The sequence below is a fragment of the Campylobacter mucosalis genome (genome assembly GCF_013372205.1).
Taxonomy (GTDB): Bacteria; Campylobacterota; Campylobacteria; order Campylobacterales; family Campylobacteraceae; genus Campylobacter_A; species Campylobacter_A mucosalis.
Window position 1 is genome coordinate 288,356 of record NZ_CP053831.1, and the last position, 115,343, is coordinate 403,698.

The window sequence follows — 115,343 nt, forward strand, 5'->3', positions numbered from 1 at the left end:
GGATTTATGCGGTTGTTTTTTATCATAGCATCTTTTACATTTTCGCCAGTTGTGATGATAAAGTCTGCTAGTTCATTTATAAAATTTAGCCTTGAACTACTTATCGCATTTGAGAGATGACGAGTTCTTATAAACTTTATCCCAGCTATTTTTGCCGCTAGTCCGCCAATCCACGTGTCTTTACCGCTGTGTGAGTTTAGTATATTTATATTGTTTTGCTTGATGAATTTTGCAAGGGCAAATATGCTTTTAACATCAAAAGCGCCTTTAAAATCAAAAAAGACAACATCTAGCCCAGCTTCTTTTGCTTTTGTGGCTATCTTGGCGTTACTTCTACAAGCGATGATGATATTTACGCCGTATTTTTCTTTAAGAGCTAACGACTCGCTTATTGTGCGTATCTCTTGACCGCCCCAGCCATCAGACCATTCTGTGTGTATAACTTTTATCATTAAAAACCTATTTTTTAGTTAATTTTAGCTAAAATCACAGAAAAATAAAATAAATTCGGAGTTTTTATGGGCGTTGTGGTTTTAATGTATCATCACATTTTACCAGAGAGTGGATTTATAGCAAGTAGTGTGAGCGAGTTTTTAGCCCAGATGAAATTTCTAGCAGATAATGGCTATAAAACGCTTACTTCTAGTGAGTTTTTAGCCTATAAAAAGGGCGAATTTGCTCCGCCAAAAAAGAGCGTTTTTATCACTTTTGACGATGGTTGGCGAGATAATTTTTACTACGCTTATCCGATTTTAAAGCAGTTTAATCTAAACGCCACGATATTTTTAGTAACCCAGTGGATAGAAAAATCAAGCGAACAAAACGCCCTTAAAAAGGCGGAATTTACGCCCTTACAGCACACACAAGCAAAACAGCAAGCACCCCAAAATCCAGCCTCGCTATTTTTAAACTGGGACGAGGTGGCTAAGATGAGCGAGCTTTGCGACTTTCACTCTCACACGCACGGACACACCGATGGGTATTTTGGCAATTTGTCTTTTTTAGAGGATTTGGAGCTTTGTAAAAGCACGATAAAAAATCGGCTTGGCTTTGATGATACACACCTTTGCTGGCCACGTGGTAAATTTGATGATGAAAAACTAAAAATTGCTAAAAATTTAGGCTATGAGATATTTTACACGACAGAGCGTGGGGCAAATTTGGCAGATAAAAATTTAGATTACGTTAAGCGAATAGCCGTTAAAAATGGTGCTTTTTGGCTAAAAAAGAGCCTTTTTATATACCAAAATGAGTTTATTGCAAATTTATATTCTAAGTTTAAGAGGTAGTGTATGAAAATAAGCTTTATAGTCCCTGCTTATAACGTGTCAAAATATATAAAAAAGTGCGTAGATAGTATATTATCTTGTAATATGAAAGATATAGAAGTTATAGTTGTAAATGATGGTAGCACTGACGATACGCTTGAAATTTTAAATAAATACAATGATGATAGGTTAAAAATTATCTCAAAACAAAATGGCGGAGCTAGTGCTGCACGTAATGATGGGATAAACGCTAGTAGTGGAGAGTTTTTAGCATTTATTGATGGCGATGATTTTATTGATACGGCTGATTATGAAGCGGTTTATGAATATGCTGAAAATTTTAATGCCGATATTGTTGTTATGGATTTTTATAAGGATTATAAAGATAAACAAGAGTATGTAACTGACTTTAAAACAAAAGATGTCATTATAGATAAGCAAGAGTATTTTAAGAACATAATACTTGGTAAAAATGCAAGGCATAATGCTGTAAATAAGCTAATAAAACGTGAGCTTTTTAATGATGTAAAATTTCCAAATGGTATATTTTTAGCAGAAGATTTTAATGTGATTTCAAAGATTATCTTTAAAGCACAAAATATAGTAAAGCTTAACAAGGCTTACTATCACTACCTTATAGGTGAAAACAATACGAGTGGATTTGAGAGCTTAAAGGGGATAATGGATCATAAATTTATCTATGATGATGTGACTAGTTTTATAAACAAGAATGTTTTGTGTGACTACAAAAACGAGCTTTTAATGGCATTAGAGCTTCGTAAAATAAAAGGCGTCTATTTGCCACTTATTTTTTGCAAAGCTGATTTAAAAAATGAAAATTTCAAACAAGGACTTGAAATTTTAAAGAGAGATTTAAATGGCATTTTGCAATTAGAAGGCTTTAAAAAACTAAGACTTAAATACAGAATTTTATTTAAAATGCTAAAAAACGCTAAAACAGATGAGCAAATTTGTAAAATTTTAACAATATTTAACGCTATTAACAATCTTTTTTCAGGTAGAAAGTTAAAAGATTTTAGAGCATAAAATCAATTCTATATTTATATTTTATATCTGTATTTGTTTTGGTCTCTAACAGCTTTTCTATTTTGTTTATATCTTTTTCTCTTTTGTTAAGTCTAGCTTTTCTAGTTGCTTCATCTGTGCTTACAAACACCAAAATATCGGCTTTGCTAAGTCTATTAAGGTCTTTATTTATATAAAAAACAAGCTTTATAAATGGGGGCAAAAACCTAAAAAATGGTTTTAAATCATCAATGCACCCATCCTCATTTTTAAATTTTATCTTTGGGCGGATAAAAAATAGATTTAGACTCATAACATCATCGTCAATTACAGCTATTTGATATGGCTTAAAACTGCCAAAACCATTTTTCCTAATCTGCTTACCAAGTGTGCTTTTACCGCTACCTCCAAGCCCACTCATAGCTATAATTACGCGTTTTTGCTCTTTTAAAATTTCAAGGCAGGTTTTATTTAGATTTTCTAGACTCATTTGAAATTTCTATTTCTAAATTTTGAATACAAATCGCCCAAAATCGGTGTTGAGTAAATCTTTAGCTTCTTTTTAATCCTAAATAGATAGTCCTTCTTGCTTCTTGCGTTATTTGATATATCTATACGGCGAATTTTAAACCTATCATCGCCATTACAATATCCGCCGTCAATAACACTAAATGCAAAATCATATTTTGAGTTTTTAATCAAGCTCATTGAGGTGTCGTTAAAATGCCCTTTTGGCCAACAAAATCCAAACTCGCTATTTTTACCAAAAAGCTCTTTTATCTTTTTATAAGACGTGTCAAACTCATCGTTTAAAATTGGCAAGTCATTGCTTTTGCAAGAGTAGTGAGTGGCTGTGTGGCTATCAAATTCAAAAAGACCACTTTCGGTCATCTCTTTTATCTCGTCTAAATTTAAAAACTGCTCTATATCGTGAGTGTAGTCTATTTGATTGTGTAGCTTAAACTCTATGTCGTAGTTTTGGCGTTTATAGTCAGTTATAGTATCGGTTATTAAAAAGCAAACGGCTGGGATATTTAACTCTTTTAAGATAGGAAAGGCAAATTTATAGCAGTCAAAATATCCATCATCAAAAGTTAGCAAAACGCTATTTTTTAAAGGTTTTGACCTGCCAAACAGCACATCTTTAAATTCTTTGTATGTTATAAAGTTATAACCAAGCTCACGGATAAAAATGAGCGCTTCTTTAAAAAGCTCAGGCGCTATTGTAATTGCGTCTTTTAATGGGTTGCAGTGGTGCATTGTGAGTATGCATATTGGTGTTTTCATAGGCTCTCCAAAAGTATTTTTAAATTTTGTTTTAAACTTGTATAGTCGTAGTTTTGTTTTATGAATTCGGATGAATTTTTACCATATTGATTGGCTAAATTTTTATCACTTATATATAGATTAATGGTCTCATAAAGTTCATTATCGTCTAAAAAAGGCACACATATACCGCGTTTGTCTTCTAAAAGTAAATTCATTGGCTCTTTATCAAAAGCTATCATGGGTCTTGATAATGCCATAGCTTCAAGCATTGCAGTTGGCAGACCTTCGGTATGAGATGCAAATACAAATATATCAATACCCTTTATAACATTTGCTATATCGGATCTAAACCCAGTAAATATTACTCTTGTTGCTAGTTCTTTGCCCAAAATTTCAATTATCTTTTCTTTAGTAGTTTTGCTTACATTACCAGCAAATATGCCGACTATTTTATCATTGTGGCTCATTGCTAGTTTTAGCGATTTTGCCAGATTAAATGCGCCTTTATGTTCTGTGATTGCAGAAAACATGCCTACTGTTACAACATCATCTTCTATTTTAAATTCTTGTTTGAAAGTTGATGTGACATCATTTAGTGCTTGATGATTGACAACAGTTGGGATATAGCTTATTTTGTTTTTATCTACACCTATACTTGTCAAAAGTTTTGTTGTATTTGGGCTTACTGATATGATTTTATCAAATAAACTTCTATGCATAAAACGGCTTAAAATCCCTTTTATGGGAAACTCATTATGTTTTTCTCTTATGAATTTTACCCCGTTTTTTCGTTTAAATAAGCCACTAATGGCAGCCACCCAGCTATCGGTAGAGCCATTTGATATTACTAAATTTATATTGTTTTGATCTATAAATTTACAAAGTGTCGGGATTGTTTTATGGTAGTTTTTCTTATTCATCTCGCACTCAAAGACGTTAAATCCAAGTGATTTTGCTTTTTTAGAAATTTCAGAGTTTGGGTTGCAAAAGAGCATTGGGTTATGCCCTAACTCACGCATAAAAATCATCTCATTTATGATTTTGTTTTGCTGCCCGCCCCAGTTATATAGGGTTTCAGTGTGAAGTGTATTCATTGATTTTCTCTTTTATTTTTGATTTTATCTCATCTACGTTATTAAATTCCATTAAACAACGACTTGTTTTTGAGCTATTGCAGCCATCCATCTCGCATGGTACACACTCCCAGTCTTTTTGAAATACGCTGTGTTTGCCCATTTGTTGGTTGCCGTTTCGTTTGATGTAGCCACTTTGCACTAAGGAGTTATCCCACGGACCCCACTCAAAGGCGCCGCTTGGGCCAAAAAACGCGATGACTGGTACATCGTTTGCGGCTGAAATGTGCATTATGGCTGTATCAACGCCCACAAAAATGGTGGCTTTTTTATTTAAAGCAGCAACCTCTTTTAGGCTTAAAACGCCCGCTAAATTTAGCGGATTTGACTTGCAAAGCCCTAAAACATCGGCTACTTTTTTCATCTCGGCTTCGTTTTTATCAGCTGTGATTGCCACTTTTATTTTTAGCTCGTTCTCACAAAAATCAATAAGATTAGCCATAACTTCATCTTTTACACACTTAAACATCCAACGACTTGTCAGATGAAAATGAATAAATTTTGGCGGTAAATTTGGGGCTAAGTTTTGATTAAAAAATATGCTTACTTTTTTGCTAATAATGGCTAAATTTAGGGCATTTAACGTGGCTAAATTTCTATCTACAATGTGAGTAAGTCCGTCTATTTTAGGGACTTTGTGAGTTATGAATTTATTTATCGTTTTGTTTTTGCCACAAAAGCCCACGATTGTTTTGATTTTAGCGTATTTTGCGATAATTATGCCCCTGTCGCCAGTTGTAGTTTGTATAGCGATGTCGTATTTTTCTTTTTTGATAGCGTTTATAAATTTTAGCTCCGTTACTATGCGTTTAAAAAGTCCAAATTTTTTAGCATTTCTATCATAAATGTGAATTTTTCGCACGTTTGGATTATCCGTTATCATCGCTTCTGTGCCACTATTTAGGGCAAAATCAATCACGGCGTCTGGGTAGTGATGACGCAGATTATCAATAAGCGGAGTTGTGAGTAAAACATCGCCGATATTTCTAAATTTTATGATTAGGATTTTCATTTTATATACTTCCAAAATGTGTACTGGGCATAAAGTCTTGCGATGACGTATCCACGCCACCCGTCTTTAAAACCGCCCTTTAAAATAAATAACTTAAAAAATGTCCAAAATGGGTTAAAAATCGCTTTTAGGACATTTTTTTTAGCGCCAAGTGATGAGTAGCGATTTTGCTTGTTTATAAACTGCTCTACGCTGTCGTAAGCATAGTGGATAAAGTGATTTTTAAGCGTTCCAAAATCGCCGTTTTTATCATTTAAAACGACCTTTTCGTGGATTTCTCGTCCGTCAAATTTTGCGTAGTTTTTATTAAAAAAACGCACCGAAAAATCTGGGTAAAGACCCATAGATTTTATGCTTTTGCCAAAAAAATAGTTTAGCCTGGCTACTTTATAAGCTTTAAATTTCGGGCTTTTTAACTCATCTAAAAGCTCTGTTTTTAGCTCGTTTGTGATAACTTCATCGCTATCAAGCACGAAAATCCACTCAAATTTTGCGTTATCTACGCCGTATTGTTTTTGAGCACCAAATCCTAGCCAACTTTGTTTTAAAACTCGCACATTTTCAAACTTCGCACAAATAGCCAATGTATCATCGTTTGAACCACTATCGACTATTATTACTTCGTCCGCAAACATTGTGCTAGTTAGCACCTCGGATAAAAGTTTTTCACTGTTAAACGTGAGTATGATGATGCTTAGTTTCACAGATAGGCTTCCTTGTAAAATCTTTTAAAGCGCCTGTGAAACCAAAAATACTCATCAGGTTTTTGTCTAATCATCGCTTCACAGGCATCAGCTTGGGCTTGTGTGGCTAGTTTGATGGCATTTTCTTTATCAAATTTTGTTATATCAATAGACTCAAAAAAGCAAATTTCACTTAAGTTTTCATCAATTTGGCTAATAAAAGCATTGACGATTAAAGCATCTGTCTTTTGCGCAAATATGCTAACAGAAGGTGTATGAAGAACTCTTTTGTTAAAAAAACTAATCTCAATTCCATCGCTTTTCGCTGTATTTTGATCGACTAGTATTCCCACTATTCGACCTTGCTTTAGGGCTTTTAAAATGCCTTTTGTTGCGCCTTGCTTATCGATTAGTTCTACATCAAATTGGGTACGATTTGCATTTAAAATTTTATCTATACTTTTACTATCAAGTCGCCTGCCTAAAACCGATACAGCCCCAAAACGCGCCGCCATAGCAAGGCTAAACAGCTCCCACTCGCCAAAGTGTGCAGTAGATATAATGACGGGTCTTTTTGAATTTATTGCTTCTATTAAAAAATTTTCGTTTTTAAAACAAACCTTTTTTAAAACCTTCTCTTTTGTAGTGTTTTGATTTTTAATAAAATTAATGCCTAAAAATTTTGCAAAATTTATATAGCATTGTTTTGCTATTTCTAGCTTTCTTTGCATTGAAATTTCATCACCAAACGCCAAGTTTAAATTTGTCATCACAACCTTAAAACGCCTTTTATTAAGTCTCATATATATAGAGGCTAAAAACTTGACAATCGCGTTATGAACGCTATTTGGAGTTATTGTTATAATAAATTTAAAGATATAAAAAAGGGCTAAATACAACTTATCCACGCAGCAACCTTTTGGCAAAATTTGCGATGGTTTCGGGCAAAATTTCTCTTATGCAAAAGTCGTTTTTGTTTATGCTTCTTGCGTCTGGCTGTTTGCCCGTATCAACGACTAAATTTCGCTCTGTTATATAGGTGTTTCTCCTGCTTGGGCGGTTGCCAAAAAGCGTGATGGAAGCCACATTTACAGCCCAGGCTATGTGCGTGATACCGCTATCGTTGCCTATTAGCAAGTCTGCGTTTGCGATTTTTTGGGTAAGTTCATTAAGGTTTAGCTTCTCTAGCACCTTTGCGTGAGTGTTTAAGGCTAGTTCGTTAGCATTTTTAAGCTCTTTTTGACTACCTTGAGTGATAAAAATTTCATACTCTTTTAGCATATTTATAACATCTTTAAATTTATCGTAGCACTTGCTGTCCTCACTTGCAAATGGAGCGATGATTATGCGTTTTTGTGGGCGTTTTTCATCTAAAATTTCTACGTTAAAACAGGGTGATTTGGCTAAAATTTCATCTTGAGTAAAGCTAAAATCAAGAGCAAACGCAGCAAGTGATAGGTTTCTAATAATGATATTTTCGTTGTAGCCAATATTTAGCTTGTGTCTATAAAATAGCCCAGCCACAGCCTCTTTTGTGCTTTGCATATTAAATCCGTAGCTGTTTTTTCCAAGCATTTTTGTGATTATTGCCGATTTTAACAGCCCCTGAAAGTCGATGACGGCGTCAAAATCCCCGGCATTTCTTAGGACCTTTGCGCACTCTTTTAATTTTCCATCTTTTAAAGGCAGCACTAAAAGTCTATCTATGAGTGGATGATTTTGTAAAATTTGGCTAAATCTTTTATCCACAATCCACGAAATTTCACTATTTGGCAGGTGCTTTTTAATAAATTGCAAAATTATAACGCAATGCACGATATCGCCGAGTGCTGATAGCTTTACAATCGCAATTTTTTTTGGTTTTTGTTCTCTCATAATCCACTTTAAATATAATTTTGGATATGATTTTATAAAATTTTGACTAAAAAAGGCTTAAAATGGCAAAAGGCTATATCTGCGTTTTTGACTGCGAGACGATACCTGACGCTAATTTATTACGAAAAGTTTATGGTTTTAGTGGCGATGATTTAGAGGTTAGCTTAGAGGCATTTGAGTATCAAAAAAGTTTAACTGGGAGCGAATTTTTGCCGGTGGCTTTTCATAAGGTTGTTGCGATCTCGGCGGTAATGGCTGATGAATATGGCAGATTTATCCGTGTAAGCACGCTAAAGGGCGAGAATGAGCGTGAAATTTTGACTAAATTTATAAATTTTATAAACGAGCACAATCCACGCCTTGTAAGCTTTAATGGTCGTGGTTTTGATTTGCCGATGATAATGGTGCGTGCAATGCGTTATAACCTTACGGCAGATGCTTATTTTGAAGTTGACAATAAAGAGCTAAATAAAAATAAGTGGGAGAATTACAGAAGTCGATATGATGGGCGTTTTCACATTGATTTGCTTGATCATATCAGCGATTTTGGCTCGGTTCGTGGCTTAAAGCTTGACACGCTTTGCTCGGCTTTAAATTTGCCAGGTAAATACGATGTGAGCGGAGATCAGGTCTTAGAGCTTTTTTATGAGAGTAAGCTTGAGAAGATCAACGAATACTGCGAATCTGACGTGCTAAATACATATTGGCTCTTTTTAAAATATGAGCTTTTACGTGGCAACGTTACACCTGCTGACTACGCCACTTTTTTAGGCACGATGAGCGATTATCTGGCCAAAAACTGTCAACATCGTGGCTACACTAGCGTTTTTTGCGAGTTTGTCAGGCTTGAGCTTACTAGACTAAAGAGCGATGATTATGAAAATTCTAATTTTGGCAGTGTTGATGATTTGCCAAGTCAAAAGATGTCTATAAACGAGCTTGAGGAGAGGCTAGAAAAAATGGGGTTATCAAACACCATAAAAAAAGGAGCAAACATATCGTCAAAGCCGAAACAAAAAGAGGTTAGCGATGATTTGCCAGAGATAAATTTAGATGATGAGTGAATGATTTATTGGTGTATAAGTATCACTTTGCTATAATCAGGCGCTTTAAAATTTAAAAAAAGGATGTCGTAGTGGATTACTTGGTGTATGTTTTAGTCGTTTCTATCTTTATTTTGAGACTTGGATTTTTAAAAATTTCAAAACAAAATGAGAGTTTAATTCTTCAAAATGGTGGTGTTGAGTATGGTGTAAAAAATACAAAAATGCTTACAATTGCACATATATTATTCTATCTTGGTTGTTTAATAGAGGCTATTATGCAAAAGCAAGTATTTGATGGCGTTTCGTTAGCTGGTACTTTTCTTATCGTGTTTGCATTTTTAATGCTTTATTACATTGTAAATTATCTATTAAAGGGTATTTGGACTGTTAAGTTAATGGTTGCAAATAACCACAAGTATAATCCACACTGGCTTTTTAAGGTTGTTAAGCACCCGAATTATTACCTAAATATATTGCCTGAACTAATTGGACTTGCAATGCTATGCCACGCAAAAGTATCATTTATAGTTATTATGCCTATTTATTTAGTTATTTTATTTATAAGAATAAAAGAAGAAGACAGGGTTTTAAAAGAGATAATTATACCAAACGGGGTAAAAACTAACTAAAATTTTTAGCAACTGATACGATTGTGGGTTTATCTAAAATTTAGTCCAAAATCACTTAGTAAAAATGTTTTAAGCAAGAGCATGAGCATAGAAGGGTGAGGATTGATTTATAACTTAATATAGATTATGAGTAGTATTTTCAATTTTAATTTTTTATAAGTCAAAAAGAGCTATTATTTGAAATTATGAATTCTTAAAAACTAGGAGGACAGAATGGAATTCTTAGGCTTTTTATTTTTTGGCATTTGCATTTTGATAGTGCTTTTAAAGCCAGAGAACGAGCGATTTGCGTATGGCGCATTTTTACTTGGAACTATTATTTGCTTTGGCATGTTTTTTATAGCTAGTTGGGCTTCACTTTTGCCTTATGGGGCGTATTAGGAGCTAAGATGAAAATTTTGACCGAGAAAAATTTTGACTTTGTTATGGCTACAGCTGTGCTTTTGGTGCTTGCAATCCCAGTTGGTATCGCAAATTTCTATTTAGGTTATGTTATCGGCGAAGGTCCTTGCACGCTTTGCTGGTGGGAAAGAATGGGCATGGTTGTTGTCGGTTGTGCCGGTATTTTGATATTAAGATATGGACTAAAAGCTAGGTATGTAGCGATGATACTTTTTAGTGCGGCGTATGGGATGTTTATGACGCTTCGCCATTCTAGTTTTAGTGTTTATAGAGATGTTGGGATGGGTTTTGGTGGCGATATTTTTGGCGCACACACATACACTTGGGGGATTTTGGTCTTTTGGGTAGTTGTTGTCGTTATGGGAATTTTTATGTTTTTTGCCAAGGATAGTGTTGTGGCAGCTGACATTTCTCGCACTGATACTAGGGTTAAAAAGCTATCTTTGTACTCTAAATTTGTTATTATGATTAGCCTTATTGTTGTATTTTCAAACGCCATTCAAGCACTAATTTCGGCTGGTTATCCACCATACTCAGGCAAAGGCGACCCCGAGCGAATTAGCCTAAATAACACTTGGAGCAGTGGTGTTTGGAAGCGACTTAGCAAACCATTTTCTTTTGTTGGCTCAAATGTCGTGCAAAAGCCATTTATCGCAGGGGAAAACAACGAAATAAGTATAAAATTTAATAATAATGCTAAAGATGGTGCATTTGCGAATTTAAAACCAGCCTTAGTGTTAGAAAAAAATATTGAGCTAGATTTTGAGCCAAAGGGTTTTCTAGGCAAGGGTGTAGCTTCTGGACTTGCTTATAATAAAAATGACGGTACTTTTGCCATATCAAACACCGAAGGTGGCATATACTTTTTAGATGAGAATTTTACTAAAACCGACTACGCTGTTATTGATAAGCCAAATGGCAGAAATATCCAAAAAGCAGTAGCTTCTACGTTTATTGATGATATGTTGGTTACTACTGGCTTTAATAAAACCATTTTTGCCGTTAAAAAGGTGCCAAAAGATAAGGTAGATAGTTACAAAGAGTGGAATTCATTTAGACAAACGAGTGGCGGACTTGAAATGCCTTGGTATCGCGACCGTCCCGCACTGCTAACTATTAGAGCTAAAAAACAATACGTTTTGACACTTGCTAATGATGGCAAATATATGTATATGATAAGCGTGCCAAACGATAAGGTAAAAGGGCAAATCCTTATAAAAGTGGATATAAAAGATAGGCTTTTAAGTAGTGAAAGTGTGATAAGCTCGGCTCTAACGCTAAAAGATAGCAGAGATTTAAAAGACTACTACATAACAGCGGGCGATATAATGGATGGCAAATTTTTAGCCTACTCCAAAAACTATAATACCCTTTTAGTTATTGATTTGGCTACTGCTAAGGTTATAGATGCCTACGAAATGCCACAAATCGGCGATATTTCAGCACTTGCGATAAAGGATGATAGTATATTTGTGCTTACACACAATGATTTTAAGCCAAGTATAGCAAAGCTTTTAAATCCTTTAAGATGACTTTTAGGGTGTTTAAAGCGCCCTAAATCTGTCAAAATTAACTAAAATTTATAGTTTTTTGGTTAAAATCTACCAAATTTAAAGGACAATTATGAAAATTTTAGTAACTGGCACGGCTGGATTTATCGGATTTCATCTTGCAAATGCACTCACGGAGCGTGGCGACGAGGTTGTTGGCTTTGATAATATAAACGACTATTACGATGTAAATTTAAAATTTGCACGGCTTAAAAACGCTGGATTTGATGTGAGTGAGATTGATGAGAAAAAATTAATCCGCTCAAAAACTAAGCCAAATTTAGCCTTTATCAAAGCCGATTTGGCCGACACCGACACGCTAAAAAGGCTATTTAAAGAGCAAAATTTTGACGTCGTGGTAAATTTAGCCGCACAAGCCGGGGTTAGATACTCGCTAATTAACCCACAAGCCTACATTGACAGCAATATCACTGGCTTTTTAAATATCCTTGAAAATTGTCGCCACAATGGCACAAAAAACCTAGTTTATGCAAGTTCAAGCTCGGTTTATGGACTTAATGAAAATATGCCGTTTTCAACCCACGAAGCGGTAAATCACCCAATTAGCCTTTATGCTGCAAGTAAAAAAAGCAATGAGATGATGGCTCACACTTACAGCCACCTTTTTGGTGTGCCAACTACTGGGCTTAGGTTTTTTACCGTTTATGGACCTTGGGGTCGCCCTGATATGGCACTATTTTTGTTTGTTAAAGCTGCCTTAAATGGCGAGAAAATAGACGTTTTTAACCACGGTAAGATGAAGCGAGATTTTACCTATGTTGATGATATTGTAAAAGGCATTATTAAGTGTATTGATAATCCAGCACGAAAAAATCCTAAGTGGAGTGGGCTAAATCCAGACCCAGCTACATCATCAGCACCATTTAAAATTTATAATATCGGCAACAACAATCCAGTTGAATTAATGTCGTATATTAGGGCTATTGAGCTTAAAATCGGGCGTGAGATTGATAAAAATTTCTTACCACTTCAAGCAGGTGATGTCCCTGCTACATTTGCAGACGTTAGCGACTTGGTGGCTGACTTTGACTACAAGCCAAATACGAGCGTAAATGACGGCGTAGCAAGGTTTATTGAGTGGTATTGCGATTTTTATGGGGTTAAAATTTGAGATTTTTTGTAGCGTTTTTGCTGTTTTTTAACCTCTGCTTCGGCGAATTTTTAGGGCTTAGCGTCTATAAAGACCAAAATATAAGCAACTGGCTAGTTAGCTACAAGCTTGACGGCATTAGGGCTTATTGGGACGGAAAAAATCTGCTCTCAAGAAACGGCAAAATCATAAACGCCCCAGCACAATTTATCAAAAATTTACCGCCATTTGAGCTTGATGGGGAGCTGTTTTTAAAAAACGCCGAATTTGAAAAAACTCAGTCAATCATAATGGATAAAAGCCCAAATTTAGAGGCTTGGAGCGAGATTACATACAACGTTTTTGACGTGCCAAAGGCAAAGGGCGGACTTTTAGAAAGGCTTAGCGTTTTAAGCGAAAATGATATCGTAAAAATCATAAAACAAACGCCCATAAAAGATAAAAATGAACTGATGAAATTTTATCAAAATGCCCTAAATTTAGGCTATGAAGGCGTGGTTTTAAGAGAGCCAAACGCACCTTATGAGTTTAAGCGAAGCAAAAATGCTCTGAAATTTAAGCCATTTTTTGACGCTGAGTGCGAAGTGGTAGGCATAAATAAAGGTAGTGGTAAATTTAAAGATGTTATGGGTAGCGTTAGTTGCAAAGATTTAAAAACAGCTAAAACGTTTAAAATCGGCTCAGGTTTTAGCGACTTTAACAGGGTAAATCCGCCAAAAATCGGACAAATAATCACATATAAATATCAAAATCTCACGGCAAAAGGTCTGCCACGATTTCCAATATTTTTGCGTTTTAGAAAGGATTAATTAATGAATATTTTAATTACCGGTGGGGCTGGTTATATCGGTTCGCACGTTTTAAAGGCACTTTTAGAGCTTAAAGAGCATAAAATTAGCGTGATTGATAACCTAAGCAAAGGCAGTTTAAACGCCATAAATGAGCTTAAAAAAATTGCAGATTTTTCGTTTTTTAATCTTAGTTTAGAAGACGATTTGGACGAAATTTTTAAAAATGGCAACTTTGATGCGATTATCCACTTTGCGGCCTTTATTGAAGTCTTTGAAAGCACCCAAAATCCGCTAAAATACTACCTAAACAACACCGCAAATGTGGCAAAAATTTTAACCTACTGCCAAAAATACGGCGTAAATCGCTTTATTTTTAGCTCCACGGCTGCCGTTTATGGAGAGCCAAATACCGCCGAAGTAAACGAAACAAGCCTAACAAATCCGATAAATCCTTACGGACATTCAAAGCTGATGAGCGAACAAATCATCAAGGATTTTGCTGCCGCAAATTCTAATTTTAGATACGCCATTTTGCGTTATTTTAACGTTGCAGGGGCTAGTATTGATAACACAATCGGTCAAAACTATCCAAACGCCACGCATTTAATAAAAGTAGCTGTCCAGACCGCGCTTAAAAAAAGGGAGCAAATGAGCGTTTTTGGTAGGGATTATGCCACAAAAGACGGCACTTGTGTGCGTGATTATATACACGTTTGCGACCTTGCAAATGCCCATATATCGGCACTAAACTACATAAACAAAAATGAGAGTGAAACCTTTAACGTAGGCTATGGACGTGGTTTTTCTGTGCTTGAAGTAATTGAAATCACAAAGGCTGTAAGTGGCGTAAATTTTAGCGTTATAGACGCCCCAAGGCGAGAGGGCGATCCAGCGATTTTAATAGCAAATTCAAATAAATTAAGAGAAAAAACCGACTGGAAGCCAAAATTTGATGATTTAAAATTAATTGTCAAAACCGCACTTGAGTGGGAGAAGAAAATTTAACAAAATTTGAGTAAAATTACAAAACTTTAAAAAGGCAAAGTGTCGTAAAGCGAAACGAGCTGTAAATTTAGTAAAAATTTAAGCTAAAGGCGAAGTATTGTGAAGCTCAGAGACAAGGCGAAGGGGCTATTTTAAGCGGAGCGTATATTTAATACGTGAGCGAAGGCAGATTTAAAACGCTACAAATTAGCGTTTTAAGCCGTAGCGAAAAGTGGTTAATACAACACAGTATCAGCTCACAAGACAAGCCAAATTAAAAAGGATAAAAATTATGAAAATTTCAGTTGTTGGCACTGGTTACGTTGGTTTAGTAAGCGGTGCCTGTTTTGCAAAAATGGGCAATGAAGTAACCTGCATTGATATTGATAAAAATAAGATAGAACGCCTAAAAAACGGCGAAATCCCAATCTATGAGCCAGGACTTAGCGAGATTGTAAAAGAGTGCGTGGCAAACGGCACTTTAAAATTTAGCACCGATTTAAAGGACGGCTTAAATGCAAAAGCCCTATTTATCGCTGTTGGCACACCAATGGGAGCGGACGGACAGGCTGATTTAAGATATGTTTTAGATGTTGCAAAAAGTATAGGAGAAAACTTAGAAAATCCCCTAATTATCGTAGATAAATCAACGGTGCCAGTTGGCACAGCTGATAAGGTAAGCGAGGTCATTGCAAACGAGCTAAAAAAGCGAAATTTACAGATTAATTTTGAAGTGGTTTCAAACCCAGAGTTTTTAAAAGAGGGTGCGGCTGTGGAGGACTTTTTAAAGCCAGATAGGGTGGTTATCGGAGCAAGAAGCGAGTGGGGATTTGGCGTTATGCGTGAGCTTTACTCGCCGTTTATGAAAAATCACGATAGGCTAATTTGTATGGATGTCCGCTCAGCTGAGATGACAAAATACGCTGCAAATTCAATGTTAGCGACTAAAATTAGTTTTATAAACGAAATGGCAAATATCTGCGAGCTTGTGGGAGCTGATATAAATTTAGTGCGTAAGGGCATAGGTAGCGACTCGCGTATTGGTTATAGCTTTATTTATCCGGGTTGTGGATATGGCGGTAGTTGCTTTCCAAAAGACGTTGAAGCGCTCATTTACACCGCTAAGCAAAACGGCTTTGAGCCTAGCATTTTAAATGCCGTTGAGAGTAGAAACAAGGCTCAAAAAAGGGTGCTTTTTGATAAAATTTACCGCTTTTTTAGTGGCGATTTAAATGGCAAAACTATAGCACTTTGGGGACTTGCGTTTAAGCCAAATACTGATGATATGAGAGAGGCTAGCTCGCTTACTTTAATAAATTTATTGCAAAACGCAGGTGCAAACGTGGTTGCTTACGATCCAAAGGCAGTTAGCGAGGCTAAAAAATATCTACCAAACAGCGACGTAAAATATGCAAAAAATAAGTATGACGCTCTAAATAACGCCGATGCTTTGGCGTTAGTAACCGAATGGAGTGAGTTTAGGTCGCCTGATTTTTTAGAGATAAAACAGCGTCTTAAAAATGCCGTGATTTTTGATGGCAGAAATCAATATGACGCTAAAATTTTAAGCGAATATGGGTTTAAGTATTATCAAATTGGTGTGAGAGAAAATGGCGAATTTTAAAAACGCCAAAAAATAAAATTTTAAAAGGCAAAGTGTCACACAGTGAAACTAGCTGTGAAATTTAGTAAAATTTAAAAACAAAGGCGAAGTATTGTGAGTTTAGACAAGGCGAAGGGGCAATTTAAAGCGGAGCGTATTATTTAATACGTGAGCGAAGGCAGATTAAAACGCTATAAATTAGCGTTTTAAGCCGTAGTGAAAAGTGGTTAATACAACGCAGTATCAGCTCACAAGACAGGCCAAATTTTAAGCAAAATAAAAATATAAAAAGGCGAAGTGTCGCACAGCAGGACAAGACAGACAAGCAAACGCAAGGGAGCTACCATTTAGGTAGTGACCGAAGCGTGAAGCGAAGTCTAACGAAGTAATGCGAAGCGAAACGAGCCATGAATTTTAGTGAATTTAAAAATAAAGGCAAAGTATTGCAAAGCTAGGCTAGGCGGATTTGAAATTTAGCGACCGAGCGTATGAACTATACGTGAGAGAGCGAAATTTCAAATACAACGAAGCATAGCAAAGCAAGACAAGCCGTGCAAAGGATTAGAATGAAAATTGGTATTATCGGGTTAGGTTATGTCGGCTTGCCCCTGGCAGCCGCATTTAGTGCAAAATACGAAGTAGTAGGCTTTGATATAAACAAAGCAAGGATAGATGAGCTTGTTAGCGGATTTGACCGCACATTAGAGCTTGATAAGACGCAAATGCAAACAGCTTTGCAAAACGGCATAAAATTTAGCCTAAATTTAGACGACATTAAAGACTGCAATTTTTACATTGTAACCGTGCCAACGCCGATTGATAAAAACAATCGCCCAGATCTTACACCAGTTATAAAAGCTAGTCAAAGTGTCGCAAAAGTGCTAAAAAAGGGCGATATCGTGGTTTATGAAAGCACTGTTTATCCGGGCGTTACAGAAGAGATTTGTGTGCCGATTTTAGAGCAAAGTGGGCTGAAATTTAACATTGATTTTTTCTGCGGATACTCACCAGAGCGGATAAATCCGGGCGATAAAGAGCATACCGTGACAAAAATACGCAAAATCACAAGTGGCTCAACGCCAAAAATTGCTGATAAAGTAGATGAAATTTATAGCTCAGTAATCACAGCAGGGACGTATAAGGCTAGTTCTATCAAGGTTGCTGAGGCTGCAAAGGTCATTGAAAACACGCAAAGAGATATAAATATCGCATTTATGAACGAACTTGCGATGATTTTTGAGCGTCTTGGCATTGACACGAGCGAGGTTTTAGCAGCGGCAGCGACAAAGTGGAATTTCTTAAATTTTCGCCCAGGGCTTGTTGGTGGACACTGCATCGGCGTTGATCCATACTACCTAACTCACAAGGCACAAGAGCTAGGATACCACCCAGAAATTATTCTAGCAGGTCGCAGGATCAATGATAATATGGGCAAATACGTAGCAAGTCAGGTCATAAAACTAATGATAAAACGTGGAATTTTAATCAATAAAGCACGTGTTTTAGTCCTTGGTGTTACGTTTAAAGAAAATTGCCCAGATATCCGCAACTCACGCGTTATAGACGTTATAAACGAGCTTAAAGATTTTGGCTGTGTAGTTGATGTAAGCGATCCTTGGGCTAGCAGCGATGAGGTAAGGCACGAATACGGCTTTGATTTGGTGCAAAATTATTTGCTAAAAGACTATGACTGCGTTGTTTTAGCGGTTGCTCACAATGAGTTTAAAACTCTAGATTTAGGCGATTTGCTCGTTTATGATATAAAAAATATCTATCCAAAAGCAGACGCAAAGCTTTAATGGCACTAAATTTAGTAAGTCAAATCATCGTTTTTATGGTATCAATGGGGATAAATTTTATCCTCACGCCATTTATCTTAAAGAGCCTTGGAAACGAAGCTTACGGCTTTGTAGGGCTTACAAACGCAATCGTAAGCTACGCAGCCGTCATCACACTAGCCATAAACTCAATGGCAGGTCGCTTTGTCGCCTACGAGTGGCACAGAGGCGATGTGAAAACGGCAAACTGCTACTACTCATCAGTCATCGCTTCAAACGTTTTTTTTACCATTTTGGTGCTGATTTTAAGCTCGGTTTTTATCCTAAATTTAGAGCTTTTCTTAGATGTGCCAGAGCATTTAAAAGACGATGTTAGGCTTACTTTTTTGTTTTATTTTTTAAATTTTTGCGTTGGGCTTTTTAACGCAATTTTTAGCGTGGCGATTTTTTTAAAAAACAAGCTTTTTTTACTCTCAATTAGAAACGCAATTTCAAGCCTAATTCTAGCCCTGCTTATCTTTTTACTCTTTTTATCATTTCGCCCACTAATTGCTTATATCGCTATTTCGGCACTTGTTGCTTCAATTTTTGTGCTATTTAGCACACTTAGGGTAGCTAAGAAGATCACGCCAGAGCTGAAATTTAGCATTAGTAATTTTAGCTTTAATGCCATAAAAACGCTTTTAAAATCAGGCATTTTTACCAGCTTTAACGCCCTAAACCGCATACTTTTAACCGGTATGGACCTTTTTATCGCAAACGTCTATTTGGGGGCAAATATGACCGGGATTTTAGCCGTTAGCAAGGCAACACCAATTGTAGCTGAGAGCTTTGTAGCACAAATTAGCGGGATTTTCACGCCAAAATTTATAGAGATTTTTTCAAAAAATGACACCGCTTTGCTAGTAAAAGAGGCGTTTTTTTCGGTGCGTTTAACGGCGTTTTTAATCATCGCTCCAATTTGCGTTTTTGTCGTATTTGGACGCGAGTTTTACACACTTTGGCTTAGCTTTAAAGACCAAAGCGAAATAGGGCTAATTTATGAAATTTCAATGATTATACTAGTGCCAATTTTACTAATAAGCTTTGTTTTCCCGCTTTTTAACATTGATACAGCTACAAATAAATTAATGCGTCCAGCGGTGGCAAATACGATTTTAGGCGTTGGCACGATTTTATCTCAAATTGCCGTTTTAAAATTTACTAACTACGGAATTTACGGCATTGTTGTCGTGGGAGTAGTGCTTTACTCGCTTAGAATTTTCATCTTTGATCCGATAAATGCCGCTTTAAATTTAAACTTAAAACTCAGCACATTTTATCCGCCAATTTTGCGTTGTATTTTCATTTTTAGCGTGATTTTAGGCGTTATGTTTTGTGCTAAAAATTACGCACAAATAGATATAAAAATTTGGAGTGAGTTTGTGTTTTACTCGCTACTTTTTGCCGTTTTTGGCTATTTTTTATCACTTGTTTTTTTATTTTCTAAATCAGAGCAATTTGTAGTCATAAATTTCATAAAATCAAAACTAAAAAGGCGTTAAATGCAAGTTTATTTAATCTCATTACAAAAAGATGAGTTAAGGCGAGAAGCCCTAAAAAATCGCTTTAAAAGCTATGATAATTTTAAAATCATTAACGGCGTTGATGCTAGAGATTTTAGCCTAAATGAGTATTATAAAATCGCTCTAAAATCCTTTATGAGCTATAAAAGGCTATTAAGTCCGGCTGAGATTGGCTGTGCTTTATCTCACAAAAAGGCTTACGCTGAGTTTTTAAAAAGTGGCGATGATTTTGGCTTAATCTTTGAAGATGACGTAATTGGCGATGATTTTGGCATTAAAAAGGCGGAAGATTACGCTAAATTAATCCCAAAAGATGCGATCTTAATACTTGGCGGACAAGACGGACTTGATGGCAGGTTTAGTGCATTTGGCAAACGCATAAAAGATGAGCTATTTTTGGTTTCAAAACACTCATTTGGCTCGATTTACAGAGCCGCTTGCTACATTGTAACAAAACAAAGTGCCACCGCTCTTTTAAAAACGCAAGAAAACGCACCTTGCACGGCTGATTTGTGGAGCTATCTTTTAAGCAAAGATAACTTAAAAATGTATTTTGCCGATATTTTTGCCCACCCAACCGATTTAAGCACCTCAAATTTAGAAGGCGAAAGACTTGATAGAACAGCACTTTATAAAATCGGCTTTAAAGAGTATTTGGCGACTTTAAAATTTTTACTTTTTTCAAGGCTTGAGACCGTGTTTTTTGGATATGAACGGATTTTTAAAAAATGAAAATTAGCATTTTAATCACAACATTTAACAGAGTTGAACTACTTAAAAAATCCCTAAATTCAGCTTTAAATCAAGACTATGAAAATTTAGAGATTATTGTTAGCGATGATAACAGCACGGACGATACGAGCGAGTATTTAAAATCCATAACGGATAAAAGGCTAAAAGTTATCACAAACAAAACCCACGCACAAAGCCCAAATGGCAATAAAAACAACGCATTTGACGCAGCCACTGGTGATTATGTTTGTCTGCTTGATGATGATGATGAGCTTTATTTAAACGCAATTTCAGAGTGCGTGAAATTTATAAAAATGGGCTATAAGTGCGTATTTGCCGATTGTATTTGCGAAGAAAACGGCGTAATAACCAATAAAATTTCAGGCAAAAATCCGTATAAAATAAGCTGTGAGATGAGTAAAATTGACTATCACTGCGGACGTATTAGCGGTGAGTATTTTAAGCTATTTTCGCGTGAATTTATAGATGATTTTAGGTTTGACGAGGCTAGTTTTGGTGGTGAAAATGAGCTTTACATACGTTTTTTTGAAAGTCCCGTTTTTTATCACAAAACACCACTTTATATCTACCGCATAAACCGCGCCGATAGTGCCACAAAAAATGCCATAAAACACGCTAAAAAGGTCGCTCACGCTTACATTAAAACCGCAAATTTATGCTATGAGATCGCCATAAAACACGAAAGAAAATTCTTAGCTATGCAGTATAAAAACGCAGCCTATTACGCCAAAATTGCTGGATGTTACGCACTTATGTATCGCTGTATCTTTAAAAGTCTAAGCATAAAATTTAGCAAAGAAGCGTTTATTTTTTTACTGCTTAGCCCTTTGCCAAGTGTGTTTTTGCCGATACTTTCACGCATTAGAGTTAAAATCAAACAAAAGTTTAAGATATGAAAATTTTACTTATCATCTCAACCCTAAAAAGTGGCGGTGCTGAGCGAGTTTGCACGCTTTTAGCAAGTAAGCTTTGCAAAACTCACAGCGTTAGTCTAGCCAAATTTGATAAAAACGAACCATTTTATGAGATAAACAGCGGTGTAAATCTTATAAATTTAAACCTAACTACGCAAAATTTAGGGCTTTTTGGCAATCTTAAAAAGCGGTTTTTTAAAATTTTTGCCATTAGAAATTTGATTAAAAATAGCGATTTTGACGCTGTCATCTCATTTTTAGATAGCACGAATTTTTTGGTTTTATTTAGTGCTTTTGGGCTAAAAACAAAGATAATTATTAGCGAACACACGAGCTTTAATGCACCAAAGCCTTGGTGGGTAAAGCCCCTAAAAAAGGCACTCTATCCACACGCTCACGCCCTAGCTGTGCTTACAAATGCTGATAAAAATTACTACGATAAATTTGTAAAAAACGTTAGTGTAATTTATAATCCAAATTTTAGCAAACCACCTAAATTTGAGCCTAAAAAGCAAAATTTAGTAATCTTTGTAGGTCGCTTAATCCCCTTAAAAAACTGCCAAATGTTTGTAAAAATCGCTTCGCATTTTAGTGATGATGAGTGCGAATTTATCGTAGCCGGAGACGGGATAGAGCGAAAAAATCTAGAAAAAATGGCAAAAAATGTGAAATTTTTAGGTAATGTTAAAGAGATTGACAAACTTTATGAGAGTGCAAAAGTTATCATCTCAACCTCTATTTTTGAGGGGCTTGGCAATACGTTAATTGAAGCTATAAACTATGAAGTTGCTAGAATTTCAACCAAAACAAGCGGTGCTTGTGAGTTAATTACAAACGAATTTGACGGCATTTTAATTGATGATGAAAAAAGCGGTGTTTTAGCACTTAAAGATATTCTTAAAAACGAGCAAAAAAGACGTGAAATTTGCAAAAATGCAAGGCTAAGGCTTGGCGAGTTTGAGCTAGAAAAGATAGCAAAAAAATGGGAGGCTCTTATAAAATGAAAATGCTTTTTGTCATAGCAGCCCTTAGAAATGGCGGTGCGGAGCGAGTTTTAAGTGTTGCGGCAAATGAGTTTAGTAAAAAAAACGAAGTTCATATCTTGCTTTTAGAAAATGAAAATTTGGGTTTTTATGAGTTTAATAAAAGTATAATTTTTCACAATTTAAACGCAAAAAAAGGCAAAATCGGCAAAATTTTAGCCCTAAGAAACGCTTTTAAAAGCATAAATCCGGGAGTAATTATTAGCTTTATTGACTGGACAAATGTCCTTTGCGTGGTGGCAAATTTTGGCTTAAACTACAAACTAATTGCCACCGAACACCACTCGCACGATTACCTAAAAAGCCCCAAATTTAGATCTATTAGAGATCTTGCTTACCGCAGAGTTAGTGCATTAAGTGTGTTAAATAAAGCCGATTTAGAGTATTATAAATTTGTAAAAAACTGCGTGATTTTACACAATCCGCTATCTTTAAAGCCAAATGAAAACCCCAAAAAACAAAATCTCATTTTAAGCGTAGGCAGGTTAGAGTTTGTAAAGGGTTATGACATATTTTTTAAGGCGTTAAGCAAGATTAAAACGCTACTAAATGGCTATGAAATCGCCATTGCAGGTGATGGCAGAGAGCGTGAAAATTTAAAAAAACTAGCAGATGATTTGGAGCTTGATATTAAGTTTTTAGGTCATCAAACCGATCTTGCCACGCTTTATGAAAGGGCAAAAATTTTTGTGCTTAGCTCACGTAGCGAGGGCTTTGCAAATGTGCTAATTGAGGCTGCAAATTTTGGCTGTGCTAGGATTTGTAGCGACACAGCAGGAGCAAGAGAGCTGGTTATTAACGGCAAGGACGCCCTTGTTTTTGAGTGTGAAAACGATGATGAGTTAAGTACGCACCTAGCCACGCTTTTAAATGATGAAAAATTAACACAAACTCTTGGTTTAAACGCAAAAAAAAGTGTGGCAGATTTTAGCGTGGATAAAATTTTTTTAAAGTGGCAAGAGCTTGTAAATAGCGTAGTAAAGGGCATTTGATGAAAAAATTAGCCGTATTTTTATACTCAATGGGTCCGGGCGGGGCTGAGCGAGTTGTATCAAATTTATTGCCGTTTTTAAGCAAAAAATATGAGGTGCATTTGGTGCTTTTAAGTAGAGTAATCGCCTATGAAATCCCACCAGAAGTAAAACTACATTTTTTAGAAAACTCAGACCCTTATGAGAGCGGTGTTAAAAAGCTATTTCGCCTTGCCTTTGCCTTGCCAAATTTGGCTTTAAAATATAAAAAGTTATGTGAAAATTTAGGCATTAACGCCCATTTTGTGCTGATGAACCGCCCTTGCTATGTAGCACTAATAGCACGAATTTTAGGGCTAAAAGGGCGAATGGTAATAAGTGAGCGAAGCTGTCCGTCAGTGATTTACAAACACGGCGTAAGTGGGGTATTTAACAGAATTTTTGTTAAATTTTTATACCCAAAAGCGGATCTTATTTTAGCAAATGCAAAGGGCAACGCCGATGATTTGGTGCTAAATTTTGGTATTAGCAAGGACAAAGTTGCTGTTTTGCCAAATGCACTAAATTTAAACGCCATAAATGAGATGAAAAATGAGCCATTTATTAGCGATTTTGTGCCGTTTTTTATAAATATCGGACGGCTTGATAGCGGTAAAAATCAAGCGATGTTAATAAAAGCGGTAGCAAAAATCCCAAACGCAACGCTTACAATTTTAGGCAAAGGTCCCCTGCAAAACGAGCTAGAAAATCTCATAAATGAGCTTGGTGTGAGCAAGCGAGTTAAGCTTTTAGGTGTGGATAAAAATCCGTTTAGGCACATTAAAAACAGCAAGTGTTTGCTCTGTGCATCGCGTTTTGAGGGCTTTTCAAACGTGCTTATTGAGGCGTTAGCGTGTGAAAAAACGATAATCTCAACCGATCACAAAAGCGGTGCAAGGGAGCTTTTAGGCGATGATGAGTGGGGAATTTTAGTAGGCGTAGATGATGAAAATGCTATGCTAGAAGCGATGAAAAATGTGCTAGAAAATCCAAAAATTCGCCTAAAATACGAAGCAAAAGCCTACGAAAGAGCGTTAAAATTTGATAGTGTAAATGTAGCTGATATGTTAATAAAATATTTAGAAAATTAAGCTTATTTTTAATGGGGGGGGGTATAATGCTATCTTTATTTATTTAAGGAGATAGTATGAAAAATTTGGCTTTAAAGGCTAGTTTGGTTGCATCTTTGCTTGTTAGTCAGACATTTGCAGAGAGTGCTTTTATAGGATTTGAGGGTGATTATTCGTTTAGATCAAATTTAAAAATAGATAGTGATTCAATCGGTAAAGGTCAAGCAGGACTTGGTATAAAAGCTGGTTATGACTTTGATACATTTAGAGCTTATGGTGCTTATGTGTATGACTTAAAGACTAAAAAAACATTTACAGATGACGGCGATAGAGTAGAGCTTAAATGGACTAAACACAGCTTTTTAATAGGTGGCGACTATACACCAAGTATTAGCAATAGCTTTAAACTTCTAGCTGGTGCCTACACTGGTGTGTCAAGAATTAATATGAAAGCTAGAGGCGATGGGAGCGGTAAAGTAAATTTCACTGGTATTGTTGTGGGTGCTAAACTGGGCGGGATTTATGAGATTGATAAAAGCAACGCCGTTGAGTTTGGCTACAAAGCTGACTACACAAAATATAATAAAAAATACGATGCAAAATTAAAAGAGACAAATCACGGACTATTTGTCGGCTACACATATAAATTTTAATTCTTAGCTGCCCATTTTTGGGTGGCTTTTACCTACAAAAAAGCTGAAATTTCTAAATTTTTAAGTATAATCGCACAAAAAATTAGGACTTCTCGTGTATCAAAATTTAAAAAATTTTTGGCTATCAAAACATCTATTTTTGTTTATGATTATCGCGTTTGCGTTTAGTGTTTTGGTGCGTTTTTACTGGGTGTTTTGGGCTAGTGGCTACCCTATGTTTTTTGAAAATGGCGCGCTGATGATTAGCACAAACGACGGCTACGCATTTGCCGAGGGTGCACGTGATATGCTTGCTGGGTTTCATCAGCAAAATGACCTTAGCTATTACGGCAGTTCGCTCTCGACGCTTACGTTTTATATCGTGAAATTTCTTGGTATAAAGCTTGAAGTTGTAATGCTTTATATGAGTGTGTTTTTTAGCTCACTTGTTGTCGTGCCGATTTTATTAATCGCAAACGAGTATAAAAGCCCAAAAATAGGCTTCATCTCAGCACTAATTGCAAGTGTGGCAAATAGCTATTATAACCGCACAATGGCTGGATATTACGATACAGATATGCTTATTATCGTGCTTCCGATGTTTGTTATTTGGGGGCTTATTAGACTAGCTCAAAATAGGCGACCAATAGACCTTGTCATCGCGCCAGTTTTTGTACTTTTGTATAACTGGTGGTATTTAAGCGGATTTTCGCTTATAGCAACCACGATTGGGCTATTTTTGCTCTACACACTCGTTTTTGAACGCAAAAATTTGCTCTTTTATGCACAGATTGCGTTGCTTATCATCGCGATCTCAAACCTAAATTTTTATATTAAAATTTCTGCTATTTTTGGATTTTATCTTGCTTGTTTAAGGTATAAAAATCTGTGGCAAAACCGCTTTATTTTTGCATTTTTGGCTCTTAGTTTAGCAGTTTTTGCATTAAGAGGCGGGTTAAACCCAATTATTTTTCAGCTGAAATTTTATATTTTTAGAGATGTGAGTGAACTCTCCGGGCTTAGTTTTAAATTTTTTAACGTAAATCAGACTATACAAGAGTCAAGTATGGTGGATTTTGAGCTGTTTTGTGAGCGTATAAGCGGTAGTGTTGTTGTGTTTTTAGGCTCTATTGCGGGACTATTTTTGTTTTTGTTTAGACACCGAAGCTTTGGGCTATCTCTTGGTATGGTTGTGCTTGGGTTTTTAGCGCTAAAGGGCGGTCTTAGATTTACGATTTATGCGGTGCCTGTTATGGCGCTTGGTTTTGGGTTTTTAGTTGTTTGGGTTTTGGATTTTATAAAAAGCAAAATTTTAGCAAATATAGCTTACATTTTGGTTGCGATTTTGGCTATTTATCCGATTGCAAGTCATATTATAAGCTATAAAATTTCGCCCGTTTTTTTAAAGAGCGAGGTTGAAATTTTAAATAGATTAAAGAGCATTGCTGGGCGTGAGGACTACGTTTTGGCGTGGTGGGATTACGGCTATCCGATACGCTACTACGCAGATGTTAAAACACTAATTGACGGGGGTAAGCACCTAGGACGAGATAACTTTGCTGTGAGTTTTGCTTTGGGTGCTGATGAGATTAGCTCTGCAAATATGGCACGTCTTGAAGTAGAATACACAGAGCGAAATTTCAAAGAGCGTTTTGGCACAAATTTGGCAAAAATTATGAGCGATAAAAATGCAACTGATGTGAATGATTTTTTGGGCACTCTAGCTAGTAAAAATATCTCTTTGCCGCCAAAAACACGCGAAATTTACTACTATTTGCCAGATAGAATGATGAGTATTTTCCCAACTATTTTGCAGTTTAGTAGACTTGATTTAAAAAGTGGTAAGAAACTAGCCGATCCTTTGTTTTTTGCCACAAATTACACGCAAAAGAGCGATGAGGGCGTATTGCTTGCCTCAAATGTGATACTTTTAAACGATTTTAAAAGCGTGAGAATAGGTGGCGACCTTTTGCCTTTAGACGGATATATCGTAACAAAATATGATCAAAACGGCAAACTTGATGTACGCGTTAGTGAGTATAATAAAAATAGCGGAATTTATGTGATTTATATGGCTGATTATGATAGATATTTGTTGCTTGATGAGAAAATGCTAAATAGCACGTTTATACAACTCTTTGTGCTTGAAAATTACGATGATAGCTTGTTTGAACCGATTATTTTAGATCACTCTGCAAAAATTTATAGGCTAAAAATTTAATGGCACGAATTGGATTTTTATCTCACGCTGATATGAGCATTTTCTTCTTTCGCTCCCCAATAATGAGAGCCTTGCGTGATTTAGGGCACGAAGTCTTTGCGATCTGTCCGGACGGAGCGTTTGTATCAAGGCTAAAAAGTGAGTTTAATGTCGTAACCTACGAGCTTGATAGGGCTAGTTTAAATCCGCTTGTGGTGCTAAAAAACACGGCAAAATTAGCTGAAATTTTAAAGGATTTAAATCTTGATCTGCTTCAAACATCAGCTCACAAATCAAACATTTTTGGTACGTTTGCTGCAAAAAAAGCTGGGATTAGGCACGTTATAAATTTGGTTGAAGGGCTTGGCAGTTTTTACATTGATGATGATTTAAAAAGTCGTGCCGTGCGAAAAGTAGTTGAAATTTTATACAAAAAAGCCCTAAATATGAGTGATGGCTGTATATTTGTCAATGATGCCGACCCGGCGTATTTTTTAAGCCAAAATCTAATAAAAAGTGAAAAAATTTTTAAGGTAAAAAGCGTTGGCGTAAATACGCAAAATTTTAATCCAGACACCGCAAAAAAGGCGGATTTAGGCGATAAAAAGGTCGTTTTGATGATAGCTCGTGCTATGTGGCACAAGGGCGTTAGGGAATTTTACGACGCAGCTAGTATTTTAAAAGAGCGAACAGACTGCGAGTTTGTCTATGTTGGCGAGGGGTTTGATGGCAACAAAAGCACGGCGGATTTAGCATTTTTAAAGGGTGGCAACGTGCGTTATCTTGGGGCAAGAGATGACATAGCAGAGCTTTTAAAGGCTAGTTTTATGCTGGTTTTGCCAAGCTACAAAGAGGGCTACCCTCGCACGATTTTAGAGGCTATGAGTATGGGACGAGCAGTCGTTGCTTCAAATGTAACGGGGTGTAATGAGGCGGTAACTCACGGCTTTAATGGGCTACTTTGCGAAGCAAAAAATCCGCTAGATTTAGCAAAAAAGATAGAAATTTTACTAAATGATGAAAGCTTAACGCAAAAACTAGGACAAAACGGCAGAGAGTGGGCGTTAAGGGAGTTTGATGAGCGTGAGATTGCTAAAAAATATGTAGAAATTTATAGGAATTTTATAGATGTATAGGCATTTTTTTAAACGATTTTTTGACATTTTAGGTGCTTTGACGCTTATTTTTTTAACATTTTGGTTAATGGCGATTTTATGGATTTTAATCCGCAAAAAACTAAATACAAACCCCATTTTTACGCAATCTCGCCCGGGGCTAAATGGTGTAATTTTTAAAATTTACAAGTTTAAAACGATGAGTGATGAACGTGATGAAAAGGGCGAACTTTTGCCTGATGAGCTACGGCTTGGCGAGTTTGGTAAGAAAATTAGGGCTTTAAGCCTTGATGAGTTGCCACAGCTTTTTAACGTGCTAAACGGCGATATGAGCTTTATTGGGCCACGCCCACTCTTACCTGAATACTTGCCACTTTATAGCGACTATCAAAAACGCCGTCACAACGTGCGTCCTGGTATTACCGGACTTGCTCAAATTAACGGCAGAAACGCCATAAGCTGGGGCGAGAAGTTTAAATTTGACGTGTTTTACGCTGATAATCTTAGCTTTTTACTAGACGTTAAAATTGCGATTTTAACAATAAAAAAGGTCATCGCCAAAGAGGGCGTGAGCAAAGACGGACACGTTACGACCGAGAAATTTAACGGCAAAAATTAGGGGCAAAAATGGCAAAAATTTACATTTATGGCAGCAGTGGGCACGGGCTTGTTTGTGCTGATATAGCAAGTAGCGTGGGATATGATGAGATCGTATTTTTAGATGATAAAAGCGATATGAAATTTAGTCCAAATTTGCCAAAGGCTGATATTTTTATAGCCGTTGGCGATAATAAAACTCGCTCAACCTTAACAAAACGTGTGCTTGACGCTGGATTTAGCCTGGTTTCGCTCGTGCATAAAAGTGCGGTCATTAGCCAAAGTGTAGTGATAGAGCGTGGCGTTGTCGTAATGCCAAACGCCGTAATTAACGCAAAAGCTGTCATAAAAATGGGTGCGATTATCAACACCGCCGCCGTGATAGAACACGAATGCGTAGTGGGTAAATTTGCTCACATTAGCCCAAATGTGGCACTTGCTGGAGCTGTTAAAGTGGGCGACTTTACGCACGTTGGCATAGGCTCAAGTGTAATTCAGGGCATAAATATCGGCTCTGTTTGTATAATCGGTGCAGGAAGCGTCGTGGTTAGAGATATAAAAGATAACGTAAAAGCGTATGGAAATCCAGCTAAGGCCGTGATTAGTAAAATTTAAAGTTTTAGTGCTAAAATTTGCACATTTTTTAAAAAGGAAAAAAATGGATAGGGTATTTTTATCTCCGCCAAATATGAGCGGACGTGAGCAAGAGTATATAAACGAAGTATTTAAAAGTAACTACATAGCCCCGCTTGGCGAGTATGTAAATAAATTTGAAGCAAGTATAAAAGATTACACAAAAGCCACCGACGCCCTAGCGTTATCATCAGGCACGGCTGGACTTCATCTTGCATTAAGGGTGCTTGGTATCACGCAAGGCGATGTTGTTTTGGCGTCAAGTTTTACCTTTATGGCGTCAGTTTCGCCTATTTTGTATGAGAAGGCTACACCCATTTTTATTGACTGCGATGAGAGCTGGAATTTAAGCCCAGAGCTACTAAAAAGGGCGATTAAAAACGCCACAAAAAAGCCAAAAGCCCTAGTCCTTACACACCTTTACGGACAATCTTCAAAGATGAAAGAAATTTGTGAAATTTGCAAAAACGAGGGCATTTTTTTGGTTGAAGACGCAGCTGAGGCACTTGGCGGATTTTATGAAAACAAGGCGCTTGGCACATTTGGCGAACTTGGGGTTTATAGCTTTAATGGCAACAAAATCATCACGACATCAGGTGGCGGTATGCTAGTTGGACGTGATGATTTAGTGCAGAAAGCCAGATTTTACAGCACTCAAGCACGTGAGCCGTTTTTACACTACGAGCATAAGGATTTTGGCTACAACTACCGACTTAGCAACGTTTTAGGTGCTATTGGCGTTGCTCAAATGGAGGTTTTAGAAAAACGAGTGGAGCAAAAAAGGGCAGTTTTTGAAATTTATAAAAATGAGCTAAGCGATGTTTTAGAGTTTATGCCAGAAATCCCAAATTCTTGTGGTAATAGATGGCTTACAACTGGCGTTTTTAAACAAAATGGCGTGCATTTAAAAGTTATTGACGCGCTAAACAGAGCAAATATTGAGAGCCGTCCGCTTTGGAAACCAATGCACACTCAACCCGTATTTAAGGGTGCTTTGTGCGAAATAGACGGCACTAGTGAGAATTTATTTGAGCGCGGAATTTGTCTGCCAAGTGGTAGCGACTTAGATCCTAAAACGCAAGAGCGAGTGATAAAAATCGTAAAGGAAAACGCATAAATGTTAAAGGCTACGAAGCTAAAAAGGCTCGTTTTTTTCCTAATAAGTGACGCATTTATCTTTGTATCATCGATATATTTTGCGTATCTTTTGAGATTTAACGGCAACATACCTGAAATTTACTACAACGGGCTTTTTATAACTATGTTTTTGCTTGTTGGTTTAAAGCTCGGTTTTATGTGGATTTTTAAAATTTACAAAGTTCCGTGGAGATTTTTTGGGTTAAATGAAGCTCGTAAAATTTTCTTAGCTCATATTTGCGCTGCTGTTGTTTTTACTGTTATATATTTTATAGTTCAGGATTTTTTAAATCCATATCCACGAAGTGTCATATCTATTGACCTTTTAATCTCGTGTTTGCTCGTGGGTAGTTTGCGTATCTCAAAGCGTATGTTCTTAGACTTTTCTACAAAACCGCACAGGGGAGAGCCCTGCATTGTTTTTGGTGCTACGACAAAAGCGATACACGTTTTAAACGGATTAAGACAAGGTTATCTAGATTTTTATGCTGTAAGCGTTGTGGACGGTAGAAGCGATCTTATAGGGACTTATTGTGATGGATTTTTGGTTCAAGATAAGAGCGAAATTCCAAGTATTGTAAAGGACTATAATGTAAAAACCGCAATCATCGCTTTAGCACTTGAACAAGATGACTTACAAGTGCTTTTTGATGAGCTTACGAGCTATGGCATACGTGATGTTAAGATGTTTTCGCTGGTTGAAAAAGAGCCGATTAAAGATATATCTATCGAGGATCTACTAGCTAGAAAACCAAAAGATTTAGACCCTCAAATCATTGCAAATTTCATAAAAGATAAGGTGGCTTTAGTTACTGGGGCTGGTGGTAGCATAGGCTCTGAGATAGTTAAGCAGTGTTTGAAATTTGGTGTTAAAGAGCTTATAATGGTCGAAAATAGCGAGTTTAACCTATATAAAATCACAGAAGATACAAAGGATTTAAGGACTATAAGCAGACTTGTAAATATTGTAAATTTTGCTGATCTTGAAAAGATTTTTATACAGCATAGACCACAAATAGTAATTCACGCAGCCGCTTACAAACACGTCCCGCTTTGTGAGCTAAACCCGCACCAAGCTGTGATTAACAATATCATCGGCACAAAAAATGTCATAGATTTGGCTAAGAAATTTGGCACAAAAAAGGTTGTGGTTATCTCAAGCGATAAAGCCGTTCGCCCAACAAATATAATGGGCACGACAAAGAGAGTTTGCGAACTTTACGCGTTAAATTCAAACGAAAGCGGTGCGTGTGAGATTGTTTGTGTTCGCTTTGGCAACGTTCTTGGCTCATCAGGTTCAGTCATACCAAAATTTAAATCTCAAATCGCCGCAAACAAACCGCTAAGCGTCACACACCCTGATATTACGCGTTATTTTATGCTCACATCAGAGGCGTGCCAGCTAGTGCTTCAAGCGGCCTCTATCGCTTGTGGTGGCGAACTTTTCGTGCTTGATATGGGTGAGCCTATAAAAATTGTAGATTTGGCTAAAAAAATGCTTATCCTATCAAACAAAGAGCATTTAGGTGTAGAATTTGTAGGGCTTAGAACTGGAGAGAAGCTTTATGAAGAGCTACTTATAAACAAAGATGACGTGCAGACAAAATTTGAAAGTATCTTTGTAACTCACTCTGAGCCTTACGATCTTGGTTTGCTAAATAGCCAGATTGGTGAGCTTTTAAAGCTAGAAGATAGCGATGTTGCGGTTGCTTTAAAACAAATCGTGCCAGAGTTTAACCACGCATTAAATTTAAAAGGATAATTTTTGGTAATAAAAGAAATTCAGCGTTTTGGCGAAGTTAGATACAAGGCTAGGGCGTATTTATGCTACCTTTTTGAGCGAAATATACCAAATCATTTGCCATCTGTAAATTTTGCAAATATCAAAGAAGGGCTTGGCAAAATCGCACATGAGATTGACGGATTTGACGCGTTTTACGTGCTTGATAGTAATGGATTTCAAGTTGGCGATATTTATAGCTTAAATGAGAAATTTATAACTGGAAATGGTGAAAATAGGGCAAATAAGGCATATTATTACTCAGCCGTTAAGCTAAAAAGGTGCTTTCTAAGCGATCCATACCCCTCAAGCTTAAACGGCAAACTTTGCGTAACTGCTAGTGTGCCAATTTACGATGATGAGGGCAAGTTAAAATTTGTCGCTTGTATCGACATCGGTCTTGAAAATTTGCTAAATATGATTGATGATGGGCGGATTGAGAGCTATTTTGGTATCTTTTTACGTGGCGTATACACGATGTTTTGCGTGGCACTATTTATGATATGTGCGTTTTTGTTTTGGCAAGGGGTTAAGAGTTTTATATCGCATACTTCTGATATACAAATAGAGCAAATTTTTGAATCAACCATTATCTTAACCCTGGCACTAGCCATTTTTGACCTTGTTAAGACGATTTTTGAAGAAGAGGTACTTGGTAAAAATAGAAACGAGGCAAGTATGGCGTATAAAACTATGGTTAGATTTATTGGCTCAATTATCATCGCCCTTGCAATTGAAGCCCTAATGCTTGTGTTTAAATTTGCTATAACAGCACCTGAAAATATCATAAATGCGATATATCTAATCGGTGGTGTCGCACTCTTAATGGTCGCACTAAGCGTTTATCTGTTTAGCGTTAAAAAATCTGAGGTTTCGTGATGATAGCCATTGTTGATTATGGTGCAGGAAACATTCAAAGCGTTATAAATGCCTTTGAAATTTTGGGTAAAAAGGCGGTTTTAGTTAGCCACTCAGATGAGCTTAAAAACTATGATAAAGTGCTATTACCGGGCGTTGGTGCATTTGGCGAAGCGATAAATAGGCTAAAACAGAAAAATTTAGACCTTGCGATTTTGGAATTTATAAAGAGCGGTAAGCCATTTTTAGGCATTTGCCTTGGTATGCAACTTTTGTTTGAGAAGAGCTATGAATTTGGAGAAAATCACGGGCTTGGCGTGATTAAAGGAAGTGTTGTGAAATTTGACGAGACTAAATTTCACACCTCGTTAAAAATTCCTCACGTTGGTTGGAATGTTATAAATTTTACAAAGCAGACACCAATAAATAATGGGCTAAAAACGAGCGAATTTTTATATTTTGTGCATAGTTTTCACGCTATTTGCGATGATAAAAGCGATATTTTAGGTGTTAGTGAGTATGGTTATGATTTTGTAAGTGCCGTGGCAAAAGATAATGTTTTTGCCTTTCAGCCACATCCTGAAAAGTCCCACGATGTTGGGCTTAAAATTTTAAAGAATTTTACGGAGATATAATGGAAATTTTCCCAGCGATTGACCTAAAAGAGGGCTGTGCCGTAAGGCTTTTTAAGGGCGAGATGAGTAGTGCGAAAATCTACTCAAATGAGCCTGAAATTTTGGCTAAAAATTTCAGAGATTTAGGAGCAAAGTGGCTTCATATCGTTGATTTGGACGGAGCATTTGCAGGAGAGCCTGTAAATTTTGAAGTGATTAAAAAAATAGTAAATTCCTCAAATTTAAATGTCCAAATAGGCGGTGGCATAAGAGATGAGGAGCGTATAAAACGCTATTTGGATTTGGGTGTAAAACGCGTGATTTTAGGTTCAATCGCTCTAAAAGATCCAAAATTTGTAGCAAATATGGCTAAACTTTATCCAATTGTCGTTGGCATTGACGCGAAAGATGGATACGTAGCGACTGAGGGCTGGGCTAATGTTTCAAATATCAAAGCAACTGAGCTTGCTAAAAAATTTGCTGATGTTGGTGTAGAGGCGATTATCTGCACTGATATAAGCAAAGATGGAACGCTAAGTGGCGTAAATGTGGACTTTACGCTTGATATTGCTAACGCAAGTGGAGTAGAAACGATAGCAAGCGGTGGCGTATCTTGTGTTGACGATATCATCAAACTTAAAAATAGCAAAAAAATTAGCGGAGTTATTGTCGGTAAAGCGTATTATGAAGGTAAAATAGACTTAAAAAGTGCTTTTGAAAACATCTTAAAGTAAAATTTAAAGCTATAGGGGTATAATTATCTAACAAAATTTTACTCGGAAGGCTTTAATTGGCTTTGCATATGATGGATCTTTGATAAATGCCTATTTTGATAAAGGTGGTGTTGATCCAAACGGCGAAGAGTCATTTAGATTTGAGTATGGCGGTATTGAAAAAGTAGGCGCTTGTAAGAAATATGGCGTTGCTGATTGGCTAGTTTGCTCAGCAAATGAGCTTAGTACTATAATGATACGCTAAACACTGTAAAAGAGCAAGCTGAAGGTATAAATATGATAAATCAATCAGTAGCTAATAGAACTAATGAAGTAACAGCCCAGGTTGATAATATGGCTAAAGATATTGTTAGTGAGGTTAGGAAGAAGAAATTTTAGGTTTTTTGACACATAGATTAGCTCTTTGTGTCAAAAAATTTTAAATAAAATTTTTTTAAAGCTTCAATAAATTTAAAATCTGCTAGAATACAGCAATTTTTACTAAAAGGATATTATGTGAAGATTTTAGTTGTAGATGATAGCTCAACTATGAGAAGAATTATAAAAAATACGCTTCAAAGACTAGGTCACGAAGATATTTTAGAAGCAGAGCACGGACTTGAGGCTTGGAATTTACTTGCTCAACATGCCGATGTGAATGTTTTGATAACTGACTGGAATATGCCTGAAATGAACGGACTTGAACTTGTAAAAAAGGTTCGTGCCGAGGCTAAATATGTTGATATGCCAATCATAATGGTAACAACAGAGGGTGGCAAAGCAGAGGTTATTACGGCGCTTAAAGCTGGTGTTAATAACTACATAGTTAAGCCTTTTACACCGCAAGTTTTAAAAGAAAAGCTTGAAGACGTTCTTGGTTAATGAAAGAGAAATTCTACGAGCTCAGTATAAAAAGCTCAAATTTTTATAAAGAGTTATCTGAGTTTGTTTTTTCGCTTGGTATTACCTGTATCGAAGAGCGTCAAAATGAAATTTTAATTCGAGATGAGGATGATCTAAGTACTTTAGAATGGGGTGTTAATGAGTACTCTAAAAGGCTTAGCGACGCACTTGGAATTAAAAATGATACATCTACAAATTTAATACAAAAAGATAATAAAGACTGGATAGATGAGTATAAAAAGAGCATAAAGCCGGTTGATTTGGGCGAATTTTACATTCGTCCAAGTTGGGAAGCTCCTAAAGATAATGCAAAAAACATCATCATAGACCCAGCACTTGCCTTTGGCTCTGGACATCATGAAAGTACTAGTTCTTGCGTAATGTTTTTACAAAAATATGCTAGAAGTGGTATGAGTGCGATTGACGTTGGTTGTGGTAGTGGAATTTTAAGCATAGCACTTGCAAAACTTGGTTGTAGTGTAGATGCTTGTGATACCGATGAATTAGCTGTGCAAAGTGCCACTCAAAATGCTAAACTAAATGACGTAAATTTTCAAAATATTTGGGTTGGTTCTGTTACAAACTTAGATGAAAGATATGACATCGTTGTAGCAAATATTATAGCTGACGTTATTTTTATGCTAAAAAAAGATTTAAAAAATATTCTAAAAAATAGTGCATACTTAATTTTATCTGGAATTTTACAAAAATATGAAGCACGAATAATTGAAGAATTTTCAGATCTTAAGCTGGTTGAGCGAAAACAGCTTAATGACTGGGTAAGCTTCGTTTTTCAAAGAGATTAAGGAAGGTGATGAAAGATTTTCAAAATAATCAAAATAACAACAATAATAATGGTGGGTTTTTTAATAAAAATCCAATTCTTATATTTGCAATATTTGCCATTGTTATAGTGCTTGTATTTAGAAGCCTTACTGGCGATAGCATAGACGGCACTCTTGGTGCAAATAGCACGACAAAATCTGTTTCATACTCTGAACTAAAAGAGATGATAAAACAAAAGCAAATTTTAAAGATTGAAATTTCTGATGGTAGCATTAGAGCTCTTGGGGCTAATCAAAATATCTTTGTGACCAAACGTATACTTTCAGATCAAACCCTAATACCTTTGCTTGATGAGAGTGGCATAGAGTATAAGGCATACAGCGATACAAATTGGCTTGGTGAGCTTATATTCTCTTGGGTTTTACCAGTATTTATATTTTTTGCTATTTGGATGTTTTTTGCTAGTCGTATGCAAAAAAATATGGGTGGTGGAATTTTAGGCATAGGAAGTGCAAAAAAGCTTATCAACTCAGAGAAACCAAAGGTAAAATTTGATGATGTTGCAGGTGTTGAAGAGGCAAAAGACGAGGTTGTTGAGATAGTTGATTATCTTAAAAACCCAGATAAATATATAAGACTTGGTGCAAAGATACCAAAGGGAATTTTGCTTGTAGGGCCTCCAGGTACTGGTAAAACGCTTTTAGCTCGTGCGGTTGCGGGAGAGGCCGATGTGCCGTTTTTCTCAATGTCGGCTTCAAGCTTTATTGAGATGTTTGTTGGTGTTGGCGCTAGTCGCGTTCGTGATCTTTTTGAGAGTGCTAAAAAAGAGAGTCCGGCGATAGTATTCATAGATGAGATTGACGCGATAGGAAAGAGTAGAAACTCAGGCCCAATGGGTGGCAATGATGAACGCGAACAGACGCTAAATCAGCTACTTTCTGAAATGGATGGTTTTGACTCGGATAAATTACCTGTTATTGTTATAGCAGCTACAAATAGACCTGAAATTCTAGACGCGGCACTTTTACGTCCTGGACGTTTTGATCGTCAAGTTTTGGTTGATAAGCCTGACTTTAAGGGTAGGATAGATATCCTAAAAGTTCATATGAAAGATGTTAAAATTTCAAAAGATGTTGATTTAGACGAGATTGGTCGCTTAACAACTGGTTTGGCTGGGGCTGATTTGCAAAATATTATAAACGAAGCCGCACTTTTAGCTGGTAGAAAATCAAAGCCTGAAGTTGAGCAGGCTGACTTGGTTGAAGCGGTGGAGAGATCTATTGCTGGACTTGAGAAAAAATCTCGTCGTGTAAATCCAAAAGAGAAGCGAATAGTTACATACCACGAAAGCGGTCACGCACTCATAGCTGAAGTAACTAAAGGTGCTAAAAAAGTTAGTAAGGTTTCTGTTATCCCTAGGGGATTAGCGGCACTTGGATATACTTTAAATCGCCCTGAAGAGAATAAATTTATGATGCAAAAACACGAACTTATAGCTGAAGTTGATGTGCTTTTAGGTGGTCGTGCAGCAGAAGAGGTGTTTATAAAAGAAATTTCAACTGGTGCTAGTAATGATCTTGAGAGGGCAACGGATATATTTAAAGCCATGATAAGTATGTATGGTATGACAGACGTTGCTGGACTTATGGTGCTTGAAAAACAGCGAAACAACTTCCTTGGCGGACAGACTATAAAAGATTATAGCGATAAAACAGCACAAATGGTTGACGAGACCGTAAAACAAATGCTAGACGCTAGGTATCAAGAAGTTTTATCAACTCTTAGAACATATAGTGGTGCTATTGAAGATATGGTTAAGGCACTTTATGAAGAAGAAACTATCGAGGGTGCTAAAGTTCGTGAGATTATTAGAAAATTTGAAGAGGAAAATGGACTGCCAACTAGGCTAACTCCTGAGGAAGATAAAGAGAAGTAGTATGAACTATATCGCAAAATCGGGTCATAAATATATAATGTTTTTTGGTGTCCTTATGCTTTTGGCATTTGGCTTTGATATGTTTAAACTCTTTTTTGTGGCTGTTTTTATAGTATCTTTGCTGTTTTTTAGGGGTAAAATTTCAAAACCTCTCTTAAGCGATCCACTTGCTATTATCTCTCCGATAGATGGTAAAATTTTAGAGATTGGCTCCTCTGATTTTGACGGCAAAAAATGTACAAGAGTAGTGATACAAAAGTCTGTTTGTGGCGTTGGTGTGTTTTACTCGCCTTGTGAAGCAAAGATAACTGAGTTTCGCCAACGACACGGACTTTTTTTATGCTTAAAACTAAAACAAGCTTTATCACTTAATGAAAAGGCGATATATTATTTTTCAAAAGATGGGCGCAAGATAGCAATGAGAGTTATCGCTGGTCCTTTATCAAGGGAGCTTAGCTTAGAAAATCCGCAATCTGTAAATTTGGGCGATGAGCTTGGATTTTTAGGCAGCGGTCAAGTTATGCTATTTTTACCAAATGATGCTAAAATTTGCGTTGGAGTAGGTGAAAATTTACTCTCTCTTAGCACACTTGGTTATTTAAATAAAAAGAGATAAGATGAACAATCAAAAACCACAATTAATGTATATTTTACCAAATTTATTTACGGCAGCTAGTGCATTTTTGGGTGTTGTAAGCATTATTGCTAGTATTAGGGGCGAGTATGAGAAGGCGATTATTTGGATTATTTTATCGCTTATTCTTGATGGGCTTGACGGTCGTGTAGCTAGACTTACTAAAACGACTAGCAAATTTGGCGTGGAATTTGATAGTCTTGCTGATCTTGTCGCGTTTGGAGTGGCTCCTGCTATACTTTTTTACCTTACTATTGGTGAGCAGTTTGGTAGATTTGGTGTTTTAGCAAGTGCTATGTTTGTAGTTTTTGGAGCAATTCGCTTGGCTCGTTTTAACGTTACAACTGGAACTTATGAGCCAAACGTATTTATAGGACTTCCCATACCAACCGCTGCTATCATTAGTGCTTTGTATGTTGGAGTGTATGTAAACTACGATCTTAAGGGGTTTGAGTGGCTCTATATTTTTATGCAGTGTGTTTTAGCGGTGCTAATGGTAAGTAACATAAGATATCCAAGTTTTAAAAAGGTAAATTTGCAACAAGCTCACGTTATGAGAATTTTAGTTGGTCTGGTTATAGCCTTTTCTATGCTATATCTTTATCCATTAGAAAGTGCTGTAATAGTTATGAGCGTTTATGTGTTTTATGGTATAATCCGCACGTTTGTGATGTTTTTAAAGAACCAAAAAAAGGAGAGCTAGTGAGTGTCGGCGTGACAAAGTCATTGAAATTTTTACCAAAAATTGAAATAAAAAACTCTCTACTGCTACTTAGGTAGCAAAATTCTCTAGCATTAACCACAAAAACTAAAATCAAACAAAGGATAAAAATGAATAACAAGATAATAATATTTGATACAACTTTAAGAGATGGCGAACAAAGCCCTGGAGCGTCGATGAATACGGCTGAAAAGCTTCAAATAGCACTTCAGCTTGAAAGGCTTGGCGTTGATGTTATGGAGGCTGGTTTTGCCGCTGCTAGTCCTGGCGACTTTGACGCTGTAAATCAGATAGCAAAACAGGCTTCAAACATACGTGTTTGCTCTCTTGCTCGTGCAGTCCAGAGTGATATTAAGGCTGCTGGAGAGGCGCTTAGCCCGGCAAAATTTAAGCGTATTCATACATTTATAGCCACAAGCCCTATACATATGGAATATAAGCTTAAAATGTCGCCTAGCGAGGTTATAAAACGAGCCGTAGAGGCTGTAAGGTATGCTAAAACTTTTTGCGATGATGTTGAGTTTAGTTGCGAAGACGCTGGTAGAAGTGATATAAATTTTCTAAAAGAAATTTGCGACGCCGTTATAGGTGCTGGTGCTGGGACGATAAATTTGCCAGATACGGTTGGATATCGTTTACCAACAGAGCTTAGCGATATGATAAGCCAAATGGTTAAATTTATAGATAATAGAGCAGTTGTATCCGTGCATAACCACAACGACTTAGGGCTTGCTACAGCAAATTCTCTTGCTTGTGTACTAGCTGGTGCTAGGCAGGTAGAGTGCACTATAAACGGTATAGGAGAGCGTGCCGGAAATGCCGCACTTGAAGAGATTGTAATGGCTATAAAGACGCGTAAAGATGTATTTAGCGAGCTTTACACTGATATTATCGCAAAGGAAATTTACCCAACTTCTAGGCTGATAGCTAGTATAACGGGTATAGAGCCACAGCCAAATAAAGCAATAGTTGGCAAAAACGCATTTGCACACGAAAGCGGAATTCATCAAGATGGCGTGTTAAAACATAAAGAGACCTACGAGATTATCAGTGCAGAGAGTATCGGTCTTGAGAAAAACTCGCTAGTTCTTGGCAAACATAGTGGTCGTCACGCATTTAAGGATAAGCTAATCTCTTTAGGATTTGATCTTGATTCTGAGGCTTTAAATACGGCGTTTGAGAAATTTAAAGAGCTTGCTGATAAGAAAAAAGAGGTTTTTGATGATGATATTAGGGCATTAGTTTCAGAAGAGATTACTAAAATTCCACAATCTTATGAGATAGTTGGATTGCTTCAAAGTAGTGGTGGCAATCTTGCTAGTGCTTCTATAAGTATTAGACACAATGGCGAGATTATAAGCGATTCAGCACTTGGCAACGGCACGGCAGACGCGATATTTAAGGTTATTGATCGTATTAGTGGCATAAGTGGAGCATTAAAAGATTATAAAGTCAGTGCTGTTTCTCAAGGTAAAGACGCACTTGCCAAGGTTGATGTGAAAGTTGAATTTGAGGGCGGTGGTGCAGTGATGGGTCACGGACTTGACATAGATACGATGATGGCAAGTGCAAAGGCATATATTGGTGCATTAAATAGCTATATGCGTAAAATTTAAATTTAGGAGAATTTATGAAAGCTATCGTAACTGTTGTAGGAAAGGATAGAGTGGGCATAGTCGCTGGAGTGGCGTCAAAACTAGCAGAACTTGGATTAAATATAGATGATATATCTCAAACCGTGTTAGATGAGTTTTTTACTATGATGGCGGTAGTTTCATCAGATGAGAGCAAGGACTTTACGCAGCTTAGAAGTGAACTTGAGGAGTTTGGCAAGACGTTAAAAGTAAAGATAAATATCCAAAGCTCAGCGATTTTTGACGCTATGCATAACATATAAGGCAAGGCTATGGATATACAAAAAGTAACTGAAACTATTGCTATGATAGAGGAGCAAAATTTTGATGTCCGCACGATAACTATGGGTATATCTTTGCTTGACTGCATAGATCCTGATATACAAAAAGCAGCTGATAAAATTTATAACAAAATCATAGACAAAGCAAGAGATTTAGTCGCTGTGGGTAATGAAATTTCAGCAGAACTTGGCATACCAATAGTAAATAAACGTGTTTGTGTTACGCCCATATCTATTATAGGTGCAGCCACGGATGCTAGTGATTATGTGATACTTGCAAAGGCACTTGATAGGGCGGCAAAAAAAATTGGCATAGATTTTATAGGCGGGTTTTCGGCTCTTGTGCAAAAAGGCTATCAAAAGGGCGATGAAATTTTAATAAACTCTATCCCAGAGGCTCTCGCTCAGACTGATTTTGTGTGTGCTTCAGTAAATGTCGGCTCAACCAAAACAGGCATAAATATGACCGCAGTCCGTGATATGGGAAGGGTTATAAAACAAACTGCAGAGCTTTCAAATTTGGGTGCGGCAAAGCTTGTTGTATTTGCAAATGCGGTTGAAGATAACCCCTTTATGGCAGGAGCTTTTCACGGAGTAGGCGAAGCAGAAGTGGTGATAAATGTCGGTGTTTCAGGGCCTGGAGTTGTAAAACGTGCACTTGAGAAAGTGCGTGGTGAAAGCTTTGATGTCGTTGCAGAAGTTGTAAAAAAGACAGCCTTTAAAATAACTCGCATAGGTCAGCTAGTAGGTCAAATGGCTAGTGAGCGACTGGGCGTGAAATTTGGTATAGTTGATCTATCACTTGCGCCAACTCCTGCTGTTGGCGACTCTGTGGCTCGTGTTCTTGAGGAGATGGGACTTGAGGTTGTGGGCACTCACGGAACAACTGCTGCACTTGCTTTGCTAAATGATGCTGTTAAAAAGGGTGGTGTGATGGCGTGCAATCAGGTTGGCGGATTGAGCGGGGCATTTATACCAGTTTCAGAGGATGAGGGTATGATAGAGGCAGTTAAAAATGGCTCATTAAACCTTGAAAAACTCGAGGCAATGACTGCTATTTGTTCTGTTGGCCTTGATATGATAGCCATACCAGAAGATACGCCAAGCGAAACGATAGCAGCGATGATAGCGGACGAAGCGGCAATAGGCGTTATAAATCAAAAGACAACTGCCGTGCGTATCATACCAAAAGGAAAACAAGGCGATATGATAGAATTTGGTGGACTTTTGGGTAGAGCTCCAGTAATGAGTGTAAATATGGCTTCATCGGCTAAATTTATCGCTCGTGGCGGACAAATTCCGGCGCCGATACATAGCTTTAAAAACTAGATTCATAGGTTTTGGATATCCCAAAACCTACTACATTTTTTTATTAAACATCTTTATGTAAATTTGCAGTATATCAATCGCAGCTGGTGTTATACCAGAAATTTCACTTGCGGCAAATAGCGTTGGCGGTGCAAATTTCTCAAGCTTTTCAACCACTTCGTTGCTAAGTCCACTAATGCCTCTAAAGTTAAAACCCTGCGGAATTTTAATGCTTAGCATATCTTTCATCTTATCTATTTGATTTTTTTGCTCGTTTATGTAGTGTTTGTATTTACACTCGGTTAAAATTTGTTCCAAACTTATATCGTCAAGATTTGTGAAAAACTCATCAAGTTTTTTAAGCTTATCTTTGGTAAAACTTTTTCTGGCAACTATCTTTTGCAGTGTTACTTTTTCGCTTATGATGTCCTCATCAAGATTAGATAAAAATGCCAAATTTTCCTTTGACGGCGTTATCTCTTTTGTGTTTAAAAGTTCAAGCCCGGCTTTTAAATTTGTAGCTACATTTTGTATTCTTAAAAATGTATTTTCATCAAGCAAACCAAGCTCATAGCCATATACGCCAAGCCTTAAAATAGCGTTATCTTCACGCAAAAGTAGACGATATTCAGCACGTGAAGTAAACATACGATATGGCTCTTTTGTGCCTTTTGTGACAAGATCATCTATAAGCACACCTATATATGCCTCATCTCGGCGAAGTATGAGTGGCTCTTTGCCTTTGATAGATAGTGTGGCGTTTATACCTGCCATAAGCCCTTGTGCTGCCGCCTCTTCGTATCCTGTTGTGCCATTTATCTGACCAGCTAGATAAAGTCCTTTGATCTTTTTGGTTTCTAGGCTATGTTTTAGCTCAGTTGGATCGACATAGTCATACTCTATGGCATATCCGTGTCTTACTATACGGGCGTTTTCAAAACCCTTAACAGAGCGTATCATCTGCACTTGCACATCATAAGGCAAACTCGTTGAAAAGCCGTTTATATAATACTCTGTAGCTTCTTTTGTTTGTGGCTCTATAAAAAGATGATGACGATCTCTATCGCCAAAGCGATTTATCTTATCCTCAATGCTTGGACAATATCTTGGACCAACGCCTTCAATCTGTCCCGTAAATAGCGGTGCTTTATCAAAATTTGAGCGTATTGTTTCGTGTGTTATTTCGTTTGTGTAAGCGATATAGCAAGGCAGTTGCTCTGGATTAAAATTTTGCGTTCTAAAACTAAAAGGCGTAGGCTCGTTATCGCCATCTTGCTTTTCAAGTATGCTAAAATCAATACTCTTAGCGTCAATTCTCGGGCAAGTTCCAGTCTTTAATCTACCTATATTTAGACCCAAATTTTTAAGACTACTGCTTAAATTAGTAGAGCTTAACTCTCCAACTCGACCAGCTTGTATTTTGTTAAAACCCACGTGAATAAGCCCGTTTAAAAACGTCCCAGTTGTTATTATTAGCTTTTTTGTGTTGTATGTATTGCCAAGGTTTGTCTTAACTCCTGAAATTTCGCCATTTTGAGTTAAAATTTCAGTCGCCATCTCTTGAGTTATGTCCAAATTTGGCGTGTTTAAAAGCACGTTTCTCATATAAACGCGGTATCTATCCATATCGATTTGAGCACGTGAGCCACGTACTGCTGGACCTTTGCTCTCATTTAGGATACGAAACTGAATCCCAGTAGCGTCAGTCGTAAGTCCCATTTGACCGCCAAGAGCGTCTATCTCTTTAACCAAATGTCCCTTTGCTAGACCACCTATTGCAGGATTACAAGAAGCAGCACCAATCTGCTCAGCCAGTATGGTTATGAGCATAGTTTTTTGTCCCATTTTAGCAGCAGCCAAACACGCTTCTATTCCAGCGTGTCCGCCACCAACGACGATTACATCATAGTTATTCATAAAATTTGCCTTATTTTTAAAATATGGATTTTATCAAAATAGCAATAAATTTTTGCTTCGTAAATTTTAATGCATATTGTTACTATATTACACACTTTATAAAATAAATATGTTTCAAAAAGTAATAAAATATACTTAAACGCAAAAAATTCTCATACAATTATCTTGAAATCACCAAAAGGAGAAGATATGAAAATCGTAAGTGTTACTTTATTAAGTTGTGCTTTGGCACTTTCAAGCTTTGCGGCTGAGAAAATTTATACTATCAAATTTGCTCACGTTGTTGCAGCAACTACCCCAAAGGGCAAGGCTGCGGATTTTTTTGCTAAGCGTGTAAATGAGCTAAGTGGCGGAAAGATAAAAGTTGAGGTCTATCCAGCAGCTCAGCTTGTAGATGATGACCGAGTTTTTATGTCGCTAAAACAAAACAACGTCCAAATGGCAGCTCCTAGTTTTTCAAAATTTACGCCGATAGTTCCGCAGTTTCAGCTATTTGACTTGCCATTTATCTTTAGAAATACAGCTCATCTTTATGCTGTTCAAGAAGGAGAAGTTGGAAAACAACTTAAAGAGATGATAGCTAAAAAGGGTTTTGTGGCACTTGATTTTTGGGACGCTGGATTTAAGCACTTTAGCTCAAGTAAAAAGACTATCGTTAAACCAGAAGATGCAAAGGGTCAGAAATTTAGGATAATGAGCTCAAAAGTCCTTGAAGAGCAGACTAAAGCAGTTGGAGGAAATCCTCAAGTTCTGCCATTTTCAGAGGTTTATCCAGCACTTCAGCAAAAGGTCGTAGACGCTACTGAAAACCCGCTTTCAAATTTCTACAACAGCAAATTTTATGAGGCACAAACATCTTTGACGCTCTCATCTCACGGCTATCTTGGGTATTTAGTTGTTATGAGTGATAAATTTTGGAAGACGCTTCCTGATGATTTAAAAACTCACGTAACTAACGCTTTAAAAGAGGCTACCGAATTTGAAAGAGCTGAAAGTGCAAAAGAGGACGCACATATCATCGAGGCACTTAAGAAGTACTCAGCTGATACAAACAAGCTTGAGATAGTTGAGCTTTCGCCTGAGCAAAAGGCTGTTTGGGCGGACGCTATGAAGCCTATATATCCTCATTTTTATAAAACTATCGGTCAGGATTTGATAGAAAAGACTATAAATACAAAGTAGGCTAAAATGCAAAGATTTTTTGAAATTTTAGATATAGGTATTGCAAGTGTCAATAAGACAATTGCAGTTATAGGCATAGCAGCAGGAACGCTGCTAGCCTTTGTAAATGTTGTGATGAGATATTGCTTTGATACTGGTTGGGCGTGGGCTGGAGAGCTTACAAACTACCTGTTTATATGGTCGGCATTTTTTGCGGCGGCTTATGGTTTTAGAAAGGGCATACATATCTCGGTTACTATACTTATAGAGCGTTTTCCTGCACCAATAGCAAAGGCGTATTTGGTCTTTTCTAGTGTGATTACAACTCTATTTTTAATGTTTATAGTTATCTATAGTTTGCAATATTTGCAAATTTTAAAAGAACTTGAGTTTATGAGTGTTGATCTTGGTGTGCCTCAGTGGATACCAATGTCTGTGCTTCCAATAGCGTTTTTAGGTGCTAGTTATAGAGCTGGCGAGAAGGTTTATCAGATAGCGACAACTCCAGCAGATGAGGTTATACTCAACGCTGAGGCTGAGATGATACGTGACTCTATAAATAAAAAATAGGTGACTGATATGACTATTGCGTTTTTATTTATTAGTCTTTTTGGGCTTATGCTAATAGGTGTTCCAGTAGCCGTAGCACTGGGCTCTAGCACGGTTTTGACTATGCTGCTTTTTACAGATATTGACGTTTCAACTATACCACAACTCATATTTGACGGCATAAACAAATTTGCTTTAATGGCGATACCTATGTTTATTTTAGCTGGAAATTTACTAAGCAAGGGTGGCTCTGCTAGGCGTATTATAGACTTTGCAAAGTCGATGGTAGGACATTTGCCTGGTGGTTTGCCTATGAGTGCGATATTTGCTTGTGTGATTTTTGCAGCAGTTTCTGGTAGCTCTCCAGCAACTGTTGTGGCCATAGGCTCTATAATGTTTGTGGCTATAAAAGAGGCTGGATACCCCTCTGCTTACGCAGTTGGTGGCATTGCAACGGCAGGAAGTCTTGGAATTTTAATACCTCCGTCTGTTGTTATGATAGTTTATGGAGTGACGGCTGAGGTTAGCATAGCAAAGCTGTTTATGGCAGGGGTTGTGCCAGGGCTTATGCTTGGAGCTATGATGGTAGCTCAGACATATTTTGGTGCAAAAAGGCTTGGGTTTAAGGCAACCAAGCCAGAGCCTTGGAGTGATAGGATAAAGAAATTTTCAAAGGCATTTTGGGCTTTATTAATAGTTGTTGTTGTCATAGGCGGGATTTATGGTGGAATTTTCACTCCAACAGAGGCAGCAGCAGCAAGTGCGGTTTATGCACTTATTATCTCGCTTTTTGTTTATAGGGATATTAAGATAAAGGATTTATGGGGCATTTGCCTTGAGTCCGCACTTACGACTGCTATGATATTTTTTATCATTGCAAATGCCGTTGTGTTTGCTTATTTATTAACTAGTGAGCAGATACCTAAGAGTATCTCTGATAGTATAATGGCTGCAAATATTGGCAAAATCGGCTTTTTGATAATCGTAAATATCTTGCTTTTTATAATGGGTCAATTTATGGAGCCATCATCGGTTGTTATGATTATGGTGCCTTTACTTTTACCTATTGCGTTAGAGCTTGGTATAGATCCGGTGCATTTTGGAATTTTACTTATCGTAAATATGGAGATAGGTATGATAACACCGCCTGTTGGACTAAATTTATTCGTTGCAAGCGGACTTACTGGTATGAGCCTAAAAGATGTCGTGGTCGCTTGTTTACCTTGGACTTTGACACTATTTATCGGACTTATGCTAGTAACTTACATACCTGAGATTTCACTATGGCTACCTAACTTAATGTATGGCGGATGATTTTAGACGACCAAATCGGTCGTCTTTTTGTCTGCTAAAATATGTGCAGTTTTACCACATTTAATGTGTAAAAAATTCATATTAAAATTTAGTGTAAAATACCATAAAATCGAGCTTTTTAAGCAAAAAAATATAAAATTTTTTGTATCATAAAAACATCAAATTTTATATCAAGGAGATAATAATGTTTATCAAGTTAAATGACCGTGTTTATCTAAACACAGACCGCATTACAAGAGTTAAGATAGATAATGTCCAAGACGGCATTCGCATTCGTTTTTACGAGGGTGTGGCTCAAGTTGCTAAAAGTGGTAGATTTGAGAGCTTTGAAGCGGCTCAAAAATGGCTTGAGCAAAATTTCGTAAAGTAAAACTTCAGGGCATTTTTATGCCCAAACCACTCTCTCTTACAATTATTTAAAAATTTAGATGATATAATTTTACAAGCTTCAAGGTCGTGGCTGAAATTTCAGCTTTGAAGAGCAAAATTTAAGGAAAAATATGCAAAGGTTAGATTGTAGAAATTTAGAGTGTCCAGAGCCTGTTATCAGGACAAAAAATGCCCTTAATGAGCTAAAAGACGCCCAAAAGCTTGAAATTTTAGTAAATTCGCAAGCCCCGCGCGAAAATATCTCGCGATTTTTAAACTCACAAAATCAAAATTTCAGTATCAAGGATCTGCCTAATGGCGAAACGCTTTTTGAGGTTAGCAAAAGCGGTGTTTTAGCCGAGGTAAATACAGATGATTTTGTGTGTAACACTCTTAGTAAAAAGGTTATTTTTTTAAACGAAGATAGAACTGGCAGTGGCGAGGTTGGAGTTGGACTTTTGGCGAAATTTTTAGGTGCATTTTTACAGGTTGAAAATAAGCCTTATGCCGTTTTGCTCGTAAATAACGCAGTTAGATTAAGCACAGATAGGGCACAACCAGCTTTTAAGGCACTTAAGGATTTAGAGGCACTTGGTGTTAAAATTTTAAGTTGCGGCAGTTGTCTTGAGGCTTATAAATTAGTCGATAAACTGGGCGTTGGCGAGATAACAAACGCCTTTGAAATAGCAGATATTTTAAGCAAATATGATGAGATAAAACTTTGATATACAACGACAGAAATTTAACAAAATTTGTTCGTGCAGCGGGTTGAGCGGCCAAACTTGACCCGTTGGGTCTAAACAAAACGTTAAGCCGTCTTGATATGAAGCACGAAAATTTACTATCGTCCATAAATAGCAACGAGGACGCCAGTGTCTTTAAGCTAAACGATGAATTAGCACTCGTTCAAACGCTAGATTTTATAACGCCAGTTGTAAATGACCCATACCATTTTGGAGCTATAGCAGCAGCAAATTCCCTAAGTGACGTGTTTGCTATGGGTGGTGAAGTGATAAATGCCTTAAATATCGTAGGTTTTGATAGTTGCAACTTTGATACCGAAATTTTAGGCGAAATAATGGCAGGTGGGGCTGATAAGGTTCGCGAATGTGGTGGCGTAGTTGTCGGCGGACATAGCATTGCAACTAGCGAGATGTATTATGGGCTTAGCGTTACTGGACGTGTAAATCCAGCTAAATTTTGGTCAAATAACACAGCTAAAGTTGGAGACGTGCTAATCCTTACAAAACCGCTTGGTATGGGCGTTTTAAGCACTGCCATTAAGGGTGAATTTTTATCTTTAGAGCAGATAAAAGAGGCTATTTTTTATATGTCGCAACTAAATTTTTATGCCGTTAATGCGATGAGAGAAATTTGCGTAAATGCCTGCACGGACGTTACTGGATTTGGATTTTTGGGCCATTTAAGCGAAATGTCAAATGATAACGTGAGTTTTGAAATTTATAGCCAAAATATACCGATTTTACAAAGTGCAAAAGATATGGCAAATCTTGGGCTTTTACCAGAAGGAAGCTATAAAAATCGTGATTTTGCGAGTAAATTTGTATCAGGTGAGGCTGACATTTTACTTTATGACGCACAGACTTCAGGCGGACTTATCTTAGCCGTTAGTCAAAAAGAGGCACAAAAGGCGCTAAATAGACTAAAAGATGTCGGATATGAAATGGCAAATATTGTTGGCGTGTGTAGTGAGCGAGTAAAATTTAATGCCATACAAATCAAATAAAATGGCAAAATTAAAGTAAATTTTGATAAAATTGAGCTCTTAGCTAAGCTTAAAAGGTTTTAAATTTATGTTTTCTAAATTTGTAAAGGATAAAAACGGACTAGCTTATAGAATAAGCTCACGTTTTTTAATCACTTATCCTCTCGTTTTTTCAATGATAGCCGTTTTAATAGGCTACATATTTAGTTCTAGCACCGATGAGATAAAGTATGATTTACGCGTATTTAACTCAGACATACAAAAGAGCATAAACTCGTTTTTCCAAAAGGCAAAATATGAGCTTGAATTTCAAGCTGAGTTTTTAAATTTAAAACAAAATAGCGACAAGGCATTGCTTGGTTTTTCATCAGTGCCGATCGATAGCTTTAAGGCTATTTATGTTGTTGATAATACTGGTAATATCTTAAGCCAAAAGCGAAATTTTAACGCAGGTGCCATACCAAATTTAGACGCACCTTGGATAAGTCTAATAAAGCCTAAAAATAAATTCGTAGTTTCAAAATTTGTATTTGAGGATAACAAGGTAGTTGCGATTTACGCTGGTTACTATATGGATAACTCTACAAAAATTATCGCCGAGCTAAATTTAGAAGAGCTGTTTAAAAGCATAAGCGACACCTTTAAAAGAGATGATAAACAGGATAAAGAGTATAACTATGTAGCTTATATTGTTGATTATAATGGACGCTTGATTTATGATGTAAGTGACAGGCAGGATGTAGATATTGCTAATGAACGTATAGATGATATCGATGAGTATTTTGTGCAAAGCGGAAATGTGAAATTTTCCTACCTTGACGCAAAGGCTGATTTAGTTGAGTTTAACGAGTATATAAAATCATTTATCGTGACATACACTCACGACCAAAGTGCGATTTTATCGCGACTATTTTTGGTTATTTTAGCGATTACGATGTTTGTGTTTTACTCGTTGATGACATTTAGTAATATATTTTTCACGTACAAATACCTAAGGAACCCGATAATAGACATAAGTAAATACGCTAAAAACAAGCACTTTAAGTCAGATCCAGGAGTCATTACAGAGTATAAGACTATCCTTAGCCACATGGAAGATATGTATCAGCAAATGGCTGATGTTAAAAAAACTTTGCAGGATTATAAGTTAAAATTCTCATACTTTTTTGAGCAAAGTCCTATGATGATGATCGTTTATGATGCGTATAATGGCAAGATAATAGATGTTAGCGATGAGGCTTTGAAATTTTACGGATACAGCCGTAGCCAAATGCTTGAGCTAAACTACAAAGATATATCTGAAGTAAGCTTTAGCGATAAAATTTTTAGCTCAAGTGGCGATGAGTCGATCGGGCTTGGCGTAAGCAACGATGTTCACAGGCTACAAAATGGTGAGTTAAAAAATGTATGTATGCTCTCATCTGTTATTAAACTAAGCGATAAAAGACACATTTTTTGTGTGATTAAAGATATGACTGATGAGCTAGAAACTAGCAAAAACCAAAACGACATCGTAAGATACTATGATATGTTCTCTACAATGGTTGGTATCGCTAAAAAGGATAACCCTTTTATCATCATAAACGCCACTGAAAATTTCCAGCACACATTTGGCGTTACTCAAGCTGATATTTTAAAAAATGGACTTGATATAAGAAGCTTTATAAACGAAAGCGCAAAAGCCTCGTTTATAAACACTCTAGAGCTAAACAAGCGTCTTTTTGAAAGTTCTAGCATAGCAAAGGACTATTTGAAATTTTTCATTGGCATTGATACGATTGATGATGAAAATGTTCCATTCAAAATAGAGGTAAAATTTACGCGAAATGAGAGTGGAGAGTTTGCAAATATAGTTTATTCAATCATTGAAAACGCAGAGCAAAAAGCCATAAACGACAAAAGCATTGCCGAGCTAAAATACTTTAAAAATTTAGCCTGGGCGTCAGATGTCATACCTTTAGAATTTGATGTAAAATCTCAAATTTTAAGGATTGGTGAGGGCTTTACTAAGATGCTTGGTTTTACCGAGCTACCGCAGATAGATGCTGATTTTGACTACATCAAACGGGTGCTTTTTGATGAGTATTTAGACTTTAAAGACTTTTTTGCAAGGATACAAACTGAGCCAGATAACTACGAAGGCGATGTGAAATTTCTTACTAGTGAAAAGGGTGTTTTGTGGCTACACATAAAGGCTAAAGTCACTAAAAAAGATGATGAGGGTAACCTAGAATTTATAAGCGGTATCATAAGAAATGTAACAGATAAAAAGGTGGCTTTAATCTATCAAGACCTAGCTTCAAAGATATTTTCATACTCAAAAGATAGCATTGCCATACTTGACTTAGACTGGAAATTTATAGATGTAAATGATAAATTCTGTCAAAATAGCGGCTATAGTTTAAATGAGATCATCGGGCTAAATGCAGTGATGATGCGTTCAAAGCTAAATAATGAAGAGCTTTATAAAAACGCATTAGAGAGCGTAGAGAGCATAGGCTACTGGCAAGGCAAGTTGTGGAATAGACGCAAAAATGGCGAGGACTACTTAGAGAGCGTAAATATGCTAACCGTTTATGATGATAACGCAAGTCCGGTTTGCTACGCTATTATAATGAGCGAATCTAGCGAGATTAAGACGACTCAGGATTATTTAGAGCATATAGCTTATCACGATCCGCTGACAAAACTTCCAAATAGATTTTTGTTTAACCAAAAGCTTGACAGAGCGGTGCTGAATGCAAAAGGCAGTAAATTCGTAGCCATCGCATATCTTGATATGGACGGATTTAAGGCGATTAATGACACTTATGGACACAAGGCTGGAGATAAGCTTTTAACTGAAATTTCAAACAAAATAGACGCACTTTTTGACGAGCGAGATATGTTTGCTCGTGTTGGCGGAGATGAGTTTATCGCTATCATAGAGCATGAAAAGATCGGCGAAGTTTATGAGATGGTAGAAAATATGCTTCGCATAGCTTGTGAAGAGGTTGATTATAATGGAAATTTACTCAAAATCAGTGCAAGTATTGGCGTTTCTGTGCATAATATAGAAAATCAAATTTCGCCAGAGGTTATGATAGAACAAGCTGACTGGGCGATGTATCAGGCAAAACTAAGCGGTAAAAATAGATACCATATCTTTGATTCTAGCAAGGATAAAAACCTAAAAAGCCAGTATGAAGATAGTAATAAAATTCTCGTTGCTCTTGAAAGGGGCGAGTTTTTTATGGAGTATCAGCCTGAGATAAATTTAAAAACAAATGAGATAGTAAGTTACGAGGCTTTAATAAGGTGGAATAGAGGCACAGATATTGTGTATCCAAATGACTTTTTATCGCTTATTAAGAAACAAAATGTTTTAGATGATTTATCATTTTTTACTATATCAAGTGCATTAAAGGCTCAAAGTCAGTGGGTAAAAGACGGACTTAGGGCAAATATATGTGTAAATTTAAGCATAACACAGCTTTGTGATGATAAGTTTTTCATACGCTTTAAAGAGCTTTTAAAACAAAATCCAAATTTCAATCCAAACGCTCTAAGCTTTGAAATAATCGACGCGAACTCTACATCAAGCCTTGAAACAGCTAGTAAATTTTTACAGCGATATAAACGGCTTGGAGTTAAATTTATCCTAGATGATTTTGCAAGTAAATCAAGCTCTTTTGAAGCACTTGAGCTGCTACCTATCGATAGGCTTAAGGCGGATAAACATATTTGTGCTCATATGTTTTCAAATAAAAAGGCGTTTATAACGATTAAAATGATAAAAAATATAGCAAATACATTTAATAAAAACGCAACTATTAAAAATTTAAAAGATCTAAATATGTTAAAAATTTTAGTAGGGCTTGGCTTTACAAATTTTCAAGGAAATTTCTTTGCAAGAGCGATAAAACCGCAAGATGTGCCAAGCTACCACTTTAAAGGCGTAGATGGGTTTGACACCGAGTATGAGATAGATGATGAGCTTTTTGATGTGTTAAAAGACACGATCGCTCTTAAAGAGTATGCTAGTAGTATTGTTGATTTTGTTAATGACCAAGAATTTGCCGATGATTTGAATATTTTTGCTGATATAAAAAATGAAATTTATCACGGTCTAGATGATATAAAAGATACAAAATTAAAAGATGTGGTTGAAAACATCAGGCTATCTTTAGAGGCTAAAACTCAGATAGAGGCTATGAATTTTGCACAAATAGCAAGTAGTATGTGCGAAGAGATTTTAGATATTAAAAAGGGTGTTTAATGAAAGATGAGAGTTTAAAGGTATATGAGCACGAAATTCCCGTCGGCTCAAGACTGTATTTTGCCAAAAGTGCAAGCACAAAACGCCAAATAGAGCAACGTGCTAGCCAGATACTTGATAAAGAGGGATTTTTAGAGATTGTAACTCCATTTTTCTCATATCATCAACACCTAAGCGTCCCTCCTACGCAACTTCTGAGGTTTAGCGATAGTGCAAACCACGAGATCAGTCTTCGTGCGGATAGCACACTTGATGTCGTGCGTATAGTTCGTGCTAGAATTAAAGATGAGTTGCATAAAAAGTGGTATTACATTCAGCCTGTTTTTCGCTATCCAAGCAGTGAAATTTACCAAATAGGTGCCGAGAGTATAGGCGAGAGTGATTTAAAAAGTAGCATTTGTATCGTAGCAACTCTTTTAAATGAGTTTAAAACCAAAGCTACGTTGCAGATAAGTAATATTGAAATTCCAAAAACGATAGCTAAAATTTTAAACTTAGATATTGAAGTTTTTGAAAAAGTCCAAGTGGAGAAAATTTTATCATTTAATGTAGATTGGTTAAATAAACTAGCACTTTTAACAAATTTAGCCGAGCTAAAACAGATAATATCACAAGTTCCAAGTGAGCTAAAGCAATCACTGCAAAGGTTAGAACAACTAGCACAGAGTGCAAACTATGATGATATAAGAGTTGTTCCGCTTTATTACTCAAAAATGAGATATTATGATAAACTATTTTTTAGATTTTTAGCCGATAATGCTATAATTGCAAGTGGCGGAAACTATGAGATAGACGGCGAACAAAGTAGCGGTTTTGCGATTTATACAGATTCTTTGATAGAAAAATTATAGAAAGGTGGAAAATGAGAAAAGCGGATTTGGTAGTTGGCGTTCAGTGGGGAGATGAGGGCAAAGGCAAGATAGTTGATATGCTCTCTTTAAATTATGACTTTGTGTGTCGCTCTCAGGGTGGTCATAACGCTGGTCATACGATATGGGTTGATGGTATAAAATATGCCTTACACTTAGTTCCTAGTGGAATTTTACATAAAAATATTATAAACATAATAGGCAATGGTGTTGTTGTAAATCCAGAGGTTTTAATATCTGAAATGGCTCAATTTGACGAGCTTGAAGGTAGATTATTTGTTAGCGATAGGGCACATTTAAATTTAACACACCACAGCCTAATAGATCAAGCAAAAGAGCGTCTAAAAGGCGATAAGGCTATCGGAACAACAGGCAAAGGCATAGGACCAAGTTATGCTGATAAGATAAGCAGGACAGGTCATAGGGTTGGCGAGTTATTAGAGCCTGAACATCTTTGTGAAGCACTTATGAATGATTTTGCTACAAATAAACCAGTTTTTGATGCTCTTGGAATTTCACTGCCTGACGCAGATGAGCTTTTAGCGGAGTTAAAAAGCTACAAAGAGGCTCTTGCACCATTTATAGCAAATACAACCCAAATTTTATGGAAAGCCATAGATGATGGTAAGAGAGTGCTACTAGAAGGAGCACAAGGCACTTTGCTTGATATTGACCACGGCACATATCCATATGTAACTAGCTCAAATACTATAAGTGCTGGTGCTTGCACAGGACTAGGGCTTAATCCAAAAGAGATAGGCGAGGTTATAGGCGTTATTAAGGCATACTCAACGCGTGTTGGCTTTGGCCCATTCCCAACTGAAGATAAGACAAAAGCTGGTGATGATATGTGTGAAATAGGCAAAGAATACGGCACAACAACTGGTAGACGCAGACGTTGTGGCTGGTTTGATGCAGTGAGCGTAAAATACGCTTCACGCCTTGACGCAGTCGATAAATACGCACTTATGAAGCTTGACGTGCTTGATGGTTTTGAGAGTGTTAAAATTTGTAAAGCATACCAATACAAAGGCCAAACTATAGACTACGTCCCAATAGATTTGCAAAATGCCACGCCGATATACGAGGAGCTTCCAGGCTGGGATAAAGTCGCTGGTATCAAACGCTATGAGGATCTTCCAGAAAACGCAAAGCGATACATAAGCCGTATTGAAGAGCTAACTGGCGTAAAAGTAGGTCTTATATCGACAAGCCCTGAAAGAAGCGATACTATCATAAGATAATGCCTAGTAAATTTACACCGATCGTTAGAGTAAAAAAACAAGCCCTAGATAAGATAGAGATAAAGCTTATCAGGGCTAAAAACGATCTATCTAAATACAACTTTGAGTTAAGTATCGCAAAAGATGAGATAAACAGACATCAAATGCCAAAGAGTGGCGATGTGAGCGAGTTAAGACAGAGTTTGGAAATTTTAAAAATTATGAACGCCTCATTAAAAGAGCTAAAAGAGAAGATTGAACTAGCTCAAAGGGAGGTAGCTCACTTTACCTATCAGTATAAAAATGCAAATTTGGAGTATGAAAAGGTGAAGTATCTTGAAGAAGAAGAGATTAAATTAGACCTTAAAAAGAAAAAACGAGCAGAGGAATTAATGCTAGATGAGTTTGCGACTATAAAATTTGCACAGGGGTTAAATCGTGATATTTAGGGCTGTTTTTGCACTTTGCTTTTTTTGTCTACCTATTTTTTCGTATGAAATTCCAGTCGATTGCACCCAAATTTTTGAAGCTAGAAAGGCTGAGATAGAAAAAGAGCTAGAGATAATAGACGAGCAACGCCAAGCACTAGAGGCATTTCGTGCAAGTATCAGGGCTAGTTATGATGAAAATTTGGCAAAACTAGCCAAAAAAGAGGCAGATATAAATGCCACAATGCGTCAGGTCGAGAAAAAAAACAAAGAGATAGAGCAAAAAATAGCTCAAAATCAGAAAATTTTAGATGAGTTAAAAACAAACTCAAACGACAAACTAACTCAGTCTTATGCAAAGATGAAAGATCAGGCTGCTGCTGATGTTTTAGCACAACTTAGCAGGGCTAGTGCGGCTGAAATTTTATCTATGTTAGAGCCTAAAAAAATATCATCTATAATGGCAAAAATGGACCCAGCAGTCGCTTCTGAAATCACAGCAATGCTTCAAAAAGGACCTCCATTTATAGATGAGCCAAAAGAGCAAAAGATAGACGCTCCTGCTGGAAACGTGTTAAATTTAGAGTAGCGGTTAGTTAAAATCCATTTTGTGATAGTTTAAATTTTAAATAAGTTTTTACCTAAAATTGGCTAAAATGTGGCAAAAATTTAAAGGTAAAATTATGCGTATAAAACTCCCACACACACCATATATAGCACACAAAATAGCTATTGATCTGCTAAATTCTGGTTTTGTTAAACTTTTAAAAGGCGTTGAACCAATAGCAAAATTTGCAGACGAAATTTTATCAGCTGATGTCAAAAAAGAAAAGGCACTCGAAGAACGCGTAAATGAGCTTATGCAGGATAAAGAAGATGAGATGGAACTTATGCAAGTTGATCGCAAAAATATGTTCTGGCTTATTAAAAAGAAGCTTTCAGCTGAGTTTGGCGTCATTTTAACTTATGAAGATAGATTTAGCACCATTGCTCATAAAATTTTAGATAAACTACTAGATGAAAATTTAGTAGAATATAACGTGTCAGAAAACCGCGTTAAAAACGTGATTTATGGCTCTATTGATAACTATTTAAAAACCTATGAAAAAATTGAAGATGAGGTGCTTGATAAGATTGAAAACTACAAGCGAAAGCTAATTCCGGGTACTGAAGAATACAATTTGGTTTTTGAAAAACTATATCAAGACGAGCTTAAAAAAAGAGGAATGCTCTAATGGACGCCTACATCTACATACAAAACGGCACATTTTTAAAGGCAAAGGCATTTGGGGCTAGTGGCGAGTGTGCTGGTGAACTTGTGTTTAACACATCAATGACTGGCTATCAAGAAATTGCAAGCGATCCAAGTTATGCCGGGCAGTTTGTAGTTTTTACGATGCCTGAGATTGGTATTGTCGGCACAAACGATGATGATAATGAGAGTGCTAAAATTTACGCAAGTGGCATTATAATGCGAAATTACAACGAATTTGTATCAAATTATAGAGCCAAAAAATCACTTGATGAGTATTTTAAAGAGCAGGGCAAATTTGGTATTTACGGCGTTGATACGAGATTTTTAACTAAAATGCTACGCGATGAGGGTGCTTTAATGGCGTTTATCTCAACAACTGATAGCGACCCAGAAAGCCTAAAACAAAAGCTAAAAAATGCTGGCAGGATAGAGGAGACAAACTACGTAAATATCGTAAGCACAAATGCGTCTTATACGCACGAAAATGCTGCTTGGAGCGTGAGTGAAAAACGCTACAAAAGCCTAAAATCTAGCGGTAAAAAAGTCGCTGTGATTGATTATGGTGTAAAGCGAAATATCCTAAATGAGCTTTGCGAGGTTGGACTTGAAGTAAGCATCTATCCGCACGATGTCAAGGCAGAAATTTTAATAGAGCAGTTTAAAAACGGACAAATTAACGGCGTATTTTTATCAAATGGTCCCGGAGAGCCAAAAAATTTGGTAAGCGAAATTGATGAGATTAAAAAGTTAATTAACGCAAAAGTGCCTATTTTTGGCATTTGTTTAGGTCATCAACTGCTTTCAAACGCCTTTGGTTATCCGACATACAAGCTAAAATTTGGACAGCACGGTGCAAATCATCCAGTGTTAAATTTGCAGACAAAATCAGTTGAGATAACAACACAAAATCACAACTATAACGTCCCTGAAAGCATAGCAGAAGTTGCGGTTATAACGCATAGAAATTTGTTTGATAATACAATTGAAGGCGTAAAATACAAGGACTATCCAGTATTTTCAGTTCAGCACCACCCAGAAGCAAGTGGCGGACCAAACGAGAGTAAGTATATTTTTAGGCAGTTTGCAGATATGCTTTAATGGAAAATTTAAGCCTATTAGCCATTTTTGGAGTTGCGTTTTTAGGTAGTTTTAGCCATTGTGCTTTTATGTGCGGTGGCTTTATAAGCCTTTTTGGCACCCTAAATAGTAGCAAAAACGTATTTTTATTAAATTTAACATATCAAATTTCAAGAATCACAGCCTATATTTTGCTTGGCAGTATATTTGGTGGTTTTGGTGCGGTTTTAGTCTTTTCAAAAGAGGCTAGAGCGACCCTGTTTTTTGTGGTCGGGCTTATTTTGGTTTTTATAGGTTTGGCACTTTTTTTTCGCAGTAAAATTTTAAAATTTATAGAAAATGAGAGCATTTCAAGAGCGATAACAGCAAAAATTTTTAGCATAAAAGGCAAAAATAAGCCCATAAATTTTGCCATTTTTGGCTTTTTAAATGGTCTTTTGCCTTGCGGGTTTGTATATTATTTTTTGGCACAATCCATACTTGCAGGGAGTTTTTTAAATGGTGCTTTAGTAATGGCAGTTTTTGGCGTGGCAACGCTTCCAGTTATGCTATTTTTGGGATTTTTTTTAAAAATTTTAGGAGATAAATTTAGAGACTTTGCGTTTAAAATCGCTATTTTAATCGTGATTTTAAATGGCATATATCTTGCGTTTTTAGGATTTATGGCAAGTGGATAATATAAGCACGAGATTTAAACAGTATCAACACGCGATAGAAGAGAGCAATATCGTTTCAAAAACCGATATAAAGGGCATTATTACCTTTGTAAATGACGAGTTTTGCAAAATTTTTGGCTATACAAAAGACGAACTAATTGGCAAAAATCACAACATAGTCCGCCACCCAGACGTGCCGTCTAAAAATTTCAAGTTGCTTTGGGGGACGATTTTGGATAAAAAGGTCTATAAAGGCATTGCTAAAAATATGACAAAAGACGGCAAAACCGTTTATCTAAATACTACGATATCGCCTATTTTAAACTCAAAGGGCGAGATTGAGGAGTTTGTAGCGATACGCCACGATGTGACGCAAATTATTGAGCTAAACGAACGCCTTATGCAAAAAGAGGCTGAGCTTGTAAATTTAAATGAAAATTTGGAATTTTTAGTTCGCGAAAAGACCGCAGAGTTGCGTAAATTAAATGAAAATTTAAAAGATATTGTTGCTTCTGAAATAGCAAAAAATGAAGAAAAGACAAAAATGCTTTTGGTGCAAAGTCGCCTAGCTTCAATGGGCGAAATGATAGCAAATATCGCTCATCAGTGGCGTCAGCCCTTAAACGAGCTAAGCCTTACTCTTTTTAAGATAAAAAAAGACGCGAGTTTAAATCAAAACATAGATATACCCTATGAAAAGAGTAAAAAAATTATACAGAGTATGTCAAATACGATTGAGGATTTTAGGGGATTTTTTAGCGATAGTAAGGATCCAGAGCTGTTTTGTGTGGCAGACGCGATTACAAATTCTTTGGTTATGGTAAAAGGGACGCTAAAAAAAGAGAAGATAAATTTAGTCGTAGAAAATGAGCTAAAAGATGAAATTTTTGGCTTTCAAAGTCAGCTTATGCAAGTGATTATTAATTTACTAAACAACGCAAAAGACGCATTAATAGAGCGTCAGATAGATGATAGACAGGTTATTTTACAAACCAAAAAAGATAGTAAAAATTTCATCATAATCGTAAAAGATAACGCTGGTGGAATAGATGGCAAAATAATAGATAAAATTTTCGAGCCATATTTTACTACCAAGCATTCACTGCAAGGAACGGGCATAGGGCTTTATATGTCAAAGTTGATTATTGATAAATTTAAAGGGAGTATAAAAGTGACAAATGTAGAGAAAGGGGCACAATTTACGATTGAGCTACCATTAGGGGGAAGTAGATGATAAATTCATTAAAAAATTTAACAATCTTAATAGTCGAAGATGAAAATGACACAAGAGAGCTTATGCAAGAGGTTTTAAAGGATGAGTTTAGCAAGGTTATAACCGCACAAAACGGCGATGAGGGGCTTAAGAAATTTAAAAAATACAACCCAGATATAGTTTTGACAGACATTGCTATGCCGATTATGGACGGACTTGATATGACTGGTGCAATAAAGCAAATTTCGCGTGATGTGCCAATCATCGCGCTCTCGGCACATAGCGAAAAGGAAAAGCTTTTAAAAGCGATAGATGTTGGAATAAATAAATATTTAATGAAACCAATTGATGTTGATGAGCTTTTATCTATGCTAGAATCGGTTGCAAAGGATAGGCTAGAGATAGCAAATGTGGTTAAAATTTCAGACGAGTATAGCTTTAGCAAGACAAGAAAAGTGCTTATAAAAAACGACGAGCCAATACCGCTTACGAAAAAAGAGCTTGCGTTTATATCGCTTTTGGTTGAAAATTTGGGCAATGTCGTATTACACGAAGATATTAAAAATATCGTTTGGATAGGCGAAAATGTCAGCGAAGCGGCTATAAGGACTTTTGTAAAGCGTATGAGAGATAAGGCGGGTGGAGATTTGGTTAAAAATGTCCCAGGACTTGGCTATAAAATAGAGGCAAATTTTAAATAAAAATTAATAAAAAAGTTAATAAAAAATAATAAAAAAGTTGCGTTTTTAAGTTAAATCATATTTTTTTTATTTTAAAATAACGAAACTTATTAACAGAAATTTAATAGGAGGAATTTAATGCGACCTGGTCAAATGCTGAGTTATGATTACAGCGTAGCGAAGTTGTTTATGTTTTCTACGCTAGTATTTGGTATAGTTGGTATGCTTCTTGGCGTTATTATAGCGTTTCAAATGGCGTATCCAGACTTAAACTATATAGCGGGCGAATATTCTACGTTTGGACGCTTAAGACCGCTTCATACAAATGGTATTATCTTTGGCTTTATGCTCTCTGGCATATTTGCTACTTGGTACTACATAGGACAGCGTGTTTTAAAGGTGTCTATGAGCGAGTCGCCATTTTTGATGTTTGTTGGCAAACTTCATTTTTGGCTTTATATCATCTTACTTGCCTGTGCGGTTGTGTCGCTATTTGCTGGTGTTAGCACATCAAAAGAGTATTCTGAGCTTGAGTGGCCACTAGATATTTTGGTTGTTCTTGTTTGGGTTCTTTGGGGTGTTAGTATATTCGGGCTTATCGGTATTCGCCGCGAGAAGACGCTTTATATCTCTATTTGGTATTTTATAGCTACATTCCTTGGCGTGGCAATGCTGTATTTGTTTAACAATATGGAAATTCCTACGCGTTTAGTTAGCGGATATGGCTCTTGGTTGCACTCAGTTTCTATGTATGCAGGTTCAAATGACGCCCTAGTTCAATGGTGGTTTGGGCACAATGCTGTTGCATTTATATTTACCGTTGCTATCATAGCCCAAATTTACTACTTCTTGCCAAAAGAGAGTGGACAGCCTATATATTCATACAAGCTTTCACTATTTTCATTTTGGGGGCTTATGTTTATCTATCTTTGGGCTGGTGGCCACCATCTCATTTACTCAACTGTGCCTGATTGGATGCAGACTATGGGTTCTATTTTCTCAATAGTTCTTATACTGCCATCTTGGGGTTCAGCGATAAATATACTTTTGACTATGAAAGGCGAGTGGGTTCAGCTACGTGAAAATCCTCTTATAAAATTTATGATCCTAGCTTCGACATTTTATATGTTCTCAACTCTTGAAGGCTCTATCTTATCTGTAAAATCAGTAAATGCCCTTGCACACTTTACAGATTGGGTTCCTGGACACGTTCACGACGGAGCTTTGGGTTGGATAGGATTTATGACTATGGCGGCACTTTATCATATGACGCCACGCGTATTTAAACGCCAAATTTACTCAAAATCACTTATGGAAGTTCAGTTTTGGATACAAACAACAGGTATAGTGCTATATTTTGCTTCAATGTGGATAGCTGGTATCACACAAGGTATGATGTGGAGAGCAACAGATAGCTATGGTAACTTGCTTTATAGCTTTATAGATACCGTTGTTGTACTAATCCCATACTACTGGATAAGGGCTATTGGTGGCGCATTGTATTTAATAGGATTTTTTATATTTACTTACAATATCTTAAAATCTCTCTCTGCTCCTATTGTAGAGGTAGAGCCAAAAAATGCTTCGCCTATGGGTGGTGCTAGAGATGTGGAGGTGGCAAATGTTTAGTTTCTTAGAGAAAAATCCATTTTTCTTTGCGGTCGCCGTGTTTTTAGTGATCGCTTATGCTGGTGTGGTTGAAATTTTACCTGATTTTACAAATCGTGCTAGACCGGTAGAGGGGACAAAACCTTATAGCGTTTTGCAACTTGCTGGAAAACACGTTTATATGCAAGAGAGCTGCAACGCTTGTCATACACAGATGATACGTCCATTTAAGAGTGAAACAGATAGATATGGTATGTATTCTCTAAGCGGAGAGTATGCCTATGATAGACCGCACCTTTGGGGCTCAAAAAGAACTGGTCCTGATTTAATGCGTGTAGGAAATTATAGGACAAGCGATTGGCACGAAAATCATATGAAAGAGCCAACTTCAGTAGTTCCAGGCTCTATAATGCCAGCTTATAAACATCTGTTTGATAAAAACTCAGACATAGATACGGCTTATGCTGAGGCTTTAACTATAAAAAATGTATTTGGTGTGCCTTATGATCAAGCCGATATGCCAAAGCTTGGTAGCTTTGATATTACAAAAGCTGAGGTAAATGCCGAGGCTGCTGCAATAGTTGAGCAGATGAAAGATCCTGAGATTAAAAAGGCGTTTGAGCGTGGGGAAATACGTCAGATAGTTGCACTAATCGCGTATTTAAATAGTTTAAAATAGGAGAAAAGCTATGGATATGCAAACTATAAGAGAGTTACAAGCTTATGGTTTTTTCTTTTTTGTAGTGTTTTTAGTTTGCGTGCTTTATGGCTATTGCTATCATCTTTACAGATCAGAACGCACAGGCAGAAGAGATTATGAAAAGTATTCAAACCTGGCGATACAAGATGATCTTGATAGCACTATTTTAGAGAGAAAGATTTAAAAAGGGGCTTGATATGGAGTGGTTTAACTTACAAGATAATGTAAATTTACTTTCTATAATCGGCTTGGCTTCACTCGTTATTTTAACGATCGCCATAGCAGGTAAGTATGTAAATCAAATGAAAGACGCAAAAGATAATGCGTCGGTTGAAATGGCAGATGAAAATTGGGACGGCATAGGGGAGTATAAAAACCCCTTGCCAATAGGCTGGGCAGTTAGCTTTGTAGTGTTGCTAGTTTGGGCGATTTGGTATTTTTTAGTCGGCTATCCGCTAAATTCATACTCTCAAATTGGCGAATACAACGATGAAGTAAAAACAGCTAACGAGAAATTTAGCAAAGAACACGCAAATCTAGACGATAAAAAACTTAGAGATATGGGCGAGGGCATATTCTTGGTTCAATGCTCGGCTTGTCACGGCATTACTGGCGACGGTATGGGTAATAAAGCAGCCGATCTTAGCAAGTGGGGTAGTGAGCAGGGATTATTTGACGTCATCGTAAAAGGCTCAAAAGGTCTTGGCTATCCTGGTGGTGAAATGCCAGGCGGTATGGCAGGTGATGACGCAACTGCTAAAGCTATCGCAGCTTACGTAGCAAAGGAAATTTCAGGCATTAAATATACTAAAAATGAAAATTTAGTAAATCAAGGCAAAGAGGCTTATGGTGCTTGTACATCTTGCCACGGCGAAGATAGCAAGGGTATGGATGGTACCTTCCCTGACCTTACAAAATACGGCACTAGTGATTTTGTTGTAGATGTGTTAAAAAGAGGCAAACACGGCGATATAGGTGCTATGCCTAAATTTGATACTATGCTAAATGAAATTCAGCAAAAAGCTGTTGGCGAGTATATTATCTCACTTTCAAGGGGTAAATAGATGGAAAATACAAACAGATCGGTTTTTGCACTAAATGGTGCGACGGGTATGCTTATAGCGACTGTGTTATTGCTTAGTATTTTAGCTGTTCTTACATATTTTGCGATTATCTTACAACAAGATGTTGCAAACAAGCCATACAAGCTTGAAAATCCAACAGCTGTGCAGTTTAAAAACACCGATAACTCAAAACACTTTGTGATAAAGGATAAGTAATGGCTATTTTAGAAAAAATGATAGTAGTATTGACCCTAGTTGCAGGTGCGATTTGTGCGTGGGCTGTTCTTACGCCAAATCATCTTTTTGTAGGATGAAATTTTTAAACTTAAAGGGCATTTTTATTGCCCTTTTTTCTTTTTCGATTACTCTTTTTGCGGATAGTTTTGTAATAAATAGTGATAAAATTTTAAGCCAAAAAGTTGAGCAAAAGATACAAAGTATAGCAAATGAACTTTATTCAAAGAGTGGAATTTACGCTGGTGTAGGTGTTTATAATAAGACTGAGTTTGGATTAAAGGACTCTTTTGATAAGCTTGATTTAAAGCCACCATACGCATTTTTAATACTTGATGTTACAAATAAAAAGGTTGAAATTTTTGCCGATGAGCAGACACTTACTCTTTTTGATAAAGAAAAAACTCTAAGCCCATATCCTGAAAAAGGGACGATATTACCTATTTTAGCTAGTAACAAGGGCAAAGACATATACAACGCTGCTATGCTAAATGGATATGCAGATATAGCCGAGCAGATAGCAAAGTCAAAGGGCATTACGCTTGAAAATTCTATCGGCAATGCAAACAAAGATACAATGAATATTTTAAGACTTTTTGTATATGCGTCGTTTATTTTTGTTTTGGTTGTGATATTTTATAGAAAAAGAGTGAAAAAATGAGAGATAAAAAGACGTTTTGGCCTTATGGCATAGTTATTAGTATTTTAGGTTGCGTTGCACTTTGCGTTGGAACGATTTGGGTTAGCCTTGACTATCCAGTTGAGCTTGACGGCTTTTATTTACAAAACAAAACTATCGTAAATGACAATATAAATGAGATAATCGCAAAACAAAAGGCATTTGATGAGAAATTTAGCGTATCTTTAAAGACGCAAAAATTTAAAATCAAAAGTGATGAAAATGTCAAAATAGCAATCACTCCAAAGACAGATGAAAAGATAAATTTAAACTACCAAATACTACTTACCAGACCCGATACAAACGCATACAACAAAGAGCTAAACGCCACAATAAATGACAACATTCTAACTACCAGCAAAATAGAACCAACTCTTGAAGGCAGATGGCAGATTATGCTAAAATTATCAGCACAAGACATCGTTGGATTTTATAAGCTGGAGTTTTTTGTTGTTAAATGATCTAAATGTATTTACCAGCCTACGTGCAATAAGGGAGTTTAACTCATCATTTTCAAATACCCTCGTGCCAAAGAGTATGAGTATTGGCGAATTTTTCTCAAAAGCTATTATGGTAAATGGCTTAAATGAAGCCAGCGATAGTGAGCTTTTGATATATATGAACGAGGCTTGTTCGCGTTGTTACCGTGCAAATAGCGTTCTTAATATCCCAAATGAATTTTTTGCATTTTTAAAAAATAATGACTATCTTTTCTCATTTTTTAAAGAGGTGTATCATCAAAAAAAGAGTTTTGATGATCTGAAATTTAGCGATATTTATGCAAATTATGAAGAGCATATTGAAATTTTAAGCGAGGTGGCACAAAATTATAAGGAAATTTTGTTGCAAAATGGTTTGTATGACGCTATTATTTTGCCAGAAGTTTATAGTTTAAATGAGAGTTATATAAGCTCTTTTGATAGTATAAATATCCACATAGACGGGCTTTTGAGTGAATTTGAGTGGGAGGTGATTTTAGCATTAAAAACCCCTGTGAAAATTTACTTTAAAACATCAAATTTAAATACAAAACTCATTAAAAAAATAGCTGAAATTTCAAACAAAAGCATTGATGATTTTGCTATGTATTTTGAGTACGAGCTGTCGCTTGGTAGTGGCGAGTTAAGGGCGATTAGGGCGTGTGCTAAAAATAGGATTGTTACGACTAAGTCATTTTCTTTACAGAGTTTGCAATCGGCTTTTGTTTTTGAAAAAATTTCAACATTTATAAAAGACGGCATAGACGCAAAGCGTATAGTTGTCATCTTGCCAGATGAGAGTTTTTCACAAATTTTATCGCTTCACGATAGCTCTAAAATGCTAAGCTTTGCTATGGGCAAAAGCGTTAAAAATACAAAATTTTACACACTCGTTTTTAAAATTTGTGAGTGTTTAAAAGAGGGTAATGAGCCGATTTTAAGCACGGATTATTTTAAGTTAGATAATAAAATTTTAGAAAAAAATGATAGCTTTTTAAATTTTGCAAAATTACCAAATGAGCTTTTTTTAAAGATAAAAATGCACTTTAATCTTATAGTTGGTTTTGATATTTTTTCAGAGATTTTGTGCGAAATTTTTGATGTTTGTGGCGAAAATAGACTTAGCGAAATTTTCAAAGAGGAGCTATTTTTCTTAAAAAATTTAATAGAGCAAAAGCGACTTAGTCTAGCTCAAGCTCTTGAGTTTTTTCTCTTAAGATTTAAAGATAGAAGTATAGATGATGTTGGCGGTGGAGCTGTAAAGGTTATGGGGCTTCTTGAGAGTAGGGGGCTTTGCTTTGATGGTGTTATTATCGTTGATTTTAACGATGAATTTGTTCCAAAAAGAAGCGTAAATGAGATGTTTTTAAGCTCAAAAGTTCGCCAAAAAGCTGGGCTTATAAGCTACACCGATAGAGAAAATTTGCAAAGATTTTACTATGAAAGCCTAATTGGCTCGGCTAAAAAAGTAGCCATCTCTTACGTGCTTGATGAGAGTCGTATATCCTCTAGGTTCTTAAACTCATTTACTTGTGTAGAGGACAGCGAGTATGATGAGCAGGAGTATTTAAGGCTTTTTAGTGGCGGTAAATTGGCAGTGTTTAATCAAACATCGCCACTTTTAGAGCATAATTTTTTTGCAAAACCACTCTCATTTTCAAGGCTTAACACATTTTTAACTTGCCCCAGAAAGTATTATTACAGATATGTTTGCGGTTTTAGTGAGCCAAGATCGCTTGGTGTGGGTGGCTCAAATTTCATAGGAAATGCCTACCACGACGCACTTTTTGAATACTATAACACGCACAAGGAATTTGACCTGTCTAAATTTCTAGCCATTTTATCAACAAAGGGACTTAACAAGCTTGATCTTGAGATAGCAAGGCAGAAATTTAAAACTTTTGCTCAAAGTGAAAATGCTCATTTTGATGATGGCTGGAGAGTTAAAGAGCTTGAAGTTGGTTTTAAAAACATCTTTGAGGGCGTGGAAATTGAGGGTAAGATAGACCGCATAGATTGTCGTGGCGACGAGCTTTGTATTATTGATTACAAAAGCGGTAGTTTGCCAAAAGATACGCTCCAGCTTAGTTTTTACCAGGCACTTTTAGGCGTTAAGGCCGAGTGCTATTTTTATGACTTAAAAGATGAGATGAAGCTAGTTTTTGCACAAACCGATATGCAAATTTTAAAAGAGTATTTTACTAGCATTAAAGAGTATTTTAAAAAGCCAGTTAGCTTTGAGCCTGAAATTTCAAGCAATTGTCACTATTGTGCATATTTTACGATTTGTAGAGGTCTTAAATGAAAATCAAAGATCCATACTTGGCGTTAGAAGCAAGTGCAGGAAGTGGCAAAACATTCGCACTTAGCGTTCGTTACGTAGCTCTTATTTTAAGCGGTGCAAACCCAAAAAGCATAACAGCCCTTACATTTACAAAAAAAGCTGCAAATGAGATGAGTTCGCGTATCATCGATACATTTTTAAATTTATCAACCAAACCTAGCGAACTAGACGCAGTGTGTGAAATTTTAAATATTAAAGATACAAACGAAGTTTTAGCCTTAAGGGATAAGTTGCAAGATGAGTTTTTATCATCAAATTTAAAAATTATGACGTTTGACTCTTTTTTTGCTCTTATTTTAAGGCTATTTAGCCTAAATTTAGGGCTTAGCCCAGATTATAAAAACAGCAGTGAAGTGGCTGAAATTTTAAACGCAAATTTCATAAAAGAGGTTGCTAAAGAGCCAGAACTTTTAAATTTATTAGCCTATTACATCATATATTTTTCAAAGTCAAAAGGTAGTTTTTTTAATACTCTTGATACCTTTTATGAGAATTTTGATGAGCTTGATTTAGCAAGTAAAGAGCCACCAAATGATACAAAAGTGATGTCCGTGGTTTCGTGGTTTAAAGAAAAAATATCAAACAACGAAAACAGCTCAAAAGACGCTATAAACGCATTTGATGTAAAAAGTGCAGATGAGTTGCTACAAAAGCCATTTTTATCAAGAGAGAGTCTTGATTATAGGACGTTTTCTAAAATTTATACAGATGAGTTTGATGAGAAATTTGCCAAGCTAAAGCTCGAACTAAAAGAGTATGTGATAAATCTTGAGCAGTATAAAATTTATCAGATGTGTAAATTTTTAAAAATTTATAAAAAGGCTAGATTTGATTTAAACGTCAAATTAAACGAGCTTAGTTTTAGCGATGTCACAAAGCTGGTCGCAAGGCTACTTAGTAGCACAGATAAAGATATGCTATATTTTAGGCTAGACGGGACTATCACTCACCTTTTGATTGACGAGTTTCAAGATACAAATGTCACTCAGTATAATATCATAAGGCCACTTATTGAAGAGATTGTTTCAGGACACGGACAAAACGGGATTGGAAGCTTCTTTTACGTGGGTGATACAAAGCAAAGCATTTATAGATTTCGTGGTGGCAAAAAGGAGCTTTTTAATAAGCTAAGAGAGGATTTTTCTCACATTAATACACAAAGCTTGGAGTATAATTACAGAAGTGCTAAAATTTTAGTTGAGTATGTAAATAGCGTTTTTAAGACAAAAATAGATGGTTACGCCACGCAAAAACCGACGCTAAAAGATGATAAAGAGCGTGAGGGATATTTAGAAATTTGCGCGAGTGATGAGATAGTTTTAGAGTGTGTAAAAAAAGTGGAGTGGCTTATTAAAAATGGAGTTTGTGCCGATGATATTAGCATTCTTTGCTGGAAAAATGATGATATTAGGGCTATTTGCGATGCCTTGAGTGCTAAAAACATAAACGCAAGAGATGAGGGTGGTATGCTTTTAAGGAATTCTCCTTGTGTTTTTGCGTTTGTAAATTACACTAAATTTTGCCTATTTAAAGATGAAATTTATCGTCAAAATGCCACTTCTTACGTGGATGCTAAATTTGATATGGTTGAGATCGATTTTAGTAAAACTGCCAAGGAAACTCTGTTTTATTTAGCCAAAAAAGCTGGTATGAGTTTACAAAATTTGGATATTTTAAAACTCTTTGAAATAGCCTCGCAAAGCCCATCTATTAGCGATTTTATATTTGATTTTGAAAATAGCGACGCTAGTATCGCTAAAGATAACGTATCAGGCGTGAGAGTGATGACCGTTCATAAGTCAAAAGGGCTTGAGTTTAAACACGTCATACTTTGCGATAAAATCAGCAGAGGTGCAAATGATACCGAGCCATTTTTGTATGAATATGATATACAAAATGGTTGGCAAATATGTCAAAAAGTGCCAAATAGGGAGTATTTTGACGATAACTATGCAAAGCTAAAAGAGCATAGCAAAGAATTAGACGATGAGGAGGAGTTAAATAAGCTTTATGTTGCGATGACTAGGGCTAAAAATTCTCTAATAATCGTCAAACGCCTAACTCCTGACGGCAAAAATCCAAGCTATTTTTCAAAATATTTGCTAAAAAATGGCTCTAAAACCGGAGTATTAGAACTTGATTGTTTAAAAAGCGGAGTAGTTGTTAAAAGCGAAGTTAATAGTGATAAAAAATCCGCACAAAAAATGATAAAACTAGTGTCCGTCCCACGCGATGAGAGCGTTGATAAAACCGAAAATAGCGATAAAAATTTACAAGCCATATATTTTGGCACAGCACTTCACTATTTACTTGAAATGAGCACGGAATTTAACGAGCCGTCAATAAGCAAAGCCTGGACGCTAATGTGTAATAAATTTGCAAAATTTTTAGATAAAGATAGCCTGGATGATATTAAAAACAGAGCCTTAAGTCTGATAAAAGATAGCAAATTTGGCTCTATTTTAAATGGAGCTAGAGTTTATAAAGAGCAAATTTTGATGTTTGAAAACGAGCAAAAACAGCTTGATTTGTTGTGCGTAAAAGATGATGAAGTAGTCGTTATAGACTATAAAAGCTCTGATTTTAGCATTGAAAGCAACATCACTCAAGTAAAAGAATATGTGCAAATTTTGGGTAAAATTTTCCCAGATAAAAAGATAAGCGGTGTAATTTTTTATATTTTAAGAGATAGAATTTCATCAATTGATATTTAAACCTTACTTAAATTTAGCTATATATAAGTTTTATTTTTATACAATCACGTTTTAATTTATTTGGCAAAGGCAGAAAATGACAAAGATAACAAAGCCAAACGAAGTTAAGCGTGACTGGATAGTGCTAGACGCTACTGGTAAGCGTTTTGGTAGATTACTTACCGAAGTTGCAACTCTACTTCGTGGCAAACACAAACCAAACTATACTCCAAACGTAGATTGTGGCGATTATGTTATTATTATAAACGCTTCAAAGGCTGAATTTACAGGTGCAAACAAAGCAGAACAAAAGCTTTATCATCGCCACTCTGGCTATTTTGGTAGCGTAAAGAGTGAGAAGTTTGGTGATTTATTAGTTTCTAACCCAGTTAAGCTTTACAAGTTAGCAGTTCGTGGTATGCTTCCAAAGACGAAACTTGGCAAAGAGATGATAAAAAAACTAAAAGTGTATGCAGGTAGTGAGCATCCACACACAGCTCAAATAGCTAAAGAAGGAAAATAATTATGGCAAAAGTTTATGCAACAGGTAAAAGAAAGACAGCTATTGCTAAAGTTTGGATAAAAGCTGGTAGCGGTAAAATTTTAGTTAATGGAATGGATCTAAACACTTGGCTTGGTGGTCACGAAGCTATAAAGCTAAAGGTTATCCAGCCACTTCTTGTGACAAAACAAGAGAGCCTTATAGACGTGACTGCAACTACACTTGGCGGTGGTTACTCTGCACAGGCTGAGGCTTTAAGACACGGAATTTCACGTGCTTTAGCCGCAATGGATGCTGATTTTAGAGCAGCTCTTAAACCAAAAGGACTTCTTACTCGTGACTCAAGAACAGTTGAGCGTAAGAAATTTGGTCGCAGAAAAGCTAGACGTAGCCCACAATTCTCAAAACGCTAATATTAGTATTTTGCTCGAGTATCTTTACTCGAGCTTTTTTAATAAAATTTTTCTTTTAGTTTCCGTTTATTTACTTTTTTACTTCTTTATTTAAAATTTTATGATATAATTCAGCTTCAACTTCAAAATAGGAAAGGAAGTCTTATGAAAAAGATTGCTTTAGCTATGGTTGCTGCATCTGCTCTTTTTGCTTCAAATGCAGCGTATAATTACGAGATAACTCCAACAGTTGGCGGAGTTCACCCTGAGGGAAATCTAGGTCTTAACGATAAGGTTACAGCTGGTATTAGAGCTGCTAGAAACCTAGAAGGCGTATTCTTTGATCAAGTAGAACTAGGTCTTGACTACTCACACAGAGCGACTGAAACAGTTAATGGCGTAAGTCGTGGTGGACACGCAACTAGATACTTTTTAAATGTTGTAAAAGATGTTGTTAGCTTTGGCGACTTCAGCCTTTATGGTTTAGTTGGTGCTGGTTATGAAGATCTTTCAAAGCATTTTGTTGATAACGAAGATGGCGGTTTTGGTCAGTATGGTCTTGGACTAAGATACCAAGTTACTGACGTTTTTGCTCTTAAAGCTGAGGTTAGAGATGCTATCAAATTTGAACACGCTGATCACAATCTATTCTACACATTAGGCTTTGGTATAGGTCTTGACTCAAAAGCTCCAGCTGTTGCTGTTGCTACTGCTCCAGTTGCTGCTGCGGTTGCTACTTCAAACGATGATGATAACGATGGTGTAGTAAATGATTTAGATAAATGCCCTAACACACCAGCTGGTGTAGTTGTTGATGAAACAGGTTGTGAAAAAGTTATCGTTCTTCGCGATCTTGGCGTAAATTTTGCATTTGACAGCTATAAAGTAAGCCCAACTTATGCTGCTGAGATTAAAAAAGTAGCTGAGTTTATGTCTGAGCACCCTGAATACAGAGTAGTTCTAGCTGGTCACACTGATAGCGTGGGCAAAGAAGTTTACAACCAAAAACTATCTGAAAAAAGAGCAAATGCAGTTGCAAAAACTCTTGAAGGTTTTGGTGTAGACGCTAGTAAAATTTCAACAGTAGGATATGGCGAAACTAAGCCTGTTGCTACAAATAATACAAAAGAGGGACGCGCTCAAAATAGACGCGTTGAAGCTACTTTTAATAAATAATTTAGCTTTTAAATTATGGGGCTTTAATGGCCCCATTTTAGAGTTTTAAATTTGAAAAAAATTATACTTTTTGATTTAGACGGCACACTTATAGATTCAACTCCTGCAATAGTTCATAGTTTTAACACAGCCTTTACGTTTTTAGGTAAAGATACACCAGACATAAATAAACTAAAATCCCTAATAGGTCATACATTAGAGGATATGTTTGTTATGCTTGGGGTAAGAAAAGATGAGGTTAATAACTATGTTGACGCATATAGACAAGCATACCACAAGGTTTATTTAGAACAGACAACATTGATAGAGTCCGCAAAAGAGGCTCTTAAAGAGGCTTATAGTTTTGCAGATCTTGGGGTTGTAACTACAAAAGGGTCTTTGTTTTTGCCAAATTTATTAAAACATTTGGGTGTTTTTGACTATTTTAAAGTCCTGATTGGCAAAAATGACGTAACCTATCCAAAGCCAAATCCAGAACCGATAAATTTAGCACTAAGTAGACTAAATTCCAGCGAAAAGCAGCGTGAAAATACCTTTATGATAGGCGATACTCCGCTTGACATACAAGCTGCAAATTCTGCAAATGTAACGGCACTGAGCGTTCTTTGTGGTTATTGTGATTTTAGTATTTTAAGCCAATACAACGATAAAATTTTTAAAAATCCACTCGAAGCTGTTTTATTTGCAAAAGAGTTTGGTTGCTAAAATTTAGCTTCAAAATATTTTAAAAAACATCACTTAAGCATAATATTTAAAAAATCATTTTATAATACGAGATTAAAATTTTTAAGGAAAAATATGAGTAAGATAATGAAAACAATGGATGGCAACGAAGCAGCTGCGTATGCAGCGTATGCTTTTACTGAAGTTGCCGGTATTTATCCTATTACGCCAAGTTCGCCAATGGCTGATTATACCGATATTTGGGCGACTCAAGGAAAGAAAAATTTATTTGGTATGCCGGTTAAAATAGTTGAGATGCAAAGTGAGGCTGGAGCTGCTGGAACGGTGCACGGCTCACTCCAAGTTGGTGCGTTGACTACGACTTACACGGCTTCACAAGGTCTTTTGCTTAAAATTCCAAATATGTATAAGATAGCAGGACAGCTGTTGCCTGGCGTTATTCACGTTAGTGCACGTTCTATCGCAGCTCAAGCACTCTCGATCTTTGGAGATCATCAAGATATTTACGCCTGTCGTCAGACCGGTTTTGCTATGCTTGCTAGCGGCTCTGTGCAAGAGGTTATGGATATCGCTGGTGTCGCACACCTATCTGCTATTAAAGGGCGTGTACCGTTTTTACACTTCTTTGACGGCTTTAGAACTAGTCACGAGATACAAAAAATCGAGCTTATGGACTACGCAGAGTTTGATAGATTGCTTGACAAAGAGGCGTTGCAGAAATTTAGAGATGACGCTATGAATCCTGAAAATCCAAAAACACGCGGAACAGCTCAAAATGATGATATTTACTTTCAAACACGCGAACTTGCAAACAGATTTTATGACGCTGTGCCTGATATAGTGGCCCAGTATCTATCTGAAATTTCAAAAATAACTGGACGTGAGTATAAGCCATTTAACTACTACGGCGATCCTAATGCCGAGCGTATTATTGTTGCTATGGGCTCTGTTACACAAGTGCTTGAGGAAGTGGTCGATCATTTAAGGGCAAAGGGCGAGAAAGTTGGCGTTATTAAGGTTCATTTGTATCGTCCATTTAGCCTAAAATATCTTTTTGATGTTATGCCAACAAGTGTTAAAAAAATAGCAGTTCTTGATAGGACAAAAGAGCCAGGAAGCCTTGGAGAGCCTTTGTATCTTGATATAAAAGCTGCATTTTATGGACATGCAAATCAGCCTAAAATCGTAGGCGGTCGCTTTGGTCTTAGCTCAAAAGATGTAGATCCAGCCCAAATGTTGGCAGTTTTTGAAAATTTAAAGCAAGATGAGCCAAAAAATGGCTTTACAGTTGGTATTGTAGATGATGTTACTTTTACATCTTTGCCTTTGGGTGAGAAAATTTCGCTTAGTGATGAGAGTGTAAAAGAGTGTCTTTTTTACGGACTTGGAGCTGATGGAACCGTTGGTGCTAATAAAAACTCAATCAAAATAATCGGCGATAAGACCGATCTTTACGCACAGGCGTATTTTGCGTATGATAGTAAAAAATCAGGCGGTTATACAAGAAGCCACCTGCGTTTTGGTAAAAATCCTATCCGCTCGACATATTTGGTTTCAAACCCTCATTTTGTCGCTTGTTCAGTGGCTGCATATCTTGAGCTTTATGATGTTATAGGTGGCATTAGAAATGGCGGAACGTTTCTTTTAAATTCTATATGGGACGAGGCTGAAACTATATCAAGACTGCCAAATAAAGTTAAGAAAATTTTAGCTCAAAGAGATGTTAAATTTTATATCATAAATGCAACCAAACTTGCTTCTGAGATAGGACTAAAAAACCGCACAAACACAATTATGCAATCTGCATTTTTTAAACTAGCAGACATCATACCTTTTGAAGACGCACAAAAATATATGAAAGAGTATGCGTCAAAAACTTATGCCAAAAAGGGCGAAGCGATAGTTCAGATGAACTATAAGGCAATAGATGTTGGTGCGGATGGGCTTGTAAAGGTTAGCGTTGATCCTGCTTGGGCAAATTTAGATGATACGACCACTTCAAATTTGGCCTATGAGGGCACACAATTTGTCGAAAAAATCGTAAAACCTATAAATGCTGCAAAGGGCGATGATTTGCCTGTTTCTGCGTTTTTAGGCTATGAAGATGGTAGCTTTGAGGCTGGAACGACAGCTTATGAAAAGCGTGGTGTGGGAGTAATGGTGCCAAAATGGATAGAGCAAAATTGTATCCAGTGCAACCAGTGTGCTTTTGTGTGCCCACACGCAGTTATAAGACCATTTTTAATAGACGATGATGAGCTAAGCAAAGCCCCACAAAGCGTAAAAGATCACGTCTTAGAGGCAAAAGGCAAAGAGGTTAAGGGCTTAAAATATAAAATTCAAGTAAGTCCGCTTGATTGCACAGGATGTGAGTTATGTGCTCAAAACTGCCCTAGTAAAGAAAAATCACTCGTTATGGTTCCACTTGGCGAGGAGCTTGATAAAAACGAACAGGTTAATGCTGATTATCTATTTAAGAGCGTAACTTACAAAGATGATTTAATGGGTAAAGATAGCGTTAAAGGCTCTAGCTTTGCTCAGCCGTTATTCGAATTTCACGCAGCTTGTCCTGGTTGTGGAGAAACGCCTTATATTACGCTAGTTACAAGACTTTTTGGTGATCGCATGATAGCTGCAAATGCGACAGGTTGTAGTTCGATTTATGGTGGTTCTGCGCCTTCAACTCCATATACTAAAAATAAAGATGGGCACGGTGTTGCGTGGGCAAATTCCCTTTTTGAAGATAATGCCGAGTTTGGTATGGGTATGAAAGTAGCCACCGAAACTATACGCCACCGCATAGCTGATATTATGACACGTACAAAAGATAGTGTACCAAATGCCCTTAGTGCACTTTATAACGACTGGTTGGAATTTAAAAAAGATGGCATTAAATCTGCACAGATAACAAAAATTTTAGTTCCTATCTTGGAGCAAAATTTAGACGTTGTGGGTGTAAAAGAAATTTTAAGTCTTAAGCGATATCTAATAGCAAAATCTCAGTGGATTATAGGTGGAGACGGCTGGGCTTATGATATTGGCTTTGGCGGTCTTGATCACGTGTTAGCAAGTGGTGAGAATGTAAATGTTCTCGTGCTTGATACGGAGGTTTATTCAAACACTGGCGGACAAAGCTCAAAATCATCTCGTGCTGGTTCAATAGCGCAATTTACCGCAAGTGGAAAGCCTATGCAGAAAAAAGATCTTGGCTATATTGCTATGACTTATGGAAATATATTTGTTGCTCAGATTAACTCAAACGCTAGTCAAGCAAACGTGATAAAAGCCCTTATGGCAGCTGAAGCATACGATGGACCAAGTCTTGTTATAGCTTACTCTCCGTGTATAGCACACGGTATAAAAGGTGGCTTAACATACTCAGGAGATCAAGCCGAACTAGCTACAAAGTGCGGATACTGGCCAACATATATTTATGATCCGACTCTCATTAAAGAGGGTAAAAATCCACTAAAGATAACTTCAAAAGAGCCAGACTGGTCGCTTTATCAGGAATTTTTGCTAAATGAAGTTAGATACAATGCACTTAAAAAGTCAAATCCAGAACACGCCGATGAGTTGTTCTTGCACAACCAGAATGACGCAAAACGCAGATACAGACAGCTTAAGCGTATGGCTATGGCTGATTATAGTGACGAGCTAGAAAGCACACAAGAAGAGTAGGCCTTTTGGCTTACTCTTTAAGACTCTCTTTCATCTTTTCAAATTCATCTTGTATAGTTTTATGACGTGGCTCGTGAGTCATCTTGCCTATTGCGTCGCCCCAAACACTAACAACAACTATAACCACACTTGAAGCGATAAATCCTGGCAGTAGTTCATAGACGTAAGAATTTAGTCCAGATAGTATCCAAAATATCACAACTACTCCACCAACAACCATACCAGCAAGTGCACCAAATGCACTCATACGCTTATAATAAAGGCTAAAAAGTAGCACTGGACCAAAACTAGCACCAAATCCAGCCCAAGCGTTGCCAACAACTCCAAGCACCGTATCACTCGAAGCAAATGCAAAAAAAGTAGCCACCACAGCAACCACGACAACAGCGTATCTACCAATGGCAACTTGCGTTTTAATAGAAATTTCACGTTTATAAAAGGCTATGATAAAGTCTTTTGTAACCGAACTAGCACTTACTAAAAGTTGGCTAGAAACCGTGCTCATAATCGCTGAGAGAACAGCAGAGAGTATAACGCCTATGAAAAATGGGTGAAATAGCGTCTCTCCAAGCTTTAAAAACACAAGCTCGGCGTCCTTTAGTTGTGCGTTTTGTTGTGCAAAATACACAAATCCTATAAGACCGCTCATCATAGCACCAATAAGTCCTAGTATCATCCAGCCAATACCTATCCGCCTAGCTTGTGATAGCTCTTTTGAGTTTCTAATAGCCATAAAACGAACGATGATATGAGGTTGTCCAAAATATCCAAGTCCCCAAGACATAAGCCCCAAAACTCCCCAAAACGTTTGATCTTTAAAGATATTTAAATGCTCTTTATCTAAATTTACAATCTCGCTAAATAAATTTTTACCACCACTTAAATCTAAATTTAAAAATGCCACAGAAGGTATAGCAACAAGGACTAAAAACATCAAGGTTCCTTGAAAAACATCTGTCATACAAACGGCTTTAAATCCACCAAAAAATGTATAAAATACAACGATAAACAGCGTAAGTAAAGCACCTGTATAAAATGGTAGTCCAAAAAAGCTCTCAAACGTCTTGCCTCCAGCGATAATTCCACTTGAAACGTAGAGCGTAAAAAATATCAAAATAAGCATACCTGAAACTATTCTGAGCACTTTTGTGCGGTCTTTGAAACGGTTTTCTAAAAAATCTGGTATGGTTATACTATCGCTTGCGACCTCTGTATAAACGCGAAGCCTTTTTGCTAAAAACAAGTAGTTGCAATACGCACCAATAACAAGCCCTAAAAGCATCCATACATTTGATAGACCACTTGCATAAAATGCCCCTGGAACGCCAAGTAGCATCCAGCCACTCATATCAGACGCCCCCGCACTTAGTGCTGTTGCAAACGGTCCAAGACGGCGGTTATCAAGCAGGTACTCGCCCATATTTGCACTTTTGTTGTATGAATACCAGCCGATAAATAAAAGTACTCCAAAGTAAAGTCCTATCGCTACGTAAGATGAAAAATCCATATATTGCCTTTTGAAATTTAAAAACCACCATACTATTACAATTTTGTTTAAAATTTAATTTTTTAGCAACCTTTAAGCAAAAAAATATCAAATTTTTCGTATCATTATGCCCTACTTATTACAAAAGGGACAGAGTTGAACGAGAAATTTTTTAGAATTCTTTTTTTTCTAGCAATTGTCATTTTTGGTTGCTATTACGCTTATCCTACGGAGATGAACGAAATACAACGTATGGCTTATTTAAAAAGCTACGGAGTTACGCTTGGACTTGCCTTAGGTGGTATAGCTATTGGTATTACGCTTGGTTTTTTGCTGGCTTTTTTAAGATTTTTAAATATCAAAATTTTAAGCTTTGTAATAGATGAATATATCGACATTTTGCGTGGCACCCCGATACTTTTACAGCTCCTTATTTTCTCAGTTGTGATATTTTCTACGTGGAGTAATAACTTTTATGTCGCACTTATTGCACTTGGATTAAATAGCTCTGCTTATGTTGCCGAAATTGTAAGAAGCGGTATAAATAGCGTTGATAAGGGGCAAATGGAGGCAGCTCGTGCAATGGGACTTGATTATTCAACCTCTATGAGACAAATCATCTTCCCACAAGCTATTAAAAATATCTTACCAGCTCTTGCAAATGAGTTTATCTCGCTGTTTAAAGAAACTTCGGTTGTTGGCTTTATAAGTGTTGTTGATATTACTATGCAAAGCAAGAGTCTTCAGGCTGTTTTTTACAACCCAAAGCCATTCATATTTACTGGTATTGTATATTATGTAAGCATTAAATTTCTCTCATTTCTTGCTAAAAAACTAGAGGAGAGGCTAAACCGCAATGATTGAAATTAGAAATTTGATTAAAAATTACGGCGATTTGCAAGTTTTAAAAGACATTAGTGTTGATATTAAAAAAGGCGATGTTATAGCTATAATTGGTCCAAGTGGTGGCGGCAAAAGCACATTTTTGCGTTGCTTAAATCGTCTTGAAGAGCCAACAAGCGGACATATAAACATCGATGGCAAGGATATTTTGGATAAAAAGGCTGATATAAATAAAATTCGCCAAAAAGTATCTATGGTTTTTCAGCACTTTAATCTTTTTGCAAATAAAAACGTTATGCAAAATTTAACCCTAGCACCAATTAAAACTGGTCTTATGAGCCAAAACGAGGCAGAAGCTAAGGCGTTTGAGCTACTAAAAAGTGTTGGACTAAGTGATAAAAAAGACGCTTTCCCACATAAACTTTCTGGCGGTCAAAAGCAACGTATAGCTATAGCTAGGGCTTTGGCTATGGACCCTGAGATTATACTTTTTGATGAGCCTACATCTGCACTTGATCCAGAGATGATAGGCGAGGTGCTTGATATTATGAGAGATGTTGCTAGTAAGGGGCTTACAATGCTGGTTGTGACCCACGAAATGGGTTTTGCAAGAAACGTAGCAAATAGAATTTTCTTTATGGATAATGGCGTAATAGCAGTTGATGATACGCCAAAAAATATCTTTGAAAACCCGCAAAATCCACGCCTAAAAGAGTTTTTAGGTAAAGTTTTAAACCATTAAAATTTAAGGAGTGAGTATGAAAAAATTTTTGGCTTTGTTTGCCGTTTTGGCTTTTTTAGTTGGTTGCGGTAGTGACGAGAAGAGTGCTAGTGCAGAGCAGGTGATTAAACTAGGGCTTAGTGCAGACTATCCTCCATTTGAATTTGTCGATAAAGACAATAAAATCACAGGTTTTGATGTTGAGCTTATAAATGAGATTAGCAAGCGTGTTGGCTTTAAGGTTGAACTTGCAAATATTAGCTTTGACGGACTTATCCCAGCACTTAAAGCTGGTAAGATAGACGCGATTATGAGTGCTATGAGTGCGACAGAGGATAGAAAAAAATCAGTTGATTTTACCGACTCTTACTACGCTACTGAGAATTTATTCATCCGCAAAAAAGGCTCAGATATCAGTGATAAAAATTTAGCAGGTAAAAATATAGGTGCTCAGCTAGGAACGGTTCAAGAGATGGCAGCTGGTGAGATAGAGGGTGCTAAAGTATCTCCATACGATAGTCCACTAACCGCGATAATGGCACTAAAATCAGGAAAAATAGACTACGTTATAGTAGATAGCTCGATAGGCTATGGCTTTTTAAAGCAAAATGACGATATCGAGGAGTTTTTAAAGCTTCCTGATGGCAGTGAAGGCTTTTCTATCGCTTTTGATAAAGACAAAAAAACAGATTTGATAGCTAAGATAAATGACGCCATAAAGGCTATCAAGGCTGACGGCACGTTTGAAAAAATAGCTAAAAAATATGACTTGCAATAATCAAAGCCCCGAAAAAACGGGGTTTTATAAACTATGAAAAATATTTTAATCATAGCTGGAAGCGATAGTGTCGGTGGAGCTGGTATCCAGGCTGATTTAAAGACGGCTGAGGCACTCGGGTGTTATGGTGCTACCGCTGTTACGGCTATTACTGCGCAAAATACAAACGGCGTTATAGATGTTTTAGCGTTAAGTCCAAAAATGCTAGATAATCAGCTAAAAATGATAACTGACGAGCTTAAAATAGACGCTATAAAGGTTGGTATGCTTTTTAATAAAGAGCTTATATCTTGCGTTAAAATTTGGCTAGAAAATTTCAAAAACATACCAATTGTAATTGACCCAGTTTGTGTGGCAAAGAGTGGAGCAAAATTGCTAGAAGATAGTGCATTAATGGCGTTGAAAGAGCTTTTAAGCTACGCAACGATTGCTACTCCAAATTTGGCTGAGGGTAAAATTTTAGAGCTTGATTTTACAAATTTACCTTGCGATATTTTGCTAAAACGAACCAAAGTAGACGAGTTTTGCGAGGACTCGCTCTATCTTAGAAACGGCGAAATTTTAAAATTTTCTCAGCCACTTTTAAAGCCAGAGATTATGCATGGAGCAGGGTGTAGTTTTAGCTCGGCACTTGCTTGTTTTTTAGCTTGTGGCGATGATAAGATTTTAGCCATTAAAAAGGCAAAAAATTTTATATCAAGTGCCATAAGTGGTGCTCTTGATACAAAATTTGGCAAAAGAGTTTTAAATCACAAAGTAAGATGAGCGAAATTTACGCACTTAGCGACGATATCCTAAGCCCAGATGAACTTATATTATCTCACGCCGAGCAAATTTTAAAATCTGGCATTAAACTCTATCAATACAGAAACAAAAAAGCGGTAAAAAACGAGCAAATGGCACGTGAGCTTTTATTGATGTGCGAGAATTTTGGGGCGAAATTTATCATCAATGATGACGCGGATTTTGCTTATAAAATTGGTGCAAAGTGCCTACACATCGGCAAGGGTGACTCTAGCTTAAGCTATGCTAGACGTTTGCTTGGAGATGATGCTTTTATTGGGGTTAGCTGTTATGATAGTCTTGATTTAGCGATTAGGGCTGAGCAAAATGGGGCAAACTATGTAGCTTTTGGGGCAGTGTTTCCTAGTCTTACAAAGCCTAACACCACAAGAGTTGGTTTAGAAACGCTAAAAAAAGCAAAAGAAATTTTAAAAATCCCAGTTTGTGCCATAGGTGGCATAGATACGAGCAATATATCTCAAATTTTGGCACTAAATATCGACTATATCGCGATTGTAAGAGCTATTTACGAGCCAAAAAGTATTAGCGAAAATTTACTAAATTTACAACATATAATAAACAAAAAAACAACAATTATTATTAATAATAAAATCTAGCATATTTATCTTACTTTAACAAAAAACGCAGTAATATTACTCACTTGAGAAATTTTATTTTTATTAGGAGGGGTTTGAATGAATAAAGTTGCAAATAAAATAGGGCTAATCATTTTGATACTGCTTACTATTTCATTTTTTATTTTTTCATTTGTTTCATACAAGGAAACAGAAACTTCACTTATGAACGCTTCAAGTGAGTCAAAAGAAGTTTCTGCATTGGCGGCCAAGCTGTTTGTTGAAAGCTATTTTGATAGCAGGATAAAGGCGGTTGAAAATTTTGGTAAATTTTTAAAAGAGAACCCAGAATTTATGGACAACAGAGAAGAGTTAAGAAAACTAATTGAGAGAGTTTCTCAAACAACAAGCCTTACAAATATATTTGTGGGTTTTGAGAGCGATGGAAATTTATATCGCACAGACTATGAGGGCGACAACAAGGTATCATTTAAACATTACACAATTGAAAAGACAAAATATGACGCTAGGACACGCGACTGGTATAAAGTCGCACTTGCAAAAGGTGGTATAGCATTTACCGATCCATATATCGCAAAAACTGGCAACAAGCTAACAATAAGCATAGTTTACCCAATTGTAGTTAATGGCAAAACGCTAGGTGCGATAGCGAGTAATATCTTTATAGACGGCTTTAGTAAAGATATTGATCAGATGAAAGATAGCGCCTCAAGCGTCGTAACGATCATAGACTACACAAGGAAAAATATCGCTTATCATCCAAATAGCAAATATATCATCTCAGATGATCCAGATGCAAAGCACATAAGCTCATCTTTTATCTCAAATTTTGAAAAAAGTGGCGACAAGTCGTTTGTTTATAATCTTGGGGATGACGTAAAAATAGCCTCTTGCAAAAAATATGATATGGCAAATTGGCTTATCTGCTCGGCAAATTCATTTAAGGACTACGAACCAGCGTTAAACAAAGTCATTGCTGATCAGGTTATGTTTTCAATTATATTTATAGTTGTTATCGTTGGCGTTTTACTATTTGCAACAAGCAGATTTTTAAGACCAATAGGCGTGATCTCTAACGGACTTGCTCTATTTTTTGACTTTTTAAATCACAAAATTTCAAAAGTTCAAACCATAGAGCTAAAATCCAACGATGAATTTGGTAAAATCGGACAACTTATAAATGAGAATATTAAGCAAATCGAACAAAACCTATCCGAGCAAAATGCTTTCATAGCTGACGCTAATACTCTTGTAAATAGTATCAAAGACGGAAATTTCACAGCAACCCTAAATGCACAGACGATAAACCCTGCACTAAACAGACTAAAATCTGCATTCATTGATCTTCAAGAGGGACTAAGCAAAGCAATATCTAAAGATGGACAAGAGGTATTAAAACTCCTTGAGAGTTATAAACGTTCAGACTTTACAGCTAGACTTGATGATAATGGCACAATGGCAAGTGGTATAAACCAACTTGGTATTGAAATTTCAAATATGCTCCGTGACAACCTAGACAAAGCTGAAATTCTAGAGCAAAAAGCTCAGATACTAAGTGATTCTATGAAAGAGCTAACAGATGGAGCAAATAGCCAAGCAAATAGCTTGCAAGAGAGTGCTGCAGCAGTAGAACAGATGAGCTCATCAATGAGTGCCATATCTCAAAAGACACAAGATGTTATAAGACAATCTGAAGAGATTAAAAACATAATAACAATAATAAGAGATATAGCAGACCAAACAAACCTACTAGCACTAAATGCTGCTATTGAAGCAGCCAGAGCAGGAGAACACGGACGTGGATTTGCTGTTGTTGCTGATGAAGTAAGAAAACTAGCTGAGAGAACTCAAAAGTCACTTGGAGAGATAGAAGCAAATACAAATGTACTAGCTCAATCAATCAATGAGATGAGTGAATCAATAAAAGAGCAAGCTGAAGGTATAAATATGATAAATCAATCAGTAGCTCAGATAGATAACCTTACACGTGCAAATGTATCAGTAGCTAATAGAACTAATGAAGTAACAGCTGAGGTAGATAATATGGCTAAAGATATTGTTAGTGAGGTTAGGAAGAAGAAATTCTAATTAAAGGGGTAAGAGCCCCTTTTTATTTTAGTAGCATAGTTTTTAAAATTCTTTTACCAATCTCAACACCAGGCTGATCGTAAGTGTTTATACCAAGCATAATGCCAGTTGCTGATGTGAGTAGTTCATAGTAAAATATAAGCCATCCGACGTGCCACTCGTCCATTTTATCAAGCGTTATCGTATCTACGCTAATACCCTCTTGCACGAGTGCCATTTTGGTAGCATCACATTGCAGATTTATGAGTTCTGCCAGGCTTAATCCGCGGACAAAATCGCACTCACTAAGCCCATTAATGCTTATATCTGGAATTTTAACATCAACGCCCTGATCTTTTATTTTTATAAATGTTACGCTTTTATCCTTTACGCCGTCCATAATAAGCTGTAAAAAGCTATGCTGATCCCTTGAGCCAACAAGTCCAACAGGCGTAAGACCTACGCGTTTATACCCCTTTTTTTTACCCAGACTTTCTGCCCATAGTTGCACATACCAGTCGTTAAATTCAAAGAAATTATCCGAGTAGCTAAATACGACATTTATGTGTGCGTGTCTGTGTGTGGCGTAGTGGTAGGCTTTTGCGATTAGTGAGCTATCTTTTTGATCGATATATTGCTTTTTGCACTCTAACGCTCCTTTTAAAAGAGCGTCGATATCGTATCCGCAAAGTCCAAGTGGTACTAAGCCTATGGCGCTAAGCACACTAAATCTACCGCCAACATTTGACGGGAGATTGAAAAATTTTATTCCATTTTGCTCGGCATATTTTTGCAAATTTGTGTTTGGGTCCGTTATGATTAGAAAATTTTTGCTCATATCGGCTGGTTTAAACTCGTCAATTATACATTTAAATAGAGTTATGGTCTCTATCGTGTTGCCTGATTTTGAGCTGATTATAAAAAGAGTATTTTTGAAATTTATGCTTTTTATGACCTTGTTATAGGTTTTTACATCGACATTATCTAGAAAGTGAAGCTCTCTTTTTTGTTTTGTAAGCATTGAGTATATGGCTTTTACGCCAAGCGAACTGCCACCTATGCCGACTAATACGATATCTTTTATGTCATCTAAGCTCTTTTCGTATTCATAAATTTCATTAATTTTTAAAATGCCAATGTCTGGTAAGTGGTAATACCCTATCTCGCCACTCTCGTACTCATCATTCATTCTCTTTGCGTAAGCGTCGATGATATCGGACTTTGCTAGGTTGAAGTAAAATTTATTTTCTACCATATTCTTTCTCATAAAAGTAGTTTGTAGCCTCTACAAAACCCTCGATACTTCCGCAGTCAAAACGTCTGCCTTTAAATTTGTATGCTAAAACCATACCCTGTTTTGCCTGTGTTTTTAGTGCGTCAGTGATTTGTATTTCGCCGTTTTTGCCAGGTTTTGTGGTTTCTAAAATGTCAAAAATATCTGGTGTTAATATATATCTTCCAATGATGGCCAAATTTGTTGGAGCTTCGGCGGGATCAGGCTTTTCTACCATATCATCTATCATTATTAAATCACTACTTATCTCGTTCCCGCTTACTACTCCGTAGCTTTTTACCTGCTCTTTTGGCACTTCCATTACCGCTACAACCGAGCATCTGTATCTTTCATAAATTTTCATCATCTGGCTTAAAACACCCTCGCCATTTTCATTTACACACAAGTCATCAGCCAAAATAACTCCAAATGCCTCGTCCCTTACAAGTGTTTTGCCGCTATAAATCGCGTGTCCTAGCCCTCTCATCTCGTTTTGGCGAGTAAATGAAAATTTACACCTTTGCATAAGTGTTCTTATCTCGTCTAAAAGTGGCTCTTTGCTGGTTCCTGCTATTTGATGTTCTAGTTCGTAACTTATATCAAAATAGTCCTCTAACGCCCTTTTGCCACGCCCTGTGACAAACGCCATACTATCCATACCAGCCTCTAGTGCTTCGTCCACTCCGTAGTGTATGAGTGGTTTTGTAAGTATAGGCAACATCTCTTTTGGGAGTGATTTTGTAGCCGGTAAAAAGCGTGTGCCATATCCAGCTGCTGGAAATAAGCAGGTTTGTATCATTGTTTGTCCTTGGTTTTTGCTTTAAATTTTACTATTCTAAGCTTAAAAAAGCTTCATTTGGGATAGCAAAATATATGCTTTCTCCAGTGACTAATGGGCTGTTTTTGAAATTTTCGCCACTGCTTACGCATTTTATAAGCATATCGCCTATTTTGATTTTTACTAAAAAACTATCTTTATAAACGATAGAAATGGAGTGTAAAATTCCATTTAAACAGCCGTCAAAAGGCTCTTTTGAGAGTTTTATAAGATTTTGATTTATTGCTACTTTGTGGCTATTTTTTAAATTTTGTGGCAGATTTAGCTCTAAAAAGTCTATGCGTGAGTTTTTAACATCAAAGATATTTTTTAACTCAAATTCGCTTACCTTGCCTTTGTGTAAAAACACGCTTTCTTCACTTAAAGCACTTAGCCATTTTTCATCGTGACTTGCGATGATGAAATTTGAGCCATGCCTCGCTTTTGCGTATTCAATGGCTTTGCTAAAGAGCTTTGCAGTGCCTAAATCAACGGCATTTGTCGGCTCATCAAGCAAATTTAGCTTTGCTCTAAGGCATAAAAGCAGAGCAAAGGCTATGCGTTTATTTTGTCCAGAGCTTAGCTCAAAATGTCGTTTTTGCAAAAAACTCTCATCAAGTCCGACAAGCTCAAGTGCTTCTCCGACATAGGAGTTAAACTTATCTAAGTTGCCCCTAGTTTTTAGTGTAAATTTGAAATTTTCTTTGACACTGCGTTTTAAAAGCATCGGTTCAGGAAGTAAAATTGCTATATTTTTTAGCTCGTTTAGGCTAAATTTCTTTATGTCCTTGCCCCAAATTTTTATCTCTCCGCTTGTTGGTTTTAAAAGCCCTGCTATGCACTTTATGAGTGTACTTTTACCACTTCCGTTTAGTCCAAGAAGTGCGGTTGTTTTGGCTGTATTTATGTTTAGATTTTTAATATCAAGTGCGTAGAAATTTTCATATTGGAATTTTAAATTTGAAATTTCTATCATCTATCTAGCCTTTTTAGTGCGTGGATTAAAAAATTTACAGCAAATGCGATGAAAATAAGCACCAATGCTAGTGCTATGCTCATATTAAACTCGCCTTTGCTGGTTTCAAGAGATATGGCTGTAGTGATAGTTCTTGTAAAATACTTGATATTGCCACCAACTAGCATAGCTACGCCAACCTCTGCAACTATGCGTCCATAAGCTGTAGCTGCCACGACCATTAGCGAGTAGCGTAGTTCGTAGATGACGACAAAAGCGAGTTTAGCAGGAGCAAGTCTGTATGATAGTATGCTAAAGTAGTGTTTTTCGTCCATATTTTCAACTACACTTGCACTTAGTGATGTGATTATTGGGATTGCAAGCATTAGTTGCCCTATGACTATGGCTTTTAGTGTAAAGAGTATGCCAAATGAGCCAAATGGCCCGTTTCTAGTGATAAATGCATACAAGATAAGTCCGATAGCAACGGTTGGGATAGCAAGCGCGGTGTCGCTAAGAAGCCTTAAAAATTTCGCCCCTTTAAATTTGTAAAAACCCAAAATAAATCCTAATGGCAACCCTATAAAAAGAGCCAAAACGATAGATATACTAGATGTATAAAGTGTAGCTTTTATGGCTGAAAAAGTCTGCTCATCGCCACTAAAAAGTAGTCTAAACGCAGCAAAAATACCATCAATGATAAAATCCAAAAATAGCCTTTAAAAATTTTATGTAAAAATTGCATATTAAATTTAAAATTTTGTGCTATTATAGCACATTTAAACCAAATCACAAGGGAGAAAATATGAGAAAAATTTTTGTTATCTCTGCTGTTCTTGCAGCGAGTTTATTTGGTGCCGATAGCGATTTAAATATGGCTACAACAACAAGCACGGCAGATACTGGTTTGCTAGACGCGATGCTACCTATTTATAAGGCAAAGACTGGCGTTGATCTGAAATTTACAGCGGTTGGAACTGGTGCTGCGTTAAAGCTTGGCGAAAACTGTGATGTTGACGTGCTTTTTGTGCACTCTCCAAAGGTTGAAAAGGAGTTTGTAGAAAAAGGTTATGGTGTTGAGCGAAAGGCCGTAATGTATAATGATTTTGTTTTAATCGGCGATAAGTCAATTGCGAATAAATTTGCAGGAAAAGACCTCAAGACTGCGTTTGAGATTATTAAAGCAGAGCAAATTCCATTTTTCTCACGTGGAGATAAATCAGGAACGGATAATAAAGAGAAAGGTCTTTGGAAAAACGTAGCAGGCGAAGTTCCAGAAACTGCTGCTTGGTATAAGCAAACAGGTCAGGGTATGATAGCTACGATAAATGCGGCTGCTGAGCAAAAGGGTGTGACTTTAACCGATCGTGGCACTTATATAAAATATGAAGCTAATAAAAATGGAGCTCCTGAGCTAGTTATCATAAACGAGGGTGCAAAGGATCTTAAAAATTTCTACTCAGTAATCGCAGTTAGCCCAAAACACTGCCCAAAAACAGACATCGAAAATGCACAAAAATTTGTTAATTGGGTTGTTAGCGATGAGGGCCAGAAATTTATTGCTGACTTTAAACTCCTAGATAAACAGCTCTTTACTCCTGACGCTAATACTCGCAAATAGATAAATTTACTCGGACACTCTGTTTTGTCCGAGTAAGCCACAACTTTAACTTTTTTAAAAATTTTGCTAAATTTACGCAAAAACTAGGAATTATTTTGCAGACTATAGATTGTGTTTATACCGCAAAAATCGAGATTAAAAAGTCAAATTTCATAAGCTATCTAGTGCCTATCTCGCAGTTTAAAACGCTTCATGATCAACTAAAAGCCGAGCATTTAAAGGCTGTTCATATCGTTTGGGCATATAGAGAGCTAAATAAATATGGACAAATTGTTGAAAACCAAAGTGATGACGGAGAGCCAAAGGGCACGAGCGGGGCTCCTAGTTTAAATGTTTTGCGTGGAGCTGATTTGGTTGAAGTTGGCGTGTTTATAGTTCGGTATTTTGGCGGTATTAAGCTTGGCACTGGTGGTCTTGTTCGTGCGTATAGCACGGCTGTAAATTTGGCTATAAATGAAGCTAGGCTTATAAAATTTGAGTTTAAAGATGTGTTAAAATTTTACACTCCATTTGCCTTAATGTCGCGATTTGAGCATTTTTTTAGCTCAGAAAATTTAAGCGATTTTGAGCGAGAATTTAGTGCAAGTGGTGCTGTTTGGAGCGCGAAGTTTAATGAGAGCGAAGCTAGTAAATTTTATCACTTCGCCCATACTTTTGAGCCATCTGGATTTGAAATTTTAGCTCTACCTTTGTTTTTAAAGTGTCTTTTCAGTTGCTAAATGTGCAAAATCTATAAGTTTTGGCTTTACAATCCGCAAATAATCATCAGCATTTAAAATAATCGAGTGATCAAGCAGTCCAGCATTAAACGCTATATGGCTAAATCTGCCAAAAAGCTTCCTATCAACCACCAAAAATAGTTTCTCGTTAAAACTAAACGGCGGTATTGCTCCAAAAACGCAGTCTGTTAGTTCGCTAACTTCAGCAGGACTTGCAAGACTTGCCTTTTTAGCGTCAAAAACAGCTGCTAAACGTTCTAAATTTGCATTATGATCTGCTGGAAGTATGGCGATGACATTTATCTTGTTTGTATCAGATTCCAAGTCAAAAAATTGCTTTAAAAGCTCATTTTTAGCACCTTTTATTTTGCATACTAGAGCTTTTGCACCCTGACCCAAATGTGTTTTACGAGCCTTTGCGACCTCTTCTGAAGTACCTACACTTTTGTGCTCTACCACGCGAAAATCAGCCCCGTTTTGCTCTAAAAGCTCTTTAATTTTGTTAAAAATTGCCTCTGACATCATAAATCCTTAGAAATTTTCTAAAAATTATGTCCAAAATGGGCTTAACATTTACTTCACAAATTGTTTTTATAATGCGATTGCAAACCAAAACAAAGGAGAATATTATGAAAAAGTTAGGTATGGTTGCGATTTGTATTGCTGGTTCGCTTTTTGCAAGTAGTTTTGAAAAAAATACAAACGATGAGCTAGTCGCTATGATATCAGGTGCTGATGCTAAAATGATGAGTGAAATTTCATTTGAGTTGCACAAACGAGCAGGAGTGTTATCGGAGCAGGCTAATAAAATAAGAGCTGATTTTAGAGATAAAATGAGAAGTAAAATTTCAACTCTAAAAGAGGGCGAGCGTGAGCAATTTATGAGTGAATTTCATAAAAACTATGATAAAAAAATAGACGAGTTGAGTGTAAAAGAGGCTAAAAATTTTGGCTTTTTTGGCAAAAAAGATAGACGTGAAGCAGGGAATTGCAAAATTTACGATAGAATGTCAAAAAATCGTTAAGGGTGAGATTTGGCTAGAATTTTAATCGTTGAAGATGAGGCTATGCTAAATGATATGATGTGTGAGTATCTGGGGCAAGAGCACGAAGTTACCGGCGTTAAAAGCTATGATGAGGCACTTGATTTGGCGTATGAGAGTGCCTTTGATTTGTGGATTTTTGATGTTAAAATAGTTGGCGGAAATGGATTTAACTTGCTTAAAGAGTTAAGGTCTAGCACTCGCCTAACGCCTTGCATTTTTACAACTTCATTAAATACAATAGATGATGTTAGTGTGGGATTTTTAAGCGGTTGTGACGATTATTTAAAAAAGCCGTTTGAGTTAAAAGAGCTCGGTTTAAGAGTCAAAAATTTACTAAAACGCACCTTTTTACACAACGAGAGTTCACTTATTAGTTTGGGCGAAAATTTTAGTTTTGACATCTCGCAAAACATTTTATACAAGGGTAAGGATATTTTTTTGATGGCTAAAAAACAGGCTTTGCTTCTTTCGTTGCTCTTAAAAAATCGCGATAGATTTGTAACTCACGATGAGATATTTAGCGAAATTTGGAGTTTTGATGAGAACCCAAGCGACGCTAGTCTTAGGGTTTATATCGCTGAACTTCGTAAAATTTTAGGAAAAGAACGCATAATTAGCCAGTCAAAATTAGGTTATAAATATGTCTAAACGTCATATTTTGCCCATTTTTTTGCTATATTTTTTAACAAGTATCGCATTTTTAGCGTTTTTTGGCTATCTTTTTTATGAGCGTGAAAAGGGATTTTTATTAGAAAAAGATAGAATTTTACTTCGGCAAATTAGGCACGATTTTCAAACAAAGCTAAAATTTGGCTCTTTAACCGATAGTGATTTAAGCGAGTTTAATGCAACGATTAAGCCGATTAAAAAAGGTCATTTTCATATCCAAAACAGCGATATAAACGGGACATTAAGGCACTTTGTAATTTTTGATAGGTTTCAGGATTTTTTAGTAACTATAACAGTTGACGATTTGTCTTTGAAATTTTATGATTTAAAGGTAAAAATTTTACTTGCTCTTTGCGTTATTTTGGGGTTTATTTTGCTGATAGCGTATTTTATTATAAGGCTTTCGTTAAGACCGCTTTATGAAAAGATAGAGTTTTTAAATCGCTTTTTAAGGGACACTACTCACGAGATAAACACCCCATTAAGTGTCATTTTGATGAGCATTGAGATGTTTGAGGCAAATCCTAAGAAATATCTAAAAAATATTAAAACAGCAGCCCTTACGATATCAAATTTGTATGACGATTTGGTTGAATTTAGCTTAAAAAAAGACGAAGTAAAAACTCTTGTGGATTTATCTAGTTTGATAGATGAGAGATTTGTGTATTTTAGTGATAAGGCAAATCAAAAGGGGCTAAAAATAAGCTCAAATTTGCACAAAGTTAAGATTCTAACGCAAAAATTTAAGTTTAGAAAAATAGTAGATAATCTAATCTCAAACGCCATAAAATACTCAGATGAAAATTCCAAAATTACAGCCGTTTTAGATGAAAATAGTTTTATGATCTCAAATAGCGGATTTGGTATCAAAAAGGAAAATTTAGCTGAAATTTTCAAACCATATACTCGTTTTGATGAGCAAAATGGCGGTTTTGGGATAGGGCTTAGCTTGGTTAAAAATTACAGCGATGAGCTTGGTTTTCAAGTAGATGTAAAAAGCGAAAATGGGTTGACAACATTTACTTTATGGTTTAATAAAAATTTTTAAGCATTTTGTTTGTAAAATCGCTAAAAACTAAGAGGAAAAATATGCAAATTTGGAATGACATTTACAACCACTTTGACCCAGTCGCATTTAAAATTTTTGGATTTAGTGTTCATTGGTACGGGATAATGTATATTTTAGCGTTGCTTGTGGCACTTGCACTTGCTAAGTATTTTGTTAAAAAAGATAGGCTGCCTATAACTGATAAAATGCTTGATAGCTACTTCTTTTGGGTCGAGGTTGGGGTGATTTTGGGTGCCAGGCTTGGCTGGGTGCTTATGTATTCTGGTGACGCTTGGTTTTACATTACTCAGCCGTGGCAGATTTTTAATCCATTTTACGCGGGAGAATTTGTTGGTATTAGGGGTATGAGCTATCACGGAGCGGTTGTTGGATTTTTGCTCTCAACGTGGTTGTTTTGTAAAAAATATAGACAGAATTTGTGGCTATATCTTGACCTTTGTGCGATCTCGATTCCGCTTGGTTATGTGTTTGGACGGATAGGAAATTTCTTAAACCAGGAGCTTTTTGGACGTGTTACGGACGTGCCTTGGGCGATAAATGTCCTTGGTGCTATGCGTCATCCAAGCCAACTTTATGAGGCGTTTTTAGAAGGGTTTGTCGTATTTGTTGTGTTGTTTGTTTATAGAAAATACCAAAAATTTCAAGGTGAGCTAATCTGTCTTTACGCTATGCTTTATACGTTAGCTAGGTTTGTATGTGAGTTTTTTAGGGAGCCTGACGTTGGTCTTGGATTTATCTTTTTAAATTTCTCAATGGGGCAAATTTTATCCTTTTTAATGTTTGTGTCAGCTTGTGTCATTTACCTATTTTTGCGTAAATGCAGAGTAAAGATATTTAATAATCATTAAAGTTTTAATTTAGTAAGATTACGCCAACAATTTAGATTTTAAGTTTAAGGCTTATCTAAATTTTGAATATTTTGAAGGAGGGCTCATGAGTGAGCTTATAGAAGGTTTCTTAGGTAAAAGGGTCGATACTAAAAAGAGCCGATTACCTGCGACTTGGGATAGATGGCAGAGTATCACGGGTTTTATACTAGCCTGTTTTATTTTATGCCACATGGTTTTTACTTCAACGATTTTGCTTGGCAAAGACGCATTTAATGCGGTTGTAGGTTTTGCTGAGGCGAAATTTTTATTTGGAGAGGCGACTTGGTGGATAACAAATGTTATCGCTGCTGTTATTTTTGTTGTGTTTATTACTCACGCGTTTTTGGCGATGAGAAAATTCCCTGCAAATTATAGACAATATAAGATGTTTATAGGTCACAAAAATCGCATAAAACATAACGACACTACTCTTTGGTGGTTTCAGTTTTTAACTGGTTTTGCACTATTTTTTGCTGCTAGTGCCCACCTTGTAGATATCGTATTTGGTGGTCATATAACAGCTGATAACTCTGCTGCAAATTTTAAAACATTAGAATTTTTCTATCTAGCACTTTTAGTATTTATGGTAGTTCACGCTGGTGTGGGAATGTATCGCCTTTATGTAAAATGGGTAAGCATTGACGGAGCCAATAAACACGAAATGTTTGAGAACAGAAAAAAGGCAAAAGTTGTTGTTTTTGCCGTATTTGGAGTCTTGGCTGTAATCGCATTAATTGCTGATTTTGTGTGGATCAGCCTTGGTCATTAATGGATAGGAGCTAAAAGATGAATGTAAAATATTGTGACGCATTAGTTATAGGTGGTGGTTTGGCTGGTCTTAGAGCTGCTGTTGCGGCTGGAGAGAAGGGGCTAAGTACTATAGTTTTAAGTTTAATACCTGTAAAAAGAAGCCACTCAGCAGCCGCACAAGGTGGTATGCAAGCAAGTCTTGGTAACTCAAAGATGAGTGAGGGCGATAATGAGGATGTGCATTTTGCCGATACTGTAAAGGGTAGCGACTGGGGTTGTGATCAAAACGTTGCTAGAATGTTTTGTCAAACAGCACCAAAAGCGATTCGTGAGCTTGCTGCTTGGGGTGTGCCTTGGACTAGGATTACAAAGGGTGAAAGAAGTGCTATTATCAATGCTCAAAAGACAACTATCGTTGAAAAAGAAGAGGTTCACGGACTTATTCACTCACGTGACTTTGGTGGTACTAAAAAGTGGAGAACCTGCTACACAGCAGACGCTACTGGACACACAATGCTTTTTGCAGTTGCAAACGAAGCACTAAAGCACAACGTTGATATCCACGATAGAAAAGAAGCCATAGCTTTAATCCACGAAAATAACCGCTGTTATGGTGCTATTGTTCGTGATTTAGTAACTGGCGAGATCACTGCTTATGTTTCAAAAGGAACACTTATAGCAACTGGTGGTTATGGTAGAGTTTATAAGCACACTACAAACGCGGTTGTTTGCGAAGGTATCGGTGCTGCGATAGCTCTTGAAACAGGAGTAGCACAACTTGGCAATATGGAAGCTGTTCAGTTTCATCCAACTCCAATCGTTCCAAGCGGAATTTTACTAACTGAGGGTTGCCGTGGGGATGGTGGAATTTTACGTGACGTAGATGGCTATCGCTTTATGCCTGATTATGAGCCAGAGAAAAAAGAACTAGCAAGTCGTGACGTCGTAAGTCGCCGTATAATGGAGCATATTAGAAACGGCAAAGGCGTAAAAAGCCCTTATGGTGAGCATGTTTGGCTTGACATCTCAATTTTGGGTCGTGAGCATATCGAGAAAAACCTACGTGACGTTCAAGAAATTTGCCAAATTTTTAACGGCATCGATCCAGCTGATGAGGGTCCAAAGGGTTGGGCACCAATTCTACCAATGCAACACTACTCAATGGGTGGCATAAAAACAAAAGCAACTGGCGAAAGCCCAACGTTAGCGGGTCTATTTAGTGCTGGTGAGGCTGCTTGTTGGGATATGCACGGCTTTAACAGACTTGGCGGAAACTCAGTTTCTGAAACTGTTGTTGCTGGTATGATTGTTGGCGATTATTTTGCTGATTATTGTGCAAATCACGAGATAGAGATAAAAACAGATAAGATACAAAAATTTGTTGATAAAGAAGTAAATTATATGAACGAGCTACTTAATAAGAGCGGAACATATAATGTATTTGAGATCAAAAATCGTATGAAAGATATAATGTGGGAGCACGTTGCTATCTTTAGAACTGGCGAAGGTCTAGAAAAAGCTGTAAAAGAGCTTGAAGAGCTTTATAAACACTCACTAGATGTTAAAGTAACAAATAAAACATTATTTGGCAACCCAGAGCTTGAAGAGGCTTATAGAGTGCCAAAAATGCTAAAATTAGCACTTTGTATAGCTTATGGTGCGTTACTTAGAACTGAAAGCCGTGGTGCTCACTACCGCGAGGATTATACAAAACGTGATGACCTAAACTGGCTAAATAGAACACTAACAAGCTGGAGTGAAGGTGCTACGATGCCGACTGTTACATATGAACCGCTTGATATAATGAAGATGGAAATTCCACCTGCGTTCCGTGGTTATGGCGCAAAAGGAAATATTATCGAGCACCCTGATAGTGCTGTTCGCCAGGCACAAGTTGATGAAATTCGTGCAAAAATGGAAGCTGAGGGCAAAGGTAGATATGAGATTCAAAATGCACTAATGCCTTATGAACTTCAAGAAAAATATAAAGCACCAAATGAAAGAGCAGGTATAGGATATGAGTAGAAAAATAACCATAAGAGCGTTTAAATATAACCCGCTCTCTAAAATTTCAAAACCGCATTTTGCAAGCTATGAGCTTGAAGAAACTCCGGGAATGTCCCTTTTTATCGCACTTAACGTGATAAGAGAGAAGTTTGACCCTGATCTTAGCTTTGACTTTGTTTGTAGAGCTGGAATTTGCGGAAGTTGTGGTATGTTAGTTAATGGAACACCAAAACTAGCTTGTAGAACACTTACAAAAGACTATGAAAGTGGCGTTATAGAGCTTATGCCGTTGCCAGTGTTTAAGCTATTAAAAGACTTAAGCGTTGATACTGGAAACTGGATGAATGCTATGAGTAAGCGTGTTGAGAGCTGGATACATACAGATCACGAGCCAGAAATAGCTAAACTTGAAGAGAAAGTTGAGCCAGAAATTGCCCAAGAGGTATTTGAGCTTGATAGATGTATAGAGTGCGGTATCTGCGTAGCTGCGTGTGGAACTGCGATAATGCGTCCTGATTTTATCGGTGCTGTTGGCTTAAACCGCGTTGCTAGGTTTAAAATAGACGCACTTGATAAGAGAACAGATGAAGATTTTTACGAGCTTATCGGAGATGATGACGGTGTGTTTGGTTGTATGAGCTTACTTGCTTGTGAAGACAACTGTCCAAAACACCTACCACTTCAAAGTCGCATAGCCTATATGCGTAGAAAGATGGCTGTAATAAAGTAAAAATGGAGCAACGCTCCAACTCATAACCCAGCTTATTTGCTGGGTTATTTTATAAAAAATTCCCTTGCATACTTTGCGTCATTATAAAGTTCTATTCCAAATTTATCTCTCCCGTATGTTTTAAAAATTTCTTGAGATTTTTTATCAGCTAAAAAGTCTATGAAATTTTCTGCTATTTTTGGAGCGTCTATTCTGCACATCGTGGCATATACATTTACTAAAATTTTATCGCCAGAAAATAAAATTTCACTATTTTTTAACTCATTTTTTATCGTGTAATAAGTACTTGAATCGCTCATAAAATAGCCATTCGTATCATCTGCTCTTTTTAGAGTAGCTATCATAAAGTCGCGATTTTGCACATACCAGCTACCACTTGGCTTGATACCAGCTTTTTGCCATATATCAAGCTCTTTTATGTGTGTTCCGCTGCCATCAGACCTTGTGTAAAATAGTGCATTGGCTTTTGCTATTTTACTGTAAGCTTCTGTGGCGGTTTTTGCGGTTTTTATACCTGCTGGATCATCTTTTGGCCCAATGATAAAAAACTCATTTGAACCAATAAGTGTGCGTTTTTTTGCTATGCCTTGCTTGATTAAGGTCTTTTCTAAAAGCGGTGAATGCGTCATCGTGACATCAACTTTATTTTCTTTTAAAAGCTCGAGTCCATCGCTACTACCAGCTTTTATCCAGCATATTTTACTATCGTTTAAAGAGTTAAATACTTCACTTAATTTTTTTAAAAGCCCAAGTTCGCCAGGACTTCCTGTGGCAACCCTTAAAATTTCAGCCCCATCGCCGTAAATTTCAGTATATTTTTGCATAAAATCCCCTTTAAATTTTTCATATTTTACCCTATTATTTAAAAAATCATTAATCAAAATTTTAAAAATTATTTTCAAAAACATATTACAATCACAGAAATTTTTAAAAAGGAAAAAAATGAATAAAATAATCACATCTAGTTTAATGGCTCTAGCTATAATAGGCTCAGCACAAGCAGCTGAATACACACTTGATAAGGCACACTCAAGTGTAAATTTTAGAATCAAACATATGGGTATAAGTAGTGTAAATGGTAAATTTGATAACTTTGATGCTAATATCGATGCACAAAACGGCACTATAAAAAGCCTAACAGCTATCATAAAAACCGCTTCTGTAGATACAGATAATGAAAAAAGAGATGAGCATTTAAGATCGGCTGACTTCTTTGATGTTGCTAAATTTGATGATATGAAATTTCAGATGAACGAGTTTAAAAAAGACGGCGATGACGCTAAGGTTTATGGCACTCTTACGATTAAGGGTGTTAGTAAGCCTGTGAAGTTAGACTACGAATTTGGCGGTGCTAAAAAAGATGATAATGGCAAAGAGCGTATAGGGTTTAACCTAGAGGGCAAGATAAAAAGAAGCGACTTTGGCTTTGCTGATAGCTTTACAAGCAATGCTATGTTAGGCGATGATGTTAAGATAAATATCGATGTAGAGGCAGTTTCTAAGTAGGGTGCTATTTTGCACCCAAAATTTTAATCTCCAATAATGCACGACTTTTTTCTTTTTGTGCTTGCTTTAACTTGCTTAAAATTTCTATTTTTTGAGTTGCTAGTTGCCTAAATTCATTTTTTAACTCATTTGAAATTTTATTTAAAAATGATGTGTTTGAGAGTATTTCGTTTTCAAATTCGTATAAATTTAAAGATGTCAAAACACGCTCAAAAACCTCCTTTTGACTTGGTATAAATAGCGAAAATCCCAAAGGATCTTTCTCGTAAGACGCCCTTGCGATATCTATTTTGTCTTTTAAAAAATATACGGCTATTTTTATGGCGTTTTCATAATTTGCAGCCACTTTTAAATTTAATTTTTCAAAAAACAAAGAGAGCTTTTGAATTTTGCTAAATTTCACATTTTCAAAATCCCTTAAAAACATCTCATAAACCTCTTTAGCATAGGTTCTAATCGCTGCAAACTCGACATCAGAGTGGATCTCGCACTCCTTTCTAACGCCTTCAAACTGAGCCTTGTAAATCATAAAATCACTCTCAAGTGTAGTATAAATTTCATCCAATCCAGCCTTGAGTTCATCTTCTAAATTTTTTAAATCCAGCCTATAAGCTCTAAAAATTTTAGCAAGTTTTATGTCGTTATATATGAGTTTTGAGAAAATTTCATCAGTATCAAAACCTATTATCTCATACTCTGTGCGTTTGAAATTTTCGCCTTTTATGAGAGATTTTTGGTGAGTGTATCTGCTCATTTTTATGGGCCTAAAGCTTAGAAGTATCTCATCTGCTATAAGTTTTGCGGTCTGTTTTATTTGATTAAACGCTAGTTCTATTTTTGGATTAAAGTTCGCTTTAAAAGCTTCTACACGCTCATCTAGTTTGTTTTGAAAATTTAAAATTATTTGGTTTGCCATTTCATAAATGCTAAAAAAATACTCATACTCAAGCACCAACTCATCTTTTATCTTTTGGCACTTTTGTATTACAAAATTTTCTTTTATCTTTTCATCGGCAAATTTTTCTATACACTCAAGAATGGCGTTAAAATTTGAGGTTTGTAGTAAATTTGCGTCATTATCTTGCATGGCTTTGCAGGCTTGTTTGGCTGATATCGCGATGATGTCTAAAAACTGATCGCCAAATGTAGTCTTTGCGTGAGATAAGACATTTTGTAGCTCTTGCTCATTTAGCTTATCTTTTTGGTTTAATACACAAATAGCACTTTTTTGTTTATCTTTTAAAAACTCAGTTATGTCAGATAGCTCACTAGCTCTTGCGGCGTTGTCTATTAGGCTTAGCCAAATCACGGCACAAACATCGTCTATAACGCCTTTAGTAACTTGTGTATCGGCATTTGATAGCGAGTTTAAGCCCGGTGTATCGATGAAATTTATACGCTTTAAAATCGGCAAAGGTGCGTATATACAAATCTCTTTGATGTCATCCGTAAATATGCGTTGATCAACAAATTTACCTATCTCGCTTATGTCTAAGCTAAGCTCCCTGCCATTTTGATAATCAACCCTTAATGAGTAGTTTGGGGCATACTTTATGTGCGTTAGTTTAGCGGTCACCGGAGTAACTCCAGTTGGCAGTATATCGCGTGAGAGCAGGGCATTTAGAAAGGTTGATTTACCACTTGAAAATTGCCCTATGATAGCCACTTGCACAGGCTCACAGATAAAAAGATCTAGCTTTTTTAGGTTATTAATAAGCTCTACGCTTGGCTTATTACTAGGTTCTAAAAGCTCATTTTCAAATTTTTTAAACCTGCCGTAAAAATCGTCTGAAAAAATTTTAAAATACTTTGCTTTGTAGGCATTTATGAATTTATTAAGCATTTTTTAGCTCCATTAATACGCTTTCAAGTTCGCAAATTTCATCTGTGAGTGACTTTAAATTTGACCTTATTTGCTCATTTGTTTGGTTGAGTGCTAGATTTTTTTGGTTTAGCGTTTGCTCACTTTGTTTTAGCTCGTTTAGTTTTTGCGTCAGCTTTTCATTAATAAGGTCGGTAAATTTATCTTTTTCTAAATTTAGTATTAAAGATGTAAATTTACCAAGCTTTTCATCGCTTAAAAATTGCTCCAAATAACCTTGTATGCTCTGCTCTAGCGTTTTTGTATCTTTGCTTATGGCGTCGTTTATGTCGCGACAAACTTGTTCGTAGTTAAAATTTATACCAACTGACTTTAGATACTCTCCGATATTAAAAACCTCATCCTGGCTTTTTATCTCAAGCTCTTTAAATTTTAGCAAAAGCCGTTCTTTACAGCCATTTATCGCTGATAAAATTTCATTTCGTTTAACTCTAGCGATGTTTAAAATTCCATCATTAAGTGCGGTTTTTACGATGTAGCTTATGTCGTTTGGTTTTTTGCCATGTTTTTTATGATACTCTATCTCGTTTAAAAGCCTATCTTTTATGTTAGATGATAGTAGGGCTAAAGATAGTTTAAAGCTTGTATCAATGGCGTTCGCGTCTATTTGTTTTAGCTCATCTTGGCTTTGTTTAGTGATATCGTCTATTAATTTTAAAAGCTCGTTTTGCTCATTTTTTAGTGATGAAATTTTCTCATTTATCTCTAAATTTGAGCCACTTAGTGCTAAAACTTGGCTATTTTTTTGCTCAAGCAGGTTTTTACAAACCGATAAAAGCTCCTTTTTGTAGGCGTCTATCGCCAGATGAGCCTTTTTACTATCGTCTCCAAAGAGTGTTTTGTAAAGATACTCTTTTAACTCGCCAACACCGCCGTTTTGTGGATTTTTAAAATACTCTTTTGCACTTATGGCAAAAATATCGATATCTTTTATGGAATTTAGCTTATCTTTGATACTTTTTTGTGTGTAGGAGATGACGTCATTTAGCTCGTTTGGCGTTAGCAGGTCAGAGTGTGTTAGGACGATAACTAGTTTTACTATGTGGTTATTTAAAAATGAGTGCAGTATAAACTCAAAGTCCTTTTGTGTCGAGCTTTGAGATACGTTCATTAGGTGTATCATTAGGTCACACTCACTCATAAAATCACTCACCACTTGCTCTCTTAAAAACACCGCGTCATCTATGCCTGGCGTATCCACTATGCAAACGCCGTCTTTTAAAATTTCTAAATCCTCATATAGCTCCACGCTTTTTACTATTTTTGATGTGTCACTTGTGGCTGATGTGTAGTTTTTTAGTTCGGCTATCTCTATCTCTTTAGAACTTTGCTCGTTTGTTTGTGCGTCTATACCAAGCTCTTTTAACTCAGCATTGCTCCAAAAATTTATCTTAGCAAATGGAGTGTGCGAGTATTTTAATAGAGTTAAATTTGTCGTTTCTGGCACGTTTGATGTGCCTAAAATTTGCTTATTTAAAAGAGCGTTTAGCATTGTTGATTTACCAGCATTGATCACGCCAGTCACTGCTACGTTAAATTTTAGCTCATCTAGTTTTTGCTTTTGAGCATATAGCCTAGTCTTATTTTGCTCATCGCAGATAGACAATAGCCTTAAATACAGCTCATCTAGCATTTTTGAACGCTCTTGAAAATAGTGCTTTTTTGCATTTATTTGCTCTGTTTTAAGCTCTGTTTGTTCTAGTGAGTTTATGAAATTTTCTAAATTTTCTAGCTCGGACGCGGTTATGATGTTATTTTCGTTTATTAACTTGAGTGATTTTAGTAGCGTTGTTTTTGAAATTTTAGACTGCTTTATTGCATTTATAGTGCCAACTTGTGCGGTTTGAACGCTAAACAAATCTGCTCTTAGATTAAGCTTATAAAGAATATCTCTAAATTCGTTTAGTGCTATAAATCTATCGTAGTTTTTGATATTTGTTGCCATTATTATGGCAAGTAATTGCTCATCTGTGATTATCGTGGTTTTTGTATCTAAAAAAAGCTTCGGCTCGTCCCAAATTTCACTTAAAAATTTATTCATTTTCGCTCTTAGTTTTTAAATTTACAGATTTTAGTGAAATTTTGCTTAAAATGGTGTTTTTAAATAGGGGCAAAAGCCCCAAAAATTAAGAAAAAAGCGGTTTTATCTGCTCTATCCAGGCAAGAATTCTCTCTTCAGTTTTCTCGCTTTCATTATCAGCGTCAAGTGCAAGGCCTACAAATTTACCATCTCTAACAGCGTCAGAGCCGTCAAATGTATAGCCATCAGTAGATACGCTACCAACGGCTTTTGCTCCTTGTTTTACGAATGCGTCGTAGAGTTTTGCCATACCATTGCAGTATTCATCAGAGTAGCTTTGGCTATCTCCCATACCAAAAAATGCTACCACTTTTCCATTTAGATTTAGTGCAGAAAAATCAAAAGAGTCCCAGTCATCCTGCAAGTCGCCGCTTCCCCAGGTCGAGGTGCCTACTATTAGCTTATCATAGCTATTTATTTTTGCTGGATTTACGTCTGTCACGTTTAAAACTTCGTTTTCTAGACCTAAATTTTCGCCTATGAACTCAGCAGCCTCCTCGGTATTTCCCATACTGCTACCAAATATAATGCCTATCATTTTTATCCTTTTAGAAAATTTTATTACTTATTGTATAAGGCACGATTTTTATGCATTTATCAGCAAAATTACAATGCCTAACCTCTATATGTCGCTTAAAATTGCTATGTCTTGGCGTAACGACATACACACTCTCGCACTTTTCATTTTGTAAAAATTGTGTCGCATACTCTATTTCACGAGCTAATTGATTGCTATTTTCTATATTAAACTCTTTAAAGCTTGGTATGATACAAAGTTTTTGCTTCATATTACCGCTTTCTATGATGATAGCAGAGTCTTGAAAATAGACATTTTTATCAAAATGTTTCTTTGATATTTTATCATAAACAAACTGAGAAAACATAAAATTTGCGTCAAAAATAAGCTCAAATTCGCCATTTGTATAAAGCATTTTAATAAGTTTGGCGACCTTGTATTTTGGCTCTTTTGCAATCTTTTTAATGTTTGAAAAATTTTGATTTTTATACGAGATAATAAGCTTATTTGACGTTATGCAAAATTCTTTTAGTGTATTCTTTTTAAGCGTCGTATTTGATAAAAGATCGTCAATGTATGCACTAAATGCCTCTTTGATACTATTTGATAGGGCGTATTTTATGGGTATTTGAAAATTCTTATCAACACAGGCGTTGTAAAGGACTAAAAAATTATAAAGCCTAGCCCGTTTGCTAAGCTTTAAAAAAATACTTGGAGTTGTTTCGCCAATATCTAATAAATGTCCAAATTTCATTGATTAAGCTTTGCATCCAAATTCCTTATCTAGCCCAAAGACTTTGCAGTATTCGCAAAATACGCAACTCACGCTTCTTTTGGCACATACAATAGGTATGTTTCGTTTTTTGGCTTGTGTTTTGATTGTTTTCATTGTGTTGTGGTTTAAAAAGCTTGTAAGCATTACCACGCACTCCGTATCTTGCGGGATTGGTTTGCGATTTACTCGGTTTTCGTTTCTTGCGTCCCAGTGCTCTATTTTGTTTGCACCTAAGTCTTGTAAAACGGCTTTTATCGGGGTTATCTCATCTGCACCTATTACCAACACTGACATTTTTAGTTCTCCTGTTTATTATTTTGATATTTGTTATTATAATATAAGAAAACTAAAATTTTACTTATTTATGATATTTGTTATCATAAATTAACCTCTTCTTAGCTTATATGCAAGAGGTATTTTAACTACAACATCATTATCAAGTCTTGGAAAGTCTTTTGTAGCTTTTTTAATAGTGTCGATAGCACCATTGTCAAGTAGGCTAAAATTTGAGCTGTCTATTATCTTTATATCGCTCACGCTTCCGTCCCTGTGTAGCTTAAAGCTCACTTTTACGACACCTTGCTGATTTAGTTTTAGTGCGTTATTTGGGTATTTTTGGTGTTTTGCTAAGGCTTGTTTTATCTTGATATATCGCTCATCGTTTGCAGAGGTTTCCATATTTAGCTCGCCTATCGTTGGTGCACCGCCTAAAGCATTTGTGTTTGCTTGATTTTGAGATGGCACACTTTGGCTTGGAGTGGCTATTTGTTCGTTGCTTGTGACAACTGGTGGAGCTGGTGGTGTCGGCTCTATTTTTTCAATAGGCTTTGGTTTTTCTTTTTTTACCGGTTTTGGTTTTGGTGCTGGTTTAGGCTTTTCTTGTGGTATTATCTTTTTTGGTTCTGGCTTTGTTATAGGTGGCGGTGGTGGGGCAGGTGGGGCTGGAGCCGGTTCTGGTGCAAAAACTGGAGCCGAGATAGGCTTAAAAGAATTTACGCTTATTTTTAGTGGCTTTGCTTCGTTAAATTTTGGCTCTATAAATGGGTGTTTTAAGAAAAACACCGCAACGACAACAGCGTGTATAATTAGTGATACACTAAAGCCAACATTGCTAGATAGCCTACTCAGACACTGTCGTGATTGCAAAATTTTCGTGCCCTTTCTCTTTTAAAATATCTATGATTTTAACAAAGCTGTTGAATTTACTCTCTTTGTCACTTTTAAGCTCTATTAGCGTTGTTTGCTCAATAGGCATTAGTTTTTCTTTTAAATTCTCTTCTGGTGTTTGTATGTCATCTATGAAAATTTTATTATCTTTATCCACGACGATGACTACTTTTTTTTCATCTTTTTGCTCTTTTGTAGCAGAATTTGCACTTGGCAAATCAACTTGTATTTTACCCTGGGCTATAAAAGTGGATATGGATAGAACAATGGCAAGCAAAACCAGCATAATATCGATAAAAGGAACGACATTAAGCCCATCTTTTTTAATTGATTTCATCTTTTACCTTGTATCTATTTAGTAAAATTTCAGCTTTTCTAGATAGTCCATTATAGATCATTAGAGTTGGTATGGCTACAAGTAGTCCAAACGCCGTTGCCTTAAGTGCTAGAGATAGTCCGACCATAATGCTTTTTGTATCTATGCCACCACTTACGCCCATATCATAAAACGTTATCATAATACCAGCAACCGTGCCCAAAAGTCCTATATATGGGGCGTTTGAGTATATTATGTAAAGCGTGGTTAAATTTTTAGTCAAAGCCTCTTCTAGACTCTCCTGATTTTCAAAAGCTTTGATATCAATTTTTGCATAGTAAATCACTCTTTCTATGCTAAACCAAACTACTAAAAAGCTCATAAAGCCTAAAATCGCGATGATAAAGTAATCAACATTGTGTTTTAGAAATTCCATAAATTTTAAATCTCCTTAAAATTTTTGGTTATTATATCTTATATTGATAACTAAAGTCAATAATAGCAGGTTTTAAGGATTAATTTTTAAGCTCGTCAAGTAAATTTTGCAAACTTGTGCTATTTAAATTTTGCTCCAGTGCTTTTTGTGCGTTTTGAAATTTTGGCTCTAAAAGGGCGTCTATCCTACCACCAAGCGGACACGCAGCTGGAGCGTTTTGGTGTATTTTAAATAGATTTTGCTTATCGTTTATGGCTGTATAAATTTGATATAAGGTTATGTCTTTTGGCTCTTTTGATAGCGTTATTCCGCCAATTCCACGAGCGACTTGGATTAACCCTGCTGATTTTAAAAGTGCTATGATATTGCGAACGATTACTGGATTTGTGCCTATCGTTTGGGCTAAAAATTCGCTCGTGTTTTTTTCGTCTTTAAAAAATTCCACGCTTAATAAAATATGAATTGCGGTTGAAAATTTCACTCCGATTTGCATTTTTTCTCCAAATTTTTTGGGCTAATTATAGCCCAAAAAATCTATTTTTCTAAAACACTAAAACGTTTGCCAATAAATTTTGCGTTTTTTAGCTCATCAACCATAGCTATCGCGTAGTCAGCATAGCTTATCTTGCTCTCGCCTTTGCTATTTAGTGTAAATTTCTCCCCGGCTATGATATACTCGCCAGTTTTTGGTGCGTCTGGCTCAAACTCTGCCGCTGGGCTAAGATAGGTCCATTTTACGTCATTTCTCTTTCTAAGCTCATTTAGTCCAGCTTTCATCGCACTTGCGACAGGTTTGTAATCACTTGGGAATTCTGGCGTATCAACAAGCATTGTGGTTAGAGCGTCATCAACATACAAGCTACCAGCACCGCCGACGACTAAAAGGCGTGTGTTTGTCCCACTTAAAAGGTCGGCTAGATGAACTAGTGTAGTCGTGTGAAGTGGCAAGGTTTGTGGTGTCCAAGCCGCAAATGCTGTGATTACAGCGTCAAATCCCACAAGATCGGCTTTTTCTAAGCTTAAAATATCTTTGTAAATAACCTTAACTTTGTCGTTTTTATACTCTTTGTTTCTAATGATTGCTGTTACTTCGTATCCTTGATTTAAAGCCTCTTTTAATATGGCTTCACCTGCTTTGCCGTTTGCTGCTAAGATTGCTATTTTCATATTTTCTCCTTTAAATTTTATTTATTAAAGCCAACTAGGCTTCATATCATCGTTTATTACACCATCGGTGTGAGTGTATTGGGCTAAACTATCTTTTTTTGCTTGAATGCAAAGTAGTTTAAGCCCAGTATCATTAGCCTTAAAACATCTTTTGCCCTGCGGGTCTATGCGAATCGTATCATCTTTATTTACCGCTATCTCATCGCCGTCTATAAAAAGCACACCACTTCCTTCAAGCACGATATATGCTTCTTCATTTTGTTTGTGAGAATGCACGAAAGGCACGCTTGAGTTTGCGGATAATTTAGTAATTGATATCTCACAGCCACTTAAATTTAGAGCTTCTTTTAACTCAACTCTTGGTGAGTTTTTAATTGAAGCTATTTTATAGTTTGACATATTTTCTCCTTAAACTTTTGTTGTAAGGCTTTAACTTACAACCTATGAGCGAAGTATAGTAAAATTTTGTTGTAATGTCAAGAGTTACAACAAAATTTTACTAATCATTAGCCAAAAACACCTATAATAGCCAATAAAAAAGGATAAAAATGCAAAATCATAATCACCACTCGTGTAACCATTTACATAACCATTCTCACGATAAAAACGAAAGTACCATTAGAAATTCGTTTATTATCATAACTCTTTTTATGATTTTAGAAATTTTTGGTGGTATTTTTACAAACTCTCTAGCTCTGCTTTCAGATGCGTTTCATATGCTTTCAGACGCCGTCGCACTCGCACTTTCGTTGTTTGCGTTAAAATTTGCAAAGAGAGGTGCTACTTTAAAAAAGACGTTTGGATTTAAGCGTGTTGAAATTTTAGTGGCTTTTATAAATGCCCTTACGCTTGTTGTTATTGCCGTATTTATCATTATTAAGGCGATAGAGCGTTTTTATAATCCACCGCAAGTTGCTACAACTGCGATGTTATTAATTAGCTTAGTTGGGCTTTTAGTAAATATCGTGGTCGCTTACTATATGCACAAAGATAGCGATATAAAGGGTAACGTAAATATCAGGGCGGCTTATTTGCACGTATTAGGCGATATGCTTGGCTCGTTTGCTGCGATTGTGGCTGCTGTTTTGATGATGAGTTTTGGCTTTTGGTGGGCGGACTCTTTGGCTAGTTTGGTTGTGGCTGTGCTTATTATTAAGGGCGGATTTTTGTTGCTTAAAGATACGCTTAATATCCTTATGGAGGGCGTCCCTAAGGGTATAAATGTCGATGAAATTTTATGCGTTTTATCAAAAATAGAGGGTGTAAATTTTATATCTGACGTGCATATTTGGAGTATTAATAGCAAACTTCATCTTGCTTCGCTTTGCGTTGGTGTTGATGAAAATTTAAGCGTCAAAGAGGCGATTTTAATAACCCAAAATGTTAAAACTGCTCTTTTAAAATTTAACATAAAGCACGTTAATGTTGAGCTAAATAGCAAAGAATGCTTAGGCGATGTGCTTTGTGGGTTAGAATTTAAACATTAAAGGAATTTAATGCAAAATGGTGCGTTTAAGACATTAAAATTTATAGCAAGGCAAAATTTCAAAAAGCTATCTTTGACATTTTGTATTGTTTTGGCTGAAAACGGGCTATTTTTATCTACCCCATACTTGCAGGTATTGCGATAAATGCGGTTGTAAGCGGCGATATTTTACTGGCGTTATCCTACTCGGTTATGGTGTTTTTAGGCTGGGGGCTTGGTGCGATTAGAAGGCTGGTGGGTACTCAGGTTTTTACTAAAATTTACGCAGATCTTGTGGTAAAAGTGATAATGAGCGAAAAATCGGCTAATCAAGATAGTTCAACTATCATCGCAAGGGCGAATTTATCACGCGAGTTTGTAAATTTTTTCGAGCAACACTTTCCGATATTTTTTACATCGGTTGTATCGATTTTTGGCTTGAAAAAGAGGCTGATAGGATAAAGAATGCGGGCAAAGACACATTAAGCAGACATTATAACTTGCTATCTTTTTTAAGGGTTAAAATTTCAAAACAGAGGCGATGAGTTTTTTATCATAGGTACAAGTGCGGCTTTGCTCTTTAGCGTGGCTATTTTTTTACTGACCTCAAACAAGGCTGATGCAGGACATATCTACTCGGTTTTAACATATCTTTGGACGTTAGCAATAAGCCTTGATGACGCTCCAAGTCTTATAGAAGAGTATAGTAAACTTAAAGATATAGGCAAACGCGTAAATAGTGAACTAAGCAATGATGTGTGAATTTATAGCTTTTTAAATGATTTTTTGGCATTATAAGCCTTTAAAATTTAACTAGGAATTTTATGAAAAATATACGAAATTTTAGCATTATCGCTCACATTGATCACGGCAAAAGCACACTTGCAGATCGCTTAATCCAAGAGTGCGGCGCAGTAAGCGACAGAGAGATGAGCAGTCAGATAATGGATACGATGGATATTGAAAAAGAGCGTGGTATCACGATAAAAGCTCAAAGTGTTAGGCTAAATTACAAAAACAAAGACGGCGAGTATATCTTAAATCTCATTGATACACCAGGACACGTTGATTTTAGCTACGAAGTAAGCAGAAGTTTAGCTAGTTGCGAGGGAGCTTTGCTTGTTGTGGATGCAAGTCAGGGCGTTGAGGCACAAACTATTGCAAATGTCTATATCGCACTTGAAAATAACCTTGAAATCATACCGGTAATAAATAAAATAGACCTTCCAGCAGCTGACCCGCAGCGTGTAAAAGATGAGATAGAGCATATAATCGGGCTTGACTGCTCCGGTGCTATTGAGGTTAGTGCAAAGAGTGGAATCGGCATAAACGAGCTACTTGAGACCATAGCTAGTCGCATACCAGCACCAAATGGCGATGAAAACAAACCTACAAAGGCGTTAATCTATGACAGCTGGTTTGACAACTACCTTGGCGCACTTGCACTCGTGCGAGTTTATGACGGAAAAATCGCTAAAAACGATGAAATTTTGGTTATGGGAACAAACAAAAAACACGTCGTTTTGGATTTAATGTATCCAAATCCGATAGCTCCGATTAAGACAAAATCCATAAATGCTGGTGAAGTTGGCGTGGTTGTTTTGGGGTTAAAAAACGTAAGCGACGTGCAGGTCGGTGATACGATTACTATGGCTAAAAATCCGCTAAAAGAGCCAGTTGGCGGATTTGAACGTGCAAAGCCGTTTGTGTTTGCTGGAATTTATCCGATTGATACAGATAAATTTGAGGATTTAAGGGACGCACTTGATAAGCTAAAACTAAACGACAGCTCAATAAGCTACGAGCCTGAAACATCAATCGCACTTGGTTTTGGCTTTCGTGTGGGATTTTTAGGGCTTTTGCATATGGAGGTTGTCAAAGAGCGATTAGAGCGTGAGTTTAATCTTGATTTAATCGCAACTGCACCGACCGTTACATACGAAGTTGTCCAAACTGACGGCAAAATTTTACGTATCCAAAATCCAAGCGAACTACCGCCAGTAAATAAAATAGAGTATATCAAAGAGCCTTATGTAAAATCAACTATCATCACACCGACAGAATTTCTAGGTAACATTATCACACTTTTAAACAACCGCCGAGCGGTGCAAACAAAGATGGATTACATAACGCCAGAGCGAGTTTTGCTTGAATATGACATACCTATGAATGAGATTGTTATGGACTTTTACGATAAGCTAAAATCAGCTACAAAGGGTTACGCAAGTTTTGATTATGAGCCTAGCGAGTATCGTGTAGGTAATCTAGTAAAACTTGATATAAAGGTCGCTGGCGAGATAGTAGATGCACTCTCAATCATCGTGCCAGAGAGCAAATCGCAAAGTAAAGGACGTGATTTTGTAAAGGCGATGAAAGAGATTGTGCCAAGACAGCTTTTTGAAGTGGCTATCCAAGCAAGTATCGGCAATAAAGTAATCGCTCGTGAAAACGTAAAATCAATGGGTAAAAACGTAACGGCAAAGTGCTATGGTGGCGATATCACGCGTAAAAGAAAGCTTCTTGAAAAGCAAAAAGAGGGCAAAAAGCGTATGAAGGCCATCGGCAAGGTGCATTTACCGCAAGAGGCGTTTTTAAGTGTGCTAAAGATTGATTAAAATGCTAAATCTTGCAAAAAGACTTTTTAAAATCCCAAGAAGCATTACAGGCGATGGTTTTAAAACCAGCCTAAAAATCGTTTTAAACGCCATAAATGGGGGGGGGTATGGCGAGTTTTTAAATTTAAAAACCGCTCCTAAAATTACTAAACGCTTTAAAATCTCTCATACTATTAAAATTTCAAGCGTCAAATCAGGCACAAGGTGTTATGACTGGGTCGTGCCTGATGAGTGGGTCGTTCGTGACGCTTATATATTAACGTCAAATGGGCGTAAAATTTGCGAATTTAAAAAGCAAAACTTGCATCTTGTAAATTATAGCTGCGGTGTTCATAAAAAAATGAGTCTAAATGAGCTTAAAGAGCATCTTTATACAGATGAAAATTTAGCAAACGCAGTCCCTTATGTTACTAGCTATTATGAAAAACGCTGGGGATTTTGTATATCAAAAAATGAGCTTGATAGCTTAGAAGATGGCGTTTATGAGGTCTTTATAGATTCAAATTTTAAAAGCGGAGAGTTAAATTATGCTGAAATTTTTATCCCAGCTACAAAAAATACAAAAGATGAAATTTTAATCACGTCTTATTTGTGTCATCCGCAAATGGCAAATAATGAGCTTTCAGGGCCAGTTGTTTTAGCATATCTTGCAAGATGGGTTATGGGGTTAAATGAGCGAGATTATAACTACCGATTTGTTTTAGCTCCTGAAACCATTGGCTCAATCTGTTTTATTTATGAAAATTTTAGCCACTTAAAGCAAAACGTAAAGGGTGGTTTCGTGCTTAGCTGTGTTGGCGATGAGCGTGAATACAGCGTGGTTTTAAGCCCTTCTGAAAGCTCTTTAAGTGATAAAATCGCACTTCACACGATAAAGCACATTACTAAAACGCCAAAAATTTACTCATTTTTACATAGAGGTAGTGACGAAAGGCAGTTTAATACGCCAAATTTAGACCTTGGCATGGTTTGCATTTGCAGAAGTAAATTTGGCGAATACAAAGAGTATCACACTAGCCTTGATGATTTTAGTGTCGTTACGGAAAATGGCTTAAATGGTGGCTTAAGCTACGCAAAAAGTATGGTTTTAAACTACGAGATTAATAAAAAATATGCCCTAACTACTACTTGTGAGCCAAATCTTGGCAGTCGTGGGCTAATATCAACCATAAATAAAGGCGAGTATCCAAGCGATATGATGTTAATTCGCGACTTTTTGGCATTTTGTGATGGCAAAAGAGATGTCGTAGCGATAGCTGAAATTTTAGGTGTAAGGGCGTATAGCTTAAAAAATATGATAGAAAAACTACTAAAATTTAAGCTAATAAAGGAGGTAAAGTGATAAGAAATGTTTGCGATTTTTTGGATAAAACCGCACAAAAACACCCAAATAAAACGGCATTTGTTTGTAATGAAAAAAGTATAACTTACAAAGAATTTGATGAAATTTCAGATAAATTAGCCAGCAAAATTATCTCTTTTAAACTTAAAAACGAGCCAGTTTTAATCATTTTAGAAAAGGGGATTTCTGCTCTCATCTCATTTTTTGGCGTAGCAAAGAGTGGAAATTTTTACTCAATAATTGACGCTAAAACACCACAAGACCGCATAGAAAGCGTGATAGAAATTTTAAAACCAAAGCTAATTATTGCTGAATATAAGCTAGATTTTACCGATATTATCCAAATTACCCCTTGCGAGTTTGAAAATTTTAACATAGATAAAACTGCTCTAAAAACAGCACGTGATATGCATATTGATACAAATCTACTTTACGTGCTTTTTACCAGCGGTAGCACTGGTGTGCCAAAGGGTGTTAGCATAAGTCATAAAAGTGTGATAGACTACACTTTTTGGGTGAGTGATACCTTTAAAATTTCAAGTGATGAAGTGTTAGCAAATCAGGCACCATTTTATTTTGATAACTCTATTTTAGATATTTTTAGCACGATTAAAAGCGGTGCCACGCTTCATATTTTACCAACCCAGCTCTTTGCCTTTCCGCTTAAAATTTTAGAGTATTTAAAAGCTTATGGTGTTACATTTATTTTTTGGGTGCCATCAGTTTTAATCTACTTTGCAAATCAAAAAGCACTAGAAAAATGTGAGCTAAACAGCCTTAAAAAGGTTCTTTTTTGCGGAGAGATAATGCCAAATAAGCAACTAAATATTTGGCGAAAAGCCCTACCAAATGCACTTTTTGCAAACCTTTATGGGCCAACTGAGATAACTGATGTCTGTGCTTATTTTATTGTTGATAGAAATTTTAATGATGATGAGCTATTGCCTATTGGCAAGGCATGTAAAAACACTGAGCTTTTAGTATTTGATGATGATTTAAAGCTAATTACTAAGCCAAACATTAAGGGCGAACTTTACGTTAGAGGCACAAGTCTTAGCCTTGGATATTACGCAAATTCACAAAAGAGTGATGAGGTTTTTATACAAAACCCACTTCATAATAATTATAAAGATATTGTTTATAAAACTGGCGACATTGTGGCGTATAACGAAAATTTTGAGCTAGTTTGCTACGGCAGAAAAGATAGTCAAATTAAGCTTTTAGGGCATAGAATAGAACTTGGCGAGATTGAAGCGGTGCTAAATGCAGTCGTTTTAAACTCGGCTTGTATCTTTAAAAATGGCGAGATAATCTGCTTTTATGAAAACACAAATGACATAGATGTCAAGAAATTTTTAAGCCAAAAGCTACCAAATTATATGGTGCCAAAAAGGTTTGTAAGGGTTGAAAAATTTGCTTTAAATCAAAATGGCAAGATTGATAGAAAGGCGTTAAGTGAGCGAGTTTGAGAGCTTTTTAAAGGGTTATTATCGCTGTTTTACAAATAATATTTTTAGCATTGATAGTCTAAAAAATGCCAAAATTTTAACACGTGATGAAAATTTCTTTTTTATAAAAGATAGTTTTATTATCTATTTTATAAACGAAGCTAGGGATTTTAATTTGCCAAATGGTTTTATAAAAATTGTTAAAAAGATTAAACTTAGCGAGATTGAGTGCGAATTTTTAAGATTGAATGGCTTTAAAAAAATTGATGAATTTATAGGTATGAGTTTTAAAAATAATGGTTTAAGATACGAAATAAGCGACGAAATAGAACTAGCGATTTTAAGTGATATTGATAAAATTTATAGCTTTTTTACGGAGTTTTTTGATAAAGATTATCTTTTTATAAATAAAAATGAACTCAAAGAGAGAATTTTAAACAACCAAGTTTTTGTGATAAAAAATCAAAATAAAATCATTGCTAGTTTGATTTATTTTTTGCATTTAAACATAGCTCATTTAGATTTTATGGCAGTTAATAAAGAGTGGCAAAATGCAGGTTTTGGGCGAAAATTAATGGCTAAATTTTTATCATTAAGCACTAGAAATTTTAAGCTTTTTGTTAGGCAAAATAGCAAAAATATTATAGATTTTTATAGCTCTTTTGGCTTTGTTAAAGATAAAACGTTTATTGAGTTTTATGGGAGAGATGATGAAGGCTAACGAAATTTTTATACTTGGCAATGGACGAGTGGCATTAGAATGTGAGCGGATTTTAAAAAACCACTTTAATAACACAAAAATAACAAAGCTAGACAAGCCAAATGATAGCCTTTTAAACACTCTAAAAAATGCATTGATAGTAAGTGCAAATAATTTTTATATCTTTAAACCGCCCTGTG

118 protein-coding genes and 1 pseudogene (2 of these 119 running past the window's edge) are annotated in these 115,343 nt (G+C 36.4%); 92 read left to right on the forward strand and 27 right to left on the reverse strand.

Annotated features, from left to right (window positions below; genetic code table 11):
* Nucleotides 1-452, reverse strand: partial view of a glycosyltransferase gene (locus tag CMCT_RS01465; protein ID WP_217903844.1) — the 5' portion only. 640 nt of this gene lie to the left of the window's left edge; the window shows 452 of its 1,092 coding nt (coding positions 1-452); it begins with the start codon at nt 450-452; its stop codon lies beyond the left edge, outside the window.
* A gap of 66 nt (nt 453-518) precedes the next feature.
* Between CMCT_RS01465 and CMCT_RS01470 the strand changes: the two genes are divergently transcribed.
* Both CMCT_RS01470 and CMCT_RS01475 read left to right on the forward strand, forming a co-directional pair.
* Nucleotides 519-1,289, forward strand: coding sequence for a polysaccharide deacetylase family protein (locus tag CMCT_RS01470; protein ID WP_034969401.1), 771 nt, complete (start codon nt 519-521; stop codon nt 1,287-1,289).
* A 3-nt stretch (nt 1,290-1,292) separates the two neighbouring features.
* Nucleotides 1,293-2,315: a glycosyltransferase family 2 protein gene (locus CMCT_RS01475; RefSeq protein WP_034969403.1), complete on the forward strand. Its 1,023-nt coding sequence runs from the start codon at nt 1,293-1,295 to the stop codon at nt 2,313-2,315.
* Here CMCT_RS01475 and CMCT_RS01480 read toward each other — a convergent pair.
* The 7 genes from CMCT_RS01480 to waaC are packed head-to-tail and all read right to left on the reverse strand — an operon-like array spanning nt 2,305 to nt 8,266.
* Complete coding sequence (locus tag CMCT_RS01480) at nt 2,305-2,784, reverse strand: nucleoside/nucleotide kinase family protein (RefSeq protein ID WP_034969405.1); 480 nt, start codon at nt 2,782-2,784, stop codon at nt 2,305-2,307. The genes CMCT_RS01475 and CMCT_RS01480 overlap by 11 nt on opposite strands.
* On the reverse strand, nt 2,781-3,581 hold the full coding sequence (locus CMCT_RS01485; RefSeq protein ID WP_034969406.1) for a polysaccharide deacetylase family protein: 801 nt from the start codon (nt 3,579-3,581) through the stop codon (nt 2,781-2,783). The genes CMCT_RS01480 and CMCT_RS01485 overlap by 4 nt, the downstream gene beginning before the upstream one ends.
* Nucleotides 3,578-4,657: a glycosyltransferase family 4 protein gene (locus CMCT_RS01490; RefSeq protein WP_034969408.1), complete on the reverse strand. Its 1,080-nt coding sequence runs from the start codon at nt 4,655-4,657 to the stop codon at nt 3,578-3,580. Before CMCT_RS01490 ends, CMCT_RS01485 begins: the two co-directional genes overlap by 4 nt.
* Nucleotides 4,638-5,708, reverse strand: a complete 1,071-nt coding sequence (rfaQ, locus tag CMCT_RS01495; protein ID WP_034969410.1) for a putative lipopolysaccharide heptosyltransferase III — start codon at nt 5,706-5,708, stop codon at nt 4,638-4,640. Before rfaQ ends, CMCT_RS01490 begins: the two co-directional genes overlap by 20 nt.
* The gene (locus tag CMCT_RS01500) at nt 5,705-6,412 is read right to left on the reverse strand and encodes a glycosyltransferase family 2 protein (protein ID WP_034969412.1); all 708 of its coding nucleotides are present in this window, start codon (nt 6,410-6,412) and stop codon (nt 5,705-5,707) included. The genes rfaQ and CMCT_RS01500 overlap by 4 nt, the downstream gene beginning before the upstream one ends.
* On the reverse strand, nt 6,409-7,299 hold the full coding sequence (locus CMCT_RS01505; protein WP_034969415.1) for a lipid A biosynthesis lauroyl acyltransferase: 891 nt from the start codon (nt 7,297-7,299) through the stop codon (nt 6,409-6,411). Before CMCT_RS01505 ends, CMCT_RS01500 begins: the two co-directional genes overlap by 4 nt.
* Nucleotides 7,292-8,266, reverse strand: a complete 975-nt coding sequence (gene waaC / locus CMCT_RS01510; RefSeq protein ID WP_034969417.1) for a lipopolysaccharide heptosyltransferase I — start codon at nt 8,264-8,266, stop codon at nt 7,292-7,294. The genes CMCT_RS01505 and waaC overlap by 8 nt, the downstream gene beginning before the upstream one ends.
* Before the next feature lie 62 nt (nt 8,267-8,328).
* Here waaC and CMCT_RS01515 point away from each other — a divergent pair, with 62 nt between their 5' ends.
* The 34 genes from CMCT_RS01515 to CMCT_RS01680 all read left to right on the forward strand — a co-directional run bounded on the left by CMCT_RS01515 (nt 8,329) and on the right by CMCT_RS01680 (nt 43,018).
* Nucleotides 8,329-9,330 (forward strand): 3'-5' exonuclease, encoded by a 1,002-nt coding sequence (locus CMCT_RS01515; RefSeq protein ID WP_034969418.1) that lies wholly within the window; start codon nt 8,329-8,331, stop codon nt 9,328-9,330.
* Between the two features lie 71 nt (nt 9,331-9,401).
* Complete coding sequence (locus CMCT_RS01520; protein ID WP_034969420.1) at nt 9,402-9,941, forward strand: isoprenylcysteine carboxyl methyltransferase family protein; 540 nt, start codon at nt 9,402-9,404, stop codon at nt 9,939-9,941.
* 213 nt (nt 9,942-10,154) lie between these two features.
* Entirely contained in the window at nt 10,155-10,322 is a 168-nt protein-coding gene (locus CMCT_RS01525; protein WP_169753219.1) for a hypothetical protein, read from the forward strand.
* 8 nt (nt 10,323-10,330) lie between these two features.
* Complete coding sequence (locus CMCT_RS01530; protein WP_034969422.1) at nt 10,331-11,875, forward strand: disulfide bond formation protein B; 1,545 nt, start codon at nt 10,331-10,333, stop codon at nt 11,873-11,875.
* A 91-nt stretch (nt 11,876-11,966) separates the two neighbouring features.
* Nucleotides 11,967-13,025: an NAD-dependent epimerase gene (locus CMCT_RS01535; protein WP_034969424.1), complete on the forward strand. Its 1,059-nt coding sequence runs from the start codon at nt 11,967-11,969 to the stop codon at nt 13,023-13,025.
* Nucleotides 13,022-13,813: a DNA ligase gene (locus CMCT_RS01540; protein WP_034969426.1), complete on the forward strand. Its 792-nt coding sequence runs from the start codon at nt 13,022-13,024 to the stop codon at nt 13,811-13,813. The genes CMCT_RS01535 and CMCT_RS01540 overlap by 4 nt, the downstream gene beginning before the upstream one ends.
* 3 nt (nt 13,814-13,816) lie before the next feature.
* Nucleotides 13,817-14,800, forward strand: a complete 984-nt coding sequence (gene galE, locus CMCT_RS01545) for a UDP-glucose 4-epimerase GalE (protein ID WP_176324983.1) — start codon at nt 13,817-13,819, stop codon at nt 14,798-14,800.
* Nucleotides 14,801-15,071: 271 nt separating this feature from the next.
* Nucleotides 15,072-16,403, forward strand: a complete 1,332-nt coding sequence (locus tag CMCT_RS01550) for a UDP-glucose dehydrogenase family protein (RefSeq protein ID WP_034969428.1) — start codon at nt 15,072-15,074, stop codon at nt 16,401-16,403.
* A 545-nt stretch (nt 16,404-16,948) separates the two neighbouring features.
* A complete protein-coding gene (locus CMCT_RS01555) occupies nt 16,949-18,181 on the forward strand; it encodes a nucleotide sugar dehydrogenase (RefSeq protein ID WP_176324984.1) in 1,233 nt (410 codons plus the stop codon).
* Nucleotides 18,181-19,704, forward strand: a complete 1,524-nt coding sequence (locus tag CMCT_RS01560; RefSeq protein WP_034969432.1) for an oligosaccharide flippase family protein — start codon at nt 18,181-18,183, stop codon at nt 19,702-19,704. The genes CMCT_RS01555 and CMCT_RS01560 overlap by 1 nt, the downstream gene beginning before the upstream one ends.
* Nucleotides 19,705-20,457, forward strand: a complete 753-nt coding sequence (locus CMCT_RS01565) for a glycosyltransferase family 25 protein (protein WP_034969433.1) — start codon at nt 19,705-19,707, stop codon at nt 20,455-20,457.
* Nucleotides 20,454-21,374 (forward strand): glycosyltransferase family 2 protein, encoded by a 921-nt coding sequence (locus tag CMCT_RS01570; RefSeq protein WP_034969435.1) that lies wholly within the window; start codon nt 20,454-20,456, stop codon nt 21,372-21,374. The genes CMCT_RS01565 and CMCT_RS01570 overlap by 4 nt, the downstream gene beginning before the upstream one ends.
* Nucleotides 21,371-22,396 carry a glycosyltransferase gene (locus tag CMCT_RS01575; protein WP_034969437.1) on the forward strand — a complete coding sequence of 342 codons (1,026 nt, stop codon included), beginning with the start codon at nt 21,371-21,373 and terminating at the stop codon, nt 22,394-22,396. The genes CMCT_RS01570 and CMCT_RS01575 overlap by 4 nt, the downstream gene beginning before the upstream one ends.
* Nucleotides 22,393-23,427: a glycosyltransferase gene (locus CMCT_RS01580; RefSeq protein WP_034969529.1), complete on the forward strand. Its 1,035-nt coding sequence runs from the start codon at nt 22,393-22,395 to the stop codon at nt 23,425-23,427. The genes CMCT_RS01575 and CMCT_RS01580 overlap by 4 nt, the downstream gene beginning before the upstream one ends.
* Nucleotides 23,427-24,536, forward strand: a complete 1,110-nt coding sequence (gene pglJ / locus CMCT_RS01585) for an N-acetylgalactosamine-N,N'-diacetylbacillosaminyl-diphospho-undecaprenol 4-alpha-N-acetylgalactosaminyltransferase (RefSeq protein ID WP_034969439.1) — start codon at nt 23,427-23,429, stop codon at nt 24,534-24,536. Before CMCT_RS01580 ends, pglJ begins: the two co-directional genes overlap by 1 nt.
* A gap of 56 nt (nt 24,537-24,592) precedes the next feature.
* Complete coding sequence (locus CMCT_RS01590) at nt 24,593-25,168, forward strand: outer membrane beta-barrel protein (RefSeq protein ID WP_034969441.1); 576 nt, start codon at nt 24,593-24,595, stop codon at nt 25,166-25,168.
* 94 nt (nt 25,169-25,262) lie between these two features.
* A complete protein-coding gene (locus CMCT_RS01595) occupies nt 25,263-27,368 on the forward strand; it encodes an STT3 domain-containing protein (RefSeq protein ID WP_034969442.1) in 2,106 nt (701 codons plus the stop codon).
* Nucleotides 27,368-28,483, forward strand: coding sequence for a N,N'-diacetylbacillosaminyl-diphospho-undecaprenol alpha-1,3-N-acetylgalactosaminyltransferase (gene pglA / locus CMCT_RS01600; protein WP_034969444.1), 1,116 nt, complete (start codon nt 27,368-27,370; stop codon nt 28,481-28,483). Before CMCT_RS01595 ends, pglA begins: the two co-directional genes overlap by 1 nt.
* A complete protein-coding gene (locus CMCT_RS01605) occupies nt 28,476-29,081 on the forward strand; it encodes a sugar transferase (protein ID WP_176324985.1) in 606 nt (201 codons plus the stop codon). The genes pglA and CMCT_RS01605 overlap by 8 nt, the downstream gene beginning before the upstream one ends.
* A gap of 8 nt (nt 29,082-29,089) precedes the next feature.
* A complete protein-coding gene (locus CMCT_RS01610; RefSeq protein WP_034969445.1) occupies nt 29,090-29,674 on the forward strand; it encodes an acetyltransferase in 585 nt (194 codons plus the stop codon).
* A 43-nt stretch (nt 29,675-29,717) separates the two neighbouring features.
* Complete coding sequence (gene pglE / locus CMCT_RS01615; protein WP_034969447.1) at nt 29,718-30,809, forward strand: UDP-N-acetylbacillosamine transaminase; 1,092 nt, start codon at nt 29,718-29,720, stop codon at nt 30,807-30,809.
* A complete protein-coding gene (gene pglF / locus CMCT_RS01620; RefSeq protein ID WP_176324986.1) occupies nt 30,810-32,591 on the forward strand; it encodes a UDP-N-acetylglucosamine 4,6-dehydratase (configuration-retaining) in 1,782 nt (593 codons plus the stop codon).
* A gap of 3 nt (nt 32,592-32,594) precedes the next feature.
* Nucleotides 32,595-33,488, forward strand: a complete 894-nt coding sequence (locus CMCT_RS01625) for a PDC sensor domain-containing protein (RefSeq protein WP_034969449.1) — start codon at nt 32,595-32,597, stop codon at nt 33,486-33,488.
* A complete protein-coding gene (hisH, locus tag CMCT_RS01630; RefSeq protein WP_034969450.1) occupies nt 33,488-34,102 on the forward strand; it encodes an imidazole glycerol phosphate synthase subunit HisH in 615 nt (204 codons plus the stop codon). Before CMCT_RS01625 ends, hisH begins: the two co-directional genes overlap by 1 nt.
* A complete protein-coding gene (hisA, locus tag CMCT_RS01635; RefSeq protein ID WP_034969452.1) occupies nt 34,102-34,815 on the forward strand; it encodes a 1-(5-phosphoribosyl)-5-[(5-phosphoribosylamino)methylideneamino]imidazole-4-carboxamide isomerase in 714 nt (237 codons plus the stop codon). Before hisH ends, hisA begins: the two co-directional genes overlap by 1 nt.
* A 79-nt stretch (nt 34,816-34,894) precedes the next feature.
* The gene (locus tag CMCT_RS01640; RefSeq protein ID WP_176324987.1) at nt 34,895-35,059 is read left to right on the forward strand and encodes a hypothetical protein; all 165 of its coding nucleotides are present in this window, start codon (nt 34,895-34,897) and stop codon (nt 35,057-35,059) included.
* A gap of 251 nt (nt 35,060-35,310) precedes the next feature.
* The gene (locus CMCT_RS01645; protein ID WP_034969454.1) at nt 35,311-35,676 is read left to right on the forward strand and encodes a chemotaxis response regulator CheY; all 366 of its coding nucleotides are present in this window, start codon (nt 35,311-35,313) and stop codon (nt 35,674-35,676) included.
* Complete coding sequence (locus CMCT_RS01650) at nt 35,676-36,503, forward strand: 50S ribosomal protein L11 methyltransferase (RefSeq protein ID WP_034969456.1); 828 nt, start codon at nt 35,676-35,678, stop codon at nt 36,501-36,503. Before CMCT_RS01645 ends, CMCT_RS01650 begins: the two co-directional genes overlap by 1 nt.
* A gap of 8 nt (nt 36,504-36,511) precedes the next feature.
* Complete coding sequence (gene ftsH, locus CMCT_RS01655) at nt 36,512-38,419, forward strand: ATP-dependent zinc metalloprotease FtsH (RefSeq protein ID WP_171993635.1); 1,908 nt, start codon at nt 36,512-36,514, stop codon at nt 38,417-38,419.
* Between the two features lies 1 nt (nt 38,420).
* Nucleotides 38,421-39,035, forward strand: coding sequence for a phosphatidylserine decarboxylase (locus CMCT_RS01660; RefSeq protein WP_034969458.1), 615 nt, complete (start codon nt 38,421-38,423; stop codon nt 39,033-39,035).
* Between the two features lies 1 nt (nt 39,036).
* Nucleotides 39,037-39,756 carry a CDP-diacylglycerol--serine O-phosphatidyltransferase gene (pssA, locus tag CMCT_RS01665; protein ID WP_034969459.1) on the forward strand — a complete coding sequence of 240 codons (720 nt, stop codon included), beginning with the start codon at nt 39,037-39,039 and terminating at the stop codon, nt 39,754-39,756.
* A 128-nt stretch (nt 39,757-39,884) separates the two neighbouring features.
* Nucleotides 39,885-41,390 carry a 2-isopropylmalate synthase gene (locus CMCT_RS01670; protein WP_034969461.1) on the forward strand — a complete coding sequence of 502 codons (1,506 nt, stop codon included), beginning with the start codon at nt 39,885-39,887 and terminating at the stop codon, nt 41,388-41,390.
* 14 nt (nt 41,391-41,404) lie between these two features.
* Nucleotides 41,405-41,671: an ACT domain-containing protein gene (locus CMCT_RS01675; protein ID WP_034969462.1), complete on the forward strand. Its 267-nt coding sequence runs from the start codon at nt 41,405-41,407 to the stop codon at nt 41,669-41,671.
* 9 nt (nt 41,672-41,680) lie between these two features.
* Nucleotides 41,681-43,018 (forward strand): PFL family protein, encoded by a 1,338-nt coding sequence (locus CMCT_RS01680; RefSeq protein WP_034969464.1) that lies wholly within the window; start codon nt 41,681-41,683, stop codon nt 43,016-43,018.
* Between the two features lie 30 nt (nt 43,019-43,048).
* On the opposite strand, the gene mnmG is transcribed toward CMCT_RS01680, so the two are convergent.
* Nucleotides 43,049-44,914: a tRNA uridine-5-carboxymethylaminomethyl(34) synthesis enzyme MnmG gene (gene mnmG / locus CMCT_RS01685; protein WP_034969466.1), complete on the reverse strand. Its 1,866-nt coding sequence runs from the start codon at nt 44,912-44,914 to the stop codon at nt 43,049-43,051.
* 189 nt (nt 44,915-45,103) lie between these two features.
* Between mnmG and CMCT_RS01690 the strand changes: the two genes are divergently transcribed.
* From CMCT_RS01690 to nifJ, 30 genes are all read left to right on the forward strand, one after another.
* Nucleotides 45,104-46,096 (forward strand): DctP family TRAP transporter solute-binding subunit, encoded by a 993-nt coding sequence (locus tag CMCT_RS01690; protein ID WP_034969467.1) that lies wholly within the window; start codon nt 45,104-45,106, stop codon nt 46,094-46,096.
* A 6-nt stretch (nt 46,097-46,102) separates the two neighbouring features.
* Nucleotides 46,103-46,645, forward strand: a complete 543-nt coding sequence (locus CMCT_RS01695) for a TRAP transporter small permease (protein ID WP_034969469.1) — start codon at nt 46,103-46,105, stop codon at nt 46,643-46,645.
* 9 nt (nt 46,646-46,654) lie between these two features.
* On the forward strand, nt 46,655-47,938 hold the full coding sequence (locus CMCT_RS01700; protein ID WP_034969471.1) for a TRAP transporter large permease: 1,284 nt from the start codon (nt 46,655-46,657) through the stop codon (nt 47,936-47,938).
* A gap of 184 nt (nt 47,939-48,122) precedes the next feature.
* Nucleotides 48,123-48,308, forward strand: a complete 186-nt coding sequence (locus CMCT_RS01705) for a hypothetical protein (RefSeq protein WP_034969472.1) — start codon at nt 48,123-48,125, stop codon at nt 48,306-48,308.
* Between the two features lie 130 nt (nt 48,309-48,438).
* A complete protein-coding gene (yedF, locus tag CMCT_RS01710) occupies nt 48,439-49,032 on the forward strand; it encodes a sulfurtransferase-like selenium metabolism protein YedF (RefSeq protein WP_169753192.1) in 594 nt (197 codons plus the stop codon).
* The gene (gene selD, locus CMCT_RS01715) at nt 49,032-50,054 is read left to right on the forward strand and encodes a selenide, water dikinase SelD (RefSeq protein WP_176325126.1); all 1,023 of its coding nucleotides are present in this window, start codon (nt 49,032-49,034) and stop codon (nt 50,052-50,054) included. The genes yedF and selD overlap by 1 nt, the downstream gene beginning before the upstream one ends.
* Nucleotides 50,055-50,121: 67 nt before the next feature.
* A complete protein-coding gene (locus tag CMCT_RS01720) occupies nt 50,122-54,291 on the forward strand; it encodes an EAL domain-containing protein (RefSeq protein WP_034969475.1) in 4,170 nt (1,389 codons plus the stop codon).
* On the forward strand, nt 54,291-55,142 hold the full coding sequence (locus tag CMCT_RS01725; RefSeq protein WP_034969477.1) for an ATP phosphoribosyltransferase regulatory subunit: 852 nt from the start codon (nt 54,291-54,293) through the stop codon (nt 55,140-55,142). The genes CMCT_RS01720 and CMCT_RS01725 overlap by 1 nt, the downstream gene beginning before the upstream one ends.
* An 11-nt stretch (nt 55,143-55,153) precedes the next feature.
* Nucleotides 55,154-56,404 carry an adenylosuccinate synthase gene (locus CMCT_RS01730; RefSeq protein ID WP_034969478.1) on the forward strand — a complete coding sequence of 417 codons (1,251 nt, stop codon included), beginning with the start codon at nt 55,154-55,156 and terminating at the stop codon, nt 56,402-56,404.
* A complete protein-coding gene (locus tag CMCT_RS01735) occupies nt 56,404-56,832 on the forward strand; it encodes a flagellar export protein FliJ (protein WP_034969480.1) in 429 nt (142 codons plus the stop codon). The genes CMCT_RS01730 and CMCT_RS01735 overlap by 1 nt, the downstream gene beginning before the upstream one ends.
* Entirely contained in the window at nt 56,822-57,400 is a 579-nt protein-coding gene (locus tag CMCT_RS01740) for a MotE family protein (protein ID WP_244948656.1), read from the forward strand. Before CMCT_RS01735 ends, CMCT_RS01740 begins: the two co-directional genes overlap by 11 nt.
* Nucleotides 57,401-57,494: 94 nt before the next feature.
* On the forward strand, nt 57,495-58,046 hold the full coding sequence (locus CMCT_RS01745; protein WP_034969482.1) for a DUF507 family protein: 552 nt from the start codon (nt 57,495-57,497) through the stop codon (nt 58,044-58,046).
* Nucleotides 58,046-59,164, forward strand: coding sequence for a glutamine-hydrolyzing carbamoyl-phosphate synthase small subunit (gene carA, locus CMCT_RS01750; protein ID WP_034969483.1), 1,119 nt, complete (start codon nt 58,046-58,048; stop codon nt 59,162-59,164). The genes CMCT_RS01745 and carA overlap by 1 nt, the downstream gene beginning before the upstream one ends.
* Nucleotides 59,164-59,820 (forward strand): sulfite exporter TauE/SafE family protein, encoded by a 657-nt coding sequence (locus CMCT_RS01755; RefSeq protein ID WP_034969485.1) that lies wholly within the window; start codon nt 59,164-59,166, stop codon nt 59,818-59,820. The genes carA and CMCT_RS01755 overlap by 1 nt, the downstream gene beginning before the upstream one ends.
* Nucleotides 59,813-61,033, forward strand: coding sequence for a PAS domain-containing sensor histidine kinase (locus tag CMCT_RS01760; protein ID WP_034969487.1), 1,221 nt, complete (start codon nt 59,813-59,815; stop codon nt 61,031-61,033). Before CMCT_RS01755 ends, CMCT_RS01760 begins: the two co-directional genes overlap by 8 nt.
* The gene (locus tag CMCT_RS01765) at nt 61,030-61,713 is read left to right on the forward strand and encodes a response regulator transcription factor (RefSeq protein ID WP_034969489.1); all 684 of its coding nucleotides are present in this window, start codon (nt 61,030-61,032) and stop codon (nt 61,711-61,713) included. The genes CMCT_RS01760 and CMCT_RS01765 overlap by 4 nt, the downstream gene beginning before the upstream one ends.
* Before the next feature lie 117 nt (nt 61,714-61,830).
* On the forward strand, nt 61,831-63,321 hold the full coding sequence (gene ccoN, locus CMCT_RS01770) for a cytochrome-c oxidase, cbb3-type subunit I (protein WP_034969491.1): 1,491 nt from the start codon (nt 61,831-61,833) through the stop codon (nt 63,319-63,321).
* Entirely contained in the window at nt 63,314-63,979 is a 666-nt protein-coding gene (gene ccoO, locus CMCT_RS01775; protein ID WP_034969492.1) for a cytochrome-c oxidase, cbb3-type subunit II, read from the forward strand. Before ccoN ends, ccoO begins: the two co-directional genes overlap by 8 nt.
* A gap of 10 nt (nt 63,980-63,989) precedes the next feature.
* Entirely contained in the window at nt 63,990-64,184 is a 195-nt protein-coding gene (locus CMCT_RS01780; protein ID WP_034969494.1) for a cytochrome c oxidase, cbb3-type, CcoQ subunit, read from the forward strand.
* Between the two features lie 13 nt (nt 64,185-64,197).
* The gene (locus CMCT_RS01785) at nt 64,198-65,064 is read left to right on the forward strand and encodes a cbb3-type cytochrome c oxidase N-terminal domain-containing protein (RefSeq protein WP_169753182.1); all 867 of its coding nucleotides are present in this window, start codon (nt 64,198-64,200) and stop codon (nt 65,062-65,064) included.
* The gene (locus tag CMCT_RS01790; protein WP_034969495.1) at nt 65,065-65,280 is read left to right on the forward strand and encodes a DUF4006 family protein; all 216 of its coding nucleotides are present in this window, start codon (nt 65,065-65,067) and stop codon (nt 65,278-65,280) included. It abuts the gene before it with no gap.
* A gap of 94 nt (nt 65,281-65,374) precedes the next feature.
* Nucleotides 65,375-65,959 (forward strand): hypothetical protein, encoded by a 585-nt coding sequence (locus CMCT_RS01795; RefSeq protein WP_034969497.1) that lies wholly within the window; start codon nt 65,375-65,377, stop codon nt 65,957-65,959.
* Entirely contained in the window at nt 65,956-66,438 is a 483-nt protein-coding gene (locus CMCT_RS01800) for a FixH family protein (RefSeq protein ID WP_034969498.1), read from the forward strand. The genes CMCT_RS01795 and CMCT_RS01800 overlap by 4 nt, the downstream gene beginning before the upstream one ends.
* Entirely contained in the window at nt 66,425-68,761 is a 2,337-nt protein-coding gene (locus CMCT_RS01805) for a PD-(D/E)XK nuclease family protein (protein WP_034969500.1), read from the forward strand. Before CMCT_RS01800 ends, CMCT_RS01805 begins: the two co-directional genes overlap by 14 nt.
* Entirely contained in the window at nt 68,758-71,514 is a 2,757-nt protein-coding gene (locus CMCT_RS01810) for a RecB-like helicase (RefSeq protein ID WP_034969501.1), read from the forward strand. Before CMCT_RS01805 ends, CMCT_RS01810 begins: the two co-directional genes overlap by 4 nt.
* A gap of 76 nt (nt 71,515-71,590) precedes the next feature.
* Complete coding sequence (gene rplM, locus CMCT_RS01815) at nt 71,591-72,016, forward strand: 50S ribosomal protein L13 (RefSeq protein WP_034969502.1); 426 nt, start codon at nt 71,591-71,593, stop codon at nt 72,014-72,016.
* A 2-nt stretch (nt 72,017-72,018) separates the two neighbouring features.
* The gene (gene rpsI, locus CMCT_RS01820; RefSeq protein WP_034969504.1) at nt 72,019-72,408 is read left to right on the forward strand and encodes a 30S ribosomal protein S9; all 390 of its coding nucleotides are present in this window, start codon (nt 72,019-72,021) and stop codon (nt 72,406-72,408) included.
* Nucleotides 72,409-72,552: 144 nt separating this feature from the next.
* Complete coding sequence (locus CMCT_RS01825) at nt 72,553-73,563, forward strand: OmpA family protein (protein ID WP_034969505.1); 1,011 nt, start codon at nt 72,553-72,555, stop codon at nt 73,561-73,563.
* Between the two features lie 51 nt (nt 73,564-73,614).
* Nucleotides 73,615-74,268: an HAD family hydrolase gene (locus CMCT_RS01830; protein WP_034969507.1), complete on the forward strand. Its 654-nt coding sequence runs from the start codon at nt 73,615-73,617 to the stop codon at nt 74,266-74,268.
* 93 nt (nt 74,269-74,361) lie between these two features.
* Nucleotides 74,362-77,928, forward strand: coding sequence for a pyruvate:ferredoxin (flavodoxin) oxidoreductase (gene nifJ / locus CMCT_RS01835; protein ID WP_034969508.1), 3,567 nt, complete (start codon nt 74,362-74,364; stop codon nt 77,926-77,928).
* Nucleotides 77,929-77,938: 10 nt separating this feature from the next.
* On the opposite strand, the gene putP is transcribed toward nifJ, so the two are convergent.
* Nucleotides 77,939-79,435: a sodium/proline symporter PutP gene (gene putP / locus CMCT_RS01840; RefSeq protein ID WP_034969510.1), complete on the reverse strand. Its 1,497-nt coding sequence runs from the start codon at nt 79,433-79,435 to the stop codon at nt 77,939-77,941.
* A gap of 135 nt (nt 79,436-79,570) precedes the next feature.
* On the opposite strand from putP, the gene CMCT_RS01845 reads away from it, so the two are divergent.
* The 7 genes and pseudogenes from CMCT_RS01845 to CMCT_RS09525 all read left to right on the forward strand — a co-directional run bounded on the left by CMCT_RS01845 (nt 79,571) and on the right by CMCT_RS09525 (nt 85,223).
* Nucleotides 79,571-80,278 carry an amino acid ABC transporter permease gene (locus CMCT_RS01845; RefSeq protein ID WP_034969512.1) on the forward strand — a complete coding sequence of 236 codons (708 nt, stop codon included), beginning with the start codon at nt 79,571-79,573 and terminating at the stop codon, nt 80,276-80,278.
* Nucleotides 80,271-80,999, forward strand: a complete 729-nt coding sequence (locus CMCT_RS01850; protein WP_034969514.1) for an amino acid ABC transporter ATP-binding protein — start codon at nt 80,271-80,273, stop codon at nt 80,997-80,999. The genes CMCT_RS01845 and CMCT_RS01850 overlap by 8 nt, the downstream gene beginning before the upstream one ends.
* Nucleotides 81,000-81,015: 16 nt before the next feature.
* Complete coding sequence (locus tag CMCT_RS01855) at nt 81,016-81,756, forward strand: basic amino acid ABC transporter substrate-binding protein (protein ID WP_034969517.1); 741 nt, start codon at nt 81,016-81,018, stop codon at nt 81,754-81,756.
* A 33-nt stretch (nt 81,757-81,789) separates the two neighbouring features.
* Nucleotides 81,790-82,521: a bifunctional hydroxymethylpyrimidine kinase/phosphomethylpyrimidine kinase gene (gene thiD / locus CMCT_RS01860; RefSeq protein WP_034969520.1), complete on the forward strand. Its 732-nt coding sequence runs from the start codon at nt 81,790-81,792 to the stop codon at nt 82,519-82,521.
* Nucleotides 82,518-83,156: a thiamine phosphate synthase gene (thiE, locus tag CMCT_RS01865; protein WP_034969522.1), complete on the forward strand. Its 639-nt coding sequence runs from the start codon at nt 82,518-82,520 to the stop codon at nt 83,154-83,156. The genes thiD and thiE overlap by 4 nt, the downstream gene beginning before the upstream one ends.
* A 312-nt stretch (nt 83,157-83,468) precedes the next feature.
* Nucleotides 83,469-83,744 (forward strand): annotated as a pseudogene (locus CMCT_RS09520) (PDC sensor domain-containing protein); the annotation flags it as partial.
* Nucleotides 83,745-84,122: 378 nt separating this feature from the next.
* Entirely contained in the window at nt 84,123-85,223 is a 1,101-nt protein-coding gene (locus CMCT_RS09525) for a methyl-accepting chemotaxis protein (RefSeq protein ID WP_483398706.1), read from the forward strand.
* A 22-nt stretch (nt 85,224-85,245) separates the two neighbouring features.
* Here the strand turns inward: CMCT_RS09525 and CMCT_RS01875 are convergent, their stop codons facing one another.
* The 4 genes from CMCT_RS01875 to tupB are packed head-to-tail and all read right to left on the reverse strand — an operon-like array spanning nt 85,246 to nt 88,957.
* Nucleotides 85,246-86,457 (reverse strand): glucose-6-phosphate isomerase, encoded by a 1,212-nt coding sequence (locus tag CMCT_RS01875; protein ID WP_034967708.1) that lies wholly within the window; start codon nt 86,455-86,457, stop codon nt 85,246-85,248.
* The gene (galU, locus tag CMCT_RS01880; protein ID WP_034967711.1) at nt 86,444-87,274 is read right to left on the reverse strand and encodes a UTP--glucose-1-phosphate uridylyltransferase GalU; all 831 of its coding nucleotides are present in this window, start codon (nt 87,272-87,274) and stop codon (nt 86,444-86,446) included. The genes CMCT_RS01875 and galU overlap by 14 nt, the downstream gene beginning before the upstream one ends.
* 31 nt (nt 87,275-87,305) lie before the next feature.
* Complete coding sequence (gene tupC / locus CMCT_RS01885) at nt 87,306-88,268, reverse strand: tungstate ABC transporter ATP-binding protein TupC (protein ID WP_034967713.1); 963 nt, start codon at nt 88,266-88,268, stop codon at nt 87,306-87,308.
* Nucleotides 88,265-88,957 (reverse strand): tungstate ABC transporter permease TupB, encoded by a 693-nt coding sequence (gene tupB / locus CMCT_RS01890; protein WP_034967716.1) that lies wholly within the window; start codon nt 88,955-88,957, stop codon nt 88,265-88,267. Before tupB ends, tupC begins: the two co-directional genes overlap by 4 nt.
* Nucleotides 88,958-89,052: 95 nt before the next feature.
* On the opposite strand from tupB, the gene tupA reads away from it, so the two are divergent.
* The gene (gene tupA, locus CMCT_RS01895) at nt 89,053-89,868 is read left to right on the forward strand and encodes a tungstate ABC transporter substrate-binding protein TupA (RefSeq protein WP_034967719.1); all 816 of its coding nucleotides are present in this window, start codon (nt 89,053-89,055) and stop codon (nt 89,866-89,868) included.
* A gap of 95 nt (nt 89,869-89,963) precedes the next feature.
* On the forward strand, nt 89,964-90,587 hold the full coding sequence (locus tag CMCT_RS01900) for an IMPACT family protein (RefSeq protein WP_034967721.1): 624 nt from the start codon (nt 89,964-89,966) through the stop codon (nt 90,585-90,587).
* Here the strand turns inward: CMCT_RS01900 and CMCT_RS01905 are convergent.
* A complete protein-coding gene (locus CMCT_RS01905) occupies nt 90,564-91,109 on the reverse strand; it encodes a YbaK/EbsC family protein (RefSeq protein ID WP_169753534.1) in 546 nt (181 codons plus the stop codon). The two genes, CMCT_RS01900 and CMCT_RS01905, sit on opposite strands and share 24 nt — an antisense overlap.
* 107 nt (nt 91,110-91,216) lie before the next feature.
* On the opposite strand from CMCT_RS01905, the gene CMCT_RS01910 reads away from it, so the two are divergent.
* The 7 genes from CMCT_RS01910 to CMCT_RS01940 all read left to right on the forward strand — a co-directional run bounded on the left by CMCT_RS01910 (nt 91,217) and on the right by CMCT_RS01940 (nt 97,727).
* Complete coding sequence (locus CMCT_RS01910; RefSeq protein ID WP_051654839.1) at nt 91,217-91,612, forward strand: DUF1104 domain-containing protein; 396 nt, start codon at nt 91,217-91,219, stop codon at nt 91,610-91,612.
* Nucleotides 91,613-91,621: 9 nt separating this feature from the next.
* Nucleotides 91,622-92,281 carry a response regulator transcription factor gene (locus CMCT_RS01915; RefSeq protein WP_034967723.1) on the forward strand — a complete coding sequence of 220 codons (660 nt, stop codon included), beginning with the start codon at nt 91,622-91,624 and terminating at the stop codon, nt 92,279-92,281.
* On the forward strand, nt 92,274-93,350 hold the full coding sequence (locus CMCT_RS01920) for a sensor histidine kinase (RefSeq protein ID WP_034967725.1): 1,077 nt from the start codon (nt 92,274-92,276) through the stop codon (nt 93,348-93,350). Before CMCT_RS01915 ends, CMCT_RS01920 begins: the two co-directional genes overlap by 8 nt.
* Nucleotides 93,351-93,391: 41 nt before the next feature.
* Nucleotides 93,392-94,219 carry a prolipoprotein diacylglyceryl transferase gene (lgt, locus tag CMCT_RS01925; RefSeq protein ID WP_034967727.1) on the forward strand — a complete coding sequence of 276 codons (828 nt, stop codon included), beginning with the start codon at nt 93,392-93,394 and terminating at the stop codon, nt 94,217-94,219.
* 85 nt (nt 94,220-94,304) lie between these two features.
* Complete coding sequence (locus CMCT_RS01930; protein ID WP_034967730.1) at nt 94,305-95,009, forward strand: fumarate reductase cytochrome b subunit; 705 nt, start codon at nt 94,305-94,307, stop codon at nt 95,007-95,009.
* A 17-nt stretch (nt 95,010-95,026) separates the two neighbouring features.
* The gene (locus CMCT_RS01935) at nt 95,027-97,015 is read left to right on the forward strand and encodes a fumarate reductase flavoprotein subunit (RefSeq protein WP_169753536.1); all 1,989 of its coding nucleotides are present in this window, start codon (nt 95,027-95,029) and stop codon (nt 97,013-97,015) included.
* Nucleotides 97,008-97,727, forward strand: coding sequence for a fumarate reductase iron-sulfur subunit (locus tag CMCT_RS01940; RefSeq protein ID WP_034967732.1), 720 nt, complete (start codon nt 97,008-97,010; stop codon nt 97,725-97,727). Before CMCT_RS01935 ends, CMCT_RS01940 begins: the two co-directional genes overlap by 8 nt.
* A 44-nt stretch (nt 97,728-97,771) precedes the next feature.
* Here the strand turns inward: CMCT_RS01940 and CMCT_RS01945 are convergent, their stop codons facing one another.
* A complete protein-coding gene (locus CMCT_RS01945) occupies nt 97,772-98,551 on the reverse strand; it encodes an ABC transporter substrate-binding protein (RefSeq protein WP_051654840.1) in 780 nt (259 codons plus the stop codon).
* A 118-nt stretch (nt 98,552-98,669) separates the two neighbouring features.
* On the opposite strand from CMCT_RS01945, the gene CMCT_RS01950 reads away from it, so the two are divergent.
* Nucleotides 98,670-99,233, forward strand: a complete 564-nt coding sequence (locus tag CMCT_RS01950) for a YceI family protein (protein WP_034967737.1) — start codon at nt 98,670-98,672, stop codon at nt 99,231-99,233.
* Nucleotides 99,234-99,237: 4 nt separating this feature from the next.
* Here the strand turns inward: CMCT_RS01950 and CMCT_RS01955 are convergent, their stop codons facing one another.
* The 11 genes from CMCT_RS01955 to CMCT_RS02005 form a co-directional block, all read right to left on the reverse strand.
* Nucleotides 99,238-101,076 carry a dynamin family protein gene (locus CMCT_RS01955; protein ID WP_176324989.1) on the reverse strand — a complete coding sequence of 613 codons (1,839 nt, stop codon included), beginning with the start codon at nt 101,074-101,076 and terminating at the stop codon, nt 99,238-99,240.
* Nucleotides 101,069-103,156 carry a dynamin family protein gene (locus CMCT_RS01960; protein WP_176324990.1) on the reverse strand — a complete coding sequence of 696 codons (2,088 nt, stop codon included), beginning with the start codon at nt 103,154-103,156 and terminating at the stop codon, nt 101,069-101,071. The genes CMCT_RS01955 and CMCT_RS01960 overlap by 8 nt, the downstream gene beginning before the upstream one ends.
* An 85-nt stretch (nt 103,157-103,241) precedes the next feature.
* On the reverse strand, nt 103,242-103,733 hold the full coding sequence (fldA, locus tag CMCT_RS01965) for a flavodoxin FldA (RefSeq protein WP_034967739.1): 492 nt from the start codon (nt 103,731-103,733) through the stop codon (nt 103,242-103,244).
* A gap of 10 nt (nt 103,734-103,743) precedes the next feature.
* Nucleotides 103,744-104,466 carry a hypothetical protein gene (locus CMCT_RS01970; RefSeq protein ID WP_034967742.1) on the reverse strand — a complete coding sequence of 241 codons (723 nt, stop codon included), beginning with the start codon at nt 104,464-104,466 and terminating at the stop codon, nt 103,744-103,746.
* Between the two features lie 3 nt (nt 104,467-104,469).
* The gene (locus tag CMCT_RS01975; RefSeq protein ID WP_034967744.1) at nt 104,470-104,781 is read right to left on the reverse strand and encodes a DUF2325 domain-containing protein; all 312 of its coding nucleotides are present in this window, start codon (nt 104,779-104,781) and stop codon (nt 104,470-104,472) included.
* Between the two features lie 90 nt (nt 104,782-104,871).
* Entirely contained in the window at nt 104,872-105,633 is a 762-nt protein-coding gene (locus CMCT_RS01980) for an energy transducer TonB (RefSeq protein WP_034967746.1), read from the reverse strand.
* A complete protein-coding gene (gene exbD, locus CMCT_RS01985; RefSeq protein WP_034967750.1) occupies nt 105,608-105,991 on the reverse strand; it encodes a TonB system transport protein ExbD in 384 nt (127 codons plus the stop codon). The genes CMCT_RS01980 and exbD overlap by 26 nt, the downstream gene beginning before the upstream one ends.
* Complete coding sequence (gene exbB / locus CMCT_RS01990) at nt 105,978-106,406, reverse strand: TonB-system energizer ExbB (RefSeq protein ID WP_034967754.1); 429 nt, start codon at nt 106,404-106,406, stop codon at nt 105,978-105,980. The genes exbD and exbB overlap by 14 nt, the downstream gene beginning before the upstream one ends.
* A 79-nt stretch (nt 106,407-106,485) precedes the next feature.
* The gene (locus tag CMCT_RS01995; RefSeq protein ID WP_034967757.1) at nt 106,486-106,899 is read right to left on the reverse strand and encodes an Rrf2 family transcriptional regulator; all 414 of its coding nucleotides are present in this window, start codon (nt 106,897-106,899) and stop codon (nt 106,486-106,488) included.
* Nucleotides 106,900-106,940: 41 nt separating this feature from the next.
* Complete coding sequence (locus CMCT_RS02000; protein WP_034967759.1) at nt 106,941-107,573, reverse strand: NAD(P)-dependent oxidoreductase; 633 nt, start codon at nt 107,571-107,573, stop codon at nt 106,941-106,943.
* Between the two features lie 24 nt (nt 107,574-107,597).
* The gene (locus tag CMCT_RS02005; RefSeq protein WP_169752720.1) at nt 107,598-107,972 is read right to left on the reverse strand and encodes a cupin domain-containing protein; all 375 of its coding nucleotides are present in this window, start codon (nt 107,970-107,972) and stop codon (nt 107,598-107,600) included.
* Between the two features lie 149 nt (nt 107,973-108,121).
* Between CMCT_RS02005 and CMCT_RS02010 the strand changes: the two genes are divergently transcribed.
* The 9 genes from CMCT_RS02010 to CMCT_RS02040 all read left to right on the forward strand — a co-directional run.
* The gene (locus tag CMCT_RS02010; protein ID WP_034967762.1) at nt 108,122-109,060 is read left to right on the forward strand and encodes a cation diffusion facilitator family transporter; all 939 of its coding nucleotides are present in this window, start codon (nt 108,122-108,124) and stop codon (nt 109,058-109,060) included.
* 9 nt (nt 109,061-109,069) lie between these two features.
* The gene (locus CMCT_RS09265) at nt 109,070-109,204 is read left to right on the forward strand and encodes an ABC transporter six-transmembrane domain-containing protein (RefSeq protein WP_244948658.1); all 135 of its coding nucleotides are present in this window, start codon (nt 109,070-109,072) and stop codon (nt 109,202-109,204) included.
* Between the two features lie 26 nt (nt 109,205-109,230).
* A complete protein-coding gene (locus CMCT_RS09270) occupies nt 109,231-109,500 on the forward strand; it encodes an ABC transporter six-transmembrane domain-containing protein (RefSeq protein WP_244948669.1) in 270 nt (89 codons plus the stop codon).
* Between the two features lie 123 nt (nt 109,501-109,623).
* The gene (locus CMCT_RS09275) at nt 109,624-109,800 is read left to right on the forward strand and encodes a hypothetical protein (RefSeq protein WP_236844952.1); all 177 of its coding nucleotides are present in this window, start codon (nt 109,624-109,626) and stop codon (nt 109,798-109,800) included.
* A gap of 62 nt (nt 109,801-109,862) precedes the next feature.
* Nucleotides 109,863-111,653, forward strand: a complete 1,791-nt coding sequence (lepA, locus tag CMCT_RS02020; protein WP_034967764.1) for a translation elongation factor 4 — start codon at nt 109,863-109,865, stop codon at nt 111,651-111,653.
* Between the two features lies 1 nt (nt 111,654).
* Complete coding sequence (locus CMCT_RS02025; RefSeq protein WP_051654846.1) at nt 111,655-112,995, forward strand: DUF4910 domain-containing protein; 1,341 nt, start codon at nt 111,655-111,657, stop codon at nt 112,993-112,995.
* Nucleotides 112,992-114,464 carry an amino acid adenylation domain-containing protein gene (locus tag CMCT_RS02030; RefSeq protein ID WP_034967767.1) on the forward strand — a complete coding sequence of 491 codons (1,473 nt, stop codon included), beginning with the start codon at nt 112,992-112,994 and terminating at the stop codon, nt 114,462-114,464. The genes CMCT_RS02025 and CMCT_RS02030 overlap by 4 nt, the downstream gene beginning before the upstream one ends.
* Nucleotides 114,451-115,164, forward strand: coding sequence for a GNAT family N-acetyltransferase (locus CMCT_RS02035; protein WP_051654847.1), 714 nt, complete (start codon nt 114,451-114,453; stop codon nt 115,162-115,164). Before CMCT_RS02030 ends, CMCT_RS02035 begins: the two co-directional genes overlap by 14 nt.
* Nucleotides 115,154-115,343: the start of a formyltransferase family protein gene (locus tag CMCT_RS02040; RefSeq protein WP_034967770.1), read on the forward strand. Its footprint extends 527 nt past the window's final position; only the first 190 of its 717 coding nucleotides appear in the window; the start codon lies at nt 115,154-115,156; the stop codon falls past the right edge of the window. The genes CMCT_RS02035 and CMCT_RS02040 overlap by 11 nt, the downstream gene beginning before the upstream one ends.

What these genes read in the sequence shown, in the direction of transcription:
- CMCT_RS01470 (WP_034969401.1), top strand. Translation starts at nt 519, where the DNA reads ATGGGCGTTGTGGTTTTAATGTATCATCACATTTTACCAGAGAGTGGA.
- CMCT_RS01475 (WP_034969403.1), top strand. Translation starts at nt 1,293, where the DNA reads ATGAAAATAAGCTTTATAGTCCCTGCTTATAACGTGTCAAAATATATA.
- CMCT_RS01480 (WP_034969405.1), bottom strand. Translation starts at nt 2,784, where the DNA reads ATGAGTCTAGAAAATCTAAATAAAACCTGCCTTGAAATTTTAAAAGAG.
- CMCT_RS01485 (WP_034969406.1), bottom strand. Translation starts at nt 3,581, where the DNA reads ATGAAAACACCAATATGCATACTCACAATGCACCACTGCAACCCATTA.
- CMCT_RS01490 (WP_034969408.1), bottom strand. Translation starts at nt 4,657, where the DNA reads ATGAATACACTTCACACTGAAACCCTATATAACTGGGGCGGGCAGCAA.
- rfaQ (WP_034969410.1), bottom strand. Translation starts at nt 5,708, where the DNA reads ATGAAAATCCTAATCATAAAATTTAGAAATATCGGCGATGTTTTACTC.
- waaC (WP_034969417.1), bottom strand. Translation starts at nt 8,266, where the DNA reads ATGAGAGAACAAAAACCAAAAAAAATTGCGATTGTAAAGCTATCAGCA.
- CMCT_RS01515 (WP_034969418.1), top strand. Translation starts at nt 8,329, where the DNA reads ATGGCAAAAGGCTATATCTGCGTTTTTGACTGCGAGACGATACCTGAC.
- CMCT_RS01525 (WP_169753219.1), top strand. Translation starts at nt 10,155, where the DNA reads ATGGAATTCTTAGGCTTTTTATTTTTTGGCATTTGCATTTTGATAGTG.
- CMCT_RS01530 (WP_034969422.1), top strand. Translation starts at nt 10,331, where the DNA reads ATGAAAATTTTGACCGAGAAAAATTTTGACTTTGTTATGGCTACAGCT.
- CMCT_RS01535 (WP_034969424.1), top strand. Translation starts at nt 11,967, where the DNA reads ATGAAAATTTTAGTAACTGGCACGGCTGGATTTATCGGATTTCATCTT.
- galE (WP_176324983.1), top strand. Translation starts at nt 13,817, where the DNA reads ATGAATATTTTAATTACCGGTGGGGCTGGTTATATCGGTTCGCACGTT.
- CMCT_RS01550 (WP_034969428.1), top strand. Translation starts at nt 15,072, where the DNA reads ATGAAAATTTCAGTTGTTGGCACTGGTTACGTTGGTTTAGTAAGCGGT.
- CMCT_RS01555 (WP_176324984.1), top strand. Translation starts at nt 16,949, where the DNA reads ATGAAAATTGGTATTATCGGGTTAGGTTATGTCGGCTTGCCCCTGGCA.
- CMCT_RS01560 (WP_034969432.1), top strand. Translation starts at nt 18,181, where the DNA reads ATGGCACTAAATTTAGTAAGTCAAATCATCGTTTTTATGGTATCAATG.
- CMCT_RS01565 (WP_034969433.1), top strand. Translation starts at nt 19,705, where the DNA reads ATGCAAGTTTATTTAATCTCATTACAAAAAGATGAGTTAAGGCGAGAA.
- CMCT_RS01570 (WP_034969435.1), top strand. Translation starts at nt 20,454, where the DNA reads ATGAAAATTAGCATTTTAATCACAACATTTAACAGAGTTGAACTACTT.
- CMCT_RS01575 (WP_034969437.1), top strand. Translation starts at nt 21,371, where the DNA reads ATGAAAATTTTACTTATCATCTCAACCCTAAAAAGTGGCGGTGCTGAG.
- CMCT_RS01580 (WP_034969529.1), top strand. Translation starts at nt 22,393, where the DNA reads ATGAAAATGCTTTTTGTCATAGCAGCCCTTAGAAATGGCGGTGCGGAG.
- pglJ (WP_034969439.1), top strand. Translation starts at nt 23,427, where the DNA reads ATGAAAAAATTAGCCGTATTTTTATACTCAATGGGTCCGGGCGGGGCT.
- CMCT_RS01590 (WP_034969441.1), top strand. Translation starts at nt 24,593, where the DNA reads ATGAAAAATTTGGCTTTAAAGGCTAGTTTGGTTGCATCTTTGCTTGTT.
- pglA (WP_034969444.1), top strand. Translation starts at nt 27,368, where the DNA reads ATGGCACGAATTGGATTTTTATCTCACGCTGATATGAGCATTTTCTTC.
- CMCT_RS01605 (WP_176324985.1), top strand. Translation starts at nt 28,476, where the DNA reads ATGTATAGGCATTTTTTTAAACGATTTTTTGACATTTTAGGTGCTTTG.
- CMCT_RS01610 (WP_034969445.1), top strand. Translation starts at nt 29,090, where the DNA reads ATGGCAAAAATTTACATTTATGGCAGCAGTGGGCACGGGCTTGTTTGT.
- pglE (WP_034969447.1), top strand. Translation starts at nt 29,718, where the DNA reads ATGGATAGGGTATTTTTATCTCCGCCAAATATGAGCGGACGTGAGCAA.
- pglF (WP_176324986.1), top strand. Translation starts at nt 30,810, where the DNA reads ATGTTAAAGGCTACGAAGCTAAAAAGGCTCGTTTTTTTCCTAATAAGT.
- hisH (WP_034969450.1), top strand. Translation starts at nt 33,488, where the DNA reads ATGATAGCCATTGTTGATTATGGTGCAGGAAACATTCAAAGCGTTATA.
- hisA (WP_034969452.1), top strand. Translation starts at nt 34,102, where the DNA reads ATGGAAATTTTCCCAGCGATTGACCTAAAAGAGGGCTGTGCCGTAAGG.
- CMCT_RS01650 (WP_034969456.1), top strand. Translation starts at nt 35,676, where the DNA reads ATGAAAGAGAAATTCTACGAGCTCAGTATAAAAAGCTCAAATTTTTAT.
- ftsH (WP_171993635.1), top strand. Translation starts at nt 36,512, where the DNA reads ATGAAAGATTTTCAAAATAATCAAAATAACAACAATAATAATGGTGGG.
- CMCT_RS01660 (WP_034969458.1), top strand. Translation starts at nt 38,421, where the DNA reads ATGAACTATATCGCAAAATCGGGTCATAAATATATAATGTTTTTTGGT.
- pssA (WP_034969459.1), top strand. Translation starts at nt 39,037, where the DNA reads ATGAACAATCAAAAACCACAATTAATGTATATTTTACCAAATTTATTT.
- CMCT_RS01670 (WP_034969461.1), top strand. Translation starts at nt 39,885, where the DNA reads ATGAATAACAAGATAATAATATTTGATACAACTTTAAGAGATGGCGAA.
- CMCT_RS01675 (WP_034969462.1), top strand. Translation starts at nt 41,405, where the DNA reads ATGAAAGCTATCGTAACTGTTGTAGGAAAGGATAGAGTGGGCATAGTC.
- CMCT_RS01680 (WP_034969464.1), top strand. Translation starts at nt 41,681, where the DNA reads ATGGATATACAAAAAGTAACTGAAACTATTGCTATGATAGAGGAGCAA.
- mnmG (WP_034969466.1), bottom strand. Translation starts at nt 44,914, where the DNA reads ATGAATAACTATGATGTAATCGTCGTTGGTGGCGGACACGCTGGAATA.
- CMCT_RS01690 (WP_034969467.1), top strand. Translation starts at nt 45,104, where the DNA reads ATGAAAATCGTAAGTGTTACTTTATTAAGTTGTGCTTTGGCACTTTCA.
- CMCT_RS01695 (WP_034969469.1), top strand. Translation starts at nt 46,103, where the DNA reads ATGCAAAGATTTTTTGAAATTTTAGATATAGGTATTGCAAGTGTCAAT.
- CMCT_RS01700 (WP_034969471.1), top strand. Translation starts at nt 46,655, where the DNA reads ATGACTATTGCGTTTTTATTTATTAGTCTTTTTGGGCTTATGCTAATA.
- CMCT_RS01705 (WP_034969472.1), top strand. Translation starts at nt 48,123, where the DNA reads ATGTTTATCAAGTTAAATGACCGTGTTTATCTAAACACAGACCGCATT.
- yedF (WP_169753192.1), top strand. Translation starts at nt 48,439, where the DNA reads ATGCAAAGGTTAGATTGTAGAAATTTAGAGTGTCCAGAGCCTGTTATC.
- CMCT_RS01720 (WP_034969475.1), top strand. Translation starts at nt 50,122, where the DNA reads ATGTTTTCTAAATTTGTAAAGGATAAAAACGGACTAGCTTATAGAATA.
- CMCT_RS01725 (WP_034969477.1), top strand. Translation starts at nt 54,291, where the DNA reads ATGAAAGATGAGAGTTTAAAGGTATATGAGCACGAAATTCCCGTCGGC.
- CMCT_RS01730 (WP_034969478.1), top strand. Translation starts at nt 55,154, where the DNA reads ATGAGAAAAGCGGATTTGGTAGTTGGCGTTCAGTGGGGAGATGAGGGC.
- CMCT_RS01735 (WP_034969480.1), top strand. Translation starts at nt 56,404, where the DNA reads ATGCCTAGTAAATTTACACCGATCGTTAGAGTAAAAAAACAAGCCCTA.
- CMCT_RS01745 (WP_034969482.1), top strand. Translation starts at nt 57,495, where the DNA reads ATGCGTATAAAACTCCCACACACACCATATATAGCACACAAAATAGCT.
- carA (WP_034969483.1), top strand. Translation starts at nt 58,046, where the DNA reads ATGGACGCCTACATCTACATACAAAACGGCACATTTTTAAAGGCAAAG.
- CMCT_RS01755 (WP_034969485.1), top strand. Translation starts at nt 59,164, where the DNA reads ATGGAAAATTTAAGCCTATTAGCCATTTTTGGAGTTGCGTTTTTAGGT.
- CMCT_RS01765 (WP_034969489.1), top strand. Translation starts at nt 61,030, where the DNA reads ATGATAAATTCATTAAAAAATTTAACAATCTTAATAGTCGAAGATGAA.
- ccoN (WP_034969491.1), top strand. Translation starts at nt 61,831, where the DNA reads ATGCGACCTGGTCAAATGCTGAGTTATGATTACAGCGTAGCGAAGTTG.
- ccoO (WP_034969492.1), top strand. Translation starts at nt 63,314, where the DNA reads ATGTTTAGTTTCTTAGAGAAAAATCCATTTTTCTTTGCGGTCGCCGTG.
- CMCT_RS01780 (WP_034969494.1), top strand. Translation starts at nt 63,990, where the DNA reads ATGGATATGCAAACTATAAGAGAGTTACAAGCTTATGGTTTTTTCTTT.
- CMCT_RS01785 (WP_169753182.1), top strand. Translation starts at nt 64,198, where the DNA reads ATGGAGTGGTTTAACTTACAAGATAATGTAAATTTACTTTCTATAATC.
- CMCT_RS01790 (WP_034969495.1), top strand. Translation starts at nt 65,065, where the DNA reads ATGGAAAATACAAACAGATCGGTTTTTGCACTAAATGGTGCGACGGGT.
- CMCT_RS01795 (WP_034969497.1), top strand. Translation starts at nt 65,375, where the DNA reads ATGAAATTTTTAAACTTAAAGGGCATTTTTATTGCCCTTTTTTCTTTT.
- CMCT_RS01800 (WP_034969498.1), top strand. Translation starts at nt 65,956, where the DNA reads ATGAGAGATAAAAAGACGTTTTGGCCTTATGGCATAGTTATTAGTATT.
- CMCT_RS01810 (WP_034969501.1), top strand. Translation starts at nt 68,758, where the DNA reads ATGAAAATCAAAGATCCATACTTGGCGTTAGAAGCAAGTGCAGGAAGT.
- rplM (WP_034969502.1), top strand. Translation starts at nt 71,591, where the DNA reads ATGACAAAGATAACAAAGCCAAACGAAGTTAAGCGTGACTGGATAGTG.
- rpsI (WP_034969504.1), top strand. Translation starts at nt 72,019, where the DNA reads ATGGCAAAAGTTTATGCAACAGGTAAAAGAAAGACAGCTATTGCTAAA.
- CMCT_RS01825 (WP_034969505.1), top strand. Translation starts at nt 72,553, where the DNA reads ATGAAAAAGATTGCTTTAGCTATGGTTGCTGCATCTGCTCTTTTTGCT.
- nifJ (WP_034969508.1), top strand. Translation starts at nt 74,362, where the DNA reads ATGAGTAAGATAATGAAAACAATGGATGGCAACGAAGCAGCTGCGTAT.
- putP (WP_034969510.1), bottom strand. Translation starts at nt 79,435, where the DNA reads ATGGATTTTTCATCTTACGTAGCGATAGGACTTTACTTTGGAGTACTT.
- CMCT_RS01850 (WP_034969514.1), top strand. Translation starts at nt 80,271, where the DNA reads ATGATTGAAATTAGAAATTTGATTAAAAATTACGGCGATTTGCAAGTT.
- CMCT_RS01855 (WP_034969517.1), top strand. Translation starts at nt 81,016, where the DNA reads ATGAAAAAATTTTTGGCTTTGTTTGCCGTTTTGGCTTTTTTAGTTGGT.
- thiD (WP_034969520.1), top strand. Translation starts at nt 81,790, where the DNA reads ATGAAAAATATTTTAATCATAGCTGGAAGCGATAGTGTCGGTGGAGCT.
- thiE (WP_034969522.1), top strand. Translation starts at nt 82,518, where the DNA reads ATGAGCGAAATTTACGCACTTAGCGACGATATCCTAAGCCCAGATGAA.
- CMCT_RS09525 (WP_483398706.1), top strand. Translation starts at nt 84,123, where the DNA reads ATGTTTTCAATTATATTTATAGTTGTTATCGTTGGCGTTTTACTATTT.
- CMCT_RS01875 (WP_034967708.1), bottom strand. Translation starts at nt 86,457, where the DNA reads ATGGTAGAAAATAAATTTTACTTCAACCTAGCAAAGTCCGATATCATC.
- galU (WP_034967711.1), bottom strand. Translation starts at nt 87,274, where the DNA reads ATGATACAAACCTGCTTATTTCCAGCAGCTGGATATGGCACACGCTTT.
- tupC (WP_034967713.1), bottom strand. Translation starts at nt 88,268, where the DNA reads ATGATAGAAATTTCAAATTTAAAATTCCAATATGAAAATTTCTACGCA.
- tupA (WP_034967719.1), top strand. Translation starts at nt 89,053, where the DNA reads ATGAGAAAAATTTTTGTTATCTCTGCTGTTCTTGCAGCGAGTTTATTT.
- CMCT_RS01905 (WP_169753534.1), bottom strand. Translation starts at nt 91,109, where the DNA reads ATGTCAGAGGCAATTTTTAACAAAATTAAAGAGCTTTTAGAGCAAAAC.
- CMCT_RS01910 (WP_051654839.1), top strand. Translation starts at nt 91,217, where the DNA reads ATGAAAAAGTTAGGTATGGTTGCGATTTGTATTGCTGGTTCGCTTTTT.
- CMCT_RS01920 (WP_034967725.1), top strand. Translation starts at nt 92,274, where the DNA reads ATGTCTAAACGTCATATTTTGCCCATTTTTTTGCTATATTTTTTAACA.
- lgt (WP_034967727.1), top strand. Translation starts at nt 93,392, where the DNA reads ATGCAAATTTGGAATGACATTTACAACCACTTTGACCCAGTCGCATTT.
- CMCT_RS01930 (WP_034967730.1), top strand. Translation starts at nt 94,305, where the DNA reads ATGAGTGAGCTTATAGAAGGTTTCTTAGGTAAAAGGGTCGATACTAAA.
- CMCT_RS01935 (WP_169753536.1), top strand. Translation starts at nt 95,027, where the DNA reads ATGAATGTAAAATATTGTGACGCATTAGTTATAGGTGGTGGTTTGGCT.
- CMCT_RS01940 (WP_034967732.1), top strand. Translation starts at nt 97,008, where the DNA reads ATGAGTAGAAAAATAACCATAAGAGCGTTTAAATATAACCCGCTCTCT.
- CMCT_RS01945 (WP_051654840.1), bottom strand. Translation starts at nt 98,551, where the DNA reads ATGCAAAAATATACTGAAATTTACGGCGATGGGGCTGAAATTTTAAGG.
- CMCT_RS01950 (WP_034967737.1), top strand. Translation starts at nt 98,670, where the DNA reads ATGAATAAAATAATCACATCTAGTTTAATGGCTCTAGCTATAATAGGC.
- CMCT_RS01955 (WP_176324989.1), bottom strand. Translation starts at nt 101,076, where the DNA reads ATGCTTAATAAATTCATAAATGCCTACAAAGCAAAGTATTTTAAAATT.
- CMCT_RS01960 (WP_176324990.1), bottom strand. Translation starts at nt 103,156, where the DNA reads ATGAATAAATTTTTAAGTGAAATTTGGGACGAGCCGAAGCTTTTTTTA.
- fldA (WP_034967739.1), bottom strand. Translation starts at nt 103,733, where the DNA reads ATGATAGGCATTATATTTGGTAGCAGTATGGGAAATACCGAGGAGGCT.
- CMCT_RS01970 (WP_034967742.1), bottom strand. Translation starts at nt 104,466, where the DNA reads ATGAAATTTGGACATTTATTAGATATTGGCGAAACAACTCCAAGTATT.
- CMCT_RS01975 (WP_034967744.1), bottom strand. Translation starts at nt 104,781, where the DNA reads ATGTCAGTGTTGGTAATAGGTGCAGATGAGATAACCCCGATAAAAGCC.
- exbD (WP_034967750.1), bottom strand. Translation starts at nt 105,991, where the DNA reads ATGAAATCAATTAAAAAAGATGGGCTTAATGTCGTTCCTTTTATCGAT.
- exbB (WP_034967754.1), bottom strand. Translation starts at nt 106,406, where the DNA reads ATGGAATTTCTAAAACACAATGTTGATTACTTTATCATCGCGATTTTA.
- CMCT_RS01995 (WP_034967757.1), bottom strand. Translation starts at nt 106,899, where the DNA reads ATGCAAATCGGAGTGAAATTTTCAACCGCAATTCATATTTTATTAAGC.
- CMCT_RS02000 (WP_034967759.1), bottom strand. Translation starts at nt 107,573, where the DNA reads ATGAAAATAGCAATCTTAGCAGCAAACGGCAAAGCAGGTGAAGCCATA.
- CMCT_RS02005 (WP_169752720.1), bottom strand. Translation starts at nt 107,972, where the DNA reads ATGTCAAACTATAAAATAGCTTCAATTAAAAACTCACCAAGAGTTGAG.
- CMCT_RS02010 (WP_034967762.1), top strand. Translation starts at nt 108,122, where the DNA reads ATGCAAAATCATAATCACCACTCGTGTAACCATTTACATAACCATTCT.
- CMCT_RS09265 (WP_244948658.1), top strand. Translation starts at nt 109,070, where the DNA reads ATGCAAAATGGTGCGTTTAAGACATTAAAATTTATAGCAAGGCAAAAT.
- lepA (WP_034967764.1), top strand. Translation starts at nt 109,863, where the DNA reads ATGAAAAATATACGAAATTTTAGCATTATCGCTCACATTGATCACGGC.
- CMCT_RS02025 (WP_051654846.1), top strand. Translation starts at nt 111,655, where the DNA reads ATGCTAAATCTTGCAAAAAGACTTTTTAAAATCCCAAGAAGCATTACA.